The 115,343-nt window shown below is 55.6% G+C and carries 106 protein-coding genes and 3 tRNA genes (2 of these 109 cut by a window edge); 49 read left to right on the forward strand and 60 right to left on the reverse strand.

What is annotated here, in order from left to right:
- On the reverse strand, nt 1-163 hold the 5' end (the start) of the coding sequence (locus tag B150_RS0117005) for an acyl-CoA dehydrogenase family protein (RefSeq protein WP_020401151.1). The gene continues 989 nt to the left of window position 1, outside the view; the window shows 163 of its 1,152 coding nt (coding positions 1-163); it begins with the start codon at nt 161-163; its stop codon lies off the left edge, out of view.
- A 16-nt stretch (nt 164-179) separates the two neighbouring features.
- A complete protein-coding gene (locus B150_RS0117010; RefSeq protein WP_020401152.1) occupies nt 180-797 on the reverse strand; it encodes a TetR/AcrR family transcriptional regulator in 618 nt (205 codons plus the stop codon).
- A gap of 227 nt (nt 798-1,024) precedes the next feature.
- On the opposite strand from B150_RS0117010, the gene B150_RS0117015 reads away from it, so the two are divergent.
- The gene (locus B150_RS0117015; RefSeq protein ID WP_025896011.1) at nt 1,025-2,374 is read left to right on the forward strand and encodes an aminotransferase class III-fold pyridoxal phosphate-dependent enzyme; all 1,350 of its coding nucleotides are present in this window, start codon (nt 1,025-1,027) and stop codon (nt 2,372-2,374) included.
- Between the two features lie 58 nt (nt 2,375-2,432).
- Here B150_RS0117015 and B150_RS0117020 read toward each other — a convergent pair whose 3' ends face one another.
- The 7 genes from B150_RS0117020 to B150_RS21680 form a co-directional block, all read right to left on the reverse strand.
- Nucleotides 2,433-3,323, reverse strand: coding sequence for an NAD-dependent epimerase/dehydratase family protein (locus tag B150_RS0117020; protein WP_020401154.1), 891 nt, complete (start codon nt 3,321-3,323; stop codon nt 2,433-2,435).
- Entirely contained in the window at nt 3,324-4,526 is a 1,203-nt protein-coding gene (pcaF, locus tag B150_RS0117025) for a 3-oxoadipyl-CoA thiolase (RefSeq protein WP_020401155.1), read from the reverse strand.
- Between the two features lie 14 nt (nt 4,527-4,540).
- The gene (locus tag B150_RS0117030; RefSeq protein ID WP_020401156.1) at nt 4,541-6,052 is read right to left on the reverse strand and encodes a 3-hydroxyacyl-CoA dehydrogenase; all 1,512 of its coding nucleotides are present in this window, start codon (nt 6,050-6,052) and stop codon (nt 4,541-4,543) included.
- Nucleotide 6,053: 1 nt separating this feature from the next.
- Nucleotides 6,054-6,836 (reverse strand): enoyl-CoA hydratase-related protein, encoded by a 783-nt coding sequence (locus B150_RS0117035; RefSeq protein WP_020401157.1) that lies wholly within the window; start codon nt 6,834-6,836, stop codon nt 6,054-6,056.
- On the reverse strand, nt 6,836-8,797 hold the full coding sequence (locus B150_RS0117040) for an AMP-binding protein (protein ID WP_026168461.1): 1,962 nt from the start codon (nt 8,795-8,797) through the stop codon (nt 6,836-6,838). The genes B150_RS0117035 and B150_RS0117040 overlap by 1 nt, the downstream gene beginning before the upstream one ends.
- Before the next feature lie 9 nt (nt 8,798-8,806).
- Nucleotides 8,807-9,604: an enoyl-CoA hydratase-related protein gene (locus B150_RS0117045; protein ID WP_202899301.1), complete on the reverse strand. Its 798-nt coding sequence runs from the start codon at nt 9,602-9,604 to the stop codon at nt 8,807-8,809.
- 113 nt (nt 9,605-9,717) lie between these two features.
- On the reverse strand, nt 9,718-10,692 hold the full coding sequence (locus tag B150_RS21680; protein ID WP_020401160.1) for a LysR substrate-binding domain-containing protein: 975 nt from the start codon (nt 10,690-10,692) through the stop codon (nt 9,718-9,720).
- Between the two features lie 217 nt (nt 10,693-10,909).
- Between B150_RS21680 and B150_RS0117055 the strand changes: the two genes are divergently transcribed.
- Nucleotides 10,910-13,480: a TonB-dependent receptor plug domain-containing protein gene (locus tag B150_RS0117055; protein WP_020401161.1), complete on the forward strand. Its 2,571-nt coding sequence runs from the start codon at nt 10,910-10,912 to the stop codon at nt 13,478-13,480.
- Between the two features lie 96 nt (nt 13,481-13,576).
- Here the strand turns inward: B150_RS0117055 and B150_RS0117060 are convergent, their stop codons facing one another.
- From B150_RS0117060 to B150_RS0117075, 4 genes are all read right to left on the reverse strand, one after another.
- Complete coding sequence (locus B150_RS0117060; protein ID WP_020401162.1) at nt 13,577-15,040, reverse strand: sodium:solute symporter family protein; 1,464 nt, start codon at nt 15,038-15,040, stop codon at nt 13,577-13,579.
- Nucleotides 15,041-15,042: 2 nt separating this feature from the next.
- Complete coding sequence (locus B150_RS0117065; RefSeq protein ID WP_020401163.1) at nt 15,043-15,279, reverse strand: hypothetical protein; 237 nt, start codon at nt 15,277-15,279, stop codon at nt 15,043-15,045.
- 73 nt (nt 15,280-15,352) lie between these two features.
- A complete protein-coding gene (locus tag B150_RS0117070; RefSeq protein WP_020401164.1) occupies nt 15,353-16,666 on the reverse strand; it encodes a M20 family metallopeptidase in 1,314 nt (437 codons plus the stop codon).
- A 177-nt stretch (nt 16,667-16,843) separates the two neighbouring features.
- Nucleotides 16,844-19,138, reverse strand: coding sequence for a TonB-dependent receptor (locus B150_RS0117075; protein WP_020401165.1), 2,295 nt, complete (start codon nt 19,136-19,138; stop codon nt 16,844-16,846).
- A 2,251-nt stretch (nt 19,139-21,389) separates the two neighbouring features.
- On the opposite strand from B150_RS0117075, the gene B150_RS0117085 reads away from it, so the two are divergent.
- From B150_RS0117085 to B150_RS0117100, 4 genes are all read left to right on the forward strand, one after another.
- Entirely contained in the window at nt 21,390-21,569 is a 180-nt protein-coding gene (locus B150_RS0117085) for a hypothetical protein (RefSeq protein ID WP_020401167.1), read from the forward strand.
- 65 nt (nt 21,570-21,634) lie between these two features.
- Entirely contained in the window at nt 21,635-22,087 is a 453-nt protein-coding gene (locus B150_RS0117090; protein ID WP_155860120.1) for a hypothetical protein, read from the forward strand.
- Nucleotides 22,080-23,339, forward strand: a complete 1,260-nt coding sequence (locus B150_RS0117095) for a hypothetical protein (RefSeq protein ID WP_020401169.1) — start codon at nt 22,080-22,082, stop codon at nt 23,337-23,339. Before B150_RS0117090 ends, B150_RS0117095 begins: the two co-directional genes overlap by 8 nt.
- 9 nt (nt 23,340-23,348) lie before the next feature.
- Nucleotides 23,349-24,842, forward strand: a complete 1,494-nt coding sequence (locus tag B150_RS0117100) for a MobA/MobL family protein (RefSeq protein WP_020401170.1) — start codon at nt 23,349-23,351, stop codon at nt 24,840-24,842.
- A 140-nt stretch (nt 24,843-24,982) separates the two neighbouring features.
- Here the strand turns inward: B150_RS0117100 and B150_RS0117105 are convergent, their stop codons facing one another.
- From B150_RS0117105 to nhaB, 10 genes are all read right to left on the reverse strand, one after another.
- Nucleotides 24,983-28,105: an NACHT domain-containing protein gene (locus B150_RS0117105; RefSeq protein ID WP_020401171.1), complete on the reverse strand. Its 3,123-nt coding sequence runs from the start codon at nt 28,103-28,105 to the stop codon at nt 24,983-24,985.
- A 109-nt stretch (nt 28,106-28,214) separates the two neighbouring features.
- Nucleotides 28,215-29,237, reverse strand: a complete 1,023-nt coding sequence (locus B150_RS0117110) for a tyrosine-type recombinase/integrase (RefSeq protein ID WP_020401172.1) — start codon at nt 29,235-29,237, stop codon at nt 28,215-28,217.
- 78 nt (nt 29,238-29,315) lie between these two features.
- Nucleotides 29,316-29,392, reverse strand: a tRNA-Arg gene (locus B150_RS0117115).
- A 27-nt stretch (nt 29,393-29,419) separates the two neighbouring features.
- Nucleotides 29,420-29,698, reverse strand: a complete 279-nt coding sequence (locus tag B150_RS0117120) for an ETC complex I subunit (RefSeq protein WP_020401173.1) — start codon at nt 29,696-29,698, stop codon at nt 29,420-29,422.
- A gap of 226 nt (nt 29,699-29,924) precedes the next feature.
- Nucleotides 29,925-30,001, reverse strand: a tRNA-Pro gene (locus B150_RS0117125).
- Nucleotides 30,002-30,079: 78 nt separating this feature from the next.
- Entirely contained in the window at nt 30,080-30,508 is a 429-nt protein-coding gene (locus B150_RS0117130) for a hypothetical protein (protein ID WP_020401174.1), read from the reverse strand.
- A gap of 23 nt (nt 30,509-30,531) precedes the next feature.
- Entirely contained in the window at nt 30,532-30,984 is a 453-nt protein-coding gene (locus B150_RS22710; protein ID WP_020401175.1) for a PaaI family thioesterase, read from the reverse strand.
- A gap of 1 nt (nt 30,985) precedes the next feature.
- On the reverse strand, nt 30,986-31,456 hold the full coding sequence (locus tag B150_RS0117140; protein ID WP_020401176.1) for a DUF192 domain-containing protein: 471 nt from the start codon (nt 31,454-31,456) through the stop codon (nt 30,986-30,988).
- A gap of 54 nt (nt 31,457-31,510) precedes the next feature.
- Entirely contained in the window at nt 31,511-32,062 is a 552-nt protein-coding gene (locus B150_RS0117145) for a cold-shock protein (RefSeq protein ID WP_020401177.1), read from the reverse strand.
- A gap of 139 nt (nt 32,063-32,201) precedes the next feature.
- Nucleotides 32,202-33,791, reverse strand: a complete 1,590-nt coding sequence (gene nhaB, locus B150_RS0117150) for a sodium/proton antiporter NhaB (RefSeq protein WP_020401178.1) — start codon at nt 33,789-33,791, stop codon at nt 32,202-32,204.
- Nucleotides 33,792-33,981: 190 nt separating this feature from the next.
- Between nhaB and B150_RS0117155 the strand changes: the two genes are divergently transcribed.
- Nucleotides 33,982-34,923, forward strand: coding sequence for an XdhC family protein (locus B150_RS0117155; RefSeq protein WP_020401179.1), 942 nt, complete (start codon nt 33,982-33,984; stop codon nt 34,921-34,923).
- Nucleotides 34,920-36,506, forward strand: a complete 1,587-nt coding sequence (locus B150_RS0117160; protein WP_020401180.1) for an NTP transferase domain-containing protein — start codon at nt 34,920-34,922, stop codon at nt 36,504-36,506. The genes B150_RS0117155 and B150_RS0117160 overlap by 4 nt, the downstream gene beginning before the upstream one ends.
- Here the strand turns inward: B150_RS0117160 and B150_RS0117165 are convergent.
- Entirely contained in the window at nt 36,503-37,075 is a 573-nt protein-coding gene (locus B150_RS0117165; protein WP_020401181.1) for a regulatory protein RecX, read from the reverse strand. The two genes, B150_RS0117160 and B150_RS0117165, sit on opposite strands and share 4 nt — an antisense overlap.
- On the reverse strand, nt 37,072-38,331 hold the full coding sequence (locus tag B150_RS0117170; RefSeq protein WP_342333593.1) for an aminotransferase class V-fold PLP-dependent enzyme: 1,260 nt from the start codon (nt 38,329-38,331) through the stop codon (nt 37,072-37,074). Before B150_RS0117170 ends, B150_RS0117165 begins: the two co-directional genes overlap by 4 nt.
- A 231-nt stretch (nt 38,332-38,562) precedes the next feature.
- On the opposite strand from B150_RS0117170, the gene B150_RS0117175 reads away from it, so the two are divergent.
- The 4 genes from B150_RS0117175 to spt all read left to right on the forward strand — a co-directional run bounded on the left by B150_RS0117175 (nt 38,563) and on the right by spt (nt 42,809).
- Entirely contained in the window at nt 38,563-40,314 is a 1,752-nt protein-coding gene (locus tag B150_RS0117175) for a fatty acyl-AMP ligase (protein WP_020401183.1), read from the forward strand.
- Nucleotides 40,315-40,326: 12 nt separating this feature from the next.
- On the forward strand, nt 40,327-41,283 hold the full coding sequence (locus tag B150_RS0117180; protein WP_020401184.1) for an NAD-dependent epimerase/dehydratase family protein: 957 nt from the start codon (nt 40,327-40,329) through the stop codon (nt 41,281-41,283).
- A 71-nt stretch (nt 41,284-41,354) separates the two neighbouring features.
- Nucleotides 41,355-41,600 (forward strand): acyl carrier protein, encoded by a 246-nt coding sequence (locus tag B150_RS0117185; RefSeq protein ID WP_020401185.1) that lies wholly within the window; start codon nt 41,355-41,357, stop codon nt 41,598-41,600.
- Nucleotides 41,601-41,606: 6 nt separating this feature from the next.
- Nucleotides 41,607-42,809, forward strand: a complete 1,203-nt coding sequence (gene spt / locus B150_RS0117190; RefSeq protein WP_020401186.1) for a serine palmitoyltransferase — start codon at nt 41,607-41,609, stop codon at nt 42,807-42,809.
- Between the two features lie 74 nt (nt 42,810-42,883).
- On the opposite strand, the gene B150_RS21690 is transcribed toward spt, so the two are convergent.
- From B150_RS21690 to B150_RS21695, 3 genes are all read right to left on the reverse strand, one after another.
- Nucleotides 42,884-43,825 (reverse strand): hypothetical protein, encoded by a 942-nt coding sequence (locus B150_RS21690; protein WP_020401187.1) that lies wholly within the window; start codon nt 43,823-43,825, stop codon nt 42,884-42,886.
- A 7-nt stretch (nt 43,826-43,832) separates the two neighbouring features.
- Nucleotides 43,833-44,831 carry a diacylglycerol/lipid kinase family protein gene (locus tag B150_RS0117200; RefSeq protein ID WP_020401188.1) on the reverse strand — a complete coding sequence of 333 codons (999 nt, stop codon included), beginning with the start codon at nt 44,829-44,831 and terminating at the stop codon, nt 43,833-43,835.
- Nucleotides 44,832-44,970: 139 nt separating this feature from the next.
- On the reverse strand, nt 44,971-45,507 hold the full coding sequence (locus tag B150_RS21695) for a DUF2141 domain-containing protein (RefSeq protein WP_020401189.1): 537 nt from the start codon (nt 45,505-45,507) through the stop codon (nt 44,971-44,973).
- 187 nt (nt 45,508-45,694) lie between these two features.
- Between B150_RS21695 and lptF the strand changes: the two genes are divergently transcribed.
- The 7 genes from lptF (at nt 45,695) to B150_RS0117240 (ending at nt 52,423) form a co-directional block, all read left to right on the forward strand.
- Nucleotides 45,695-46,885: an LPS export ABC transporter permease LptF gene (gene lptF / locus B150_RS21700; RefSeq protein WP_020401190.1), complete on the forward strand. Its 1,191-nt coding sequence runs from the start codon at nt 45,695-45,697 to the stop codon at nt 46,883-46,885.
- Complete coding sequence (gene lptG / locus B150_RS21705; RefSeq protein ID WP_020401191.1) at nt 46,885-48,045, forward strand: LPS export ABC transporter permease LptG; 1,161 nt, start codon at nt 46,885-46,887, stop codon at nt 48,043-48,045. Before lptF ends, lptG begins: the two co-directional genes overlap by 1 nt.
- Nucleotides 48,042-49,574, forward strand: coding sequence for a lipopolysaccharide biosynthesis protein (locus B150_RS0117220; protein WP_020401192.1), 1,533 nt, complete (start codon nt 48,042-48,044; stop codon nt 49,572-49,574). The genes lptG and B150_RS0117220 overlap by 4 nt, the downstream gene beginning before the upstream one ends.
- Nucleotides 49,574-49,912 (forward strand): tRNA-binding protein, encoded by a 339-nt coding sequence (locus B150_RS0117225; RefSeq protein WP_020401193.1) that lies wholly within the window; start codon nt 49,574-49,576, stop codon nt 49,910-49,912. The genes B150_RS0117220 and B150_RS0117225 overlap by 1 nt, the downstream gene beginning before the upstream one ends.
- 64 nt (nt 49,913-49,976) lie before the next feature.
- On the forward strand, nt 49,977-51,113 hold the full coding sequence (locus B150_RS0117230; protein WP_020401194.1) for a hypothetical protein: 1,137 nt from the start codon (nt 49,977-49,979) through the stop codon (nt 51,111-51,113).
- Between the two features lie 12 nt (nt 51,114-51,125).
- Nucleotides 51,126-51,812, forward strand: a complete 687-nt coding sequence (locus B150_RS22715; RefSeq protein ID WP_020401195.1) for a calponin homology domain-containing protein — start codon at nt 51,126-51,128, stop codon at nt 51,810-51,812.
- A gap of 98 nt (nt 51,813-51,910) precedes the next feature.
- The gene (locus B150_RS0117240; RefSeq protein ID WP_020401196.1) at nt 51,911-52,423 is read left to right on the forward strand and encodes a hypothetical protein; all 513 of its coding nucleotides are present in this window, start codon (nt 51,911-51,913) and stop codon (nt 52,421-52,423) included.
- A 30-nt stretch (nt 52,424-52,453) separates the two neighbouring features.
- On the opposite strand, the gene B150_RS0117245 is transcribed toward B150_RS0117240, so the two are convergent.
- A complete protein-coding gene (locus B150_RS0117245; RefSeq protein ID WP_020401197.1) occupies nt 52,454-53,980 on the reverse strand; it encodes an acyl-CoA carboxylase subunit beta in 1,527 nt (508 codons plus the stop codon).
- A 74-nt stretch (nt 53,981-54,054) separates the two neighbouring features.
- Between B150_RS0117245 and B150_RS22720 the strand changes: the two genes are divergently transcribed.
- Nucleotides 54,055-54,732, forward strand: a complete 678-nt coding sequence (locus B150_RS22720) for a hypothetical protein (protein WP_162139719.1) — start codon at nt 54,055-54,057, stop codon at nt 54,730-54,732.
- Here B150_RS22720 and recG read toward each other — a convergent pair.
- A complete protein-coding gene (gene recG, locus B150_RS0117255) occupies nt 54,729-56,813 on the reverse strand; it encodes an ATP-dependent DNA helicase RecG (protein ID WP_020401199.1) in 2,085 nt (694 codons plus the stop codon). The two genes, B150_RS22720 and recG, sit on opposite strands and share 4 nt — an antisense overlap.
- 118 nt (nt 56,814-56,931) lie before the next feature.
- Between recG and B150_RS0117260 the strand changes: the two genes are divergently transcribed.
- From B150_RS0117260 to B150_RS0117275, 4 genes are all read left to right on the forward strand, one after another.
- The gene (locus tag B150_RS0117260; protein ID WP_020401200.1) at nt 56,932-57,234 is read left to right on the forward strand and encodes an FAD assembly factor SdhE; all 303 of its coding nucleotides are present in this window, start codon (nt 56,932-56,934) and stop codon (nt 57,232-57,234) included.
- Between the two features lie 15 nt (nt 57,235-57,249).
- Nucleotides 57,250-60,750 (forward strand): transcription-repair coupling factor, encoded by a 3,501-nt coding sequence (mfd, locus tag B150_RS0117265; protein ID WP_020401201.1) that lies wholly within the window; start codon nt 57,250-57,252, stop codon nt 60,748-60,750.
- Nucleotides 60,751-60,840: 90 nt separating this feature from the next.
- The gene (gene nhaA, locus B150_RS21720) at nt 60,841-61,992 is read left to right on the forward strand and encodes a Na+/H+ antiporter NhaA (protein WP_020401202.1); all 1,152 of its coding nucleotides are present in this window, start codon (nt 60,841-60,843) and stop codon (nt 61,990-61,992) included.
- A 200-nt stretch (nt 61,993-62,192) separates the two neighbouring features.
- The gene (locus tag B150_RS0117275; protein WP_020401203.1) at nt 62,193-62,744 is read left to right on the forward strand and encodes an outer membrane protein; all 552 of its coding nucleotides are present in this window, start codon (nt 62,193-62,195) and stop codon (nt 62,742-62,744) included.
- Between the two features lie 177 nt (nt 62,745-62,921).
- Here the strand turns inward: B150_RS0117275 and B150_RS0117280 are convergent, their stop codons facing one another.
- Nucleotides 62,922-63,551 (reverse strand): DsbA family oxidoreductase, encoded by a 630-nt coding sequence (locus tag B150_RS0117280; RefSeq protein WP_020401204.1) that lies wholly within the window; start codon nt 63,549-63,551, stop codon nt 62,922-62,924.
- A gap of 114 nt (nt 63,552-63,665) precedes the next feature.
- On the opposite strand from B150_RS0117280, the gene B150_RS21725 reads away from it, so the two are divergent.
- The 4 genes from B150_RS21725 (at nt 63,666) to B150_RS0117300 (ending at nt 67,520) form a co-directional block, all read left to right on the forward strand.
- Nucleotides 63,666-63,977 carry a hypothetical protein gene (locus tag B150_RS21725; protein WP_020401205.1) on the forward strand — a complete coding sequence of 104 codons (312 nt, stop codon included), beginning with the start codon at nt 63,666-63,668 and terminating at the stop codon, nt 63,975-63,977.
- Nucleotides 63,978-64,042: 65 nt separating this feature from the next.
- Entirely contained in the window at nt 64,043-65,071 is a 1,029-nt protein-coding gene (moaA, locus tag B150_RS0117290; RefSeq protein WP_020401206.1) for a GTP 3',8-cyclase MoaA, read from the forward strand.
- A 98-nt stretch (nt 65,072-65,169) separates the two neighbouring features.
- Nucleotides 65,170-65,928: an NAD kinase gene (locus tag B150_RS0117295; RefSeq protein ID WP_020401207.1), complete on the forward strand. Its 759-nt coding sequence runs from the start codon at nt 65,170-65,172 to the stop codon at nt 65,926-65,928.
- Between the two features lie 92 nt (nt 65,929-66,020).
- Nucleotides 66,021-67,520, forward strand: a complete 1,500-nt coding sequence (locus tag B150_RS0117300; protein ID WP_425311196.1) for a S10 family peptidase — start codon at nt 66,021-66,023, stop codon at nt 67,518-67,520.
- 73 nt (nt 67,521-67,593) lie between these two features.
- Here the strand turns inward: B150_RS0117300 and B150_RS22725 are convergent, their stop codons facing one another.
- From B150_RS22725 to flgK, 5 genes are all read right to left on the reverse strand, one after another.
- On the reverse strand, nt 67,594-69,303 hold the full coding sequence (locus tag B150_RS22725) for a sensor histidine kinase (protein WP_020401209.1): 1,710 nt from the start codon (nt 69,301-69,303) through the stop codon (nt 67,594-67,596).
- 45 nt (nt 69,304-69,348) lie between these two features.
- Nucleotides 69,349-70,467 carry a DUF2336 domain-containing protein gene (locus tag B150_RS0117310; RefSeq protein WP_020401210.1) on the reverse strand — a complete coding sequence of 373 codons (1,119 nt, stop codon included), beginning with the start codon at nt 70,465-70,467 and terminating at the stop codon, nt 69,349-69,351.
- 290 nt (nt 70,468-70,757) lie between these two features.
- The gene (locus B150_RS21735; protein ID WP_020401211.1) at nt 70,758-71,261 is read right to left on the reverse strand and encodes a flavin reductase family protein; all 504 of its coding nucleotides are present in this window, start codon (nt 71,259-71,261) and stop codon (nt 70,758-70,760) included.
- Between the two features lie 77 nt (nt 71,262-71,338).
- Nucleotides 71,339-72,268, reverse strand: a complete 930-nt coding sequence (locus B150_RS0117320) for a flagellin (RefSeq protein ID WP_020401212.1) — start codon at nt 72,266-72,268, stop codon at nt 71,339-71,341.
- An 11-nt stretch (nt 72,269-72,279) separates the two neighbouring features.
- Nucleotides 72,280-74,397, reverse strand: a complete 2,118-nt coding sequence (flgK, locus tag B150_RS0117325; RefSeq protein ID WP_020401213.1) for a flagellar hook-associated protein FlgK — start codon at nt 74,395-74,397, stop codon at nt 72,280-72,282.
- Between the two features lie 399 nt (nt 74,398-74,796).
- On the opposite strand from flgK, the gene B150_RS21740 reads away from it, so the two are divergent.
- Complete coding sequence (locus B150_RS21740) at nt 74,797-75,327, forward strand: S24 family peptidase (protein ID WP_025895974.1); 531 nt, start codon at nt 74,797-74,799, stop codon at nt 75,325-75,327.
- 77 nt (nt 75,328-75,404) lie between these two features.
- Entirely contained in the window at nt 75,405-76,637 is a 1,233-nt protein-coding gene (locus tag B150_RS0117335) for a folylpolyglutamate synthase/dihydrofolate synthase family protein (protein ID WP_020401214.1), read from the forward strand.
- Nucleotides 76,638-76,640: 3 nt separating this feature from the next.
- Here the strand turns inward: B150_RS0117335 and B150_RS0117340 are convergent.
- Together B150_RS0117340 and B150_RS0117345 are read right to left on the reverse strand one after the other, a co-directional pair.
- A tRNA-Leu gene (locus tag B150_RS0117340) sits at nt 76,641-76,726 on the reverse strand.
- A gap of 112 nt (nt 76,727-76,838) precedes the next feature.
- Nucleotides 76,839-77,591 carry a competence/damage-inducible protein A gene (locus tag B150_RS0117345; protein ID WP_020401215.1) on the reverse strand — a complete coding sequence of 251 codons (753 nt, stop codon included), beginning with the start codon at nt 77,589-77,591 and terminating at the stop codon, nt 76,839-76,841.
- Between the two features lie 158 nt (nt 77,592-77,749).
- On the opposite strand from B150_RS0117345, the gene B150_RS0117350 reads away from it, so the two are divergent.
- The 3 genes from B150_RS0117350 to B150_RS0117360 are packed head-to-tail and all read left to right on the forward strand — an operon-like array spanning nt 77,750 to nt 80,652.
- Nucleotides 77,750-78,853 (forward strand): S-(hydroxymethyl)glutathione dehydrogenase/class III alcohol dehydrogenase, encoded by a 1,104-nt coding sequence (locus B150_RS0117350; RefSeq protein ID WP_020401216.1) that lies wholly within the window; start codon nt 77,750-77,752, stop codon nt 78,851-78,853.
- Nucleotides 78,853-79,692 carry an S-formylglutathione hydrolase gene (gene fghA, locus B150_RS0117355; RefSeq protein WP_020401217.1) on the forward strand — a complete coding sequence of 280 codons (840 nt, stop codon included), beginning with the start codon at nt 78,853-78,855 and terminating at the stop codon, nt 79,690-79,692. The genes B150_RS0117350 and fghA overlap by 1 nt, the downstream gene beginning before the upstream one ends.
- A 9-nt stretch (nt 79,693-79,701) precedes the next feature.
- Complete coding sequence (locus tag B150_RS0117360) at nt 79,702-80,652, forward strand: proline iminopeptidase-family hydrolase (RefSeq protein ID WP_020401218.1); 951 nt, start codon at nt 79,702-79,704, stop codon at nt 80,650-80,652.
- A gap of 52 nt (nt 80,653-80,704) precedes the next feature.
- On the opposite strand, the gene purB is transcribed toward B150_RS0117360, so the two are convergent.
- Entirely contained in the window at nt 80,705-82,006 is a 1,302-nt protein-coding gene (purB, locus tag B150_RS0117365; protein ID WP_020401219.1) for an adenylosuccinate lyase, read from the reverse strand.
- A 140-nt stretch (nt 82,007-82,146) separates the two neighbouring features.
- Between purB and B150_RS0117370 the strand changes: the two genes are divergently transcribed.
- Nucleotides 82,147-83,457: an amidohydrolase family protein gene (locus B150_RS0117370; RefSeq protein WP_025897445.1), complete on the forward strand. Its 1,311-nt coding sequence runs from the start codon at nt 82,147-82,149 to the stop codon at nt 83,455-83,457.
- Here B150_RS0117370 and B150_RS21745 read toward each other — a convergent pair.
- From B150_RS21745 to sfsA, 5 genes are all read right to left on the reverse strand, one after another.
- The gene (locus B150_RS21745) at nt 83,454-83,966 is read right to left on the reverse strand and encodes a CYTH domain-containing protein (RefSeq protein WP_081611519.1); all 513 of its coding nucleotides are present in this window, start codon (nt 83,964-83,966) and stop codon (nt 83,454-83,456) included. The two genes, B150_RS0117370 and B150_RS21745, sit on opposite strands and share 4 nt — an antisense overlap.
- A gap of 7 nt (nt 83,967-83,973) precedes the next feature.
- Nucleotides 83,974-84,420 (reverse strand): NUDIX domain-containing protein, encoded by a 447-nt coding sequence (locus B150_RS0117380; RefSeq protein WP_020401222.1) that lies wholly within the window; start codon nt 84,418-84,420, stop codon nt 83,974-83,976.
- Nucleotides 84,421-84,507: 87 nt separating this feature from the next.
- Nucleotides 84,508-85,170 (reverse strand): RadC family protein, encoded by a 663-nt coding sequence (gene radC, locus B150_RS0117385; RefSeq protein ID WP_202899785.1) that lies wholly within the window; start codon nt 85,168-85,170, stop codon nt 84,508-84,510.
- 43 nt (nt 85,171-85,213) lie between these two features.
- Nucleotides 85,214-86,044 carry a type I methionyl aminopeptidase gene (map, locus tag B150_RS0117390; protein WP_020401224.1) on the reverse strand — a complete coding sequence of 277 codons (831 nt, stop codon included), beginning with the start codon at nt 86,042-86,044 and terminating at the stop codon, nt 85,214-85,216.
- Between the two features lie 38 nt (nt 86,045-86,082).
- Nucleotides 86,083-86,775 carry a DNA/RNA nuclease SfsA gene (sfsA, locus tag B150_RS0117395; RefSeq protein WP_020401225.1) on the reverse strand — a complete coding sequence of 231 codons (693 nt, stop codon included), beginning with the start codon at nt 86,773-86,775 and terminating at the stop codon, nt 86,083-86,085.
- 458 nt (nt 86,776-87,233) lie between these two features.
- Here sfsA and B150_RS0117400 point away from each other — a divergent pair, with 458 nt between their 5' ends.
- Complete coding sequence (locus B150_RS0117400) at nt 87,234-89,423, forward strand: TonB-dependent receptor (RefSeq protein WP_020401226.1); 2,190 nt, start codon at nt 87,234-87,236, stop codon at nt 89,421-89,423.
- 121 nt (nt 89,424-89,544) lie between these two features.
- Here B150_RS0117400 and B150_RS0117405 read toward each other — a convergent pair whose 3' ends face one another.
- The 3 genes from B150_RS0117405 to pcaF (B150_RS0117415) form a co-directional block, all read right to left on the reverse strand.
- Nucleotides 89,545-90,327: an SDR family NAD(P)-dependent oxidoreductase gene (locus B150_RS0117405; RefSeq protein ID WP_020401227.1), complete on the reverse strand. Its 783-nt coding sequence runs from the start codon at nt 90,325-90,327 to the stop codon at nt 89,545-89,547.
- A gap of 8 nt (nt 90,328-90,335) precedes the next feature.
- A complete protein-coding gene (locus B150_RS0117410) occupies nt 90,336-92,435 on the reverse strand; it encodes a 3-hydroxyacyl-CoA dehydrogenase NAD-binding domain-containing protein (protein WP_020401228.1) in 2,100 nt (699 codons plus the stop codon).
- A gap of 106 nt (nt 92,436-92,541) precedes the next feature.
- Nucleotides 92,542-93,747, reverse strand: a complete 1,206-nt coding sequence (gene pcaF, locus B150_RS0117415) for a 3-oxoadipyl-CoA thiolase (RefSeq protein ID WP_020401229.1) — start codon at nt 93,745-93,747, stop codon at nt 92,542-92,544.
- Nucleotides 93,748-93,905: 158 nt separating this feature from the next.
- Between pcaF (B150_RS0117415) and B150_RS0117420 the strand changes: the two genes are divergently transcribed.
- The 3 genes from B150_RS0117420 to B150_RS0117430 all read left to right on the forward strand — a co-directional run bounded on the left by B150_RS0117420 (nt 93,906) and on the right by B150_RS0117430 (nt 95,971).
- Nucleotides 93,906-95,057: an acyl-CoA dehydrogenase family protein gene (locus B150_RS0117420; RefSeq protein WP_020401230.1), complete on the forward strand. Its 1,152-nt coding sequence runs from the start codon at nt 93,906-93,908 to the stop codon at nt 95,055-95,057.
- Between the two features lie 82 nt (nt 95,058-95,139).
- Nucleotides 95,140-95,403 carry an usg protein gene (locus B150_RS0117425; RefSeq protein WP_020401231.1) on the forward strand — a complete coding sequence of 88 codons (264 nt, stop codon included), beginning with the start codon at nt 95,140-95,142 and terminating at the stop codon, nt 95,401-95,403.
- A 103-nt stretch (nt 95,404-95,506) separates the two neighbouring features.
- Nucleotides 95,507-95,971 carry a cupin domain-containing protein gene (locus tag B150_RS0117430; RefSeq protein ID WP_020401232.1) on the forward strand — a complete coding sequence of 155 codons (465 nt, stop codon included), beginning with the start codon at nt 95,507-95,509 and terminating at the stop codon, nt 95,969-95,971.
- 57 nt (nt 95,972-96,028) lie between these two features.
- Here B150_RS0117430 and B150_RS21750 read toward each other — a convergent pair whose 3' ends face one another.
- Nucleotides 96,029-96,463, reverse strand: a complete 435-nt coding sequence (locus B150_RS21750) for a TerB family tellurite resistance protein (RefSeq protein ID WP_020401233.1) — start codon at nt 96,461-96,463, stop codon at nt 96,029-96,031.
- A gap of 400 nt (nt 96,464-96,863) precedes the next feature.
- On the opposite strand from B150_RS21750, the gene B150_RS0117440 reads away from it, so the two are divergent.
- On the forward strand, nt 96,864-97,532 hold the full coding sequence (locus B150_RS0117440) for an NUDIX hydrolase (protein ID WP_020401234.1): 669 nt from the start codon (nt 96,864-96,866) through the stop codon (nt 97,530-97,532).
- Between the two features lie 73 nt (nt 97,533-97,605).
- The gene (locus B150_RS0117445; protein WP_020401235.1) at nt 97,606-98,148 is read left to right on the forward strand and encodes a hypothetical protein; all 543 of its coding nucleotides are present in this window, start codon (nt 97,606-97,608) and stop codon (nt 98,146-98,148) included.
- A gap of 53 nt (nt 98,149-98,201) precedes the next feature.
- Here B150_RS0117445 and B150_RS0117450 read toward each other — a convergent pair whose 3' ends face one another.
- Nucleotides 98,202-98,732, reverse strand: coding sequence for a hypothetical protein (locus B150_RS0117450; protein ID WP_020401236.1), 531 nt, complete (start codon nt 98,730-98,732; stop codon nt 98,202-98,204).
- Nucleotides 98,733-98,889: 157 nt separating this feature from the next.
- Nucleotides 98,890-99,654: an Hpt domain-containing protein gene (locus tag B150_RS21755; RefSeq protein WP_020401237.1), complete on the reverse strand. Its 765-nt coding sequence runs from the start codon at nt 99,652-99,654 to the stop codon at nt 98,890-98,892.
- A gap of 208 nt (nt 99,655-99,862) precedes the next feature.
- Between B150_RS21755 and rpmG the strand changes: the two genes are divergently transcribed.
- Nucleotides 99,863-100,030 (forward strand): 50S ribosomal protein L33, encoded by a 168-nt coding sequence (gene rpmG, locus B150_RS0117460; RefSeq protein WP_020401238.1) that lies wholly within the window; start codon nt 99,863-99,865, stop codon nt 100,028-100,030.
- Between the two features lie 79 nt (nt 100,031-100,109).
- On the opposite strand, the gene B150_RS0117465 is transcribed toward rpmG, so the two are convergent.
- The 3 genes from B150_RS0117465 to B150_RS0117475 all read right to left on the reverse strand — a co-directional run bounded on the left by B150_RS0117465 (nt 100,110) and on the right by B150_RS0117475 (nt 102,305).
- Nucleotides 100,110-100,466, reverse strand: coding sequence for a DUF4870 family protein (locus B150_RS0117465; protein WP_202899783.1), 357 nt, complete (start codon nt 100,464-100,466; stop codon nt 100,110-100,112).
- A gap of 86 nt (nt 100,467-100,552) precedes the next feature.
- Nucleotides 100,553-101,932: a PleD family two-component system response regulator gene (locus tag B150_RS0117470; RefSeq protein ID WP_020401240.1), complete on the reverse strand. Its 1,380-nt coding sequence runs from the start codon at nt 101,930-101,932 to the stop codon at nt 100,553-100,555.
- Between the two features lie 7 nt (nt 101,933-101,939).
- Nucleotides 101,940-102,305, reverse strand: coding sequence for a response regulator (locus tag B150_RS0117475; RefSeq protein ID WP_020401241.1), 366 nt, complete (start codon nt 102,303-102,305; stop codon nt 101,940-101,942).
- Nucleotides 102,306-102,526: 221 nt separating this feature from the next.
- Between B150_RS0117475 and B150_RS0117480 the strand changes: the two genes are divergently transcribed.
- The 8 genes from B150_RS0117480 to B150_RS0117515 all read left to right on the forward strand — a co-directional run bounded on the left by B150_RS0117480 (nt 102,527) and on the right by B150_RS0117515 (nt 108,685).
- The gene (locus B150_RS0117480; RefSeq protein ID WP_020401242.1) at nt 102,527-102,802 is read left to right on the forward strand and encodes a DUF3572 domain-containing protein; all 276 of its coding nucleotides are present in this window, start codon (nt 102,527-102,529) and stop codon (nt 102,800-102,802) included.
- Between the two features lie 130 nt (nt 102,803-102,932).
- Nucleotides 102,933-103,448, forward strand: coding sequence for an HAD family hydrolase (locus tag B150_RS21760; RefSeq protein WP_155860123.1), 516 nt, complete (start codon nt 102,933-102,935; stop codon nt 103,446-103,448).
- A complete protein-coding gene (locus tag B150_RS0117490; RefSeq protein ID WP_020401245.1) occupies nt 103,448-104,770 on the forward strand; it encodes a DNA polymerase IV in 1,323 nt (440 codons plus the stop codon). Before B150_RS21760 ends, B150_RS0117490 begins: the two co-directional genes overlap by 1 nt.
- Nucleotides 104,771-104,858: 88 nt before the next feature.
- Nucleotides 104,859-105,560: a GGDEF domain-containing protein gene (locus tag B150_RS21765; RefSeq protein WP_020401246.1), complete on the forward strand. Its 702-nt coding sequence runs from the start codon at nt 104,859-104,861 to the stop codon at nt 105,558-105,560.
- A gap of 109 nt (nt 105,561-105,669) precedes the next feature.
- Nucleotides 105,670-106,131 (forward strand): RidA family protein, encoded by a 462-nt coding sequence (locus tag B150_RS0117500; protein WP_020401247.1) that lies wholly within the window; start codon nt 105,670-105,672, stop codon nt 106,129-106,131.
- A gap of 4 nt (nt 106,132-106,135) precedes the next feature.
- Nucleotides 106,136-106,888: a glycerophosphodiester phosphodiesterase family protein gene (locus tag B150_RS0117505; RefSeq protein ID WP_020401248.1), complete on the forward strand. Its 753-nt coding sequence runs from the start codon at nt 106,136-106,138 to the stop codon at nt 106,886-106,888.
- Nucleotides 106,889-106,898: 10 nt separating this feature from the next.
- The gene (locus B150_RS0117510) at nt 106,899-108,053 is read left to right on the forward strand and encodes a GNAT family N-acetyltransferase (RefSeq protein WP_020401249.1); all 1,155 of its coding nucleotides are present in this window, start codon (nt 106,899-106,901) and stop codon (nt 108,051-108,053) included.
- Nucleotides 108,054-108,112: 59 nt separating this feature from the next.
- On the forward strand, nt 108,113-108,685 hold the full coding sequence (locus tag B150_RS0117515; RefSeq protein ID WP_155860124.1) for a GIY-YIG nuclease family protein: 573 nt from the start codon (nt 108,113-108,115) through the stop codon (nt 108,683-108,685).
- Nucleotides 108,686-108,690: 5 nt separating this feature from the next.
- Here B150_RS0117515 and B150_RS0117520 read toward each other — a convergent pair whose 3' ends face one another.
- The 7 genes from B150_RS0117520 to B150_RS0117550 form a co-directional block, all read right to left on the reverse strand.
- Nucleotides 108,691-109,230 (reverse strand): GNAT family N-acetyltransferase, encoded by a 540-nt coding sequence (locus B150_RS0117520; RefSeq protein ID WP_020401251.1) that lies wholly within the window; start codon nt 109,228-109,230, stop codon nt 108,691-108,693.
- A gap of 6 nt (nt 109,231-109,236) precedes the next feature.
- Nucleotides 109,237-111,615 (reverse strand): ATP-dependent Clp protease ATP-binding subunit ClpA, encoded by a 2,379-nt coding sequence (gene clpA / locus B150_RS0117525; protein WP_020401252.1) that lies wholly within the window; start codon nt 111,613-111,615, stop codon nt 109,237-109,239.
- A gap of 56 nt (nt 111,616-111,671) precedes the next feature.
- A complete protein-coding gene (clpS, locus tag B150_RS0117530) occupies nt 111,672-111,998 on the reverse strand; it encodes an ATP-dependent Clp protease adapter ClpS (protein WP_020401253.1) in 327 nt (108 codons plus the stop codon).
- Nucleotides 111,999-112,106: 108 nt separating this feature from the next.
- Entirely contained in the window at nt 112,107-113,486 is a 1,380-nt protein-coding gene (pgmG, locus tag B150_RS0117535) for a phosphoglucomutase/phosphomannomutase PgmG (protein ID WP_020401254.1), read from the reverse strand.
- A 102-nt stretch (nt 113,487-113,588) separates the two neighbouring features.
- Complete coding sequence (locus B150_RS0117540; RefSeq protein WP_020401255.1) at nt 113,589-114,365, reverse strand: substrate-binding periplasmic protein; 777 nt, start codon at nt 114,363-114,365, stop codon at nt 113,589-113,591.
- Nucleotides 114,366-114,461: 96 nt separating this feature from the next.
- On the reverse strand, nt 114,462-114,911 hold the full coding sequence (locus tag B150_RS22730; RefSeq protein ID WP_020401256.1) for a DnaJ domain-containing protein: 450 nt from the start codon (nt 114,909-114,911) through the stop codon (nt 114,462-114,464).
- A gap of 1 nt (nt 114,912) precedes the next feature.
- Nucleotides 114,913-115,343, reverse strand: the end of a protein-coding gene (locus B150_RS0117550) for a division plane positioning ATPase MipZ (protein ID WP_020401257.1). Its footprint extends 436 nt past the window's final position; 431 of the gene's 867 nt are visible here — the last part of the coding sequence; the start codon falls outside the window, past its right edge — the gene reads right to left on this strand; its stop codon occupies nt 114,913-114,915.

The raw sequence follows: 115,343 nt of genomic DNA on the forward strand, positions 1-115,343 counted from the left end.
GAATCGACAAGGAATAGAGACCGAGATCCCTCATCTCCTCCAAAATTTCCTTAGGGATACAATTGGTCTCTGCCAACTTCTCTTCGTTTGGAATCAAACGATCATCCACGAAGCGGCCAACGGTAGAAAGAAGTATATCGAGTGTTTCTGTATCAAGGGGCATGCTACCCAACCTTTCGTTATGAATTTTCGACCAGACCCAGAGCGATAAAATCAAAATACTCCGCAGCAAACGCCTCAGCCGATTTACTGCCGCCCGGTCTGAACCAACGCACCATCCAGTTCAGCATGGAAAGAATGGCGCGTGATGAAGTTGATATGTCCACATTCCGGAAACTGCCATTCCTGGCTCCTTCCACGAGAATGTTCCGCAGGATCGCCTCATAGCGATCCCGCAAAATGAGCGCTTCGTCTTTGTGAGCTGCATTCGACATTCCGCCGAAACCAATGAGCATCGTTACAAAGTCAGAATGGTTCTTCTCGAAGAAGCGCGCATGCGCCAACATGAAAGTGCGCAGCCGCTCTGCATCACCCTCTACATCTGAGAGAGCCTCTCTCACTGTAGATGTTAGCCCCATGAGTGCCCGAACGATGATCTCGTCGTAAATGTCCTGTTTGGACTTGAAATAATGATACACCCCAGCCTTAGACACGCCGATCGCTTCCGCAACCTCAGCTAACGTGCTAGTCTCAACCCCTCTCGACGCGAACAAAGCCGAAGCCTCATCAACAATTCGCGCCCTTGCATTTTCCACTGTGGGCGGCCTGCCCTGTCGCTTCTTCTTAATTTGAGCCATTTTCCACACCTTTCATAAATGACGACGCCAATATATACCGGCCAACCGGTAAGTAAATAGTTTTTTTCACCCGCCATAATCGGCTGACGAACAGGAAAGGCCCCAAATTATCGACCCTTAAGGCCCAAAAAATATGCTTGATGCAACGACAATCCCCCACATACCTTGAGCCTAATATGTCGAGAATTGTGCTCGACGAGTTAGATCCTCAAGATCTGGAGTATGAGATGGATTTACAAATAGATTCGGATGGCCAAACACCAAAACACCCCGGGCACAGGCATGTGCTCGTTCCTTGGTCTGTTCAGGGTAACCTGAACCCGCCAGAAATCGTCCGTGGCCAAGGGTCCTACTTCTTTGACTCATCCGGGAACAGATATCTGGATCTAACGAGTGGCTTTGTTGCTGTTTCGCTTGGCCATGGCCACCCTCACGTGATCAAGGCCATTCAGGAACAAGCCGAAAAACTATGTTGGGTCGCATCAAGCTACCATAATGACGTTAGGGCGAAATACGCCGAGAAAGTCTCCAAGATCTCGCCATGGAAAGAAGGTGCTCGTGTCCATTTTACAAGCGGCGGAGCGGAGGCAAATGATGACGCAATCAAGATTGCAAAACTCATCACGAAGCGGCCTAAAATTCTGTCAGCCTATCGTTCATACCACGGCAGTACGATTGGTGCGAGCGCCCTGACCGGAGTTGACCGCTGGCAGGATCCCTTCCCGGCAATGTCTGGCATTGTTCGATTTTTTGCCCCATATCCTTACCGCTCGCCGTTTGGCACAAATACGACGGAGATGGAAACGAAAGTCGCCCTGCAACATCTACGCACAGTCATATCTCATGAGGGCGCACAGAATATCGCAGCACTTATCCTCGAACCAATGACCGGGTCTAGTGGTGCTGTTATCTACCCCGACGGTTACCTGCAGGGACTAAGGGAAATTTGTGACCTTCACGGAATTCTCCTTATCTATGATGAGGTCATGACAGGCTTTGGCCGTGTCGGCAAAGCCTTCGCTGCCTCAAGGCTGGGAGTTGCGCCCGATATACTGACCTTTGCAAAAGGCGCCAGTTCCTCTTACACCCCCCTCGGGGGCGTTCTTGTGCGAGAAACTGTCGCGCAGCATTTCGATACAAACCTGTTCGATGTGGGACACACCCATGCAGGGCACGTTTTGGCAGTTGCCGGCGGCCTGGCTGCGCTTGAAGTTTACGAGGAAGAAAACCTCTTCGAGCGGGCCATCGAAATAGAAGGATGGCTCCGCTCCGGACTGGACCAACTAAAACAGAAACACGAAATTCTCGGCGATGTCCGTGGGCTCGGCGCCCTGTTTGGCATCGAACTGGTTAAGAACAAAGCATCTCGTGAACCGATCGTGGAATGGCACAGCGCCTCCAAATCACCCCTCATGCGCGCGTTCTTCGGTGAACTGATGAAACGTGGAGTTCATGCTTATGGACGCTACAATATGATGCTGATTGCGCCGCCCTTGACCATTTCGCCAGAAGAATTAGGCGAAGGGCTTGATGCGATTGATGCAGCATTAGCGGTAGTCACCGGCATGCTGGAATAACAGTGTGCCCATGAGACATTAGAGCAAAAAAGAGGTGGGAGATCCCACCTCTTTTTTGCTATAGCGACTGATATAATCTTAGTTGTTTTTCAAGGTCCGGACATCTAGGCTGCCACCCCAGTTTAGTACGGGCGTAGTTGCTCGAAATCACCTGATTGATGGTCAGCGCATCGGCAAAAAGACCAAGTCGATAGTAGCCGTCGCTCTTTTCAGTCTGCCTGATCGGCACATCCGCAATCGAGGCAATCAGGCTCATAATTTCTCCATATGAAACATTCTGCCCAGCAGATGCGTTCACAATACCTGCGCCACCTGATGTTTCAATGCACTTGAGGTATAGCTCAGCCAGATCTGCAACATGGACAAGACTCCACATGTTTTTGCCGTCGCCAAATATATCGACATAGCCTTTGCGGCGTGCGCTCCTCAAGAAGCCGAGCAGATATCCACCGTTTCCGTAAACCCAGGAAGGCCGGATAACAGAGACTTTGATACCGTGGCGCAGGCCAGCAAGGGCTTCACGCTCCAACACCTCCCGGCCTGCTACGAGAGAATGCACATTGTCTGTGCTGGCTGTTTCCGAAACCGGCTGTCGGCCCGTGTCACCATAAACAAGAGCGCCACTGGTATAAACCAATGCACCACGGCGCAACGCCAGTGCTTGCAAGATAACTTTTATAGCACGACATTCAGTCTCGAAAGCGCCTTCGCCGACCAGCGAGGCCGCATAGACAACAACATCGAACGTCGAAAGGCTTTTCGCTTGCACCGCCAGTTGCTCAACCTCACCTTCAAGTGACTGCAAGCCTCCCTGTTCCAGCTTTTCCAGCGCGGAGGCACTGCGACACAGGCCCCATACTTCGTACCCGGCCTGCTTAAGGCACTCCGCGACCGCCCCTCCGATAAAGCCGGTAGCACCGATTACAAGCGCTTTGCTTCCCGCATTCATCTAGGCGTTTTCCAGCAACATCGAAACACCTTGCCCGACCCCAACACACATTGAACATAGTGCTCTGCGTGCCTTGATGTTGCTCAGTTCGACCGCAGAAGTAAGCACCAGACGCGCGCCCGTCATACCAAGTGGGTGTCCAAGAGCGATGGCTCCGCCGTTTCGATTGACTCGTGGATCCTGGTCCGCCAATCCCCAAGCCCGGGTAATCGCGAGCGCCTGTGCAGCAAACGCCTCGTTCAGTTCAAATATATCGATCTGATCCATAGTAAGGCCTTGCCGCTTCATCAGTTTCTCTGTCGCCGGTATTGGACCAATACCCATGACCCTAGGAAGTACGCCTGCGCTGGCAAAGCCAGTTATACGGGCTATCGGTTCCAGGCCATATTTCTTAACAGCGGCCTCAGACGCCAAAAGCAACGCGCAAGCCCCGTCATTGACCCCCGACGAGTTTCCCGCGGTTACCGTACCGGCTTTTTTGAAAGCAGGCCGCAGCTTAGCAAGCGTATCGAGTGACGTATCAGGCCTTATGTGCTCGTCATCCTCGATGCAAGTTGTAGTTTTTCGTCCGGAAACTTCTACGGCAACAATCTCTTGCGCAAAGCGACCGCTCGCTCTTGCAGCCGCCGCCTTTTGCTGACTATGAGCGGCAAGGCGGTCCTGATCCTCACGCGAGATACCATATTCTTCGGCAACATTCTCCGCGGTGATACCCAAAGCATCGGTACCATACGCCTCGTCCATTCTGGGGTTTACGAACCGCCAGCCAATCGTGGTGTCTGCAATTTCGGCAGCTCTGGAGAATGCTGTCTCTGCTTTGGGTATTACAAGGGGCGCCCGCGACATGCTCTCGACGCCACCAGCTACCACTATATCTGCGTCACCACTCAAGACAATACGCGCAGCATACGCCACTGCATCAAGGCCGGACCCACATAGCCGATTAACGGTAACCGCGGGGACAGATGGTGAAAAACCGGCAAGAAGCGCAGCCATGCGAGCGACGTTTCTGTTGTCCTCACCGGCCTGGTTTGCGCAACCTAGCACAACCTCATCACAGTCGTCCCAGTTGACGGACTGGAATTTTTCCCGTAGTGCGCGCAACGGATACGCGGCGAGATCATCGGTCCGCAACGCGGACAGCGCACCCGCGTACCGACCAATCGGCGTTCTCACACCACCACAGATATAGACCCTTTGCATGACCTTGATTCCTTTCATGCCGCGTTCGACAAACTCATGCCCAGCTTCGCCCTTCGCTGCAGCCAAAGCACAGGACGGTATCTGGGATCCCCGGTGACGACTCTAAGCCCCTCCAGAGCCGCAACGATATGTTTCGGGCCCAGCATATCCCCCCACTTAAGGGGCCCCTGTGGATAGCCGAGCCCTAGCTCAACCGCCGTATCCAAATCCTGCGGACTGGCAATGCCGCGTTCGACAATACCAGCCGCAGTATTTACAATGGCGGAGAACATTCTTTGTGCGACATATGACGGACTGTCCTGAATACATACAACCTCGTCACCATTCGCTCTCAGGTGGGCTACGAGAACCTGTTGCAACGTGAGGTCGCTCGCTGGACTGGCCATCAAACAGATCAGTGAACGGTCGATCAAAGCCGGATCCATTGCGAATGTCTTATGCTTCGGCAGGCCCCGGTCGCATATTGTGTTGGTAAGATCTGAATGCCCGCTGTCTACCAGGATCATATCAGCGCTTGAAATGTCATCCGTAGTGGACAGACCTGCCTTCTCCGCTAGAAGGTCCAACGCTATAGTCCTTTTTGGAAACGCTAAATCGACATGAACGGTGATATCTGTGTCCAGGTGGTTTTGAGACACATTGTTGGGCGTGAGATCCTCCCGCTGGCCATCAAGGTACCGGTAGAAACCCTCTCCGGTTTTCCGGCCCAGCTTCCCTGCCAACTTTCGTTCAGTGGCGACGGCTGATGGTCGAAGCCGAGGCTCTTGATAAAACCCCTCATATATGGCCCGCATAGCGGGCTCCGAAACATCGAGCCCGGTCAAATCAAAAAGTTCAAACGGCCCCATTCGAAACCCGGCCGCTCGCATTATTCTGTCGATCGAAGCAGGGTCCGCCACCCCCTCCTCAAGAAGCCGAAGAGCCTCTGTTGAATATGCGCGACCAGCATGGTTGATAATAAACCCGGGGCTGTCCGCTGAGACCACCGGAGTATGCCCTATCGACCGCACAAAAGCGGTTAGGCGCTCGCCAGTTTTGTGGTCTCCCCCCAAAAGCGGAATGACCTCGGCAACTTTCATCAGCGGCACAGGGTTAAAGAAATGCAGCCCTGCGAAACGATTTTTTCGAGCCAATCGTTGCGCAATAGCACCAAGCGGCAAAGACGAAGTGTTGGACACGATAATCGCATCACTACCGACAACTGCCTCTACCGCGGCAAGAACTTGCTGTTTGACCTCAAGTATTTCCACGATGGCTTCGACCACGAGATCAACAGCCGAAAAGCTCTCCAGATTATCCGTCGGCTTGAGAAGGTCACACGCGCGCCCCCGGTCGTGATCCGACATTTTACCTTTTTCAACCAGTCGCTCAAATCGTGCAGCGATCCCGTCGCACGCCTCAAGGGCTTTGCCCGGCTGTGCGTCGAAAAGAAATGTTTCATAGCCAGCTGCCGCCACAACTTGGGCGATGCCCGCCCCCATGACGCCAGCGCCAATCACGCCTACGGTCCGGATAGTCTCAACCATGTCACTGTCCCTTGAATTCAGCAGTGCGTTTCTCGAAAAAGGCCGATATGCCCTCGACCTTGTCTTGGGTATCGAAGAGGAAAAACAGCTTTTCCCTTTCAATCTCCAGAGCCTCCTCAAGCGGAAGGTCTGCGGCGTTCAATACCACTTCCTTGATAGCGCATAGCGCCAGAGGGGGTCGTTTACATAGCTCGGCGGCAAGCTCCAAAGCTCGCATCAGTACCTGATTTGGAGGCACTGCTTCTGTCACTAGGCCGAGCTCCACTGCCTCATGACCGGTAATAAAATCGCCTGTCATGAGCAATTTGAGAGCCCTATATTTCCCAATAGCGCGAACAAGCCGTTGCGTGCCGCCAGCGCCTGGCAATATTCCCAGCTTCACTTCGGGGAATCCCAAGATCGCATTCTCCGCAGCAATGATAATATCGGCGTGTAGCGCCAGCTCACACCCACCACCGAGCGCGTAGCCCTCGACTGCCGCGATAAGCGGCTTCTGAAGAGCAGCCACGGGGCGCCAGAGAGCCGCAAAATCGAGAGCTCGCAAGCCCGCACCATCTGTATGAGCAAACTCAGCCAAATCAGCCCCGGCCGCAAAGGCTGCATGATCACCTGTAATGACCACAACCTTGCAGTTCCGGTCTGCATCGAGCACCTGACAATGCGCCGCCAACTCTCGTCGAAGGGCAAGCGACAACGCATTTCTTTGAGCTGGGCGATTGAGCTGGAGCACAACCGTTCCATCGCCAATGTCTTGGCGTAGAATTGAGGCGTTGATATCTGACATTAAACCAGCTTCCGCTCACGTAAGAACCGGGTATCTGCCTGTATGGCAAGAATGGATTCCGGATTCTCGAGGGAGGACAGGTCTCCAATCGGGTCACCGACGACACAATTCCGAACAAGTCGCCTCAGAATTTTACCATTTCGCGTTCTCGGAAGGTCTCTGGTAACCACGACAGCTTTTGGTCGAAGACCGGGCCCAAGTTTGGCCGCAACATACTCCTTGACGCGCTCCGCAAACACCTCGCCATCATCTGGCTGACATGTCGGAACCACAAGTAGCACCACCGCCTGTCCGGATTTTGGATCGGGCACGCCAATGGCAGCTGCCATTGAAACACCTCCACTGACGGCAGCCTCTTCAATTTCCGAAGGCCCGACGCGGCGGCCGGAAATTTTCAAGACATCATCTGCACGGCCGCACAAATCCCACCCAGTCTCATTCTGAATGGCCAAATCACCATGAAACCAGACGCCCTCAAATTGAGACCAGTAGGTATCAGTATATTTTTTATCGTCCTGCCATAACCCGCGTGTCATTCCCAACATCGGGCGCCGAATGACCAGCGCACCGACTTCATCTCGAACAGCCTCACCAGCATCATTGAAAACTGCAATATCAACATCAGTCATGACTGCATTGAAACCCTGAGGATATATCGGCCTATGCACCACGTTGGACAACAGGCCGCCCGATACTTCGGTTCCACCGGTATAGTTGATAACTGGTGTGTCCCCGTGGCCAAGCTCAGACGCATACCACTGAAAAGTGCTTGCATCGATGACTTCGCCTGCCGTCATCAAGGTGCGGAACCGCGGGCTTGCCCCCTTTGGGAGTTCTGGAAATTGCGAGGACATAAGCCTCAACATTGTAGGAGATGATCCGTAGTGGGTGACGCCTGCACGCTTCGCGATCTCAAGCAAAGCCAAGGCATCCGGGTTTGTGGGCCCACCATCATAAAGAACCAGAGTTCCACCTAACATAAGGGGGCCACAAATTCCCATCGGGCCGATCATCCAACCCATATCCGAGTACCAGAAAAAACGATCTCCCTCATGAAAATCAAACTGATAGGCGACATCATGGGCTATGCGGACAGGAAACCCGCCATGAGTATGAACTGTTCCTTTTGGTTTGCCAGAGGTGCCCGACGTGTAAATAATCATCCAGGGGTGTCCGGCTTCGAACGCGGGCGCAGGCGGCAATTCGTCGTTACCAGGAACATCTGCCCAATAACACCGACTGTCTGTTTCACACGCCCACCCTGAGGGACGAATATCTCCCAAGCGTTCGACAAGAACCAGCTTTTCGATTGAGGAGCATGCTGCGGCAGCCTGTTCGGCTATTGCCGTTACCCCAACCCGCTTACCATTCCGTATAAATCCATCGCAGCAGATCAGAAACCGTGCTCCACTCGCGGAAACTCGCGATGTTACAGGTTCCACACCAAAACCCGAATAGAGCGGAACGACAATCGCGCCCCAACGCGCGACCGCAAGCGTAATGAAAACAGCATCGGCACAATTGGGGAGCAAAACAGCTACCCGGTCTCCGGGCTTTACACCCAAGGCCTGCAACTTGGCCCCCGCCTTCTCGACCTCAGACCTGAGATCTGATCGGGAATACTCTGCAACGTCCCCATTCTCCGCGTAACAAAGAAGAGCCACAGCATCATCCGAAACAGCTGCTCTACCCCCAGAAAGTACCGTATCTGTATAATTCAGACGCCCGTCCGGAAACCACGAAGGCCAGGCCACACCATAGGAAGAATCTAGTACGGCGCTGAATGGATGGCGGAACTCGATTCCAAGATCAACGACAACGCTTCGCCAATATTCATCGTGACTTTGCAGAGCATATGTCCTCAATCCGTCATAAGAGGAAACACCAACGCTCTGCATAAGGCGGTATAGGCAACTCTCCTTGATACGAACATCTGTCGGATACCAAACAGGCTCTTGCACGTTGGCCTCCTACTTATCGTATTTTCGGAAACGGGAGTAGTCAGGCGCTCGCTTCTCACGGAACGCCGCGTGCCCCTCTTCGGCCTCGCCGCCTTGATAATACATTTTCAATCCGGCAAAGGAGAGTTGCGTGATGCCCGCGATATGCTCTGAATCTGCATTCAGCGAATATTTGATCATCTTGAGAGACGTCGGGCTGAGCGCGAGTACGTCATTCGCCCATTCCCTAGCCTCTTCCATCAACCGGTCGGCTGGCACCACCGCATTGATCAACCCCATATCAAGAGCTTCATGCGCCGAATAGGTTTTGCAGCGCATCCATATTTCACGCGCTTTCCGCTCCCCCACGAGCCGAGCTAGATATGCCGTACCGAAACCCGCATCAAAACTGCCATATTTAGGTCCCACCTGACCAAACTTGGCGGTATCAGACGCGATGGACATGTCACAGACCACCTGCAAAACATTGCCACCCCCGATTGCGTAACCGTTGACCGCTGCGATGACAGGTTGAGGCAGGGAGCGCATAAGACTGTGCAACCGCTCAACTTCAAGGCCGATACCTGTCCAGGATGCGCCCTCGTAGCCACTGCCTACTGTAAAGTCTTTTACATCACCACCTGTACAAAATGCGCGATCGCCAGCGCCGGTGAGGATGACCACACCAATATCCGCCCTACCCGACAAGGAAGCAAAGACTTCGTTCAGTTCCTGGATTGTCTTCTGCCGGAAAGCATTCATACGCTCAGGCCTGTTTAATGTAATTGTTACGAGCGCACCAACTTCTTCAACAAGAATATCTTCCATCACAGCCTCCATTTTTGCTGATCATTTTTTGCTTGCCGCATTTACTTACCGTCTGGCCGGTAAGTCAAGAGATTTTTAAAATCCCCATGGTCATCGCGACCGTTTAAGCCTCGCTACACCTTACTCCACACGTCTTTCCCCATCGCCTTCGCCATGGACAGACAGTGGTTTACCGAGCAATCCAACACCCAATCACGCACCGAAGACATGCCTTGCTTGGCCAACCCCGTCTCAGCGTAAACGAGATTGAAATCATATGGTCCTCGAATCCATTGCCCAAACGGCGCCACAAGTCGCCCATCAAGCAAATCGTCTGTAACCAAAGCCAGATTTCCAAGCGCGATACCTTGCCCCGCAATCGCAGCCTGAATACTCAGATAGGTGTGGGAGAACCACAGGTGCTCGGATCCTAGCTCAGCCGGCAGCGCGAGCCTCTCGCACCACCCCTCCCACAAAACCTGATCCGGCGTGCGATACCAAGGCTCATCATGCAAAAGGGTGCAGCTAGCGAGATCTTCGACGCTCGAAAGCCCCTTTTCGCTTACATAGCTCGCACTGCAAACAGGAGCCCACCATTCAGGCATGATAACGTCATGCGCAAGCCCCGCCCACGGACCTGCTCCCTCACGCACTTCAAGATCAATACTTTCCCGCTCAAAGTCGGCAAACTCCGGCGTTGCCTGAACTCGGAACTTTGTATCCGGCGCGGCCTTGTACAGGCTTCCCAATATTGGCAGCAACCATTTGGTCACCAGAGAAGGCATCGCAGAAATATTGACAACACTTGAGGTCATTTGCCGAGCCAACTCATCGCTCGCGACCGAGATCCCCCCCAACAACTGCCTTATGTTCTCAGCAAACTCTTCGGTTTCAGGTATCGCTGTAATACCACGCGCATGCCGACGAAAGAGTTCAAACCCGAACCACTCCTCAAGTTTCGTCACCTGATGGGCAACAGCGTTCGGCGTTAAATTCAATATCGATCCTGCACGAGCAAACCCTCCAGCACGGACCACAGCCTCCAGCACCCGCAACGCCTCAAGCGGAGGAAGCTTCTTGTTACCCTTGGGCCATTGGCTCAATTTCATTGACTCTTAGCCTCTAAAATTCGCGTTTGTGCAGCGTATTACCGCGATAATACCCTATTAAGGCTCAAAAAAAAATACCCTTATTAAAGAGCTATAGCACCTTTCGCCCTTAATTCCTTTCAGCTGTTCCGACAGGAATGAGCGGCAAGGTCGCTGCCAATAAAACATGCACCTGGGGACGGTGCGCACATGTCAACATTTACGGAGTTTATTTTATATGTACCCCACTATCAGAAGCACCTTGACCCTGTCGCTATCGGTCTCGGCGCTGCTCACGTGCCCCTCTGTTTACGCCGAAGATACAGATACCAAACCTTCAGATACCATTGCCTTCGAGGAAGTGGTTGTGACGGGGACTCGCGTTACAGGCCTGAAGCCGAGCGAGACTGTTTCGCCTGTCGATGTTTTCGGATCGGAACGACTTGGCAATCAAGCAGGCTTTGACCTGACGGACGGCCTGGCTACTCTGTCTCCCGCATTTAACACGCAACGCTTTCCAATCGCAGACGGCACAGCCTTCATACGTCCTGCCAATTTGCGCAACCTAGCACCGGATCAGACCCTTGTATTGGTCAATGGCAAGCGTCGTCATCGCTCGGCCCTCATCAACCTACAAGTTGAACCTTTTGGTACAATCAATCAGGGGTCGCAGGCCGTAGATTTTGGCTTGATACCTTCAAGCATCATTCAGCGCGTTGAAGTCCTGCGAGACGGCGCCTCTGCCCAATATGGCTCAGATGCGATCGCAGGTGTAATCAACATCATTCTGGACAAGAACTTCGAGGGCATCTCTCTGACAGGACAGTATGGTGAATATTACCGTGGTGACGGTGAGAACTTCAGGCTGGCTGGCAAATTTGGCACGTCTTTCGGCACCTCAACCTCACTAAACGTGGCCGCTGAATACATTAGCTCCAGCGTCAGCTCCAATGGTAGCGCGCGCCCCGATGCAGAAATCATTGCAGCTGCGATCGGTGCCGAAAATGTACCATTTAATGGACTTGGTCAGCGCTGGGGCGATCCGGACACTGAAGGCGTGCGCTTGTTTGCAAACGGGGAAACTGAGCTCACGGACGCCATAACAGCATATGCTTTTGGAAGCTACGCCAATCAGGACAACTACTCCGGCTTCTTTCTTCGCACGCCCTATGGCATCGACGGAGTAGCGCCCCGCACAACCCTATGTGATTGCGATGCCGGCGGAAATCCGCTCGATACCAGCCAAAACATCGTAGACGCAATTCTTGCTGACGGCCTAAACCCGGACGACTACCTCACGGCCGATCCAAACAGTTCTTCCGGCTACGTCTCACTCAACCCCATCCATGTACTCTTCCCTGGCGGGTATAATCCAACATTTGGTGCGAAAGTTAAGGACTTTGATACGTCCGTAGGTGTGCGCGGCGATGTGGGGGATGCGTTCAATTGGGACATCAGTGGCCGTATCGCAGAGAGCAGCGTGGACTACTTTATGGACAATACCATCAATCCAAGTCTAGGGCGTCTTTCCCCCACAAGCTTCAAACCCGGTAGCGTGGCCCAGAGAGAACTCGGCCTCAATGCAGATATGGTTTCCAGCGTTGATGTAGCTGCGCTTGCGAGCCCGTTGAATATAGCGTTTGGTGCAGAATATAGGCGCGAAACATATGAAATAACCGCTGGCGATAAAGCCTCTTACATCGCTGGCCCGACAGGTCAGATTTTCGGCGTGGGTAGCGACGGGTTCCAGGGCGACTCTCCGGATGCCGCCGGCGTTTTCAATAGCAGCAGCTATGCCTTCTACTTGGATCTGGAGACCGACCTCACATCCAACCTGACCGTGGCTGGTGCCTTGAGGTATGAGAATTTCGACAAGTTCGGTGATACCATTGACTGGAAAATATCGAGCCGGCTGCAGCTAAGCGAAAGTCTGGCACTCCGCGGAACGCTTAACACTGGCTTCCGTGCACCAACCCCAGGCCAGGCAAACACGCTCGACGTTACTACAAACACAGACAGCGACGGTAACCTTGTGCCACTCGGAACATTCCCGGTCGAACATCCGGCCGCAGTGGCCCTTGGCGCGCAACCACTCACCCCAGAGCAGTCATTCAACATCACGGCTGGCCTGGTTTTTACCGGCATCAAAAATACCACCATCACTGTCGATTACTATAATATCGACGTAAATGATCGGATTGCACTGCGTCCTATTACCATTGCCGACGGGTCATCGGAGCAACAGGCCCTGATAAATTCTGGCGTATTAAATGCCGAACAACTAGGGCTGGTAGCCTTCTTTTCGAATGCTTTTGATACCACCGCCCAAGGTATCGACGTTGCTGTAACCACCAATTTCACAGTCTCGGGTGATGACTATCTGGAACTGGATCTGCGGCACGCCTACAACAAGCAGTCCGTGGATGCAGTACAGCCAGGCACAATCGACGCTGAACGCGTCTTTGACCTAGAGAACCAGCTCCCCAATCATAGGACTGTCTTTACAGCGACCTATCGGCCCACAGCCAGCTTGTCCGGCCTGTTCCGTTTCAGTCGCTACAGTGGCTGGAAGGATTCGTCATTTGGTGAACAGGCCGAGTTCGGCTCAGAAGTCTTCCTGGATATCGAAATGACCTATGACGTATCTGAAACCCTTCAGCTGTCAGCTGGCGCACGCAACATCACCAACAACAAAGCTGACGAGGAAACCAATAGCGTTCTGCGCTTCCTCGGGGCAACGGCACCAATTTCAGCTCCATTCAATGTGAACGGAGGTTCCTGGTACCTGCGAGCCCAGTACACATTCTAAATCAAGGTCCCTACAGCAACTTAGAGCCAGCGAATTCTTGGAATTCACTGGCTCTCTTTTTTGCGCGTCCCCTCCGGGGGAGGGGACGATGAGAGACTATTTAGCGAAATACGGGTCGACTACCGCTTTAGAAGGAGCACGGGTTACCAAGCTCAAAAGAATGAGCACAGCGACATTTGCGAAAAGGCCAAACATCCCCTCATGCATCGGTACTGGCCGCATATCTGGCTGAGCCCAGAAAAAAACATTGACAGAAATACCGGCAATCAACCCTCCGATCACGCCAACACTCGTCGCACGGCGCCAGTAAAACGTGGCAAGCAGAACAGGCATTATCTGTGCCACCCCGCCAAAGGCTGCCCCAATAATCGCACCTAGCGATAACGTGGACACCGCCGCAAAGTAAAAGGAAATACCCGACACGACTATGATCGATGCGAGGATTGCCCTCCGCTCAACGGTGTCATTCATGGGTTTATTCCATGGCAGTTTCCGAACGCCGTCCCTGACAAAAATCGATGCGGTTGCATGCAGGATTGTATCGCCTGAGGACATAGAAGCCGCGAGCACCCCTGCGCTCAACAGCCCTACCACCAACGCTGGCAACCCGGCCTTGGTCAGCAAAAAAGGCACAATCGTATCTGGCTCAACCCCAGGAAATGCCAGAATAGCCGCAAATCCAATAAACATGATTGGGATCATAATGATCTGGAAGGTGGGATATAACACCAGAGTCTTTCTGAAGGAGCGATCGCTACCAGACGTGAATGCTTTCATAAAGATGTGCGGCCAGGAAGACATCCCCAAGCCTGATACGATGCACCAAGAACTGAAAGCCCACCAAGACCAGGGCTCCTGCCCACCTTTTTCCAGTCCCGGAGCTGTGAGCATATAACCTTTTCCACTCAGCACGAGGGCTTCAAACATTTCCGAAATCCCACCATAAAAATGGTGAGGGAAATACCAGCCAAGGAAAAGCGCGACAGCTATCATCAACCCCCCCTGCAAAGCATTGGTGAAGCCGACGCCGGACACGCCACTTACAAGAACATAGATCGTAACGATGCCGTAGCTAATGCCAGCTCCCACCCACTCAGGTATCTGGCCATTCGAGATGGTATTGAGAATGAAACCGGCACCCTTCATTTGGAGAACCATGTAAGGCACTAGAACGAGAACTGTCAGAGCAGCGAGAAGGACGGAAAGAGTCGTGCTGGAAAAACGATACCCGAGCATCTCTGCCTGTGTAATGAACCCCAGTCTGGCACCGACACGGCGCGCACGCGTCCCGAGAAAATAGAACGGAACGACCCCGATCATTGTCAGGATCACTATATAAAAGGATGCAGCGCCCCGCTCATATGCCCAGGACGGGGTGCCAAGAAAAGTGAACGAAGAAAAAATAGCCGCGCCAAGAATGAAATAAAGTAGCACGCTGTTTATACTATTGTCCGCCGCAACAAAGTTATTCACACTTTTCTTACTCGACAGCCCAGGAAGAACTCCGACAATCAGGCTCATCAGCAGGTAAGCGCCGCAAATGTATAAGGCCCAGTCCATCCTCAAGACCCCTCAAGCTCGGATGCTGCTTCCGCATCGTTTTCTTCGCGGCAGTCTCCGAAATAGAGAATGCATAAGCCAAGGAACAGCAAAGCGATCCACAAAACTACCCAGAAGATGGAAAATGGAAGCCCCAATACCCAAGGTTCAATCTTGCTAAAATATGCATGACCGGGCCAAATCATTGAAAACAGCATTGCTGTATACAGCAGACCAAAGATTATGCGGTGGAGTTTCACTAAATTCTCCTAAACTGGATACCTCATCAGGCTTTATTTCAAGGCCGTTTTGGTGCGCCTCGGCGACCACCGATCAATCCGATGTGTTTCCACACCAATCTACAACTGCAGCGGCGATAACCTTTGAGCATTCAATCATGGAAGCAATGTCGACATATTCGTCGTAGCCATGCATGCCGTCTCCAGATGGGCCATATACAACCGCCGACATACCTTGCGCGGCGTAGTTCGCACCGTCACTGCATGCCGTAAAACCCTTGACTTCCGGCATGCGTCCCAGACGCTCGGTGCTCCGGACCAATGAACGAACTAGCCCATGATGCGGATCTGTATCAAAAGGCGGAAAATAAACACCTCCCAGCTCCCATTGCACCAGCGGAGGATTTTCTCTGAGAAAATCTATAGTTTGGGCCCAATGGTGAACAAAGTCTTCAAATTCCTTTTTGACCTCTGAATAGTCCTCGTTCGGAAGAAACTTGAAGTGAAAATCCACAATAAAATTATCTGGTATCATTGCGGGGTTTGTCAGGATTGCCGGCCGGCCGGTGGCATCGACCCCTGTCCCTCCGATAGCAACACCTGGGTTCATGGTCGTAATCCCCAGAGGCATCAGGGGATGATACTTACGCATTGCCCATTCCCGCTCCAGCTCTCGCAGTGCAGCAAGGAAACGGGTGCCTAGCTCAATCGCATTCACCCCGGGCTCAGGCCTATCTGGCACATGGTGTTGCGGGTAAATCGAGTTATACCGCCAAGCTGCATGGCTGTTTTTACCGGGAATTGTGACACGCATAAACACTAGGCCACCCTCCGCCGGGTTGATGCTGTGCCAGGTCGGTTCCGTTATGATGCCCGCAGCAGGTACTTTCCGAGTATTTGCCAATGCCCTCGAACCAAATCCACCAGCCTCTTCGTCCACAACAGCATGAATCTCGACTTGCCCGGCAAGCTCAAAACCGCATTCCTTGACCGCCTTGACCGCCATGACGCAGGCAGCCAATCCGCCTTTCATATCAAGTGCGCCTCGACCAAATAGCCTGCCATCGCGAATTTCGCCGCCATAAGGGTCCACAGTCCATTTGTTTATATTACCTTCCGGGACGACATCCACATGCCCACCAAGCAGAAGGCTCCGCTCTTCATTTCCAGACCACACGCCCACGAGGTTCGGCCGGTTCTCAAAGGGCTCAGACTGCTCCGTCAGGAAACCCAATGATTTCAACTCCCCTTCCAGAAAGTCTTGATGCTCTGCTTCTTTGTTGCGCTCAGGTGCAACTTCAAACTTAGGATTTACCGTGGGAATGCGGATCATGTCCTGAAGTAACCCAGTCACATAATCGCTGTTTCGGTCAATGTAGTTATTGAGTTTGGCGTAGTGATCGACCATACCATCCACTTCCTTGTAAACTTCCTCGCACCCCGCACTGCTTCAGTATATTACGGTTGGCGCAACAAACAATTAAGCAGACACAGGGCGCCAACCGCCGCCACGGCAATAAAATGACGCCCTGTGCCCGCACTCACGTTACCAAGGGTCAGGTAACGCTTGCCTCAGTATTCACGACTAGAATGTCTTACTCAGAACAATACCAATCTGCCGTGGCTCCAGCGGGTGAACATATTTGTCGTAAGCTACGGAGGTGGGATCAAAGGAAACGTATGACACGTCATAGGAATCCAGCAGGTTGTCGACGAATAGTGTCGCGCGCCACCCATCGTCATCGAAAACACTGATCTTTGCATCCAGGCGATCATAGCTTTCAACAGGGATTTGCTCACCGAGCCGACCGTTGAAACTATTATTGGTCCCGTTAAAGCCATCTACATATCTGTAGTTCACGAAAAACTCGATAGACCAGTCATCGCCCCCCAAAGGCATCGTGTAGGTCAGGCTGGAATTCATGACCAACTCGGGCGTGTTTTCGAAGTCCGAACCTGCAAAATCAAAACAGACGTCATCATTGGGGTCGTTGATATCCCCGAGGCTGTTACACTGCAGGAACTCTAGCATTTCCGTATCTGCGTAGGTTCCATTGAAATCAAGCGTCAGACCATCCAAGGGCCTCGCAGTGAGTTCCCACTCGAAGCCACGCGACCGGCTGCTGCCCGCGTTCTCGATAATCGTGATTGGGGTCAGACCCGCAGGATCCGGAACGATATTGAGCAACTGTTGTCCGTCGATTGAAATCCAGAAAGCGGCAAGGTTGAATGTCAGGGCACCATCAAATGCTTGGCCCTTAATACCGAGTTCCCAGTTCTCGGAAAGCTCGTCGTCGTAGCTCGCGACAGCATTCTGGCGCGACGGGAAGCGGTTGAAGCCACCAGCCTTCCAGCCTTCAGCATAAGTAAAGTAGGTCTGAAGGTCATCGGACCAGTCGTAGGAAATTGACGCCATGATAGAAACGTTATCGAAGCTATCAGAGTCATCCGGTTGATATGTTGGGATGAGAACAGTGTTTCCGCCTGAGAGGACAGCGAGAATGCGCTCCTTGACGACGTCAATGTTCTCTTTGGAATATCGAGCACCAAAGGTCAGCTCAAGATCAGTTGCAACCATGTAACTTGCCTGCCCAAACGCAGCCCAGCCATCACGAGCATCGACAAAATTCTCCCTAACATAAAGTGGAGGTACGTTATTGGTGCCAGCAGGGGCCAGGCCAATATCAAGCGCGCGTTCCTGGTCTTGCGTCTGGTCGAAATAATAAAGCCCCACTAACCAATCCAAGGAGTCGTGCTCGCCAGACAGGCGAACTTCTTCACTGAAGAATGTTTGGTTCAGCAGTAGAGATTGTGAGGTACCTGCAACCGAAACAGGACCGTTGGTCAGGAAATCGACAGGCGCTTGGGCCGGATCCAAAACTACCGGTGTCTGATCATCCAACCGACCGTTAAGGTCTACCGTTGTATCTGCATCAGTAACCCGATAACCGGTAATTGAGGTAAGATTAAGCGTATCATTCAAGCTCCAATCGATGGTAGCCTGAATGCCGGAATTCGTTTTATGGTCAAGATCGTCGTTGTCAGCGATGACTGTATAGTCCCCGCTACCAAAAGGCACACCACGACCGATCTCATTGTAGTCCTTTTTCGACACATCTCCGACAATAGTTACCTCGAAATCCGACGACGGCACATACCGTAGTACACCGCGGCCAGCAATTTGCTCGGTCGTATTGTAGTCTGCACCGGTGACGCCATTATCGAGGTAGCCATCGGTCTGGTAGTACTCGACACTCAGGCCCGCAAACAATGTTTCTGCCAACGGACCTCGAATGGCGCCACGAGCGCGCAACTCGTTGAAACCACCGTATTGCAAAAGGAGCTTACCGGCAAATTCTTCGTCGGGCTTTTTGGTCACAATATTGATAGCACCAGCCTGTGTGTTGCGTCCAAAAAGGGTACCCTGCGGGCCCCGAAGTACCTCGATCTGCGCGATATCCAGAAACGCCAGATCAAAGCCGATCTGTGGCTGATACATGCCATCGATGAAAACGCCTGTCGATGGCTCCAAACCACCGTTAAAGCCAACACCGCGTAGCGAGATATATTGAAATCCGCTGGTCGGCGAGACGCCGCCACCGAAGTTGAAGTACAGGCCCGGCACCCGGCCCGCAAGGCCAGTGACGTCTGTCACACCAACACGATCAATTTGATCGGCGCCCAATGCGGATATCGACAGAGGCACGTCCTGGATACTTTCCGCACGCTTCCGCGCGGAGACAATAATTTCCTCAAGAACAAAGCTCTCTGTGGTTTCCGCTGCATTTTCCTCCGCCTGCGCATACCCGATGGGCGTAGCGAGAAGGGCGCATAGCGAGGCTGTTGTGACAGGTATTCTATATTTCTTTGCAGATGCCATTGGTATTCCCCTTTGGTGTTTCACTAGAAACGGCAACCGAGGCGCAACTCAGAACCAGACATGCCCTCGGCACCCCCGTGGACTTACTTCACGAAACTGAAATAATTATATACCGGCCAGATGGTAAGTAAATCGAAGGAAGCGCTGAAAGAACTGCTATAAGCACAGATTCTTTGTGGCCTAAGGCTAAATATTTTCTCTTTTTGGATTATAATTTTTATTATAATATCTTTATTAGATAATTTTACTAACATAAACCAAGAATGAATCAGGCGATTGAACTCTTGCTACCCTAGATTTTCTGGGTAGGCGTCTGCGTCTATGAAGGAAAAATTTCAAGAGCTGCAGTCCGCAAAAGCGACTTGCGCTTTGCGAGGACTTCAAGGCAGGCACAACATAACATCAAGCTGACATTATAATGAGAAAACAGGAAAGTGCACCCTATCACCCTGAAGAACAAGAACCTCGACACCATGTTGCGGCCCTAGCTAAGTTTGTTGCGGTCCACCCTTGCATGATTCAGCTGCTACATCCTCCGTGACGGCGGCACTAAATACAGTAGAGCCCTGCTTCAAAGGAACCCATCTCGAGGTCGCCCTCGCAGCCGCTGTGCGGGCACGACATCGCACCTCCGGCGCCCGGCACAGATATCCAGCAGCCAGCCCCAACTCATACCTACAGCATGGCAAGGGGTACTACACTGACCATCAGCGATAGTTCGAACTGTGGGGGAATGTGGCGGATTTATTCGCCTGCGGAATTCAGATCTTTGATGCAGGCACGAAGGAACTCGTATAACCGTGGTGTCGGTTCGGAAAACTCAGCGAGATCTACACAAAGGCCCGCACGTGGAAAATGGCGATCCCGCGAGGACTCGAACCTCGAACCGGCTGATTAGAAGTTTCATGGACCGCATGAGGCAGTCTGGCAGTTTTCTCTATAATATAAATATAAATCAACGTTTTAAATGCAATCATTTGGTAAACTAAGCAGCCATTTGTGACTGCTTTCAGCCACTAACTGTGACACAGCAGTGACACGAGCCTCATACCTTGTGCCTTGTAGCCGCAGTGGGGCCTTGTCGCGACTTCGAGCGCCCCATTATTAATACAGCCCACCGTTTATCAGCGATAACTAAATATCTCTAAATATAAAACTCACCAAAACCGATGATACTAAATGTATCATCAATATAAATAGAAAATTTCATACCGATGATACCAAATAGACCACCTATCTATTTGAAGTATTTAGATATTTTTATCATTTTTTATTTCATTTGCCGAAGTTTATCGATATTTATTCTTTATCGACAGAAAAGTATCCGAGAAATTATTTGGAGGAAAAAATGTCATCACAAAATGAATGGTTGAGAATCGATGAGGTCGCAACGGTCCCGCGCTTCAAAATGTTACCCGCCAGCACCTTGAGGTACCTTCTCCAAAAAGGTGACGCGCCACCGGGCGTAAAGATCGGCGGAAAGTGGTTTTGGAGGCCCGGCGATATTGACACTTGGCTTGAGGGGAGGATGGCAACTTCTGTACAGGACCGGCACCATCAAAGACCGGCAGCTAAAACACCCATGCATCGCGTTGGATGCCCGAGAAAAAAAGAGGTTCGGTAGTGTGCAATTCGAGGATATTCTCATGTGCTTTCAAATTCAGCTGCCATCGGTCAGCAAATCGATCTGGAATGTTCTAGTCGTTCGGGCACATCCACAAACACACATAGCCCGAATATCGTTCGCCACTTTGATGGCTGACACTTCCTCAAGCCTTTCGTCAGTGCAGCGTGGCGTAAAAGAGTTAGAACACAGAGGTCTCTTGACGTGCGAAAGAGCTGCAGGGCGTGCACATCGCTCGTTGTTTGCGATCAATCTTGATGAGGCCAAAAAGGGTATCACACAGACCCAAAAGGAAGTCACTCTGACGCGAAAGGGTATCACACAGACCCAAAAGGGTGTCTCTCACATCCAAAAGGGCGTCTCTCAGACCCGCCACGGCGGAAGAGAGAATATAAATAATAATATAAAAATAAAAAATCGCGCGCGAGCACCCGTCTCCCTCTCCGACTGGCGCACAATGCTTGGCCCGGTTGAATGGAAATCCGCTAGAGACAGGCTGCAAAATTTTTGGAATGAGCACGATCACGGTCCATCGCCATGGCGCAGGATTAATAGCCTAATCCCTCCAGAAATCTACACCGAATACGCCGCCCTTTGGGGGTGGATATTGCCAAAGGAGGACGAAAAATGTCGATCCGATCTGCACTAATTGCGCTCACCCTTGCAGCCTCAGGCGCCCTGTTCGGCCATCTCTTTATCGAGAAGGAGGGAGCGCCTTGGTTTTTCTGGAGCATGGGCGGCCTTCTCGGCGTAGTCGCGACCGACGCAATAGCCGCAATCAAGGGAGGGCAGAAAAAAAGTAATTAAAGATGGCAGATCGAGGTTGCAGCCCCGATCCGCCAGACCAACACAAGCCCCTACCACGGAGATTTATGATGGCCATAGCCACCTTACAGGCGCATGAGCATGCGCCCAAGACTGAAATATCAAACCCTCAAATTTGGACTCCAATTTGGCATCGACGCCCTCTTTACGCTTTCTCTTTTTGCCTGCCCTCGCAGCATTTCAAGCTGAATTCGTTCAATTTTCCTTACGTCCTTGCCTCAAAGTTGGCAGGATATGGAACTGAATATGAGATCGAGCAGGAATTAAGCCGCACAGGTCTTCTCTCTTCGCCCAGCACCCTTCCCGCCTCATTTGTCGCCGGACCGGACCGGTTTCTGGTGGCGAACCCAATTTTTGTCTCTGCCGGACACATCGTCCCTAACCTGCCCGCATCAGAGAGTACCTACACCAAAAAAGAATACGACCTGCAGGGTTTAGTTGCCGACCTTCGCAAATCACTGGTTGCGCTGAACTGCATTAATGGGGGTCGTGATGTTTGAATGCCTGTCTTGCGAACTGTTGAATGAGCTCTACTTAACCAGCACCACTCTAACCGCCAAAATTTTTATGAAGATTGCTCCCGTTGCGGCGCTGATTTTCGGGACATTTTTGACCATTTATTTTCTAGCTCAGCTTTCGCTAGGAATGATGGAAAACACGCTGATGGACCGGCTCAAAAAATTGCCGATTGTCCTATTTTGGTCAGCGGTCGTGATTGTACTCTTCACCGTTCAGCCAAACGCTAAACCGATTATTTTCAGTTGGCTGATTGAACCGGTTGAACAGGGTGCTCTGGCCGTCGGATTGGAACTGCTAGATATTGCAGAAATTCCCGTCAACGCACCCGCAAAGCTCACGACTGTCGAAATTCTTGGTCAAGAGATCGTGAACAGATATGCCCAGCTCGGATACGCTGTCGAAAAGTCCGTCTATTACGTGATGGGGCTAGCTTGGAACCTGATTTCAAACAGTCCGGTAGGGGCGATCTCAGGAGTGCTCTTGCTAATCCCGTTCGGCCTACTATTGATCTACTTTTCCTTTTTGCTCGTGACCGCCTCCTTTTCATTTCTTGCCGCTGGAGCCGCACTCCCCCTCGCCTTGATTGGCATTCCATTCCCCAAGTTTCGCGGGATATGGATGGGGTGTTGGTCACTATTCAGGTTGGGCTTCTTCACGACATTTTTTATATGCCTCGCCATGTCATTTAGCATCACCGCAATCGACGGCCTCTCCCGGAAAATCTCCACGATCCAAGCTTTGACTGAGTATTTTCAGCCTCGGATAAATGAACAAAATGCGCTGATGTTAAAGCACTGCCCAGCGGTGCTTCTAGAGGGCAGTAACCACGCCATAAGGCGCACTGAGAACCCCGATTATGACCCCTCGAAGTGCTCACAAGCGCAAAAGACCTATGCCGACTTGACGGTTGAGTTCGACCAAGCAAGCCCCCTTGCGCCCGGCAACAGCGCATATTTCATCCTACTGATTATGGGCGGGGTCGCGCTCCTCCTCCATTATCAGGCATCGAAATTCGCAGCGAACTTTTCCGGCGCACAAGATGCCGGCGGCGCTGCACTCGCTTTCGCTGCCGGCACAAAGGCGCTCGCAATTGGTGCTATCGCCGCTGCCAACCCCAAAGGACTTGCATCACTTGTCAACCAACCAGCATCGAGCCTGAAAGACGCCTTCCGAGGCAGCGGAGGCGGTGAGACCTTCGGCAGGAAGTCCCCTCTCGATCTCTCAAAAGAATGAGGGTGACAGATGCACAGCGACGAAGAACCAAAACGCCGGGGATATGTTCAGGAACCTGAGAGGAAGATGCGGCTGGTCTCCGGCCGCATTGGCCCGAAAGGCCGCACCTTCCACCTTAAAATAGCTTCCGCAACCAAAGCGGCCCCCACGGGTAAAGGCGCATCTGTCGACTACATTGCACGGATCGGCGACTATTCTCACAAAGACACAGATTTTGAATCCGCAGCCGGGCGCGATCCGGAAGAAATGCGAGAGATATTGGACGCAGTCCACAACACGACAAAGCGAAAGAATGGGCGCATCGCCATCCCCATAACGATGGAGCTACCCAACGATTTGAGCGCTACAGCCCGTCAGCAGATCGCGGCACGGCTTTGCGCATATTTTGAAGGCGAAGGCTACCCAGCAATGGCTGTCGTGCACGGAAATGGCAAAGTGCAGCCACACCTTCACCTCCTTACCACAGGTAGGCCCGTGAGCGCCGTAGCGGCCTCCTCTCCCAATCATGCATGCACACAGCATGGAGATTGGTTGATCGCTAACGAAGGAACGCGTGGAAACGCTCAGCGCAAACGCCTCTTCGCAGACCGCACCCAGGTCAAATTATTCCGTCGCCACGTAGCAGCACGAATTATCAATGAAGTGCTGGAAGAAAACGGCCTCGAAGGAAACTGGCACGGCGGTACTCTCAAGGAAACGGGACTGGACCGCGAGCCCAAGAAGCGAATACGGGAGCGGGACTGGGCAGACGGACGCCGGACCCGAAATGAAGTTGCCGCAAGCCTATATCACGCGAAGCAAGAATGTCGCCGGGAAGCAGCCAAACGAGACCAGGAAGCTCGCGCTCAGGCTAAAAGCGAGAAACTATCTTACCTTCGCATCGCTGCAGCTAACGCGTCCCAATACCGCGTCGAAATGGCCAAAGCCCGAGGTAAAGCGCGAAAACACCTCAAAACTGTAAACGAACTCGCTGAGGCGCTCCAGTCCACTCAAGACAAGCTCTCGGCTGCAACGCAAGCCCTAGATGCAGCAAAGCGCCTTGAGCAGCCCTCCTCGCGCCCTGAGATGACAAGAGAGGCGAGAGAGATGGTGCAAGACCTTTTAATTGCCTCGGGGCGTGATCCTGCTCACTTCGCCGGAGATTTTATGAACGGAGGCAGTCCCGAACTCTGGTCATTTGTACGAGCTTCCCTCAAACTTAAAAAGGCGGAAAAGGATGCAGGCCAGAGTGCGCACTCTCCCGATCGGTCTGCGCAGCCAACAAGCGTTTCTCCACTCAAGGCCCGCGACCTAGCTCAAGCATATGAGGCAATAAACGGAATGGACGCCGATGAGGTAAGGCGCTGCCATCACGCGACCAAAGCCAAGCTGGACATGCTAGGAAATTCTGTCTCTGATCAACTCGAACGGCAGGGACTAAAAATCGGCCTCCAAGCCCTACATTCAAAGCTGCCCGGGCAGGCCAACAAGGCCCCTACAAAAGACCGCAGTGCCGAGCGTTAACTGTGGTCTCAGCTTTGATGATCATGCGGACCTGCAAGCAGGTTTTTTCGCCTATCAAGAAGATCAAGGTAAGGGAGGGGGAGCCCAAATAGTAATATAAATATTGCTAATTGGGCTCCCCCTCAACAAGCCAGTGCTTCTCAATCCATATACGCCCACTGTGGGATCATGCCCTCTAGCCATGCGTAAATATGAGTAGATTCAGCCTCCCCTATTTTCAGTAGTTGAAGCTTATAAATGAACTCTGAAAAAAGCTGCCTACAACGCTCACTACCAAATGAAAACATATTCTTAACCTTATTTGGTTCGAAGTCTCCGTCAGACATCGCTAGATCCAAAAGGCCGAAAAGTGTGAGCAGTATCTGCGCTGTATTTTCTAGCCCACTATGTGCGGCGGTAACTCTCTGTTTTTTGGGAATCAAATACACCAAAAATGGCATCCCATCCGCGTTTAAATATGTAGCCAAAACCTCCGGCACAAAGACACTTTGACAAAGGAACGATTGAGAAAGATTTATCGAGAACTTCGCAGTATCGGAGTGCACTCCTTTAAATGAAACCCCAGCTAAGTTACAGCAAACCATTTCCACATGTTTGAGCTTGCAATACTCAAATTTTGCATACGACAGATTGCAATCCATAAAATGCAATCCCGTGAATTCTGAATATGAAAAGTCCACATCGCCAAATTCCAAGCCTCGAAAGATTGACTCTGCAGACCCCCAAACTTTTCGGTGGATACTTAGCCCTCTGAAAAGGCTCCTACCCCAGTACGGGGCAATCTCATCATTGCCTTCATGCCAAGTCCTTGCTAACCTAAAGACAGCAAAGCCATCTTCAAGTCGCCGATTGAAAAACCGATTTTCTTTCGTATTGTTGTATAGATTGTTGCCAACTAAGAGTGCGAGCCACTTGTCAATATTCCTGGGAGCACGACTAAGGTCAGTCTTCTGGAACACAAGCAAATCGTTTGAAAACAGGCTGGCGGCAATTTGAGCCTCACCAGATAGGACTACAGCCTTCGATTCAACTATGTTGGCGGCTAGGTTGATGATCTTTTCGAGTTCAACTTCACCAATACACCAACGCACAAGAGAATCATCTGGGATCTGAGTTGAGTTTGCAGAGAGAGTAATACCCTTAAACCAACGATAATAAATGTCGTAACAAAATAGCGGGTTATTTTGCCGAGACGCCAAAGAGCACATTAAAGGCAACAATAGCTTCCGCTTTTGCAGAACCTCTGGTGTCGGATTTTCACACACAGTCTCCCTGAGTAGAGCCAAAAGTTCTTTGAGAAACTCTATAGTTTGTGCTGTCGGTACCCCCAAAGACAAACGAGTTTGTACATCAGTAATAGTGCACTTATCATCAAGAGCGTATTTTACAAAGATTTTGAGGTAGTATTCTGCCAATAACATTTCAGCAAACGACTGATGTTGGAAATGTAAATGGCTGTTATTTTCGCCAAAGTACGAATGAGATAGAAATTCTACTTGCACAACACCTTGAGCCTTGTACCGCTCCAAAATCTCAGAGTCAGACTGCCCCTTGTCTTCACCGTCCAATACTCGACATATGTCCGCTTTATTTAGAATGCCTTGCTTGCCTTGCTGACGTTCACGCATCCAAAGCGCAGCAACAACATGAAGTAGATTTCTGAATTCAAATTCCTGTGTTAGATCAATGATGTATTCTTTGTCATCAATGTGCTTGGCTTCCTTCGTGAGCAAATTCAAGAAAGATAGATAAACTCCAATTTTACCAAGTGCAGAAAGATCCACTCCATTAAGTAGCAACTGATAGATCATGTACGCGAAGATCGGCCTTCGCAGCTCTCCAACTGAAAGCCCGTTTTTCTGGTGAAAATGATCATACAGATCGACTGGCGGCTGTATCAGCTGTTCTACTTGCTCTCGCCCGTGATCTGGGAGTTGGCGAAATGCTTCCATTAAGCTTTCTCTCAACCAACTATTAAATTGTGCTTTCGTAAAACCGTGTACAGAAAGAAAGCACTGAATGGAACGCCCCTCATCATTCTTGAATTGATAAGGCTTGTGAGCCCTTAAGAGCTCGTCCAATCCTTCATCAATTGGCCTAGTAGAAACAATCAATCTGTTGGAGCGGCATTTGGATTTATCGAGCGACTGAATGCGACGCACTGAATTCACTACCGCTGAAATATGTTTACTCGTTAGCTCGCCGCTTTCGTCAAGTGAATCTAATAAAAATACAAACCTCTTATTTCTAAAGTAGTCATCCTGAATACATATTCCAAAGTCCGTTTCCAAATAGTCAGCAACTACCCCCAAGGGCGTGTCACTAGAGTAGCTAGAATAATTTCTTAGGTTAAAGTAGATAGGAAAATAGCCGGACCTTTTATCTAAATAGTTATGTGCCAGTTGAGAAGCATACCTTCTGAGGAAAACAGACTTACCTTTTCCGAAGTCAGCCACCAAGAACAGCACTTTATCTAACGTGGTCGCGGTTATGTCTCCAAAGTATTCCTCAATAAGATCAGTCACAAGAACTACATTCTTGTCTTCTTCGATCTGCTCCTCTCGAACTTGCCCGAAGCTAGAAATAGGACGCCAGCTGCCATAAGTATCTTCGTACTTCAAATTCTCATTTTCTTGCAGCCCTATTCTGCCCTCAGACACCGTTCTCGCGAGAAGCTTAATTTCACTTTCTTCAAGTTGGTACCTCTCCACGTCTTGGAGGTGCGAGCCATAACTCCCACCAAAAGTGTTGGCCACTGCAACCTCAATATGACTATTGAAATCCCTTTCAAAGGTATTTGCTAAATCCTGCGAAACTCCAACATCTCGGAGGAGCTTGCGATAAAAATTTAGTACAAAGGTAACAGCTGGATGATACTTTGGAGAAAAAACTAGGATTAGATCGGTAGACTCAAAATTTCCCAAATCATTGAAGAATTTGTTGGTAAGGAAGCGCAGTTTCACCTTTTCGGTGGGGAGCTCTAGCTCTCCCAAGACAGACTGCAACGACAACTCGGCTTGATCTGCTGCTGCTCGCAGATAGGTTTCAAACCCGAAGTTTGCTTTCTTCTTCTTTGCAATCCTCTGGAAATATCTATCTAAACTCGGCCCCAATACCAGTTTAGCAGCCAATGCGACGCCGCCGGTGCTTTGTTCAAGTATCGCCTGCCCGTTCTCGTTAAAATATGTCTTCACCACCGAAACTACGTCGGCCAGAATTTCAGGTAATTCTTTTACACTTTTCTGGTACTTCGTGAGGCCCATTCCCATACTCCTTTAGCGAACCCAATCCGCAACACATGTCACCTCAATAGGTTTATTAAATGCACCCATTGAGATTGCCTCTCAATTCGGAGAAATTCTAGGTAGAATTTTAGCCAATTTTGTCTAGCAGGCTCTGAGGCCGGATATGTGTATACCGTTTAAGCATCTGAAGATCTCTATGACCTGTCACGTGCGCTGCCTCCATCAACCCAAATCCTTTCTCAAATAGGCGACTTGTTGCCTCGTGCCGCAGGTCGTGAAAACGCAGATTTTTTACCCCTTTTTTTGCCAATTGCTTTTGCAGACGCTGCCAGCATTTAATGAAGGCATCTTCTGTGCATTCAATCACCTGGCCTTTCTTAATTTCTGCAGTCGGCAAACCTTGGAGCTGTGACACAGCCTTTGTTGACAAAGGTATGGTGCGATCATCGCCATTTTTCGTGGATCTGAACGTCATCTCACGCTTTTCAAGCTCAACATCTTCCCAAACAACAGACAGCAGCTCACCGCGCCGCGCAGCAGTTTCCAGAGCCAAAACGATCATTGGCTTGATCCAGATATTCTCAACCGTCGCATCGCATTGCTCGAGGATGGTTTTTTCCTCACCTACTTCGAGGCGCCGGTCCCGCGCGTTTCCCATAGAGGAGGGCCAGTTCACATCCTCAACTGGGTTATTAATCCTGCCAATTGACCATTCTCTACGTGCCAGATTGAACACATTAGAAATGTGGCTGATTTCGTTCCGAATTGTACTGGCAGAGCGCCCTTCAGCTAGCCTCTCGTCGCGCCACTGCGCCAGATCGGCTGCAGTCAGGTGTGCCAGCGATACAGACGCAAGGCGGTGCCTCTTCCATTTGGACACCATACGCATGGATTGCGCACTTAGCGGCTTGCCACTGCGCTCACGAGTTTCAACGTATCGATCAAGTGCATCGGCAAGGCTTAAGCCTTGCGCAACCTTCAGGTCTTTATATTCCCCAAGGTCCATGCTACGTTCCTGACCACGAGACCACTGCTCGGCGTCACGCTTACTGTCAAAAGTTCTGGAGATTGGTGCATGGCCCTTGCGCCTGATTTGCACCTGCCACGACTTTGAGCCGTCCCGATTTTTCCGCTGTCGAATAGTCGCCATGCATTTCACTCCCGCCACTTCTCTGTGACGTCAGTGTGACAAACTACGAATGTAACAGCAAGGAAATGCTTGAAAAAGTGGCGATCCCGCGAGGACTCGAACCCCGAACCTGCTGATTAGAAGTCAGCTGCTCTATCCAGTTGAGCTACGGGACCGCATTTTTCAAACCCGGGAGAACCGGATTATTTGAAATTGTCAGAATAGGCCTGCAGGTGGCGCTTCTTCTTCTGGGCAGGCAGAACCTCGAACGGCAGGCTGTTGCGCTGCGCGTAGGCTTCTGCCTCCTCACGCGTGGCAAACTTCATGCGAATTTGACCGCGCATGTCGTGCGAGCCCGTCCAGCCCATCAGCGGGTCAATGACCTTCGCTGTTTCAGGTTCGAACTCAAGCACCCACTGGTGCGTATTTGCCGTACCCGACTGCATGGCGTTTTTTGCGGGTTGATAAATGCGCGCTTTCACGGGCTTCTATCCTTCCAAGCGGGGCCATGCGGGAATAGGTTCCGGATGGCCAGTTAAATTGCTGCATTTCCTGCGGGACAGGCCCGCTGATTGGGAAGCGCACCCTATCTCAAACAGCCCTGAAAATAAACAGGGAAAACACACTACAGACCGTCAAAACGGCACAAACAAAAGCGGCCCGACCATATTGGCCGGGCCGTCTTCGATACCGCCTAAGCGGTAAAAGTGGTCGGGGAGACTAGATTCGAACTAGCGACCCCCTGTACCCAAAACAGGTGCGCTACCAGACTGCGCCACTCCCCGACGCCCGCGCTTTCTAATGTCCGGCTTTTACGAATGCAAGCAGAAAATTCACCTGTTCGCAAGAGAGCCGACAGCGCCTCAACTTTGCAGGCGCCTGCGGTACCGCCCGACATTGGTGGGGGTGGAGCCATCAGGCAGGTAAACCACCTGAATTAACTCCATAAATTGCCCGTCGGCATGCAGCAAGTATTTGGCAGTCATCAATTCCCGCCCCTTGAGAGAGGCAGAAACTTTCAGCTCAGAATCGGATGGCAGCGAAATTGTGATGGCGTCGGCTAGCGGCCCACCAGCAAAAGGCCGCGCCTTGCCATCGGGAATTCCCGCGAAGCTATAGGTGTGGGTATTGCCTTCCCGATCAGCCCACGACATCTGGAGTGTAAGACCACCCGGCCCATCCGAGATTATCTGGTGCCCCGACACCGGTGGTTCGCTCTGCTGATAGGCGCAACTGTCGGCTTCAAGTTCCCATATGCCGAGGAAATCGGCATAAATTTTTGTGTGATCCATGACAGCTACCGGCTTGAGGAGTTTCAGGGACGCAGGCGAATGACCTTGAAAAGCCCGCTTGCGCTTGCAATCGTTCTGCCCTCTACCATCATCATACCCTTGACCGCAACCATCCCCTCGCCCGCATCCTCCGCTGTTGCTGTGCCCGAGAGCCACTCCCCTTCGTAGGCGGGGCCGATAAAATCGGTTGTCATGCGGACCGTCACGAAAGGGGGGTCGGCGATATCAAATACCGCCGTTGCCAAGAGGATGTCCGCGAAGGTCATGATCATGCCGCCGTGGCACGCGCCGCCAGCGTTGATATGCCGTTCCGCGATACGGAAACCGCGTTCCTTGCCCCCGTCTGTAACACGTTCGAAGATCGGACCGTTTTCCCAGCCGAAGGGACTGTTGGACAGAATAGGGAGGTATCCCGCTGGCGGGTTTGCCTTCGCAATCATTTCCGGCGTGGCAGTGCGTGGTTCGCGGCGCGGCAAACTAATTAGCCTTCCAGGCGTCAATTAGTGGATGCTGGACGCTGTCCCCTGCCTTGATACCAAGTTCGGCAGCGCGGCCGCCTGCGATCTCAAGAACGGCAATGGCGCTGCCAATACTTTGGCGCGGCGTATCGGTACGCGGCCGTGCTTCACGCACGATATTGAGGATCTTGCCGTCGGAGCGGATGAAAATAATATCGAGCGGGATATAGGTATTCCGCATCCAGAACGAGCGCGGCGCACTGTCCTCAAACATGAACAGCATGCCGTGATCGGGGGCCAGTTCCCGCCGATACATAAGGCCCATCGCACGCTCTTCATCGGTGAGAGCAAGCTCTACCTTGAAGGCATGCTCACCTTCGCTGCTGGTCACGATAACAGGATTGGCATCAAACGCTTTTTCTTCGGCACACGCAGGTGCCGCAAAAAGAAAAAGCACGGCCATGAAAATCATCCGTGCTTTAACCATCATTTCAATTCTCCGCATTCAGGCAGGAGGAAGCCGTAAGGCTCGGCAACAAGAGAGTTAGGCGTCGCCGGGCAGCGCGATCTGGGCCACAAGCGGACCACGCTCACCAGTACCGATACGCACGCGCACTTCCTGTGCCGGCTCAAGGTCTGTAAGGCCAGCGCGGCGGAGGGTTTCAATATGAACGAAGATATCCTGTGTGCCTTCTCCCCGCGAGACAAAGCCGTAGCCTTTGGTACGGTTGAACCACTTGACGATCACATCCTCAAATTCAGGCGATACGTCGATTTCCATACCAGGATGAGAGAAGGAAGAACGACCGATATCCTCAGGCGCTACAGCAGTTGATAGATCAAGCGACTGCACGCTGATGGCCTGACGGCCCTTGTCCCGGATTACAGCTTCACAGATTACGGTTGTGCCTTCAGGAACAGACCGTCGTCCAACATTCCTAAGCACGGAGAAGTGCAAAAGCACATCGCCATCGTCGTCTTCAGGAACGATAAAGCCATATCCTTTGACTGCATCAAACCATTTGACCCGGCCCGTTACCTGCTGGCCAATTTCATCGGGCCGTTCCTCAGAACAGATCGTACTACGGCCGTCCATACTATTCCCCCCTATAGGAATTGCGCGTACAAGCACCAACTCAAAAGTAAATTTTTGGTTATGCTAGTCATAAAAAGAAGCGCCCGCAACTGTTTTGTCGCGGGCGCCCCGGGTCAACCTATTGTTTGGTTAACGATTTTCAGTGCTCGCCAGCGTCGCGCGCTTGGCCAACTTTCTCGTGGTGATGCTCGATAAGGTGCATTTCGTACAACTTATCCGTCATCGGCTCGAGCAGGTAAGCCACACCGAGATAGCCAACAATCGACATAACAATGGTATATGGCAGCGCCATTTTCACCATGGTCATGTAGGAAAGCCGGATCAGGGGTGCGAGTGCACTTGTCAGCAGGAACAGGAATGCAGCTTGGCCGTTAGGTGTTGCCACACTCGGGATATTCGTACCCGTGTTAATCGCAACAGCCATCAGGTCAAACGCGTCACGGCTGATGACATCGTTCTGCAATGCATTGGCGGTTTCGGTCACATAGACGGTTGCCACAAACACGTTGTCCGAGATCGCGGACAGTACACCGTTCGCGATATACAGCGCCGTGATCTGACCATGGCCATCAAGGCCAAGAACAAAGTCGGTAACCGGCTTGAAGAGGTTATTGTCGCTGATCACGCCCACGATGGCGAAGAAGACCACGAGGAGCGAAGTGAACGGCAGCGCTTCTTCAAACGCGTGGCCGATCTGGTGCTCTTCCGTCACGCCCGTGAAAGCGGTTGCGATCACGATAACCGACAGACCGATGAGACCAACTTCTGCAAGGTGGAACAGCAGGCCAATGATCAGCCATACTGCAACGATACCCTGCACAACGAGCGCAGCTTTGTCACGCGAGGTGCGGCGTTCGCCTTGGTAGGCGTCATAGTCCTGCAGGATAGTCAGCACCTTCGGCGGGATCTTGGTGCCGTAGCCCATAATGCCCGTGATCTCAAGCAGCGCACAAGTCGCAAGACCTGCGAAGAAGACCGGCATGGTAACTGGCAGCATGCGGAAGAAGAATTCTACGAATTCCCAGTTTGCACGCGCGCCGATCATGAGGTTCTGAGGCTCCCCAACGAGCGTCATCACACCACCCAGTGCCGTACCAACAGCAGCGTGCATCATCAGGCTACGCAGGAATGCACGGAAACCTTCGAGGTCCTGCTCATTCAGCTTGTCGAGTTCACCATCGTGCATGTGGTCATGCTCATGGTGGAAATCCTTGCCCGAAGCCACTTTGTGGTAAATCGAGTAGAAGCCGACAGAGATCGCGATCACTACCGCTGTTACCGTCAGTGCATCAAGGAATGCCGACAGGAATGCCGCCATAAAGCAAAACAGCATCGAAAGCAGGACTTTGTTACGTACTTTCACAAGGATTTTCGTGAAAACGAACAGCAGCATGCTCTTCATGAAGTAGATGCCTGCTACCATGAAGACCAGCAGCATGATGACCGGCAGGCCCATCTGGATTTCGTGCCAAACCATTTCAGGTGAGGTCATGCCGATCGCGACAGCCTCAAGCGCCAGAAGGCCACCCGGCTGCAGCGGGTAACATTTCAGCGCCATAGCAAGCGTGAAGATGAACTCAAGCACCAGCGCCCATCCTGCAACGTAGGTATCTACGGCAAAAAACAGGATCGGGTTGATGATCAGAAATGCAAGAATGGTAAGCTTGTACCACTCTGCGGAATTACCCAGGAAATTCCTCCCGGCCGGATTCGCAAAAAGCGACGCCATAATATATCCCTCTTGACTGTTGCGCCCCATTGTCAGGCAGTACTGTGGGAAGCTTTTAAAGACCGCACGATGGCAAATCAAGCCAAACCGGGGGAATTCTGGCTCCGCCTTATCTGCACATCTTGAAACAATCGGCCTCTCACACTACCGTTTCGTGAAACACTCAGGCAGCGAACCAAAGTAAAATCAAATGATTAATATCTTCCCCTCACTTTTGACAGAACTGGCCGCAGGCCGAGCCACGGCGCTCGCAGTTGTCACATCCACATGGGGCTCCGCCCCGCGCCGCGAAGGCAGCCTGATGCTGGTGCGAGAGGACGGAAGTTTTGAGGGGTCGGTATCGGGCGGCTGTGTCGAAGGCACGGTGATTGCGGAAGCGCAAGCTCTGATTGCCGCAGGAGATAGCTCAAAAAAGCTCGAGTTTGCTGTTTCCAATGGCGACGCCTTCGCCGTTGGCCTTGCCTGTGGCGGTACTATTCGCATTTCCGTCTTTTCGCTCAATAGTGGCGCAGTACCCGCGGTCGCCTCAGCCCTTGAAGCAATCAAGCGCCGCGAGTCCGGCGTTCTCGCCTTTAGCTACCACGATATCCCCCCGTCATTCGGCCCTACCCCGTCACCCAAATTGGAACAGTTAGACGACACATTGTCACTGCCTGTTGTGCCGCGCCCCCGACTGGATATCATCGGCGCTGTGCACATTGCCCAAGCGCTGGCTCCCATGGCCACACGCTGCGGATTTGAGGTCACCGTCATTGATCCACGCGCAAGTTTCATAGAAGCCCGCGAATTTGAGGGCGCAGCGATCATAAGCGACTGGCCCGACGAATATCTGGCAAAACACCCACTGGACGGGGCCTCCGCGCTTGTCACCCTGACCCACGACCCCAAACTTGATGACGCCGCGTTGCACCCTGCCCTCAACAGCCCTGCGTTCTACATTGGCAGCCTCGGCAGCCGGAAAACCAATGCTGCGCGCCTTGAGCGGCTTGAGGCTGCTGGCATTCGCGAAGAAGACCTCGCACGCATCCACGGGCCTGTTGGTCTGAACATCGGCTCCAGCACACCAGAAGAGATAGCCGTTTCTATCTTGGCTGAAATCATCCAATGCCTCCGCGTAGGGGGTAAAGCATGAAATTCGAAGATGTACCGGTGAGCGACGCAGAAGGCTGGGCGCTAGCGCATAGCGTTTCTACTTCCAGCCGAAGGTTGGCAAAAGGAACTGTGCTCAATAAAAGCCATATTGAAGAACTCGCCGCTACTGGCGTTGCTGTGATCCACGGCTTTCGTCTCGAGGAGGATGATATTGATGAGGACGAAGCTGCACTCAGGGCTGCCAATCACCTCGCTGGTTCAGGGCTACGCACTGGAAAACCTACGCGCGGCCGCTGCAACCTTTATGCGGAAGTGGATGGGCTCGTTCTCGCAAGTGACGGTGTTGATGCCTTCAACGCCGTAGATGAAGCGTTGACAGTTGCAACGCTTGGCAACCTCGCGCATGTGCGCGCAGGGCAACTTGTCGCTACCATCAAGGTCATCCCCTACGCTCTCAACGCTGGCCGCCTGCAAGCAGCCCTTGTATCACCCAAGGCAATCTCGCTGGCGCCATTCAGGTCTTTCACAGCAAGCTTCATTGTGAGCGGTATTGAACTCTCTGCCAAAACTCGGGAATTGACGGAGCACCGGATTGAGATGGTCGGCGGGCGCATCACCGACTATGCACAATGCCCGCACACCATTTGCGCAGTCACCGAAGCACTTGAAACACTGAAAGCCTCAGAAAACGATCTCATCCTTATGCTTGGTGTCTCCGCCATCAGTGATCGGCGCGACGTGTTGCCAGCCGCGCTTGTCGCCGCAGGCGGCGAGGTCACACAGCTTGGCATGCCCGTTGACCCAGGCAACCTGTTGATGCTCGGCAAGCTGGGCGGAAAGACGGTGCTAGGGCTGCCTGGTTGTGCTCGCTCCCCTGCGCTAAATGGTCTTGATTGGGTACTGGAGCGCTACGCAGCCAACCTACCCCTCACCGCCGCGCACATTCGCGCCATGGGCAACGGTGGCCTCCTGAAGGAAACATCGCTAAGGCCGGAACCTCGTGCACCACGGCGCGAAACTGGCCTGAATGTGCAAGCTCTTATTCTCGCTGCCGGTAAATCAAGCAGGGCTGGCGATCACAACAAACTGCTGCGCACTCTGAACGGCAAAACCGTCGTCGCAGGAACGGTGGCAACCGCCTCCCGCGCGACCGACTTGCGTGCGCTTGTCATAACGGGCCATGAAAGCGAAAACGTTGAAAAGGCGCTGTCTGGCTACAGCTGTGAGGTGTTGTGGAACGAAGACTATGCAAACGGCATGGGCAGTAGCCTCTCACGTGGCATCCAAAGCCTTTCCGATGACGCTGACTTTGCCCTCATTTGCCTCGGCGACATGCCGTTCGTGCGTGAAGAAACCATCACAAGCCTGATGCAGACCTCGAAAAAAATCAGCGAGGCACGCATCTTTATCCCGACATTCAACGGGAAACGTGGGCACCCGGTGCTTTGGCACAAAAGCCTGTTTGGCGAGTTAAAGTCGATTACTGGCGACAAAGGCGGGCGTGATATTATCAGGCGATATGAGGCGCTGGTGTGTGAGGTCCCGGTCGCCGACCCTGGCATTCTTATCGACCTCGACACCCCAGAGCTGTTGGCGCAATTTGGCCTCGACCGGGACCGCTAGGGCAAAATATCTTCGATATCCTCGAGGGTGGCATCCAGCGTTTGAACGCTCAGACCGTAGGAGAAGCCAGCGCGCATCATCGACGCGATCTCTTTTTCGCGTTTACCGTCCGTGTCTCTGACCTCCCTCCGATACGGGCCAAAACGGCGGCGCCGGACATAAGCTGCTGCCGCTTGGCGGTCAGCGCTGATATCAGCCTCATCGTCACCGAGCCCGTCAACCGTTTCAGTCGCCACATCGGCTGAGACGCCCTTGAAGCGCAGATCCTGAACAATCTGGCGGGTCGGCTTGCCTTTGCGCAGCAGGCTCTCTGCGCGGGCCGAAGCATAAGTCTCGTCGTTCACGTAACCATAACGCACGCATTTCGCCACAACGTCAGCTATCCAACCCACTTGTTCCTCGGTTGGGGCAGCACCGTCCTCGTTCCTCCTGCGCACTTTGCGCTCAAGCACTTTCCGCAGATTTTCCTGCGTCGAGGCAAAACGCCCCAGATAGTGCAGCGCCGCCCGCTCCAGATAACCAGCGGTCACCTTGCCTGCGCGTTTCTTCTTGGGGTGCTTCTCGCTCATGCCTTCAGCGCGTCGACCGCCTCAACAAAACGGTCAATTTCCTCTGACGTATTATAATAGTGGGGCGAAACACGCACCGTCGTCTCAATCCCACGGCGCTCAAGGTCCAGCCGCGTGTGCAGCACGTTTGCGACCTGCACACCAATATTCTGTTCCGCGAGGTGTGCCTTCACCTCCGCCGCCGCCATACCCGTTTTATTGAATGTAATGATAGCTGCCGATGCATCCTTTGGGCAGGTCCCGGTCACTGTTTTAAGCGCATAAAGTTTTTCGCGCAGCTCCGCCGCGCGCATCTGTGTGGTCGCAAAAGCGCGTTCAGAGCCGAGCGTGCGCAGATAGTCAATGGCGGCACCGAAACCAAGCTGGTTGCCAACACTGCGCTCCCAGTCCTCATAACGCCGCGCATCAGCCCGCAAATCATATTGTTCGGGGCCCACCCACACAGCCGCTTGGTTGCTCATCATTGCGGGCTCAAACGCATCAAGCGCACGGTCGCTAATATAAAGGAACCCCGTCCCGCGCGGACCGCGAAGGAACTTGCGCGACGTACCGGTCATCATATCGCAGCCGAGTTCCTCCACATTGACTGGAAGTTGCCCAACAGCTTGGCACGCATCCAGCAGATAGAGCACATCGTGTGCACGCGCTATTCTGCCAACCTCAGCCACAGGGTTCACCTGACCGCTCGAAGATGGAACGGTCGCAATTGCCACGAGCTTGGTGCGCTTGTCGATCAGGCTTTCCAGATGCTCAAGGTCGAGCTTGCCCTCAGTGTCGGGCCGCGCCACACGCACCTCCACCCCATGTCGCTTTGACTGGGCAAGAAAACCAACATAGTTGCTGCAGTATTCGTTGTAGGCCGTGACAATATTGTCGCCTTTGCTAAGAGGCACGCTATAGAACGCCTTATTCCAGGCATCAACAGCACTACTGGTGAGCGCGAAGTTGCGCAGGTTGCCGCCCAGCAAGCTCGCAAGAGACGCGTAAACCTGCTCATGCGCCTGAGACTGTTGCTCCTGCGCCACATAGCCGCCTACTTTTTCCTCAAGCGCCAGATGCGCACGCACTGTATCAAGAACAGGTTTAGGCATGAGGGCCGCGCCACAGTTGTCCAGGTGCAGACGGTTGAAAACCGCAGGAGTATCCGCTCTCGCCCTTTCAATTTCATCGTCCGAAAATGGCAAAACGGTCACAACTGCCTCCCTTTTGTCCCTGTCATTTTTTAGCCGCAATCCGACCCTATCCAGCGCTGTCACGCGCAATTTGGGCCAGAATTAACTTGCGCCGCATGGATACAGCCTGTAATTCAGCCCTAATATCCGTGCACGCGACCGTTCGTGAATGAACAGGGTAAAGCTGGTCGAAAGCAAGTGTTTTTTGGCCCGCACAAGAGTGTGCCAGTTTTAAGTTTTAGCCACGGCCTCGGGCTTCCCAAGGCTTGCTATTGTTGTTTTTGTAGGGTCCGGCTAAAGTAAGCCGGGACAATTATGGTTGAAGCCAACGGTATGAAGGTAGAGACGCCTACACAAGATCCCACGCTCAAGCGGCGGTATGCGGATTTTGATACGCTCGTAGAAGCGATTGAGTACGCGGCAAAAGGTCAGCGTGGTGCAAATTTCTATAATGCCCGCGGTGACTTGACCGATTCTGTTACCTGGGCAGAGGTGCGTGACCGCGCTGAGCTTATTGGTCGCAAACTCGTGGCTATGGGCTTCGAGGCCGGTGACCGCATCGCCCTGATCGCTGAAACCAGTGCCAATTTCGTCGCCTTCTTTGTGGGCTGCCAGTACGCTAGTGTACTGCCTGTACCCCTGCCCTTGCCGACAAGCTTCGGTGGTAAAGACGGCTACGTTTCCCAACTCCAGATGCAGATGAAAAGCTGTGATGCCAATGGTCTTATGGCGCCTGCCTTCATGTCAGAAATTGTTGAGGAAGCTACCGCGGACATCACGCTGCGCTTCAAGGGTTCCTACGAAGACTACATGGCTGCCAAAGGCAAAGGTGAACTTCGCCTCCCAAAGACCGACGATCTGGCTTACCTTCAGTACAGCTCGGGCAGCACACGTTTCCCACACGGCGTTTCCGTGACACACCGTTCCCTTCTCTCCAATACCCACGGCATGGCGTATCATGGCGTAGGCATCGGCGAGAACGATCGCTGCGTGTCCTGGCTGCCGTTCTATCATGACATGGGCCTTGTTGGCACGCTCCTGACGACCATGACATGCCAGGTGTCGGTTGACTTTATCCCGACTGAAGAATTTGCCCGCCGCCCACTGAGCTGGCTGCGTGTTATCAGCCGCAATAAGGGCACTATCACTTATAGCCCGACCTTCGGCTTTGATATCTGCGCGCGCCGTGCTGCGCTGCGCTCCAGTGCGCTTGAAGATCTCGATCTGTCGACGGTTCGCGTTGCAGGGTGTGGTGCGGAGATGATCCGCCCTGACGTGCTGCGTCACTTCTATGAAACCTTTGAACCCATTGGTTTCAAATGGGAAGCTTTCCTGCCGAGCTATGGCCTTGCTGAGTGTACACTCGGCGTGAGTTTTGGCCGTGTTGGTGTCGGCATCGAGGTTGACCTTGTTGAAGAAGCTGCCCTCACCGGCGACAAGCATGTGCTTGTGAATGGCAAGGGCGAGGATGCCCGCGTTCGTGAAGTTGTGAACTGCGGTGTGCCACTGCCGGAATACGACATCGAAATCCGCAGCGATGACGACAAGGCCCTGCCTGAGCGGCAAGTTGGCCGTGTATTCCTGCGCGGTACCTCAGTCATGAAAGAGTATTTCAATGACCCTGAGACGACCCGCGCAGTGCTAAGCCCTGAAGGCTGGCTCGACACAGGCGACATGGGCTACATGAAAGACGGTTGCATCTATATCGTTGGCCGCGCAAAGGATATGATTATCGTGAACGGCCGCAACCATTGGCCACAGGATATCGAGTGGGCTGCGGAGCAGCTTCCTGGCGTAAAAACTGGTGATGTGGCTGCCATCTCGGTACCCGGCGAAAACGCTGAAGAGGTTCCGATGATCCTCGCCCAGTGCCGTTTCTCGGAGCCTGCTGACCGCCTCAAATTTGTGGAAGACCTCAAGCGTCATATCCAAAAAGCGACCGGTATCAACTGCATGATCGAGCTTGTACCACCACGCTCCCTGCCCCGCACATCGAGTGGCAAACTGAGCCGGGTAAAGGCCCGCAACCAGTATCTGTCCGGTCACCTGCAGGCACTGGCTAGCTAGGGCTATTCAAGCATGAACGAAACCGCAGCGGTGCGTGAAGTTCAGCCTACCGTTGCCCTCACGGGTGCGACCGGCTTCCTTGGGCAGCACGCCATCAGCTGTTTCCTGAACGCAGGCTTTCGTGTGCGTGCACTCACGCGCCGCGCTCAGGACGAGCGCGAAGGCGTGTCATGGGTCCAAGGTGACCTCGACGACACCGTTGCTCTCATGGAGCTCGCCGCAGGTGCCGATACGATTGTTCATATCGCAGCGCTCACCAAAGCCCTGTCACGGGATATTTTCTTTGATGTGAACGTAGGCGGAACAAAAAACGTGCTGCGAGCTGCAGCTGACGCTGGTGTATCCCGGTTCATCCACGTTTCGTCCCTCTCCGCGCGTGAACCACAACTTAGTGATTATGGCGCATCCAAAGCCGCCTCTGAATTACTGCTCACTGCACGTGATTGGCCCTTCAGTTGGACCATTGTTCGCCCACCGGCCATCTATGGCCCAGGCGACAAGGAGATCCTCAAACTTTTGAAGGCAACCCGCATTGGTCTTCTGCCAGCGCCCGGTAGCAGTACGAACCGTTTTTCCATGATCCATGCCTTTGACATGGCTGAGGCGCTCGTGGCACTCGCAAAACCCGGCAATGAAAAGGCAATCATCGAAATCGATGACCGCAAGCCGTCAGGCTATACTTTGGGAGATGTCGCAAAAGCTTTGGCATCTGACGATGGCAAGACGCCAACAGTTATTCCCGTTCCCTTTGCTGCTTTGGGCTTCATAGGCTTTATCAATGGCCTTTTTGCCAAGCTCATTCGACGACCTGCAATGCTAACGCTGTCAACCGCGCGATATCTTTGTCATAATGACTGGACAGTCCGCGCTTCACGTCGGCCACAGCTCCCGGATTGGTCGCCTCAATTTGACCTTAAAGCGGGCCTAGAGGACACCATCGACTGGTATCGAAAAAACGGGCTTTTATGATTGCGTTCACCCCGATATAAGACGGGATTGAACTTTTGGTCCCAAAAACATATCGCAGGTAGGCAAACAGAATGGCTAACGAGCAAATCATTGAAAAGATTTATGAATTGATTGCCCCACTTAACAAGAAAGGCATCGAGCTCGCACCACATGTTACTTTTGCCTCCGACCTCGAACTCGATTCTCTCACGGTGATGGACCTTGTGGCTGACATTGAGGACGAGTTTGATATCGTACTTCCGCTCAATCTCCTGCCCGAACTCGAAACCATTGAGCATGTTGCCAATGCTGTAGAGAAAATTTCTAACGAGGGCTGATAAACCGTGGATCTTCTGGATAAATTTGACGCGACCGTAGCGCTGCGTGAATCACTGCCTTTTGAAAAGGCTGACCCGTTCAAAGTGGTGATGGAAGAAATCATCTCCGAGACCGAGGCCGTTATCGACGGACGCCGCACCATTCTTGCGGGCACCAACAACTATATGGGCATGACCTTCAACGAGGAAGCCGTTGAAGCAGCCAAGGATGCCATTGACCGTTTCGGTACCGGCACGACTGGCTCCCGCGTCCTGAACGGTACCTACGGCGGCCACAAAGCCCTTGAGGCAACCATCGCTGATTTTTACGGCATGGAACACTGCATGGTATTCTCCACAGGCTATCAGGCGAACCTTGGGATGATCTCGGCTCTGGGTGGCAAGGATGACTTTGTGATCATCGATGCCGACAGCCATGCCTCAATTTATGATGGCTGTTCCATGGGCAATGCCACCATCGTTCGTTTCAAGCACAATGATCCTGACAATCTTGAGCGCCGCCTGAAGCGGCTGCCTGCCGATAAAGGCAAGCTTGTTGTAGTTGAAGGCATCTATTCAATGCTTGGCGATTCCGCGCCGCTTAAGGAGCTCTTGGAAGTATCCAAGAAGTACGGCTGCATGACCCTCGTAGATGAAGCACATTCCATGGGCTTCTGTGGCGAGAACGGCCGCGGCGTTGCAGAACAGCTTGGCGTCGAACACCTTGTCGACTTCTATGTTGGTACGTTCTCCAAATCCGTTGGAACAGTCGGTGGCTTCGCCGTATCAAACCACCCGAAGTTTGACGTACTGCGTTTTGTCAGCCGCCCTTACATCTTCACAGCCAGCCTGCCGCCAAGTGTTGTTGCGGGCGCGACCAAAGCAATTGAGGCCATCAAGCGCAGCAGCAACCGCCGGGCTCACCTTTGGGAAAACGCGCGCCGTCTGCACACAGGTCTCAAGAAGGCCGGCTTCCACTTGGCAACGCCTGAAGCGCAAAGCCCGATTATCGCCGTGCATCTGCCTGACCCAATGGTCGGCACCCGTTTCTGGGAAAATCTGCTTCTTGAAGGTGTTTACGCCAACATGGCAGCGCCGCCAGCCACGCCTTCAGGCGTATTCCTGATGCGGGTCAGCGTGTGTGCGCAGCACACCACCGAGCAAATTGACGAAATCATCGCCCGCTTCATCCGCACCGCGAACAAGATTGGCCTTGAACTCAAACCGTAATGAACGGTCGGTTGAAGGAAAAAGAAAAGGCGCCCATTTTGGCGCCTTTTTTGTTCAGACTCTTGCTATTCCGCTTATTTGAACGCGCCCTTGCGCTTCAAGCCCCAGAACAAGCGAATGCCAGACAGGACGGGGCGGCGGCGCATACGGTCAGTCACGTTAATTTCCACACCTGAATGGCGTTTGATTTTCCATGCCAGGTAATCAATACCACCATCGAACGTCATCGACGCTTTCACGAGCCGCAGGAAGCTGACAGCTTTACCGTTCCAACGGCGCAGCATCCAGCGAAGGCGGGGAGCAAGGCGCTCGGTCCGCGAGGGTTGCTTGAGCGGCGGGAACGGGTCTGGTGTCACGTTCAGGACTTCCTCGACAAGCGCGGTGAGCGCATCGTAGCGGTCCTGATCCAGAAGATAAATCTCAAGGCCTTTACCGGACCGTTCCGAGCGCAACTCGGCAGAATAGGTCTGCTCAAACGCACCAACCCACAGGTCACGCGATTCTTTGGCTTGCGGCACAAGGTCCAGATAGTTGCCCAGCATGGTTTTCACGGCTTGGCTTATATCGGTGGCGATCTCTTTTTTCGTTTCTTCATCGCGCGCCAGCATCAGCAAGCACGGCTGGCAGAAACGCGCCCACACAGACACGTTCAGGCATTCCGGCTTCACCCGGAACGACAGGTCAGCGCGCGACAGTACGGCGTACTTGGAACGCACAGTTACGCCACCCACCTCGGTCTCGTGATAGAACACGTTTGGCGGCAAAATCTGGTTGGCGATCGCCAGCCAGCGCTTGTCATATGCTTTGCTGTAACTATCGACGATCACGTAGAAATCGAGGATCTTGTCCTCAATCTCACCGGTTCGCAGGCAAGAGCCATAAAAAAGGATACCCGCTACTGCGCCGTTATATTTCGCTGCAATTTCCTCAGCAGCGACAACAACTTCTTGCGGGGTTTTACGGCGCCATTCCTGAAGGATGAAGTCCTGAATTTCTTTGTTTGGATCAGCAGCCATTGTTTTCTTACCTTAGGGACACAAAAGTCAGCGTCCGGTCGCCTCTCAGAGTAATCGGTTTTCCCGGAACAGGGTAATATATTTCCCCATCAAGTGTTACCGGATCACTACCTTCGATGCGAATTTCATTTGAACGGCGCGTATGCACACCGTCTATGGTCATTTTACCATAGTTTCCGGTTACCAATCCCTTAAAGGCACGGAAAACTTTACTGCTCCCTGCCTCGACCGCCGAAAAGCGCAGCCCGCCCTTGCCCTCATCGCCGTATGGCTTGAGGCGCAGAAGCAAACGGTCAAGCGTGGTGACAGTAACAACGGCGAACTGACCACCAAGGCGGCCACTACCCGGCACCGTGATTTGCATCGGATCGGAGACCATCAGGGTCTTGTCGCGACCGAAGCCAAACGCCGACAGGATCAACTTACTGATCGCTATGAAATGCGCGAGGCCGTTTGGCAGCCCCATATTGTAAGCATGAGCGCGGCACCATTCGATGCCCTTTACGATACCCGCCGTACCAAAGAAGGTACCAACCTTCAGCGGCTCGCCATCACCCATATCAAGTTCAATAAGATGCTTGCGTGTAAGGCGCTCAGGCAACTTGCCAGCGTTGGTGAGTGCGATCAGCTTCTTGAGTACACGCTCAGGGCGACCTTTGAAGCCAAGGTCAGCGGCAGTCATGTTGGTCTTACCGCCAGGCAGATAAGCTATTGGTGGCGTTACCGTGAACGGATTGCGATGAAGGAGCGAGGCAAGCACTGCACCGATGGTGCCGTCACCACCGTTTACGATCAAAACGGCCGGATTGGCGCGGGCGAACAGCTCAAGTGCAGCAGGAATGGAGTCAATGCCATCAAGTTCATAGTGAACCACATTCGGGCTCTCATCCACAACCTTGCGTACCGCGTCGATACGTGCGGCATTTGTTGTACTTTTCGGATTTGAGATAATCGCTACCAGCGGCACCACTGTGCCGGAAATGATATTTTCACGATCCACATTCACGAGACGTGGTGCTCCATACAAAAACAGCCGAGGCCCGCGTCACTGCCTCGGCGGTCGAATTTCAAAATGCCGCAGATTGCGCCTGTTGCGCCGCCTTATAAACCCAAATGCGGATTTTAGCAAATCTGTAACACAAGGCCTATCGGCGCCGAAGCTGCCTGCGCTTGTCCTTATTCTCCTCGTCACCTCCAAATATATAGGAAAGAGTGACGGTCATTCTAGTGGTGCCCGCCGCAGCATCGAACATAACGTCCTTCGCGTCTGGCGGTCCAAGCGACAGTTTCGGGTTATTGGAGAAGCCGAAACCTTCGCTAAAGAAGTCCGCTTTTCCATTGGAGTTACGGTCATGCAGGATGACAAGCGCGTAGGTGCCCGGCTCGGGAAGTGGTACACACACTTCCTGTCCGTCGCCTACTGTTGGCACATCGACACGGACCAGCTTTTTGCCTTTTTCAAGGAAATCATCCGGGTCGGAGCCGTAGATCTGCGCCCTCACGTTACCTTCGGTATCCTTGAAGTCCTCGATGCGAACCAAAACAGCGGCGCCCGTCTGCCCATCGGCACACCTCGCCATGTCATGCTCAAGCGCGACAGGATCTTCAATAAAACTCAGTGCTGGCGTCGCTGCTGCTGCAATAATCGCCAAACTCAGAACCGTACGTATTTTACCCAACATATATTTCTCCAGGCTTTTAGCCCCGAAGCCCAGTTGCTTATGATCGAAATGGGCTTCGATGGTGGCGAAAATATGTCCCCTCCCGAGTAAATTCGGTATAAGACCAACATGGTTTTGCCACGTTAGGCGATTGAATGATATGCAAAAGTCACTTGCAACAGCCCTTCAACAGGTGTAGCGCCAAAGCATGTTCACACGCATCGACCGATATGTAATCCGCCAGATATTGGGGCCCCTTTTCACGACCCTTGGGATAGCAGCACTTTTGCTCATTCTTGAGCGCATGCTGAAGCTGTTCGACTTTGTCGTAAATCAGGGCGGCCCGGTTGAAGTGGTATTCCGCATGCTTGCGAACCAGATACCGCATTATCTTGGTCTTGCTCTGCCAGTAGGCCTGCTGCTGGGCACACTCCTCGCCTTCCGTAAGATTTCGCTTTCAAGTGAGTATGACGCGATCGTCTCTTCAGGCGTAGGTCTACCGCGCCTTGTCCGACCAGTGCTGTTCCTCGCGCTTGTGATGATGATCGTCAACACAGTCCTCGTCGGCTGGATTCAGCCTTATGGTCGCTATGCCTACCGCAACCTTGTGTTCGATCTCAGAAGCGGCGCACTAGGCGCCAGCATCCGTGTGGGTGAATTTGTTGACCTAGGCGACAACATCACTCTCATGATCGAGGAATCCCGCAAGCAAGGTGCCGAGCTCATCGGCATATTCCTTGAGCGCCGCGACAAGGACAACACCATCTCCGTCACCGCTGAACGTGGTGGTTTCTACGCGACAGAGGATGACCAGACCATCTTGCTCCGGCTCTATAACGGCGTGCTGGTGGACCTCAACGAAGGCCCGAATAAGCCGCGCGTCTTGAGCTTTGATCAGCAGGACCTGACCGTCACCCTGCCCGCCAAGGAAACCTTCCGCGACCGTGGTGGTGAGCAATTGGAACTGACTTTGCCGGAATTGAACCGTGAACGATATAACCCGGAACTCACGGTACAGCAGCTCAATGCCATGAACGCCAACTTCCATTGGCGTGTGATGCACAGCCTGACTTTCCTTGTGCTGCCGTTCCTCGCTATCCCGATGGGGCTGACCAACAAACGTACAGGGCGAGGCACAGGTATTGTGATCGGCTTGTCGCTCCTCATTCTCTATAACGAATTCATGGAAGCGATGGAAACTGCTGTCTCCAACGGTGCATCGCCTTACGCCAGCACATGGCTGCTGTTCTCCATCTTTACTGCTCTCAGTTTCTTTTTCTTCCGCATCGCCGCGTTCAAGGTTGGCGGTGAGCCTCTGGCGTGGATTGACAAAGCTTGGGGCTTCATCAGCGGGCCCATCAAGCGCCTGTCCAAGAAAGTCATGGGGGTTAGCGAATAATGGAAATATTCCGCAACCTACGCCGGATGATTGTGCCGTCACGTACCCTTGCACGCTACATGGTGCGCATGCAGCTTGGCCGGTTCTTCGGTATCCTTATCGGCCTGACCGCTATCCTTCAACTTCTTGTGCTCATGGCCGTCTCTGACGAGATCATGGCCGCGGAAGGCGCGAGCTGGGTTTCGCTTGTGTCTTTCGTCAGCATGCGTGCGCCACAGCTCATCAGCCAGTTCACGCCCTTTGCGGCCCTTCTGGCCTCACTGCTCACGCTTGCAACGCTGAACCAACACAGCGAAGTCGTGATCATGAAGGCGAGCGGCCTGTCCGCTCACCGCATATTGCTGCCGCTTGGCATCGCAAGCGGGATCATCGGTGCCGCGCACTTCCTTTTCAACGAAACAGTTGTCGTGAAAGCCAACGCCGAACTCGAATACTGGGAAGCGCACGACTATGCCGTGGACCTGCCACCCAACGAGGGCCTCGCCGGTCGCGTTTGGCTCAAGGAAGGTAACACCATTGTCCTTGTGGAAGCGGTTAGCCGCATTCGCAACCGCGTCGTGCTGGATAAAGTTTCCCTATTCGAGCGCGATAATGTTGGCCGACTGACCGGCATGGTGCGCGCTGACTTCGGCTGGTATCAGGACGGTGAATGGACACTGCACGAGGTGCGCCGCTTCGACACCAAAACCCACGCGCTGACCATCCACCCCACGCAAATTTGGGAAATGCCGACGCGGCCGGAACGCTTCCTTGCGCTCACGGTCAAGCCTGACCATGTGCCGTTCACAAGCCTTTGGTTTTCCATGCAGGAGCTTGAAAAAGACGGCTTGCCAACGGATCGCTTGATGGCCTCTTTCCTTCACAAGATTGCCGGACCCGCGTCAACGTTCCTGATGCCGCTTCTGGCAGCTGTGGCCGCCTTTGGTGTGACACGCGCAGGCAACCTTGCCATCCGCGTGGTCTTCGGCATGGCGCTTGGCTTCAGTTTCTTTGTTGCGGACAACTTCATGCGCGCCATGGGTGAATTCGGCGTGGCACCACCATTCCTTGCCGCCTGGGCACCGTTCCTTCTATTCCTGCTGCTTGGATACAGCGTTATTTTCTACACGGAAGAAGGTCGCCCGCAGTTCCGGTCACGCCGAAAAGGTCAAGCTGAGTGAGCACTGAGCCCGAGCATGACAACAGCCACCGTGCGCGTGTCGCGGGCGGTGCAGGTTTTGCATTCCTTGGCCGCTTGGGCGCACTGGTTGAAGCTGTATCGGTCATCGTGTTCACATGGGTATACGGGGCCAGCACTTTCGGCCTTTTTGCCGTGCTCTGGAGCTATATCAAGGTCTCGACCGCGTTTTCAGACCTTGCGATGACAACGGCGCTACAACGCTTTGTACCAAAAGCCGATGACCATGAGGCAAACCTCGTTGCAGGCCACGCCATCAAGCTTAGTTTCCTCGTCTCTACGTTCCTTGCTATCGCGGGCTTTCTTGCGGCCCCAGCGTTCGCAGGCTTCATCAGCGCGGCAGACGCCGACGCCGAAAAACTTGTCACCGTCATCCGCATTTATGTCTGGGTTCTGCCGTTCTGGACCATGGTTGAGGTCGCCACCGCCGCCATCCGCGCACGCCGTACCTTTGGGCCTGAAATCCGCGTGCGTATCTTCTACGAACAGGGCCTCAGGCTGATCGCTGCCGTCGCCTTTGGCATGCTCGGCTATATGACCTATGGCCTTTTCCTCGCGCACCTCGTCAGCGTCGTGCTTGCGGCCGGTCTCGCGCTCCGCCTCGTGGCCAAACATTATAATCTGAAAGCTGTGCTCAGCGCGCCGCTTACCGGCCCCCTGGCCAAGGAGATGCGCAGCTACGGCACCTCTGTCATGCCCGCGAATACGATCAAGAAGCTTTTCAGCGAGTTTCCGGTCATGTTCCTCAACTTCCTGCTGCCGGGTGCAGCAGGTGCCGCGGCGGGTGGCTATTACGCGGTTGCCCGCAAGATCGCGAGCGCACTGCAGGCTGTGCGCATGACATTCGAATACGTGATGGCCCCCTTGGCCGCGGAGAAAGACGGCCACGGTGACCGCGCCGCGCTTCATGACATGTACGCCTATGCGACCCGACTTTCCATTTGCCTCGCCCTGCCCTTTGGCGGTGCGCTCGTGCTGGCACGGCATGACATTCTCGCAACAATGGACCCTGAGTTTCAGGCCGCCGCCGCTGCCATCGCCATCCTGTGCCTTGGCCGCGTAATTGAAGCCGCCACAGGCCCTTCGTCCGCGATTGTGGAGATGCTGGGCCACCGGTTGTTACCGGCAATCAACGGCCTCGCGGGCCTTGCCGCACTCCTTGGCCTTGGTGTTTGGCTTATTCCTCAATACGGCGTCACAGGCGCGGCTATTGCTGCGGCCACCGGCCTCAATGTCACGGCGCTGCTGGGGTTACTTGAGGGGCATTTCCTTTTCAAGCTATGGCCTTACGACAGGCAAATCGCCCGACCACTTTTTGTTGCCATGCTCACCACTGGCGCGTTGATGGCCCTTGTGCCTGTCAGCGCCAAATGGCCTGCCCCCGTTGGTATAATAGCTGCCATCGCTGGTTTCGCGTTCGCTTTCCTTATCATCGTGCGGCTTGGCCTCAGCCATGATGACGCAGAAGCCCTTGGCAAACTTGGCACGGTCAAAAAACGAAAGGCTGCGTGATGGACGAGATCAGCTTTGACGACTTCCTCAGGGTCAATATGCGTGTCGGCACAATCATCAGCGCCAAGCCCAATGAGAAGGCGCGCAAGCCCGCCTATGTGCTGACCATAGACTTTGGGCCCGAGTATGGCATCCGCACCACGTCTGCCCAGATCACTGAAGCGCATGTCCTTGAAGACCTGCCCGGTTGCCAAGTCCTGGCCGTGATGAATTTTCCGCCCAAGCGGGTAGCTGGTGTAAAGTCTGAGGTGCTGACCCTCGCCACACTTGAGGAGAATGGCCGCGCGGTGCTCATCACCCCGTCGCAAGCCGTGCCAAACGGCACGCGCCTGCTTTAGGCTTGCATTTTCTCCCCCCTACTTTATGCAAAGTTCAAACCCCATTCAGCCCAAGGGACATACCGTGAGCAGCATTTCCATCCGCCAAATCACCGACAATGCCGGCATCAAGGATTTCATCAATGTCACCCGCGAGGTGTACAAGGATGACCCGAACTGGATCCAGCCGCTGACGATGGAGCGTATGGATGCGCTGAGGCCCGACAAAAACCCTTATTATGAACATGCCGAGGTCGCGCTCTGGGTGGCAGAACAGGGCGGCAAGCTTGTCGGCCGTGTCTCGACGCAGATCGACAGCCTCGCGCAGGAAAAATGGGGCCCGAACCTCGGCCACTTCGGTTTTTTTGAAGCCACCACGAAAGAAGTCGCGGACGCGCTGCTCACGAACGCGCAGGCGTGGCTCACCGAACGCGGCATGAAACGCATGCAAGGCCCTTGGTCCTTCTCCACCGCGGAGGAAGTCGGCACCTTGATTGACGGTTTCGACACCCCGCCCTGTGTGATGATGCCCCATGGCAGGCCCGAGTATGATGCCTGGATCAAGGCACACGGCCTTGACAAAGCCAAGGACATGCACGCCTTCCGGCTTGACCTCACCATGCCGCCGCCCGAGCGCGCGGTGCGCATCGTGAAAATGGCCGAGAAGAACAAACGCGTCACCATGCGCCCGATCGACATGAAAAACTTCAACGCCGAGGTCGCCACCATCCTCGATATCTATAACGAGGCATGGTCGGAAAACTGGGGCTATGTGCCCTTCACGGAACATGAGGTGGAGCACGGCGCCAAGGGCCTGAAGCCGGTGGTGAAACCCTACCGCACCTATATCTGCGAATATGACGGCGAACCGGTGGCCTTTATGCTCACCATCCCGGACGTGAACCACAAAATCCGCGATCTTGACGGCAAGCTCTTCCCCTTCGGCATTTTCAAGCTGATGTACCGCATGATGAACGGGCGTGAAGACCGCTGCCGCGTGCCGCTGATGGGCGTGCGCAAGAAGTTCCAGAAAGGCCCGCTCGGTGCCGCCATGGCCATGTGGATGATCAGGGTCAGCCAGCAGAATGTGGTCGACCGCGGCGCCACCTTCGGCGAACTCGGCTGGATTCTGGAGGACAACGACGGCATGATCTCGATCTTAGAGGAAATCGGCTGCGAGATTTACAAAACCTACCGGGTTTACGAGAAAGCCATCGGCTGATCAGGGGCATAAATGACCGGAAACGCCACACGCTTTGAAGACAGCGGGAAAGCCTGGGCGCTTTCAAGCTTCACGGCTGAATTTCTGGTCCGCTGCCCCAAATGTGGTGCCGCCGCCCTTATCCGCGGCACGCGCCTCACCTGCACCGGCTGCCACACGAGTATCGAGGCGAAAGACGCACCCCAGCGTGCCACCGCCCTGCTAGGGAACTTCCAGACCGGGGCCGGCGTCAAAAACTGGTTCGGCAAAGTGAAACCGGTGCTGGAACTCAAGGACGGCACACCGCTCCGCTACACCTGCAAAAGCTGCGGTAAGGACTTAGCAGCCCCTTCTACCCGGCCAAACGCCGCCAACCTGCCGCGTGACATCACCCTCACCTGCGAAGGCTGCGGGCATGGCAGCGGCTTCGCAGCCGTATGGCGCCCCGCCTATTGCAGCCATGACGCCCGCGACCCCGCCTTCGGCTGCGAGCTATACCTGCAGAAAACCCTGCGCGACGGCACCCTCTTTGTGTTCAACACCGCCCACGCCGAAGCGCTGCTGCAGTTCGTCAGCGCAGACTTGCGTGAATTCAAGGCCGAGCACGGCTGGCACAGCTACTTCACCAACCTGCCCGCATGGATCAAAGCCGCCAAAAACCGCGACACCATTGTGAAGGCGCTGGAAGGCTTCAAACAGGGAGCGAAAGCATATGGGTAGCCCGCACTCGGCAAATCGAATATTTTCCTGCGTAAGCTTTGGCACTCAGAAATGTGTACTTTATCTAACAGGCCCAAATCAGCATCATCGGAACTGAAATGTTAGAGACCTTTTTTAAGCATCCTTTGGACCTGAAAGACGCATATGCACTGCACATTGTTGGTCGTCTCGACCGGGGATATCTGATGGAAACAGTGAACTTTGTGCTGAATAATGGGACATTCACCGAGTCATTGAACGCGTTATTTTTCGGCGAAGACCTTCCATACGAGGAACTCACGCCACTTTTTGAAAAAGTATGCCGAGAGTTTGATGTCACGCCATTCAGCCAAAAAGATGCTGCGTTTCATATTGCTCGTATATTGTTCGCGAGAGGTATTGCCGGTGAAGTCCGATTAGAAAAAGTCGTTAAATATTTATACAATATAAGCTTTCAGCTATCCCCTTCTCCGGAAGAAGACATGGGCAAGTATCTAGATATCGAAAGGATATATGGAGCACATGTCCTTCTGGACGACACCATTGGGAACCGCTTCCTGAACGAAGCTGCAGCCTACGCACAGCTCCGCAAGACCGTGGTCGCTTGGTTAGAAAAACATACCGCCAAATAAACGTGTATAGTGATTACTCATGGGCCGCGGTTATTGACCGACCGCCATCTTCCCCTGCGCGAGGTCTGCGAATTCACATAACAGCGGGCGGGTGTCGCGGGGGTCTATGACATCTTCGACCATGAAGGCTTCGGCGGTACGGAAGGGGCTGCGGACTTTATCGAGCCGCGCTTTGATCTCCGCCAGCGCCGCTGCCGGGTCTTCGGCTTTCTCGAGCTCCGCCTTGTAGGCAACCTCGATGCCGCCTTCAAGCGGCAGGCTGCCCCAGTCGCCTGACGGCCAGGCAAAACGGTACTGGAAGCGGCTGTGGTCGCTCATGGCGGCGCCCCCCACACCGTAGGCCTTGCGGATGATCACACTGGCCCACGGCACGGTGGATTTATAGATGCCGTTCAGCGCCTCAACACCAAATCGGATGGTGGCAGCTTTCTCGGCCTCCAGCCCGATCATGAAACCGGGGTTGTCAACAAAATGCACCACGGGCAGCGAGAAGGTGTTGGCGAGCTTCACAAAACGTTCCACCTTGCGCGCACCATCCGCCGACCATGAGCCGCCCATGAAAGACGGGTCCGAGGCGATCACCGCCACCGGCCAACCATTCAGCCGCGCAAGTGCGGTGATCGAACTGCGGCCCCACATGCGGCCAATTTCCATCAAGCTGCCGCGGTCCATCACCGTGTTCAAAATCTTGCGCATCGAGTAGGCCGCGCGCCGATCTTCCGGCACAGCGTCAAGCAAGCTCTCATCCCGGCGTTCAACACCGTCCGTCGTCTCACCGCGCGGCGGCAGGCTGCCCGCGCACGACGGCAGGTAGGAAAGGAAACGTTTTGCAGCCTCAAACGCTTCTTCTTCCGTGTTCACCACATCATCCACGGTGCCGTTACGGCCGTGAATGTCCGCGCCGCCAAGGGCTTCCTTATCCAAGTTTTCGCCAATCGCCGCCACCACGGCAGGCCCGGCGGTAAAGATGTGCGACATGCCCCGCACCATCACGCTATAGTGGCTCGCCGCCACCCGCGCGGCACCAAGCCCGGCAACGGAACCGAGCGCAAGCGCCACCACCGGCACACTGTCGAGGTTCTTAACCACATGTTCCCAGCCCGGCAGGTACGGCACGTAGGTGAGGCCCATGTCCTCCAGCATTTTCACGCTGCCGCCACCGCCGGTGCCGTCAATCAGCCGGATGAGCGGCAGCTTGTATTCATGCGCCATCTGCTCCGCCAGCACGGCCTTGCGCCAGATGGCGGCGTCCGCCGCGCCGCCACGCACGGTGAAGTCATCGCCCGTCAGCACCACGGGGCGGCGGTTAATATCCGCCCGGCCAAAGAGGAAGTTGGCGGGTTTGAAGTCTTCAAGCTCCCCGTCCGGGCCATAAAAAACCTTGCCGGCAAGCTTGCCAATTTCACGGAAAGAACCGGGGTCGGCCATCTTGTGGATACGCTGGCGCACATCCATCTTGCCGCGGCCATGCTGGCGCGCAACCTTCTCGTCACCGCCCATCTGCTCGGCCAGGGATTCGCGCTTTTTCTTCTCTTCCAGTTCTTTTTCCCAAGCCATCGATCACTTCCCGTTTGAATTTGTCACACCAAGTGAAATAGGCTCATGCCAAATTAGTCAATCGGGTCATGATGATGACGGAAAAAATTCGGCACAGGGAAAGCGGGCGCGACAAGGGCGCTTACGGCACCGACTATCTGGTGAAATGCCCCAAATGTGGCGGCGGCGCGCAGGTGCGCAGCGGTCGCCTCACCTGCCCCGCATGCGCGCATACGGCTTATAACCCATGGGCGGACCCGAACTCCGAGCATTATGGTGATGCGGCCTACCGGCCCGGGCAAGGCGGGCCATGGTACGGCATGTTTGTGCCAAGCCTTGAAGGCGGCTGGACCCCCAAATGCCCGAGCTGCGCCGCCCCGGTGGACCATGATTTCAGCCGCCGTGGCTATGACGCCGTGCGCCCCACCAAAACCCGCATCACATGCCAGAAATGTGGTGAGGTGCACGTACACGCCCTCAGCTGGGAGGCCATTGCGGCAACAGCGTCGCCAAGTGACCCGATTTTCGGCTGCACCTATTTCCTCATTCAGGAAACGCGCTACGGTGAAATCTTTGCCCAGAATGTCGAGCAACTGGCGGACCTTCGTGCCTTTGTGGCTGCGGGCCTCAGGGAACGGCGCGAGGGGGAAAACGGCTGGATGAACGCCTCCTATGTGTCGCGCCTGCCGCGCTGGATCAAATCTGCCAAGAACCGCGCTGCGGTGCTCAAGGCCTGTGACCAGCTACTCGCGCAGGCGGCCCACCTGCGTTAGCCCGACTGCATCAGGCGCACCCCTTCGTCGCGCTCAAAAAGGTACAGCAGGTGGCGAAGCGCCTGCCCGCGTTCTGACTTCAACTCCGGGTCCCGGTTGATGATCAGCCGGGCGTCGTCACGGGCGAGTTCAATGAGGTCCGCATGTTCGGCAAAGTCCACCAGCCTGAATTCCGGCAGGCCAGACTGTTTGGTGCCCAGAATCTCGCCGCCGCCTCTCAGCCGCAAGTCTTCTTCCGCAATCAAGAAACCGTCCTCGCTCTCGCGCATGATCTTGAGGCGCGCGCGGGCAACCTCGCCGATCTCGTTGGCGCGCAACAGGATACAACTTGATTTGCCGCTGCCGCGCCCGACCCTGCCCCGAAGCTGGTGAAGCTGCGCAAGGCCAAAACGCTCGGCCTGCTCGATCACCATGATGGTGGCTTCGGGCACATTCACGCCGACCTCGATGACGGTGGTAGACACCAGCACGCTGATCTCACCGCGCTGGAAGCGGGCCATGACCTCGTCTTTCTCCGCGCCCTTCATCTTGCCGTGCACCAAGCCAACACGCGGCCCGAACATGCCCTTGAGACTGGCGTATCGTTCCTCCGCCGCAGCGATATCAAGCTTCTCGCTTTCTTCCACCAAGGGGCACACCCAGTAGGCACGCGCGCCGGATGCCACCGCGCGCTGGATACCGGCAGCCACATCGGCGATACGGTCCAGCGCCACCACACGCGTATCGACCGGCAAGCGCCCCGGTGGCTTTTCCATAATGCGGGAAACATCGAGGTCACCGTAAACCGTGAGCGTGAGTGTGCGCGGGATCGGGGTCGCGGTCATACCCAGCACGTCAATGCCCGCCGACGCCTTGCCCGCGAGCGCGAGGCGCTGCTGCACGCCAAAACGGTGCTGTTCGTCAATGATCGCAAATCCGAGGTCCTTGAACGCAACATCACCCTGAATAAGCGCATGGGTACCGACGAGGATGTCAATCTCGCCCGCCGCCAAAGGCTCCAGCACCGCCTGCCGGGGCTTGCCCTTCGAGCGCCCGGTCAGGAGCGCGATCCTTAGCCCTGCCTTCTCCGCGAGCGGCTGCAGGGTCTCCAGGTGCTGGTTCGCGAGGATTTCGGTGGGGGCCAGAAGCGCGCACTGCACACCTGCCTCCACCGCTGCGGCCATGGCCAGAAGCGCCACCACAGTCTTGCCGCTGCCCACATCACCCTGCAGCAGGCGCAGCATGGCGCGGTCGCTCTCCAGATCACCCACAATCTCATCCAGCGCGGTTTTCTGGTCGCCTGTCAGCTTATAAGGCAATGCAGCGAGGATACGGTCGCGGATATGGCGGCTGCCCTGAAGGCGGCGACCACGCTTCTTGCGCGTTCGTTCGCGCACAATGGCGAGGGCGAGCTGGCTCGCCAGCAGTTCATCTGCCGCCAGCCGCCGCCGCGCTTTGCTGCGGGGTGCGAGGTCTTCGGGCCCATCAGGCTCATGGATGGCATGGAGGGCATCCAAAATCGGCATCCAGCCTTCGCGCGCCACCACGCTTGGCTCCTGCCACTCGGGCAGGTCAGGCACACTCTCGAGCGCGGCGAGGATGGCCTTGCGGAGGATTTTGCCAGACAGCCCGGCGGTGAGCGGGTAGATGGTCTCGACCGCAGGCAGCTCAGCCGCATTCTCGGGCGCGACGATATAATCCGGGTGGGTCATCTGCACCTGGCTCAGATAATGCTCCACCTTGCCGCTAATCAGCCGCACTTCGCCTTCAGGTAACTGTTTCCGGAGATAATCCCCACGTGCGTTGAAGAATACGAGCGTCAGTTCGCCCGAGGCATCCCGGCATATCACACGGTAAGGTGCGCGGCGGTTCTGGGAGGGGCGGTGCTCTTCAACGGTGACTTCGAGCGTTGCGATACTGCCCGGCGTGGCGGCGGCAACCGTGGGGCGATAGCGGCGGTCAATCAGCCCGGTGGGCAGATGGAAAAGCAGATCGCGCGTACGGGTGCCCGCAAGCTTTTCAATCGCCTGCCGGTTACGCTTGCCAATGCCCGGCAGGCGTTCAATATCGCTAAAATAATCAAACAGCGCCTCAGGCCGCATAAGGCCGCAGTCCCCCTTGAATTTATACGAAGTTTTGCTTTAACGAGCCCAGACCTTAGCTTATGGTGTGCCGCCCAGCAATCGGGCAATCATAATCATACCGACAGAGGCACGAGCGATGCAGAAATCCACCTATGATCCGCACGGCGACCTGGACCTTGAGAACCGCAGGCGGCGCCTGAAGTTCCGGGCATGGCACCGGGGCATCAAGGAACTGGACCTCATCTTCGGCAATTTTGTCGAGGCGTTTGGCGACAGTTTCTCGGAGGATGATTGCGCGTGGTTCGAGCGGCTTTTTGAAGAGCAGGACCATGAGATCCTCGGCTGGGTAACGAAGGGCGAAAATGTGCCGGAAGCCTTCCAGGGCGAGATGATGGACCGGCTGCAGAAGCTCGATTTCATGACCCTCAAGGCACGCTGAGGCAGGACACCCACCATGCAGCACCTCAAGGAGCTTGTCAGCGCTGAAATGCCGCTTACCCTCTCGGGCGTGCCGGGTGGCTATGATGCCATGCTGCTTGCGACCCTTGCGGAAAGCGCGTTTGCGGAGGCCAAGCAGGCCGTGCTGCATGTGGCGAGCGACGATGGCCGCATGATGGCGCTGAGGCACGCGGTGCGTTTCTTCGCGCCCCGGCTCGAGATTGTCGAGTTCCCGGCGTGGGACTGCCTGCCCTATGACCGGGTCAGCCCACAGGGCGACATTGTTGCCAAGCGCATGGCGGCGCTGTCGCGGCTGACGAACCGTAGGCTCAAGACCCCGCTTCTCGTGATCACCACCGTGAACGCCGTGTTGCAGCGTGTACCGAGCCCCGATGCGGTCGCCGGTGCCACCTTCCACGCCGAACCGGGCGACACGGTGGATATGGTCAACCTGACCGAGTTTCTCGCCTCCAACGGCTATACCCGTTCGGGCCAGGTGATGGAGCCGGGCGAATTTGCCGTGCGTGGCGGCCTGCTGGATATTTTCCCGCCCGGTGAGGAAAGCCCGCTCAGGCTCGACTTCTTCGGCGATGAGCTGGATACCATCCGGCGTTTTGACCCCTTGGACCAGCGCACGATCGGCAAGGCACCACGCCTTCATCTGAAGCCCGCCAGCGAATTTTCGTTGAGCGCGAAGGGTATCGAGCGTTTCCGCCGCAATTATGTGAACACCTTCGGCCCAGCCAAGGGTGATGACCTGCTTTACGAGGCGATCAGCGAAGGCCGCAAATACCAGGGTGCCGAACACTGGCTGCCTTTCTTCCATGAAGAAATGGCAACGCTGTTCGATTATCTTGATGCACCGGTCTTCACACTCGACCATCAGGTGGAGGATGCCGCAGCTGAGCGTTTCAAGGCGGTTGACGATTATTATGCCGCGCGCAAGGAAGCGTGGGACATTGCGCGCACGAACAAATCCATCACCACACCACCCTACAAGCCGATCCCGAGCGGGCTTCTCTATCTGGGTGCGGACGAATGGGAGAATGAACAGGACGAGCGCAACGCCCGCCGCCTGACCCCGTTCGAGGAACCGCCCGCGATCAATGTGCTAAGCTTTGGTGCGCGGCAGGGCCGCGACTTTGGCCCTGAGCGCAACAACCGCGAGGTGAATGTTTATGACGCGGTGCGCGACCATGTGAAATCGCTGCGTGCGGCGGGCAAGCGTGTGGTGTTCGCGAGCTATTCGGCGGGGGCGGCCGATCGCCTCAAGGGTGTGCTTGAAGACCACGGCCTGATGCCCGTGGGGCTGGCCGAGACCTGGGAAGACATCCGGCGCGAGAACAAGACCAGCATCGCCGTGACCGTGCTGCCGCTCGAACGTGGCTTCGAGACCAGCGACCTTGCCGTTATCTCAGAGCAGGATGTGCTCGGCGACCGGCTGGTGCGCAAGGCGCGACGCAGCAAACGCGCGGATAATTTCCTCAAGGAAGCCAGCGCGCTTGCGCCCGGCGACATGGTGGTACACGCGAGCCACGGCATCGGCCGCTTCGAAGGGCTGGAAACAGTCACTGTCTCAGGCGCGGCGCATGACTGCCTGCTCGTCATCTACCATGGCGGCGACAAGCTTTTTGTACCCGTTGAGAATATCGAGGTGCTCTCCCGCTTTGGCGGCGAGGATGCCGGTGCCCAGCTCGACAAGCTCGGTGGTGTGGCGTGGCAGGCGCGCAAGGCCAAGGCCAAGGAACGCATCCGCGAGATGGCGGGCCAGCTCATCAAGCTTGCCGCTGCCCGCGCGCTAAGGGAAGGCCAGCGCATTGCGCCGCCCGAGGGCATTTACGACGAATTCGCCGCCCGCTTCCCCTATCAGGAGACAGACGACCAGCTCCGCGCCATTGGTGAAGTGGCGGCTGACCTCTCCTCCGGTCGTCCGATGGATCGGCTGGTGTGTGGTGACGTGGGCTTCGGCAAGACCGAGGTGGCGCTGAGGGCCGCTTTCCTGGCCGTGATGGCCGGGCATCAGGTTGTTGTGGTCGCGCCCACCACTCTGCTCGCGCGCCAGCATTTCCTCAATTTCACTGAACGCTTCAAAGGCCTGCCAGTGCGCGTGGCACAGCTTTCCCGCCTCGTGAGCGCGAAGGAAGCCAAGGCCACCAAGGAAGAGATGCGCAAGGGTACGGTGGATATCGTCATCGGCACGCACGCGCTTCTGGCCAAGGGCATCGAGTTCAAGGAACTCGGCCTCCTGATCGTGGATGAGGAACAGCATTTCGGTGTCGCGCACAAGGAAAAGCTGAAGGAGTTGAAGGCCAACGTGCATGTGCTGACTTTGACGGCAACACCCATCCCGCGCACGCTGCAAATGGCCATGTCCGGCATTCGTGACCTCAGTATCATCGCCACACCACCGGTGGACCGCCTGGCGGTGCGCACCTTCGTGCTGCCCTTCGACCCCGTTGTGGTGCGCGAAGCGCTCTTGCGGGAACATTACCGCGGCGGACAGAGCTTCTATGTGGTGCCGCGCATCGCAGACCTCGAAGAAGCCGCCACTTTCCTCAAGGAGCATGTGCCGGAGGTCAAATTTGTCATCGGCCACGGGCAAATGGCACCGTCCGCGATTGAGGACGTGATGACCGCCTTCTATGAAGGGCGGTATGATGTGCTCTTATCCACCACCATCATCGAAAGCGGGATCGACATCCCCACCGCCAATACCATGGTCGTGCACCGGGCGGATATGTTCGGCCTCGCGCAGCTTTACCAGCTTCGTGGCCGCGTGGGCCGGTCGAAGACCCGCGCTTACGCCTATCTCACCACCCCAGCCAACCGGCTGGTGACCGAGAATGCCGACAAACGCCTGCAGGTATTGCAGGCGCTTGATACCCTTGGCGCTGGCTTCACCATCGCGAGCCACGATATGGACATTCGCGGCGCGGGTAACCTCTTGGGTGACGAGCAATCGGGCCACATCAAGGAAGTGGGGGTCGAGCTTTACCAGAAAATGCTTGAAGAAGCGGTTGCCGAGGCGCGGGCGGGCGGCGCTGGCGACGATGACTATGAAGACACCCAGTGGTCGCCGACCATCAACCTTGGCGCCACTGTCATGATCCCCGAGCGTTACGTGCCCGACCTCACGCAGCGTATGGCGCTCTATCGCCGCCTTGCCGACCTTGACACCCGCGAGGATGTGGACGGTTTCTGCGCTGAATTGATCGACCGTTTCGGCCCGCTGCCGAACGAGGTGAAGCAGCTTGCCGCCATCATGATCATCAAGGGCCATGCCAAACGCGCGGGCATCGACAAGCTGGAGGCAGGTGCGAAGGGCATGACCATCTCCTTCCGCGGTGACAAATTCTCGAACCCGGCGGGCCTTGTGGAGTTCATTTCCTCGACCGGTGCCACCGCCAAGCTCCGGCCCGACCATAAGCTTGTTTACTTCGCCCGCATGGACAAGATCGGCGCCCGCCTCAAAGCCGTGGCCGCTGTCGCGCGCAAGCTGGCATCGCTCGTCGACTAGACCGGGTCGATTATCCGGACGATTTTGGTCGGATTAATCTTGTAAAGCACTGCACTGTCTCCATATGCTGACGAAACGTGGGAGACTTGCATGAAACTCAGACTTTCGCCTGACGCTATTGGTGGCCTGCTGCTTATTGCAGCAGCTTTGTTCGCGATTATTCTCAACAACTCAGCACTCGGGCCCGCCTATGAACGGCTGCTTCTTGCGGAGGGCACCATCTCGGTTGGCGATTATGGCCTCTCGAAACCTCTGCTTCTCTGGATCAATGAAGGCCTGATGGCGATCTTCTTCATGCTGGTGGGGCTTGAGATCAAACGTGAAGTCACGTCTGGCGAGCTGTCCGACATGAAATCTGTCGCCCTGCCCGGCCTCGCAGCCGTGGGCGGCATGGCGGTGCCTGCCCTTGCCTTCTGGCTGGTGAACGGCGGCAATATGGAAGCCATGGCCGGTTGGGCTATTCCCACCGCAACCGACATCGCCTTTGCGGTTGGTGTGCTCGCGCTTCTCGGCTCACGCGTGCCGCCCGAGTTGAAGCTGTTCCTGCTCACGCTCGCCATCCTTGATGACCTTGGTGCAGTGATCATTATCGCCGCCTTTTATACCGCCGACCTGTCAACGCTTTCGCTTTCGCTCGCGCTGGCGGGCTGTGTGGGCCTCTTTGTGCTCAACCGGTTTGGGGTGCGCAACACGTCCGCCTATCTGTTCCTTGGCGCACTGATCTGGCTCTTTGTCCTGAAGTCCGGTGTGCACGCTACGCTGGCTGGTGTGGCCGTTGGCCTCGCAATCCCGGCGACAAAAGACCACGAGGGTCATTCCCCGCTTGAGGATCTGGAGCATAACCTCCAGAACCCGGTAACCTTGATGATCCTGCCGCTGTTTGCTTTTGCTAACGCCGGTGTGTCGCTCGCAGGCCTGACATTCGCGAGCGTGCTTGAGCCAGTCAGCTTTGGTGTGCTGGCAGGTCTCGCTATTGGCAAACCTATCGGTGTGATCGCTGGCGCGCTGGCCGCCGTCTATCTGTTCAAGACCAAGCTGCCGGGCAGCCTGACCATGCGCCACATCTGGGGGGCGGGCCACCTTGCCGGTATCGGCTTCACCATGAGCCTTTTTATCGGCAGCCTTGCCTACAGTTCCCCTGAGATGAACGCAGATGTGCGTCTCGGCGTGCTGGCAGCCAGTGTGTTGTCGGCCCTTCTCGCAACCATCGTCCTGCTGCGCCCCGCCACGCGCAGCAATTGACCCGAGCATGGGTAGCTGTCCGGGACAGCTACCCATCCCGCCTGAACAAGCGTTCATCTGGCCGCCACAAAAAGACATAATTTTTCTTATTTCCGCCGTTTCCCATCCATTTCGCGGCCCCAGTCGGGCGCGAAAGTCCAATCATCCAAGCCACAACAAAAACCTTGGCTAGCAGCAATGGATAGATTTGGAGACGACCTATGAAAGTATTGAAAACGCTTATCGCAACCACCGCCGCAACCGCACTTCTTGCAGGTGCAGCAGCCGCGCAGGATGCAAAACCATTTGAGGGTATGTATGCAGGCGCCGAAGCTGGCGTTGACTGGACCCGCATGTCATCTGCTGAGAAGCGTGATCGCAGCATCTATTACGGTGGTGTGCTCGGCTACCGCATCCAGTCTGAAAGCAACATGGTTCTCGGTGTTGAAGGTACCTTCGGTGACACCGGCTATAACCAACAGAATTCCCGCAACACCGATTATGAATACAGCGGCTCGCTGATCCTTGGTCAAGCCTTTGGCGCCGACGGCAACAACCTTGTCTACGGTAAAGCGGGTTACGCCCGTACACGCTTCGACGTAACGGAAGCAGGCATCGAAGACAGCTTCACAGAAGGTGGGTGGCGCTTTGGTGCGGGCTATGAGCGCGCAATCGCAAACGGCCTGAGCCTTCGTACCGGTGTGGATTACACCACCTACGGTGACGGCATCAAACAATGGACCGGTAAAGCAGGCCTTCTGGCACGCTTCTAACGGACCACGAGATCGGGTATCCGCACTCCCAAAACGGGTACCCGTATAACGGGGAGGCCCCCATCCTCTCCGGTTCCTGTCCGACCTCCACCCTAGGTCGGGGTTTTGAGTACCCCCATTGTACCGAGCGGAGCATCCCTTTTTCCCTAAGGGATGCTCCTTTCGTTTCGGGCAGGCCTACTCGCCAGCGCTGACACGGTCAATGGCGTCGGCAATGGTGGCTTCTCCCTGCGCACCAGAAAGCCCCACGCGTTGGTCGAGGATGTAAAGCGGCACGCCACTTACGCCCATGCGCTGCACCTGCATGATATCATTCTGTGTCTCAGCCTTGTCACGGTCGGTTGCGAGAAGTTCGCGTACCAGATTTTCGTCCATGCCAACGCGCCCTGCAATGGAAGCAAGCAATTCCCGGTCGCCCAGAAACTCACAGTCCTCGAAGTAAGCCTTCATCAGGGCGTCAGCCAATTGTGGCTGTACGCCAGCACCGTAGCCCCAGCGAAGAAGACGATGCGCATCAAGCGTATTGGCAATGCGGCATTCACTCTCGAAATCGAACTGTATGCCAAGCGCCTCACCTAGCGTCCGCAGATGCTGGCGTGCTGCCTGAAACTGTGGGCTGTTGCCAAACTTCTTCTCGTAGTATTCGTTGCGGTCTACGCCTTCTGCTGGCGTCTCCGCCGAGAGCTGGTAGGGCAGATAGCGCACTGAAGTGACAACGCCCGGGCGCATCTCAAGGGCACGATCGAGCTGTCTCTTGCCAACAAAACACCATGGGCACACTACATCAATCACTACGTCTATCTGCATAAAAAATCCCTTTCGCCGCTGGCGCTCCAACAATGGCTAAAATTGTACACAATTCTTAAAGCGCATTTCAGAAAATCTGTATATGATGGCCCGGAAACCAAGGGATCACAGAATATGATCGACGCACTCAAAATTGCCGCGGGCGGCATGCTGAAAGCAGAACGCCGCGCTACTGACATAGCCCAGGAGATCCTGAAGGCAACCGGTGAAGCTGCGTCGTTCACCCTGGAAGACAGTCCGGAACAAGGTACGCAAAAGCCCGCAAGCGGCGCGCCTGTGGCTGCGCCAGGTGGCGGCGTCGGTTACTCAGACCTTCTGCAGCAGATGGTTGACCTCAAGGCCGAAGAGCACGCCTTCAAAGCCAACGCCAGGGTTTTCCAGCGCGTGGACGAAACTCTCGGCTCCCTTTTGGACGACAAGGGCTAACCCGCCCTCTCCTCATCACATTCTAATGACTTGACGGCGACCGCGCGAATGCCAACATTGCGCTTATGCCCGACACTTATTCGCATACCCCGGCCGCGACGCCGCTCAAGGACCCGTTTGGGCGCAGCATTACCTATTTGCGCCTGTCTGTAACAGACCGGTGTGACCTTCGCTGCCGCTACTGTATGGCGGAACATATGACGTTCCTGCCAAAGCCCGAGGTACTGACACTTGAGGAAATGCTGACACTTTCGCGCGCGTTTATGGAGCGTGGTGTGCGGCGCATCAGGCTGACAGGCGGTGAACCGCTCGTGCGCAAAAATATCCTGTGGCTTGTTGATGCGCTCGGGCAAGAAGTTGGCCGTGGCAATCTTGACGAAATCACCCTCACCACCAACGGCACCCAACTTGTGCCGATGGCGCGCGACCTCGCAAACGCAGGTGTAAAGCGTATCAATGTGTCGCTCGACACCCTGAACGCAGAGAAATTTGCCGAAATCACCCGCCGTGACCGCATTGAGGACGTGCTGGCCGGTATTGCCGCCGCACGCGACGCTGGCATTGCTGTCAAAATCAATACCGTCGCGCTCAAAGGCGGGAATGATGGCGAACTGGCTGACCTGCTTGCCTGGTGCGTGAGCGAGGGGCTGGACCTTACGCTTATTGAGACCATGCCGCTCGGTGACGTGGCTGACGCACGGGAAGATAATTACCTGCCGCTAACCGCCGTGATGGCGGACTTGAAGACGCGTTGGCAATTCACACCGTCCGGCCACCGCACAGGAGGCCCTGCGCGGTACTTCAATATTGGTGACACAGGCCGACGGCTCGGCCTTATCACGCCGCTGACCGGCAATTTCTGTGACGGCTGCAACCGTGTGCGCGTGACCTGTACGGGCCGCATATACATGTGCCTCGGGCAAGACGATCACGTTGACCTCAGAGCAGCGCTCCGCTCCGACAACCCACAAGGCGACCTTCATTCAGCGCTTGACCGCGCGATTGGTGCAAAACCAAAGGGCCATGACTTCGCCATGCAGGGTGGGCAGATGGTTGGTAAGGTCGGGCGACACATGAGCCAGACCGGCGGATAAGCTGTACAGCCTAAGCGCCTGAATTATCAGGCAATAAATTCTCCCTCGCCCTCGCGCAAAATTGCCTTATACTCCCTCTCAGTTAAGGGACACACCATATGAAAATCGCGATCATTGCGAGCGAGTTCGGCGAGGCCGGGCAAGCAGCACAATTGTTACGGAACCGTTTTAAAGCGGTCAGCACCAAGGAAGCCGACGTGATCGTCGCCCTCGGCGGTGACGGCTTTATGCTGCAGACGCTGCATGCCTATATGGGCCGCAACATCCCGATTTTCGGCATGAACAAGGGTACTGTCGGCTTCCTCATGAACGAATTTGGGGATGAGGACCTGATGGACCGCCTGGCGCAGGCCGAGAGCTACACCATGCATCCTTTGCGCATGCGCGCCACGCGCTGCGACGGCGAAGTGGTGGAATATCTGGCGGTCAACGAAGTCTCGCTGCTGCGGGAAACGCGGCAGGCGGCCAAACTGCGCATCTCGATCGACGGCAAGGTCCGTATGCCTGAAATGGTCGGCGACGGCGTGCTTGTGGCAACACCTGCCGGTAGCACCGCCTATAACCTTTCGGCGCATGGCCCGATCATTCCACTAGGCTCTGACCTTCTTGCGCTCACACCGCTTTCCGCCTTCCGGCCACGGCGTTGGCGTGGTGCCCTGCTGCCGCGCCATGTATGCGTGGAATTTTCGATCAACCAGCCGCAAAAGCGACCGGTTTCCGCCGTTGCGGACATGCACGAAGTGCGGGACGTGCGCCATGTGGTGGTCGAGGAAGCACCCGACGTTTCCTTCACCCTCATGTTCGACAAGGACTATACGCTCGCAGAGCGGATTTTCACGGAACAGTTCGCCTACTGAAGCGCACCTTTGATCGCTTTTGGGCGGACAGGATTGCCCCGGCGCGCTAGCGAGGGAGCATCCAAATATCAGGGGGACTGACATTGAAAACCATATCAAAGATTATCGCTGGCCTTACCTTGGCTGGCCTTGTCGTGGCGCCCAGTATCGCTGACGACAAAAAAGACAAAAAGGCAGCGCCAGTTGAGGCTGCCAAAGTCTATGAATCCGAGAAATCCGGAAGCTTTAATGGCGTAAAGCTGCGCTACAAGACGATCGCTGGTGAAACATACCTCAAGAACGATGACGGTGACGAAACCGCCGCCATCTTCTCCGTCAGCTATCTGCGGACGGACGTGAAGCCGAGCGACGACCGCCCGGTTTTCTTCATCTTCAATGGTGGCCCGGGTTCTGCCAGCCTTTGGCTGCACCTCGGCGTATACGGTCCAAAACGGGTTGTGGTGCCAAGCGACGCGGAAGATGACGGCGCAGCACCCTTCCGCCTTGAAGACAACCCACTTTCCATTCTTGATGTGGCTGACATGGTCTTTATCGACCCTGTGGGCACCGGCTATAGCCGCGCCATCGGCAAAGGCGAAGGCAAGGATTTCTGGGGCATCAAGAATGACGCCCAGTCCATCGCTGAGTTCATCCGCCTGTGGCTGGTGAAAAACAAGCGCTGGAACAGCCCGAAATACCTCTCCGGCGAAAGCTATGGCACCACACGCGCGGCCGCGCTGATGGAAGAACTGCAGGGCGGTTGGTCCGATATCGCGATGAACGGTATCGTGTTCATTTCTTCGATCCTCGATTTCCAGACCGCACGCTATCAGCCCGGTAACGACACTCCGTATATCTCCTACCTGCCGACGATGGCTGCCACCGCATGGTATCACGGCAAAGTGGACAAGGCAGGACGCACGCTTGACGGCTTCATTGAAGAAGTGCGCGGCTTCACCCTTGGTGAATACGCAAGTGCACTTCTGCAAGGCAACCGCCTGACGGACGCTGAGTTCAACGCAGTTGCTGAAAAAGTGGCAGGCTACACCGGCCTCAGCCTTCAGTATGTGAAGAACGCGAACCTTCGCGTCAATAACATGCGCTTCATGAAAGAACTGCTGCGCGACGAAGGGTTTGTCACCGGCCGCCTCGACAGTCGCTACAAAGGCCGCGACTATGAAGGCACTGGCGACACCTTTGATGGCGACCCGTCCGGCTACGGCATTGATGCGGCCTATACGGCAGGCATTTACCAGTATCTTCACAACGACCTAGGTGTTGATATCGAACGCCGCTATGAGGTGCTTTCCGGCACACCTGGCCGCCACTGGGCCGAGCCGCGCAAGCGTGGCTACAGCGAAGGCTACCCGAATGTGGCGCCGCATGTGGGCGAAGCCATGCGCCAGAACAAGGATTTCCGTGTGCTGGTGGCCAACGGCTACTATGACCTCGCGACACCGTTCTTCGCGACCGAAAACACTTTCAACGCCAATGGCATCGACACAAACCGCGTGACCTTCACCTACTATGAAAGCGGCCACATGATGTATGTGCATGAGCCATCGCTTGAAAAGCTCGTGAAAGACATTCGCGACTTCCTGAGCGCCAAATAATAAAATTGGGGCGCCGCAGGTCTTCCCGCGTGCGCCCCAACTCCCGTCCCGAATTTTTCCGGGTTATTTATTCTCAGATAAAATTATCGTCGTCCGACACGGTGCCCGTGGCCAGCGGCAGGGTTACCGTAAAGCGGCTGCCCTCACCTTCCACACTGACAAGCGTAATATCGCCACCCATCTTGCGCGCCAGCTCGCGGCTGATATGAAGCCCGAGGCCCGTGCCTTCCTGCTTGCGCGAATAGATGTGCTCCGTCACCTGATGGAACTTCTCGAACACATGTTCGATGTGCTCTTCAGAGATACCAATGCCGGTATCCCAAACGGCGATGGCAACATTGTTGGCGGACGTATTCACCGCGATATCAGCGCCGATCTTGCCGCCTTCAGGCGTAAACTTGATCGCGTTCGACAGCAGGTTCACAAAAATCTGTGTCGTGCGGCGGTCGTCAGCCTTGATGAAAGCATCGCTTTCCACCGCAAGCGCTACAATATCAAGCGACTTCTTGATCGCAGCATCCTTGTTCATTTGCACGGCCTTGAGGAAAACCTGCTCGAGCGAAAGTTCGTCGATTGAAAGCGACAGACCTCCACTCTCAATGACAGCAACGTCCAGAATATCGTTGATCAGCCCCAGAAGGTGCTGGCCGGACTTACGGATATCGGTCGCATAGTTGAGGTAGGCTTTTTCAAGTTCGCCAAAGGTCTCCTGCTCGAACGCTTCGGCAAAGCCGATGATGGCGTTGAGCGGGGTGCGCAGCTCGTGGCTCATGGCCGCCAGGAACTCGTTCTTGGCGCGAAGAGCGCTTGTCGCCTGCACTGTAGCTTCATCAAGTGCCAAATTCTTGCGGGTGAGTTCACGCAGCAAGGTCTCGAGATTCTTGCGGATCTGGTCCGCCTCTGACGCCTGTTTGTAGCGCCCGCTCACGTCCATGCCTACACCGCGGTAGCCGCGGAAATCGCCGGTCTGGCGGTCGAACACAGGCACAGCAGACAGGTGGAACTTCAATTCCTCGCCGCTTGGGTCGGAGACCACAAAAAGCTGCTCACGGAACGGCTTGCGCATCTTGATGCCCTGAATGCCGTCCATGCGACCATCAAGGTTTTCTTCAAAACGGCCAAACTGTTCGAACTTTGAACCAATGAAAAGCGAGGCAGGCTGGCCAACAATGGCCGTAAAACGGTCAGACAGCGAACGAATACGCATGTCCGCGTCACATTCGAAGAACCAGTCAGAGCTTGCGCGGGCGAAGTCCTGGAACCGGCTTTGCGTGCGGTTCGCTTCTTCAATGCCACGCACCTGCGCGGTTACATCTTCATAGGTACCTGCAACCGCAACAACATCGCCGCGCTCGTTGCGCACCGGGGTGTGGCGGCCAAGGAAAATACGCTCATGCCCACCAATGCGCACAATCTCTTCCGCGCGCACAGTGGTGTCGCTTGCGAGCACATCATCAATCACCGGCTTCAGCGAAGGCACAGCGAAGCGGCCAGCAAGCTGGGCTTCGCCGGGCGCGAGCGTCATTTCGCCCAGCGCCTTGTCTATCGATTTATAATGATCGTTGACATGAATAACCGTGCCATCGAGCGAACACACATAAAACGGCAGGCTTTCATCCATGATGATGCGAGCGACAAGCCCTAGTGCCTGCTCATTCGCGGCAACCTGGCGAGATTGTGTGCGCTGGATGCTTGCCCCAAAGGCCCCGTCTGCAGCTTCGCCACTACGGCGGCCCGCGAGATCGACGATCTTTTCGTCATCCAACTGGTTATCGAGCTTCATTCAGGTATCCTCCCGAGCATGCCCCTGTGCCCCCTACAGGCTGGGCTACCCTACCCTTTCCAGTTCTTCGATTGCTTCCTGATACGCACTGTCACGTTGCCAAACCTGCAATGCTCCCTTTGCATTGGCTTCGCTGGTACTGTCAAAAAGCGCCAATATATCTTTCAAAACCCCAGGCGATTTCGCCGCGCCGCCCTCGCGCGCCTGCACAACAAGCAGGTAAATGCTGGTAAACTGATTGCGGTCCACGCCCACCGCCTTGGCAAGAATGGCAAAGCTCTCCCCGCCCTTGTCGGAGAAGATGCGCCAAGCCGTCCGGAAATTGATGCCGCCAAGCTCAGCAAGACCCGCCACAAACACGGCCACACGCTGCTGCCGTAGCGCATTCACGAGAAACTGGATCGTGAGTTCGCCGTTTTCAGCCATACGGCGCACAAGCTTTTGCGCGCGCACATAGGCGCTCTGCTCATCACCCTGATCCACCAGAACGGTATTGGCTGCTCGGCGGACCGCCTGTTCAAACACAAGCGGGTCAACCTCATAATCTGAAAGGATGCGCTTCCTCAGCGCGGCCGAAACCCACCAATACATGCGGTAGGCAAGGTCCCCCGGCAGATCGGAGCGCTGCAAAAGCGGCTCCTGGAAACGGTCAACACGGCGCGATTCCGCGACCAGATATTCCATGGCACGCTTGGAGATCGTAGTGTCGTGATTATTCAGCAGCGTCTCGATCACATCCTCGCCGCCATATTCAACGAGCGCGTTGGATACCTGTTCGGAAACGTCATCCCGCATGGCAATCGCCATACGGTGTTCATCCGTACGCATGCGGATGATTTCGATAAGGTCCGGGTCCTTGAGCAAGGCACTTTTCTCCAGGAGCGGGCGGGCAATCTCGATTTCGTCGCTCGCGAGCATTTTCACAATGTCGGGCAACTCTGTACCAGTGATGGCGAGGGAGCTTGCAAGCTCCTTGCGAATATCCGCTTCCACCTGACCGACCAGCTTGCCAAGAATGTCGGACATCAACGCCCGTTCGTGTTCGCTCAAACGACCTTCGTTGGAAAGGAAGAGATCGGTGATATTTTCAACAAGGCGTGCGCGACCCTCCGAAGACTTATTCTTCGCGAGCAACAGCAGCTTCTCTAATTCCTTGCTGACCAACGGTCGTCTCCTGCCGCACTTGGTGGTCACCAAACGGCCCAACCCCCATGCGGAAACAACTCAAAAACATCCCTAGCGACCCAAAGGATATAGATTCCTAACCAAGAATCAACACTTTAGCGCCATTCCTTCATCCGATTCGCTCGAAAACGGCTCAAAATCACAAGATATCGAATCATAATGATTCGTAGAGTCAATATATTGCGATTCGGTTGCAAAGAAAATTTTAGCGCAAACAGGTAAAAATTCGATTGCGGTCAAAAATGGATGAACCGATGCGGCGCGGAGGCCTATTCGGGAAGGGCTGTGAGGGTTGCCCACTTGCCGTCGATATAGCAAAGCGGGTCATCCGTCATGCCGGGCGCGACGTGGATTGCTTCGATATTGCCAATCACGATGGCGTGGCTACCGGCATCGAGAATACTTTCCACCCGGCAATCAAAGCCCACCAGCGCGTCGGCAAGCAGCGGCGCACCCGTTACACCCGGTGCCCAGTCGCCGTCCTTGAAGCGCTCGGTCTCCGGCTCGCCACTCAGTCCTGCGAAACGCATTGCGAGGGCTTGATGTTTGCACCCCAGCACGTTGACGGCCAAGGTACGCCCGCGAGAGACGATGTCATAGGTCACACCTTGCCGGTTGATGCAGGCCAGCAGCTTTGGCGGTTCGGCAGACAGAGAGGTTACGGCAGTTGCGGTCAAGCCGGCCCAGACGGTCCCGTCTGACGCTGTGACGATATTCACTGCACCGCCCAAGCGGCGCATACCTTGCCGGAATTCTTCAGCCGTTACTGCCACAATACATCCCTCTGCCATAGATCAAGCGTGCCCAATCTATCCGCACGGCAGTGAAATGCAATGCCTTTACGCCTGTCCTAGAGGAAGTTCAGGAGCGAAAGCTGCGACAGTGAACCAATGGCGCGGTAGGAAGCCTCAAGCGCGACCTGATCGTTGTTGAGGCGTGTGATTGCCTCAGCAATATCAACATCCTCAAGGTCCGAGATGAAGGTTTCAAGGAACACGGATGTGTCCGCGTGTTGCTCGTCCACCACCTCAAGGCGCTCATAGGCAAGGCCGTTCGACACATGTACCTGACGCAGGTTGTTGATGGCGGTATCGATACTGGCGATCTGGCCTTGCAGGAAATCAAACTGCGTTTGCGAGAGCTCGCCCTGCAATTCATCAGTCTGATCATATCTGTAAAGGTCGAGCATTTCCTGGAAAATACCGCCCGCAACATTATCCGCGAGCAGGCCGAACTCGAGGTCCACCCCGTCAGCAATGCGCGCCTCAAAGGCCACGTTGCCGTTATCGAACGCGTCATCAACTGTACCCGGTGTTGTTGCCACCGTATCGAGCTCCGTAAGGTTTTTGACGTTCACCGGGGCAGAGCCGGTTTTAGCCCCCGAGAACAGATAGGTGCCATCAAAGTTGGTATTGAGCGAGTTCACCACGAACTTGAATGTCTGGTCCAGAAGCTCGGAAAAGCCTTCAGCCTGACCGTTGGCAAGCGTCGTCTGGATCGATTCTTTCATCTTCTCCATCGCGCCGATCATGCCCTCGAGTTGCACGTCGTTCGCATCCAGCTTGCCGCGGATCGTATCGATGGTTTGCTGGTACGTTTCAACGCGCGACTTGAACGAACGCGCGCCCAGCACGGTACCGGTTTCGCCTGCAAGGCCACGGTATTCGTCGGTTTTCTTGCCGGTTGCGATCTGACGCTGGGCATCGAACACCTTGCTCTGGTTGTTCATGATGCCCCTGATCAGGAGCTGCTGTTGGCCGAATGATGAAACCCTTACCATCTATTCTCTCCTTACACCGCAGCCAGCAGGGCATCGTATAGCTCCTGCACGCTGCTGAGCACCCGTGCGGCGGCACCATAGGCGTTCTGGTAAACCACGAGGTTCGCGAGTTCCTCGTCCATATTCACGCCGGATACGTCGGCGTTGCGCTGCGCAATTTCCTGCTGCAGCGCCAGGTTATCTTCTTCCAAATTCTGGGCCCGCTGGGCCTGTAGGCCTGCGTTGCCAAGGAACCGCGCAACATATTGGCTGAGCGTGACCGAGTTTGCCTTCAGTTCACCTGCTGCATCGAAGTGCACGAGCGCGGTTTCAAGTTGCTGGAACGCAAGCGCGCCGCGCTGGTCGCCGTCCGTAAGCGCAACCTCGCCGGCAGCGGCCGTCAGGTCAAACTGCGCCAGCGCAAGGCGGTTCGGATCTTCCTTGATGGCCGGGTTCAGTTCAATGTTCCGCGCCGCGTTGGCGTGATGCATATCGCCGATACCAAAAGCTTCGGTGAACGCAAGGCCCGTGCTACCGATGCTGGTGGTGTCATTCACCACCTCAAGTTTCGCGCCGGCATAATTGGCGGTGTTGGCATAGTTGAGCTGGCCATCGGCATCGAACGAGAAGTTGAAATAGTTGCCAACGCCGGTCGCGCCGCTATTGATCGCTGTGACCATATCCTGGAACGATGTGGTCGAGCCCACAGGCACACTGACAGTGGCAAGCTCGGCACCGTTTGCACCCACGACACGGAAGGTGATGGCTTCTGTCGCGCCCATGCCGTGTGCTTCAGTGCCGGTGACACCGGTCTCGTAAACACCGCTTGAACTCGCCGTCAGCAGGTCATTCATACCAAAGAAATGGCTGAAACCACGCCCTGCCCGGTCACTCGGGTTCGTCGTGTCGTCGGCAATCACCACACCATGGGTCGCGTCGTCCGCGGTGAAGCTCATCACACCGTTTGTGAGGCTAAGCGTACCGTCAAGCGCGCCGTTCACCGCGGTGATCACACTTTGCATATCCGGGTAGGTTGCCGTGTCGTCAAAATCGATGGTGATTTTATTCACCACGCGGTTCGAGCTATCGAGCACTGCGAATGTGGTTTGGCCGGTAAAACCAGTGGGATGCGCCGCATCCACAATGGTCTGCTTGCCGGTCATGCTGTTTGGCGGTGGCACGGAAGCAAACTGGTTTTGCACCGCGTTAAATTCATCCATCACCCGCGCGGACATTTCACCGAGCGAGAGCGACAGGTCAACAAGCTGCTCGTCCCGCATGGCAAGAAGGCCCGCGAGCTTGCCGGAGCGCACATGCTGCGTGAAATCCTTCGCGGTCGATGTTTGCGCAAGTGTGTCGCTATTGACACGGTAGATATTGATGTTCGGGAACTGCGTGCCCGAATCCACAACACCCGGCGCGTCATATTCAAGCTGCGAGAGCGCGCCATCATAAAGCGGATAGCCGGACTGAGTGGTCACAACCACACCGCCTTCAGGGTTACGCTCCACCTTGATGTCGACAAGCGCTGAAAGTTTGTTGAGCGACAGCGCGAGCTGGCCCTCAAGCCCCCCGGTCTCACCGCCCGTTGCTTTCTGGCGTTTCAAGAGCGGATCAAGCTCTGCAATACGTTGCAGTTCCTCGTTGATCTGCTCCACCGTCTCGGACATCTGCTGGCTGGCGTCTGCCCTAAGGTTCTGGATTTGCTCATGAAACAGGTTGATCTGGTCGGTAAAGCTGCTGATCTCGGAGAGCGTCTGCTGGCGGCGCAGTACATCCGCCGGATTAAGCGCCAAGTCAGAGATCGCCTTGAAAATATCGTCAATACGGGCAGAGAGCGAACTGTTGGACGACGGGTCGCCAAGCACACCCTGCAGGCGGTCATGAAACTCGCGCTGTACCGAGAATTCCGAGGTGTTCGAGCCAGCCGTCCGCAGCGCGCCTTCAAGGAAACGGTCAACCACACGTTCGATCTCGGAGATGTTCACACCCGCCGAAGAGCCTTGCAGAACGTTGGTTTCCGTGTTCACCCGCAAGCGGGCATAGCCTTCGGTGTTCACGTTCGCGATGTTGTTCGAGGTAACACGAATGGCCGACTGGTTGGTGAACAGGCCGCTCAGGGACGTTGTCAGAATACTGTTAAGCGACATCGAAGCCTCCCCTCACAGAGACACAGACTGCAAAGGCAAAAAATACCGAAAGCACGCTCTGCCACCCGGCAAAACATGCGGAACCGGCACTACCCACTTGAGCAGTCCGCGTATCCCATTCCTGTATTTTTTCCTTTAAAGTCATAGCCTTATTTCTTCTTCCTGGTCACCGGTCACGGGCTATTTCACCCCCTCACGACAGTACCGCACCCCCATATAAGCAAGACCCGTGCCAGAAGTGTGCAACATGTGTGCGGGATATGTGCGGGCCCGCACACGCACGTCAAACACCCCTCTGCCCAGCGTTTCTGCGGCACAGCGATAAAATGCACCCTATGCAACTTTTGCGCTTCCCTCTGTGCGCGTTTCAGGCATAATAGAACAAAAGGAGAACATACGATGTCAGCACAGCAGCGTCCCGCATTCAGCCACCGCCTTCACCGCACCACAAACCAGCCCCTTGGCCTGAGATGGCCGGGCGGAAATTCCGGCAGCCTCGGCAGCTCCCCCTCCGCCCCCAGCGCGTCGGGCCGCTGGTCCGCCCGCTACATGCGGGACCTGCCGGTCCTTGGCCGTGCCCAGGGCGGCGATGAAGGCAACCTGGTGATGGAGGAAAGCGCCATTGACTGGACCTTCCGGCCTGCCTCGCTTGAAGGGGTGAATGACGCCTTTGCCGTGGTGGTCACCGGCGACAGCATGGCGCCCAAATACGCACCGGGGGACCTTGTGTATGTGAACCCTGCCAAACAGCTGAGGAAAGGCTGTTTTGTGCTGGTGGAGCTTGCGGGCCACCGTGGCCTCGTGAAGCAGTTTGACCGCTGGGACGGCGACATGCTGTTCCTGCAGCAGTATAACCCTTTCACTGAGCTGACGTTCGAGCGCGCAGAGGTGCTGCGTGTGCTGCCCATCATCGGCAGCATGGACGCTTGAGCACGCGGCGGGCCTTGCCAACAGGCGGCGGGGCGCATAAAGCTTGGGCGCATTTGCCGCCCGAGGAGACAGCCTTTATGCCCCCGTCCATGAACTATCAGGAAGCGCTGGACCATATCTTCGCCTCCTACATGAAGGCCAAGGCGGGCCACGCGGGCAAGTTCGACCGTGAGATCAGACAGCCGGAGGCGATCATATCCCTCGCGCGTGAGCTTGGCGTGCTGCCCCCGCCTGAACGCACCATCCGCATCACCGGCAGCAAGGGCAAAGGCACCACCAGCCGCCTTGTGGCGCGCTACCTGAAGGCGGAACTGCCGGAGGCGACTGTGGGCCTTCTGGTCTCGCCCGAAGAACTTGAACATACGGACCGCATGCAGGTGAACGGCACGCAGGTCAGCAAGGCCGACTTTGCCCGCATCTACAGCGGCCTCACGCCCCGGCTCGAGGCGCTGCTGGCCGCCATGCCTGCGGGCGGTTACCTCTCGCCTTCCGGCCTGTTCATGCTCATCGCGCTGGTGTGGTTTGCGGAACAGGGGGTGAGCCACTTTGTACTGGAGACCGGCCGCGGCGCGCGCCATGACGAGGTGGGGCAGATCGCGAGCCACGTGAGCATTGTCACGAGCATCATGCTCGAACATGCCTTGAGCCTCGGCCCCACGCTCAAGGATATAGCGGCAGACAAACTTTCGGTCGCGGGGAACAGCGAGTATCTCATATGCCTGCCCGCGGTCTATGAAACTTACAAAACGCTGATCCCCACGCCACCGGCCCCGCTCGCGCCCGCGCGCAGCCTGCCCGCCTACCCGGCGTGGTTTGAGGTCAACGACCGCCTCGCCCGCAGCGCGGTTGCCGCGCATCTGGGCCATGAGGTGACAAGCGAGGTAGAACTCGCCTCCCCCTCCTTCGGCTGGGTGGAATATAACGGCACCCACATTGCCTATGACGCCATCATCAACGCCGCCTCCGCGGACCGCGAGCTTTACAGAGAAGCCTTCACCGGCCCCCGCACCCTCATCCTTGCCTCCCTGCCCGATGACAAGGACCGTGACGGCCTGTTCAAGCAGTTCGAGGAAACCGGCGCCACAGTCCGCGAGATCGCCCTGAGCGGCACCCGCGGCTACCTGCACTACGAAAAAGCAAAGCTGGAAGGGAGGTTGTTGGCCGAGGTTGCGTTCAACGACGCGTGGGCGTTCAGGAAAGTGCTGAAAGACGCAATCACAGAGTTCAAGCCCGATGTAATCCACATCGCTGGCACGCAAACCTACATCCGCCTGTTCAAGCTGGCGTTCTCTGATATTTATCGGAGATAAGAGTGGTACCCGCAGCCGGACTCGAACCGGCACGACCATACGGTCTCAAGATTTTAAGTCTTGTGTGTCTACCATTCCACCATGCGGGCACATGGGGCGTGAAGCTGCCACGGGTTATAGACCAAAGCTTCGGCCCATCACAATAAACAACTGGTAGCGCTGTTCATTTTCTTGGGCGAGCGCGCGGCCGGATACGCTCGATCAGTCGATCTCGCTCGGGCCATCGCTTGAGAAGGCGTTTTCGCGGCAGAAGGCCTGCAGGTCGGCCATGGCATCTGCCACCGCGCCCTCATCCGGGCTTCTGATCACCACCTGCGCGCCAACGCCTGCGTGATAGAAGGGATAGCTGCCAATGCTGACACCAGCGTGCTTGCGCTGCAGCTCGCCAAGACCGTCCGCCAATTTACTTTCGGGCGCGTGGATGGTGAGTGACTGGGTCCAGACCTTACGGCCTGAGCGCAGGAGCGGGCGCAGATCCTCAAGCATCGCCTGCATGATTTTGGGCACACCGGCGAGGATGAAGACGTTATCAATATTGATGCCGGGTGCGATGGAAACCGGGTTGTCCACCAGTTGCCCACCCTTTGGCACGCGAGCCATGCGCTGGCGGGCCGGGGTGAAATTCTCCGCCCCATAATAAGCTTCGAGCCGCGCGAAGGCTTCCTCATGCATAACCGCAGGCACACCGAAGGCGGCAGCGATGCTGTCCACTGTGATATCATCATGCGTGGGGCCGATGCCACCGGTGGTGAACAAATAGTCGTACCGCGTGCGCAGCGCATTGACGGCGGCGACAATCTCACCCTCCACGTCCGGCACCACGCGCACTTCCTTCAGCTGGATACCCGCTTCATTGAGCCATGTGGCAAGGTAGGAAATGTTTTTGTCCTGCGTGCGGCCGGAAAGGATTTCATCCCCAATCACCACAAGCCCTGCGCTTACATCCACAGCCATTTATTCCCCTCGCCACTTTCGGTTTTCTTGAAGGCCAAAGAGATATTGGGTACACCTTTGACCAAGACGGGTTGCACTCTAATTCGTCATTCTGATTTAGTACATATAGTTCTGTCGGTCGGATCACCTAGCCGTACCAGATAATCAAGGGGATAATCATGAAAACACGTGCAGCTGTTGCATGGGGCGCCGGGAAGCCGCTTTCGGTTGAGGAAGTTGACCTTGAAGGCCCGAAGGCCGGTGAAGTGCTGGTTGAGGTAAAAGCCACGGGTGTGTGCCACACCGACGCTTTCACCCTGTCGGGCGATGACCCTGAGGGCGCGTTCCCGGCCATTCTGGGCCACGAAGGTGCTGGTGTGGTGCTCGAGGTTGGTGAAGGCGTGAAAAGCCTGAAGCCGGGCGACCATGTTATCCCGCTTTACACGCCCGAGTGCCGGGAGTGTGATTATTGCCTGCACCCGAAAACGAACCTGTGCCAAAGCATCCGCTCAACCCAGGGCCAGGGCCTGATGCCGGACGGCACCAGCCGTTTCTCGATCGACGGCAAGCCGATCCTCCATTACATGGGCTGCTCCACCTTCTCGAACTACACTGTGCTGCCTGAAATCGCGCTTGCGAAAGTGCGGCAGGACGCCCCGTTTGACAAAATCTGCTACATCGGCTGCGGCGTGACGACAGGCGTGGGCGCCGTGGTGTTTGATGCGAAGGTTGAGCCCGGTTCCAACGTTGTGGTGTTCGGCCTTGGCGGCATTGGCCTTAACGTCATTCAAGGCGCGCGCATGGTTGGCGCGAACAAGATTGTCGGCGTTGATATCAACCCGGCGCGCGAAGCCATGGGCCGCCAGTTCGGCATGACCGACTTTATCAACCCCAAGGAATGCGACGTGATGGAAGCCATCATGGACCTCACGAACGGCGGCGCGGACTATTCGTTTGAATGCATCGGCAATGTGAACACCATGCGCCAGGCGCTGGAGTGCTGCCACAAGGGCTGGGGCGAAAGCATCATCATTGGCGTGGCGGGCGCAGGGCAGGAAATTTCCACCCGTCCGTTCCAACTGGTGACGGGCCGTGTGTGGCGCGGTTCCGCCTTCGGTGGCGCGCGCGGCCGCACCGACGTACCCAAGATCGTGGACTGGTACATGGACGGCAAGATCAACATCGACGACCTCATCACCCACACCATGCCGCTCGATGACATCAACAAGGCGTTCGACCTGATGCACCACGGCGAGAGCATCCGCTCGGTGGTGGTATACTGATGTCGTTCGAGGTTATCTCCGAGACCGCCTGTTTTGGTGGCACGCAGGGCTATTACAAACACACCTCGGCTGAGCTTGGCTGCGAGATGCGGTTTTCCGTTTTCTCGCCGCCACAGGCCAGGCATGGCAAGGTACCAGTGCTCTGGTACCTCTCCGGCCTCACCTGTACCGAAGATAATGCAACTGTGAAAGCAGGTTTCCAGCGTGTGGCCGCGGAACTGGGCCTCATGATCATCTGCCCGGACACCAGCCCGCGCGGCGACGAAGTGCCGGACGATGAAGGCTATGACTTCGGCAAGGGCGCAGGCTTTTATGTAGACGCGACGGAGGCCCCATGGGCCAAAAACTTCCGCATGTATAGCTATGTGACGAAAGAACTGCCGGGCGTGGTGGCGAACAGCTTCCCCGCTGATATGGACAGGCAGGGCATTACCGGCCACTCCATGGGCGGGCATGGGGCGCTCACCATCTGGCTCAAGAACCGCGCGGCTTATAAAAGCGTTTCCGCCTTCGCGCCCATCGTCTCGCCGCTGAATTGCCCATGGGGAGAAAAGGCGCTGACCGGCTATCTGGGTGCTGACCGCGCCACGTGGGCGGATTATGACGCCTGCGCGCTGATGGCGAAACATGGTGCGGATGATGCGGAAGTCCTGATCGATCAGGGCTTGGCCGACAATTTCCTTGAAGGCCAGTTGAAGCCGGAGCTCTTTGAGGCTGCATGCGAAAAAGCGGGCCAGAAGCTCGTGCTACGTCGTCACCCCGGTTACGACCACAGCTATTTCTTCATCTCCACCTTCATCGAAGACCACCTGCGCCACCATGCGGCGGCGCTTGCCTAAGGACAGTCTATGATACGCCTGCTTGTTGCCGCTGCGCTCTCACTCGCGCTCCTCACCCCTACCGCCACGGCGCATCAGGACCCTGAGGTTGCGGGTTATGTGGAAGTAGACGGCGGGCGTATCTGGTACCGCATGAACGGTGCCGAGCACCTGCACAAGAAACCCGCCATCATCATGATGCATGGCGGGCCGGGTGGTACCCACCGCGGCAACATGCCCTATGTGGCGCTGTCGGACGAATATCCCGTCATCCTTTATGACCAGCTTGGCACCGGCAATTCGGACCGCCCGGGCAACAAGGATAACTGGACCGTCGAACGTTTCGTGGCCGAGATTGACCATATCCGTGAGGCGCTTGGCCTTGAGGAAGTGATCATTGCGGGCCATAGCTGGGGCGGGACACTCGCGGCTGAATATGCCGTGCGTCGCCCTGAAGGGCTCAAAGCCGCTATTCTTTCAAGCCCGCTTATCAACACCGAGGCATGGATCGCCGACAACCAGCTATGGATTGACCAGTTGCCGAGCGAGGTAGCTGAGACCATCCGCAAGCATGAGGCCGCAGGCACCACCGATACGGCGGAGTACCGCCGCGCGGAGGCTGAGTTCTACAAGCGCCACATGTGCCGCAAGTCGCCCTGCCCCGGCGGCCATTACCGCGAAGGTGGCCCGAAGCGGAACTCCGCCATGTATGAATATATGTGGGGCCCGTCCGAGTTTTTTGCCCCCGGCACGCTCCATGACTATGACGTCAGCGCGCGGCTACACAACATCACCGTGCCCAGCCTGATGATCTGTGGTGAGTTTGATGAAGCTGCGCCCAAAAGCTGCAAGAAGTTCGCGGGCATGATCGAAGGTTCCCGCACCGTGATTGTGCCCGATGCCGGCCACGCCACCATGGCGGAGGATGAGGCCTTCTATATGCAAACGGTCAGGGATTTCCTGAATGGTGCACTGAAATAAAAAAAGGGCGGCACATTGGCCGCCCTTCTCATATCCGCATCAAGCGCCCGGCTTATTCGCCGAACACACGCTTGAAAATCGTGTCCACATGTTTGGTGTGGTAATCCATATTGAAAAGCTCATCGAGCTGCGCGGGCGATACTTTCGCCGTCACGGTCTCGTCTGCCTTCAGCAGATCGAGGAGCTGCAGCGCGCCGCGGCTGTCCCACACCTTCATGGCGTTTTCCTGCACGAGGCGATAAGCGTCCTCGCGGCTTACACCAGCCTGCGTCAGCTCAAGCAGCACGCGCTGGCTGTTCGGCAGGCCGCCCATCTTGTTCATGTTGTCGAGCATGTTTTCTGGATAGACCAGAAGCTGGTCCATCACGTTCGTCAGCCGCGCGAGGGAGAAATCAAGCGCCACAGTCGCGTCCGGGCCGATGTAACGCTCAACGGACGAGTGGGAGATATCGCGCTCGTGCCAGAGCGCCACGTTTTCCATCGCCGGGATCGCCATGGCGCGGATGTAACGCGCCTGCCCCGTGAGGTTCTCGGTCAGGATCGGGTTTTTCTTGTGTGGCATGGCCGAAGAGCCCTTCTGGCCCTTGGAGAAATACTCCTGGGCTTCAAGAACTTCGGTACGCTGCAGGTGGCGGATTTCAACCGCCAGGCGCTCGATACAGCTTGCGACAACACCGAGCACGGCGAAATACATGGCGTGACGGTCACGCGGGATCACCTGCGTCGACACAGGCTCGACTTCGAGGCCCATCTTCTCAGCCACATATTCTTCCACGAACGGGTCAATGTTGGCGAAGGTGCCAACCGCGCCGGAGATCGCACAGGTCGCCACTTCCTTGCGCGCCATTTTCATGCGCTCAAGGCAGCGATCGAACTCTGCATAGGCTTGCGCCATCTTGAGACCGAAGGTCACCGGCTCAGCATGGATGCCGTGGCTACGACCGATGCAGACGGTGTATTTATGCTCTTCCGCGCGGCGCTTGAGCACCACGAGGAGCTTCTCAAGATCGTCGATGATAATGTCGGCGGCTTGCACCAGCTGCACGCTAAGGCAGGTGTCAAGAACGTCGGAAGACGTCATGCCCTGGTGCACAAAACGCGCTTCGTCACCCACATGTTCTGCGAGGTTGGTGAGGAAAGCGATCACGTCGTGTTTCACTTCGCGCTCAATCTCGTCGATACGCGCAACCTCGAACTTGCCGCGCTCCCACACCGCTTTGGCCGCGGCTTCCGGGATACGGCCCAGCTTTGCGTTGGCGTCACAGGCGTGGGCTTCAATTTCGAACCAGATGCGGAAGCGGTTTTCCGCTTCCCAAATGTCGGTCATTTGCTTGCGGGAATAACGAGGGATCATGGGCGCGCTCCTCATAGCGGAAAATACAGGAATAAAAATCTGCCGACCTGCTAGCAGAAACAGCCGCTCACCGCAAGTTTCCTTGACAGCCAATGCTCCGCGCCTGAGCATACCCGCAACATCGGGCGAGGAGGAACATTATGCGCATGATAGCCAGCTTACTCATAAGCATGTTTGTGACACTTGAATGCAACAGTGACATTCTCATCAAAAATGTGACTGTGCTGAGCATGGGGGAAGGCGGTGCGACTGAAAACGCCGCGGTGCATATTTCAGGCGACCGCATTGTCGCCGTCAGGAGCGACGCGGCACCTCTGCCCGCCACCAGCGATCTGACCGTTATTGACGGCACCGGCAAGTTCCTCATCCCCGGCATGACGGAGATGCATGGCCACCTACCCCCTGCAAGCTGGAGCACGGAACGCGCCGAGGATACCCTGTTCCTCTATGTTGCTGGCGGTGTCACCACGGTGCGCGGCATGCTGGGTGATGCGGCGCAATTTGCCATGCGGGACAGCATCAACGCAGGTGACATCGTGGGCCCAATGCTCTACCTCGCCGCCCCAAGCCTGAACGGGAATTCCGTCAGCTCGGTCGAAGAAGCACGAGCCAAAACCACGCGCTACGCCAGCGAAGGTTGGGACCTGCAGAAAATTCACCCGGGCCTGAGCCGCGACGAATACGATGCGATGGCAGAGACCGCCAACGCGCTGAATTACCCGTTTGGCGGCCATGTGCCCGCAGATGTGGGCATTGAGCATGCGCTTGAGGCAGGGCAAATCTCCATCGATCATATGGACGGCTATATCGAGTGGCTGGATGGTGAAAGCCACGAGCTGAGCGCAGACGCGCTTGCCCGCGCGGTTGCGATCACCCGGCCCAGCGGCACTTGGATCGTGCCGACACAGGCGCTTTTCAACACATTTTATAGTGGCTACGGCGCTGGCGACGCGCTGAGCGACGCGGAAATTGATGCCCTGCTATCACGCGAAGAGAACGCCTATGTGCCCGCCGAGACGCGCGCACAGTGGGCGAAAACGGCGCAGAATGCGCGCCCGAATGCACTGGTGATCAAAAACCGTCAGATGCTCTTGAAAGCTTTTGCTGACGCCGGGCTTAACCTCGCCATGGGTAGCGATGCGCCGCAAACCTTCTCCGTGCCGGGTTTCTCGATCTGGCGCGAAATTGAGGTGATGGTGGATGCGGGCCTGACGCCAGAGCAAATTCTTGAAATCGGCACAGCAGCCCCCGGCCGTTATTTTGCCGACAAGGACCGTTTTGGCGTGATCGAGACGGGCGCGCGCGCAGACCTGATCCTGCTGGACGCCGACCCCCGCCTTGATGCTTTGAACCTCACCAAGCAGGCTGGCGTTATGGCGGCCGGGCGCTGGTATAGCCACGCAGACATCGACAAGCGCTTGGTTGAGATTGCCGAACGGAACAAGGATTAGTCCGCCATCGCCTCTTGCGGCTGGCAAAATTCGTCAAACGCTTCCCGCCACATGGAGATGGGGTGGGTCGCGAGTGTCGAGTTCTGGAAAAGCTGGTCACCTGTGACCTCACGGGTGACCCAGTCCGGTCGGTCGAATTTTTCGTCCTCGTCGTCAAGCTCGACCTCCGCCAGCACAAGGCCTTTGTTCTCACCCTTGAACACGTCCACGTCCCAAACGTGGCCCTTGTGTTTGACGGCATAGCGTTTCTTGACAATCACAGGATCGAGGGTGCGTAGCATCAGCGCAGCACCTTCGGCTTTATCAAGCGGGCGTTCGATCTCAACACGGCGGGCGCCTTTGCCGATCTTGAGCGTGAGGATATAGCCGCCATCCACCTTGCGCACACGCAAGGACCGGCCTTCCGCGCGCATGATGTAACCCTGTTCAATGGATTTGAATTTTTTGGGAAGCTTCAGGCGCGATTTGTCGACCAGAAATTTACGCTCGATCTCGTACAAGCTCGACACTCATCCGTTAGGGCTTGCCATATCTCGCAAAACAGATGTGCAGAGCATTGGCATAGCCAGGTGGTATATCCTTGATCTTGAAGGTGCCTTTCGGTCCCTTGAACTCCCCCCAGTTATGTTCGGAAGAGAGTTGCAGAATTATGTCATCGGAATGCTTTTTGAGCTGGCCATGGAAAACAAGCACCAGCCGGTCACCCAGAGTTGGGTGATGTTTGACCCAAGACGAGATAAATTCGACCTTCTTGACCTTGAGGCCGGTTTCTTCCTTCACCTCGCGCTTGAGTGCGCCAAACAGGTCTTCGCCACTTTCCACCTTGCCGCCCGGCAGGTCGAAGATGCCGCTGTCCTTGCGCATCAGAAGTGCCTTGCCGTTTGCGGACATCAGCACAACCTTGGCTGAGATTGGCAGGTCCTCAAGGGCCTGACGAGTAGATTCTACTTGTTCCCAAAACATCGGTCTCTCAATCTCGCGGCGCGTGTGGCAGCGCCGTGCCTGTAAATTTCATATACTGCGCGCGACCATAACCGCCCGCTATTAAAACTACATTAAACCAAGGTCCTTCAGGCTCGCCTGCCCGGTCCGCCCGACAATAATATGATCGTGCACCCGGATGCCGATACGGTCGCATGTCTCAACAATATTTTTGGTCATAGCGATGTCTGCCCGGCTCGGCGTTGGGTCTCCCGAAGGATGGTTATGAACCAGTATAAGCGCCGATGCGTCAAGTTCAAGCGCGCGGCGCACGACTTCGCGGGGGTAAACCGCCGCTTCATCGATGGTGCCGTCGCTCATGACAACATCGGCAAGCAGCGTATTTTTGCGGTCAAGGAACAGGATTCGGAACTGTTCGCGCGGGATATGGGCCATGGCACCCTGCAGATATTCCTGCACGCGGGACCAGTTTGACATGACCGGTTTTTCGCTCGCCCCTGCTTTCACGAGCCGGAGGGCAGACGCCTGCACGGTCTTGATCGCCGCGACCGCCGTGTCACCAAGCCCCGGTGCCGCGCGCAAACTGTCTACGTCTGCGCTCAGCACACCAGCGTAACTGCCGTAGCGGGTGATTAATTCTTTTGCGAGGGGTTTTACATCGCGCCGGGGAATGGCTAGGCAAAGAAGAAGCTCAAGGAGCTCATAGTCGGGCAACCCATCCGGGCCGCCGCTCAGAAAACGCTCCCTCAACCGGGCACGATGCCCGGTCATATGACTTTGCGCTTTGGCCCCCTCCCCCATCAGGCCGCGTGCCTTATCCGTTCACGTCGTAGGGTGGGCATTCCCAGCCCTTGGGCGATTTGGTGAAGACCTCATAGCCGTCTTCGGTGACCGCCAAGGTATGCTCGAACTGCATGGAAAGCGATTTATCGCGCGTGACCGCGGTCCAGCCGTCCGCGAGGATCTTGGAACCGGGCTTGCCGGCATTCACCATCGGCTCAATGGTGAAGAACATGCCAGGCTTCAACTCGGGCCCCGTGCCCGGGCGGCCAAAGTGCATCACACTTGGCTCATCATGGAAAACGCGGCCAATGCCATGACCGCAAAAGTCCCGCACGACGGAATAGCGGTGGGCTTCCACATGGGTCTGGATGGCGTGGCCAATATCGCCAAGACGTGCGCCGGGCTTTACGGCCTCAATGCCTTTCCACATGGCTTCAAACGTCACCATGCACAAGCGCTCGGACAGCAGCTTCTGTTTGCCAACAAAGAACATGCGACTGGTGTCGCCGTACCAACCGTCAAGAATGACCGTCACGTCGATATTGAGCGCATCGCCCTCACGCAGTTTTTTCGGCCCCGGAATGCCGTGGCAGATCACATGGTTGATGGAGGTACATATCGACTTCGGGAAACCACGATAGTTGAGCGGCGCGGGCACGGCACCATGGTCAGTGATAAAATCATGACACAAGCGGTCCAGCTCTTCCGTGGTGATGCCTGCCTGTACATGCGGCGTGATATAATCCAACACTTCAGCGGCAAGGCGGCCCGCTGCGCGCATACCGTCAAGCGCTTCAGGGCCATGAATTTTGATCGCTCCGGTGCGGGCTTCCGGCACGCTGAGCGCGTCTACATAATTCATCTCTCTATCCTTCTTCAGACCGCCGTATTCTAGTGCGCTCACAACTTAATGGGAAGCGTTCCGGCAATCTCAATCTTTTCAGGCGTGAGGTCGCATGTATAACACAGGAGTTCAACGCCTTTTTCTGCGGCTTCCCTGAGGCCTGCCGCGTAGGTGGGGTCGATATGGGCGGCGGGCGTGAAGCTCTCACAGTCGCTGCGCTGCACCAGATAGAACATGACAGCGCGGTGTCCTTCGGCAACCATGTCTATGAGCTCGCGCAGGTGCTTGGCGCCGCGTGTGGTCACCGCGTCAGGAAACTGCGCCTGCGCGCCCACCTTCAACGTCACGTTCTTGACCTCGACATAACAAAGCCCGGGGTCCGCGAGCAGGATGTCGATACGGCTGTTCACACCGTATTTGACCTCACGCCGGAGCGAATTGAATCCAGTCAACTCGGGGATGGCACCGTTCTCAATTGCATCTGCGACCACGGCATTCGGGTGGCTGGTGTTGATTCCCACAAGCGAACCGTCCACCTCGATCATTTCCCAGCGCCAGTCCAGCTTGGCCTTGGGGTTCCGGTTCGGGGACAAAAGCACGCGACTGCCCGGGTCCTTGCAGCCTAGCATGGAGCCAGAGTTCGCACAGTGTGCGACAACCACCTCGCCGGACGGCAATTCCACGTCGGCCAGAAAGCGTTTGTACCGCTTGATGAGCCGCCCTTCGGTCAATGTCTCTTCAAATTTCATGGCCGCACCCTAGCGCCCCTTTGTTGTTACAATCAAGCAACAGTTGAGATGATATAATTTCAAGTCCCGGTGAAAATCTTGACTGAATAGTCCACTATTGTACTTTTCGGTCCAGCCCTGCGTTTTACTGGGTCAGGTTTCAGCGCGTAATCCGGCCATAAGAGCCTACTGCTGAAGCCCGCTAAACAAAAATTGTGAGAGGAAACGCAGCATTTCAAGTCGGGGGTGGTTCGCATCTACCTTGCCAGCGGTTGCCAAAGTGCAACACCTATGTGTCACACTATCCTATATACTTCATAATATTACGGATTTGCGTCGCAATATAGTGGCAAGTATGCAAACTAAAGTTCCGGGCACCTTCCCAACTGGTTCGTCATCTAGGCATGACTGATCCCCGGGTAACCCACCGTACAATTTCAGACTACCGAAGCTGCGAACTTCGTATGAGGAAAGACACCATGAAAAAAACTTGGTTTACGAATAGCGCGCGCCTTGTTGCCGGCTGTTCCATGATCGCACTGACTGCAGGCGCTCACGCGCAAAGCAGCGACAACGATTTTGTTCTCGAAGAAATCGTTGTAACCGCACAAAAGCGTGAACAATCCCTGCAGGATGTTCCAATTTCCGTTTCCGCACTCGGTGGTGAGAAGCTCAAGGACTTTGCAGCTGGCGGTGAAGACATTCGCCTGCTCTCCAGCCGCATCCCGGGCCTGAACGCAGAATCCTCGAACGGTCGTGTGGCGCCGCGCTTCTATATCCGCGGCCTCGGCAACACCGACTTCGACCTTGCTGCATCCCAGCCGGTTTCCATCGTTGTTGACGATGTTGTGCTTGAGAACGTGATTCTCAAAAGCTTCCCGCTTTTCGATATCGACCGCGTAGAAGTGCTGCGTGGCCCACAAGGTACGCTCTTCGGTCGCAATACACCTGCCGGTATCGTGAAGTTCGACACCCGCAAGCCGACGCAAGAAGCTGAAGGCTATGTGAACGCAAGCTATGGCACCTACGGCACGGCTTCCCTCGAAGCGGCTTACGGCGCTGGCATCAGCGACAAAGTTGCCGTTCGTGTATCCGGCCTTCTCTCCCGTCGTAACGACTGGATCGACAACGGCTTCTCCGGCAAAGAAGATGAAATGGGTGGCTACGTCGAAGCTGCGATGCGCGCTCAAGTGCTCATCGAGCCGACTGACACGTTCAGCGCGCTCCTCAACTACCACTACCGTTCGCTTGACGGTACGTCGGAAATCTTCCGTGCGAACATCTTCGATGCCGGCTCGAACGAGCTGAACGGCAACTTCGACCGCGACACGGTTTACCACGACGACACGCACCGCAACGAGCAGAGCTACAACAGCTGGGGCACGTCCGCGAAGCTCGAGTGGGACGTAAGCGAATCCATGACCCTGACGTCCGTGAGCGCTTATGAAACCACGTCTGGCTGTGGTATCGGCGACATCGACGGCGGCAACACGGGCGGTCCGGGTGTTGTCCCGTTCCCGAGCACGACAGAAGACTGCATCGACAACCTTGACCAGTTCACGCAGGAACTGCGCGTCTCCGGTCAAGGCACCGACAAACTCTTCTACCAGTTCGGTTTCTTCTACTTCGACAGCGACTTCACCATCCGTACGCGCCCGTTCTTCGTGCCGGACTCTACCGTTCGCCACCAGAACCAGACCTGGGCACTCTTCGGCCAGCTCAGCTATGACCTGACCGAAAACACCACGCTGACGGTTGGCGGTCGTTACACGGACGACGAAAAAACGGCTGATGCCTACTCTGGCGCATTCGGTTCGGCACTGCCGACCGTTGAGCTCAACGGCGACAACTTCAGCTGGGACGTTGCACTGAACCACATCATCAACGACGACCTGTCTGTATATGCACGCGTTGCCACCGGCTTCCGCGCTCCAACCATTCAGGGCCGTGATGTTGCCTTCTTCGGCGTTCCGACGACCGCCAAGGAAGAAACCATCACCTCCTACGAAGCTGGCTTCAAGTCTGACCTCGTAGACGGCCGCATGCGCTGGAACGGCGCCATCTTCTACTATGAGATGGACGACCTTCAGGTAACCGCAGTTGGTGGCGGCACGAACAACGTTCGCCTCCTAAACCTGAACGAAGTTAAAGGCTACGGCTTCGAGACCGACCTCGAGTTCCTCGTGACCGAGAACCTCTCGCTGACCGCTGGCGCGTCTTATGCCCACACCAAGATCTATGACGGCTCCGTCCGCGTTCCGATCTGTGGTACCGGCATGTGTACACCAACCGACCGCCTCGACAACCAGGGCCGCGCCATCATCAATGGCAACCCGCTGCCGCAGGCTCCGGACTGGACCTTCAACCTCGTGGCTGACTACGTACGTCCTACCGGCGACGGTGAAGAGTTCTTCATGAGCGCTGACTGGGCTTACCAAGGCGACACCAACCTTCTTCTCTACACAACCGAAGAGTTCTACACGGACGGCACCTTTGAACTGGGCCTCCGCGTGGGTTACCGCTGGGCAGACAACCAGTATGAACTCGCATTCTTCGGCCGTAACATCACGGACGAGAAGAACGTTAAAGGCGTGATCGACTTCAACAACCTCACCGGTTTCGTAAACGAACCGCGTGTGTTTGGTTTGGCCTTCCGCGCAGACTTCTAAGTCGCGCGACCATAGAGTTACGAGACGGGGGCCTTCTGGCCCCCGTTTTTTTATGGCTCGCACTAAAAACAAAAAAAGGCGACGGAAGCACCGTCGCCTTTCTCTTGGATTTTATGGCTGCTTATGCGAGGCGCACGGAATGCGCACCATCAACCGGCAGTGCCACCCCTGTGGTGAAGCTTGAGGCCGGGCTCGCAAGCATCAGCATGGCAGGCACCAGCTCCTGAAGCTGCCCAGCCCGCTTGGCCGGGCTTTGCGCCAGCATGCGTTGGCCCAGTTCGCTATCAAGGAAGGTGTCGTTGATTTCGGTTTTGAAGTAGCCGGGGCAAATGGCGTTCACACGGATACCCCAACGTTGCCACTCAATGGCCATGGCGCGCGTCATTTGCACAACAGCCGCCTTGCTCGTGGCATAAGTGAGCTGCTGCGGGCCGACACCAAGACCAAGGATGGACGCCGTGTTGATAATGGAACCGCCCTTGCCGTTCTCCAGCATCAACTTCGCGGCCACCTGCCCCACACGCCACATACCCTTGAGGTTTGTGTTCATGGTGGCATCCCAGTCTTCTTCGGTATCTTCAAGCGCCCAGTTTGGCTTTGCTATGCCTGCGTTATTGCACACGATCGTGGGCACACCCAGCATCTCCTTGGCCTTTTCAAAAGCCTTCTCGACACTCTCGCGGCTCGTCACGTCAAGCTCGACCGCGAGCGTGCGGCCACCGGTTTCGTTCGCGATCTCGACCGAAAGCGCTTCAATACGATCTTTGCGGCGGGCCCCCAGAACCACGTCGGCACCCGCCTTCGAGAGCGCACGAGCAAACTCGGCACCGATACCGGAAGACGCGCCTGCCACCAGGGCAACCTGCCCCTTGAGGCTGAAAAGTCCGTTCAGATAATCACTCATGTTAAATCCTATCCTGCGTTTTCACGGTCATAATCGGCGAAGCTTTTGCCTGCTTCCGCCAGTTCTTTAAGAAGCGGTGCAGGCTTCCACCAGCGATCGCCGACGGTATCGGCATATTCGCAAATCTTCGCATATACAGTCTTGAGGCCAAGGTGGTCGGCATAGTGCATCGGTCCACCGCGGTACGGCGGGTAGCCATAGCCGTTCACATAAACCACATCGATGTCGCTGGCGCGGTAGGCGATGCCTTCACCGAGGATTTTGGCGCCTTCGTTGATGAGCGCCATCATGCAGCGCTCAACAATGGCATCAGCCGAAATCGGCTTGCGCTCAATGCCCGCCTTCGCACTTTCTTCCTCGATGATTTTCATCACCTCGGGGTCCGGCTTCGGTGTGCGGCTGCCTTCATCATAGGCATAGACACCGGCGCCCACCTTCAGGCCCTTACGGCCGGCTTCCACGAGACGGTCCATCCAGTCATAGGCTTTGGTCTCATAGTTCTCACGTCCAATGCCCTGACGGTTCAGGTAGCCAATATCAAGGCCTGCCATGTCAGACATGGTCATCGGCCCCATCGGCATACCGAAGTTAAAGAGTGCGGCGTCCACTTCCTCAGGCTTCGCGCCTTCGATTACGGAAAGCGCAGCTTCGCGGCCATAAGGCGACAGCATACGGTTACCGATAAAGCCGTGGCATACACCGGCAACCACACCCACCTTGCGGATAGTTTTTGCAAGATCAACACAGGTGGCCAGCACCTCCGGGGAGGTTTTTTCAGCACGCACAATCTCCAGAAGCCGCATCACATTGGCAGGGGAGAAGAAGTGCAGGCCCAGTACATCCTCAGGGCGTTTGGTGCAGGCGGCAATGGCATCCACATCAAGGTATGACGTGTTGCTGGCGAGGATCGCACCCGGCTTCGCAACGCGGTCAAGCTCGGTGAACACCTTTTTCTTGATGTCCATAGTCTCGAACACGGCCTCGATAATAAGGTCACAGTCGCTGAGGTCATCATAGGACAGCGTGCCTGTGAACTGGCTCATCAGGCCTTCCACCTGCTCAGCCGTCAGTTTGCCTTTGGCGGCGGAGCGTTCATAGTTCTTGCGCACCACACCAAGGCCGCGGTCGAGCGCCGCCTGTTCAACTTCAAGGATGGTCACCGGAATACCAACATTTGCGAAGTTCATGGCAATGCCGCCACCCATGGTGCCGGCACCAATGATGCCCACACGCTTGATCTCGCGACGCGGGGTATCCTTGTCGATGCCAGGAATGCGGCTGACCTGACGCTCGGCAAAGAACATGTGCTGCAGCGCCTTGGCCTGCGGATTGGTGAAACACTCCTGGAACAGCTCGCGTTCGCGCTTCATGCCCTCGTCAAACGGCAGGTTCACAGCAGCTTCCACACACTGGATGCAGCGCTCCGGCGCGAAATAGCCACGCGTTTGCTTGGCAACGGATTTGCGGAAACCGTCAAAAAACTCCGGCCCGAACTTTGCGCTGTCAATTGTCATCTCGCCGGTGCGACGCGGGCCCATGTCAACCGCAGCCTTGGCGAAGGCGATGGCAGCGTCCAGCAGGTTATCTTCTACCAGCTCATCAAGTACGCCCCAGCCCTTGGCTTCCTTGGCGCTGATGTGCCGCCCGCTCACAATCGCATCAAGCGCGTTGGCAGGCCCTGCGATACGCGGCAGGCGCTGCGTGCCGCCCGCGCCGGGCAGAATGCCAAGTTTCACTTCCGGCAAGCCGATCTTGGCGGATGACAGCGCGACGCGGTAATGGCAGGACAGCGCCACTTCAAGCCCGCCGCCAAGTGCGGTGCCGTGGATGGCGGCCACAACCGGCTTTTCCATCGCTTCGATCTCAAGCACCACTTCGGTCAGATGCGGTGGTTGCGGTGGACGACCAAATTCGCGAATGTCTGCGCCCGCAATGAACGTGCGGCCCGCACAGGCAATCACAATCGCACTGACGTCCGCATTGGATGACAGTTCTTTCATCTGGTTCGACAGGCCTTCGCGCACACTGTGCGACAGCGCGTTGACCGGTGGGTTATCAACCGTGATGATCGCGATCCCGTCGCGAATTTCCGTGGATACTGTGCTCATGACTTCCCCTCATGAAGTTCGGCGCGGCCACGCGCGCCAGACATATGTATTGATTGAGAGACTAGAGCGCGGGCAGCCTTTGACCACCCCGCATAGTCCAAAAAGCTCAGACGCGTTCGATCACCATGGCGATACCCTGCCCCACGCCAATACACATGGTAGCAAGGCCATACCGCCCACCGCGCGCCTTAAGCTCATGCGCGAGCGTCAGCGCAAGCCGCGCGCCGGACATGCCGAGCGGGTGACCAAGCGCAATGGCACCGCCATTCGGGTTCAGGTGTTCTGCGTCATCCGCGATACCAAGACCACGGGTGCATGCCAGCGCTTGTGCTGCGAACGCTTCATTCAGTTCAATCACGTCCATGTCGTCAATCGTGAGACCAAGGCGGCTCAGCAGCTTCTGTGTCGCAGGCACAGGGCCAAAGCCCATGGTGCGCGGCGGCACACCGGCGCAAACGGCGCCTACAATGCGAGCCATCGGCGTCAGGCCATGTTTCGCTATCCCCGCTTCACTGGCCACAAGAAGCGCCGCTGCGCCGTCATTGGTGCCGGAGGCATTCCCTGCCGTCACGGTGCCGCTTGCACGGAAGGGCGCCTTCAGTGCGGCCAGCCCTTCCATGGTGGTGCCGTGGCGTGGGTGTTCGTCCGTGGCGACCACCAGCGGTTCGCCCTTACGCTGCGGGATGCTGACGGGTGCGATCTCACGCTCAAACCGGCCAGCCTTCTGTGCGGCTTCTGCGCGGGCTTGAGAACGGAAAGCAAAAGCGTCCTGATCTTCACGGCTGATTTTCAGGTCCTCGACCAGATTCTCCGCAGTTTCCGGCATGCTGTCTGTGCCGTATGCGGCATTGAGGGCTTTGTTCACAAAACGCCAGCCGATGGTGGTGTCGTAAACCTCCGCCTGCCGGGAGAAGGCGCTGGTGGCCTTCGGCATTACAAACGGCGCGCGGGACATGCTTTCCACACCGCCCGCAATCACAAAGTCCGCCTCACCAGCCTTGATGGCGCGGGCGCCTTGCGCAAGAGCCTCAAGCCCTGAGCCACACAGGCGATTGACAGTCACCGCGGGCACATCAACCGGCAGTCCCGCCAGCAGCGCGGCCATACGGCCCACATTGCGGTTATCTTCGCCCGCCTGATTGGCGCAGCCGTAAAACAGATCATCCACCGCAGCCCAGTCAACGCCGGCGTGACGCTCCATCAATGCCTTGATCGGATGCGCGGCCAGATCATCGGTGCGCACGCCAGAGAGGCCACCGCCATAGCGCCCGACCGGGGTCCGGAGACCATCACAAATGAATGCCTGCTGCATATCTTCCTCCCTGAAAGCCGCGTTATAAACCCTTGCGCCTTAAGCTAAATCATCACAGAGCAAAGGCCAGTCCTATCCCTCATTTTTCTCTATCGCTTCTGCCTTGCCTCCCTAATCGTTTGCATTAATTATACCTCCGAACCGGGAAGGAAAAGATCATGGCGCTAGAAAAAGACGTATTGGACCAGCTTTGCGGCACACTGGAGAGATTCGTTCACGAACGCCTGATCCCCAACGAGCGCGTTGTCGCAGAAAATGACCGCATCCCCGATGATATCCTTGCCGAGATTCGCGAGCTTGGGCTTTTTGCCCTTTCGATTCCCGAAGATTATGACGGTCTTGGCCTGAATATGCAGGAAGAGATTGAGGTCGCCTTTATCATCGGTGAAGCCGCACCTGCCTTCCGTTCCATCTTCGGCACCAATGTGGGCATCGGTTCACAGGCCATTGTGCTGGACGGCACGGCGGAGCAGAAAAAGAAGTACCTGCCCAAACTTGCGAGCGGTGAATTGATCGGCTCCTTCTGCCTGACTGAGCCCGAAGCCGGGTCAGACGCCGGCTCCTTGCGCACCAGCGCGCGGCGGGATGGGGACCATTTTATCCTCAACGGCACCAAACGTTTCATCACCAACGCGCCCTATGCTGGGCTTTTCACCGTCATGGCCCGCACGGACGCAGAGAGTAAAGACGCCCGCGGTGTCTCCGCCTTCCTCGTAGAAGCCGGCACTCCCGGCCTGCGTGTCGGCAAGCCAGAGAAAAAGATGGGCCAACAAGGCGCGCCCGTGGCGGACGTGATTTTTGAGGACTGCCGCGTGCCAGCTACGAACATCATTGGTGGGCGGGAGAACATGGGCTTCAAAACCGCCATGAAGGTGCTCGACAAGGGCCGCCTCCATATCTCCGCCGTATGCACTGGTCTCGCCAAACGCATTCTGCGCGACACTGTGCGTTACGCCAAGGAGCGTAACCAGTTCGGCGGTGCTATCGCCGACTTTCAGCTCATCCAGGCCATGATAGCAGACAGCCAGACCGAAATTTATGCCGCTGAATGCATGATCCGGGATGCTGCGAAAGCCCGCGATGCAGGCGAGGACACCAAACGCAAGGCATCGTGCGCCAAACTGTTCGCGTCCGAGATGGTAGGCCGGGTAGCCGACCGCGCAGTGCAAATATATGGCGGTGCGGGCTATATCGCGGACTATGGCATCGAACAGCTTTACCGCGACGCGCGTCTGTTCCGCATTTATGAGGGCACTAGCCAGATCCAGCAGCTCATTATCGCGAAGGACGTGATTGCCAACACGGCTTGATGACTGCTGACATCGTTAAGCCTGCGTCAACCTTTTTGCCCTCATACTTCTATATCCGAGGCAATTGTAAGGGAGACGTGACGTGGACGACTTCGAAAAGCAAATGCGGGACTATCGGCTGACGACCGCACACATCTATTATTATCGGCCGGACTTCAAAACCTTGCTGCAGGAATATATCTGGCAGGAACTGGACCTTGCGCCCAAGTATCCTATCCTCCGGAAGTTTCTCGACTTCTGGGAAGCGAACCTCGATGGCAAGCTACACAGCGTTCGGGTGGCATCCGTAGAGCTGATCAAGCCGAGCGACTACAGGCAGGTGGACGCCTTATTGACCCTGAATTAGGGCCATGTGAATGCACCACATAAATGTGATCACATTCATAACGTGGTTGTGATAGGCTGGCTTCCTATTCGATGCCGCCAAGGCATATTATGGGGAGCCAGATATGAAATTCATCAGCGTTGCATTTGTTGCTGCAGCTCTGTTCACCCTGCCCGCAAGCGCGGATATGGCGGGCAAGACAGACCACAGCCACCCGAAAAAAATCTCGAAAGAACAGATCGCGGGCAAGTTTTTCGCCGACCACAAGGCGCTAGTGCAAAAGCACGAGAGCGAACGCGGTGAATATACGACGGAAGACCTCGAGAACTTCCTGTCGGTGGACAAGAAGTTCGACACCGGCATGTATAAGTCAGGCCCATCGCGCTTCACTATCGACCGCTACGGCGTGGACGAATTCATGTATTTTGTCGAGGGCGGCGTGACGCTCACATCTGCCGACGGCACTGTAACAGAAATCAAGGCAGGCGACGCAGTCACCATTGGCCGGGACTGGAGCGGTGTTTGGGATTCGGATGGTTACATGAAGATCTATGTTATCTATTCACCGGACGAACCATTGGCTGACTAGCGCAACAAAAAAGGCGGGGAATACCCCGCCTTTTCAGTATTCGGTAATCCGCAAGGATTATTCGATCAGGCCTGCGCAATCAGCGTGAGACATGCCGAGCGCGCCAGCAACGCTATTGAAGAATTCAACTTCAAATGGGCTGACTTTCTCGTCGATCTTGATCACTTCAGCGAGCGCACCAACAATCATCTTGCAATCTTCGGTGCCAATCTTGCTGCGAACTTTGGCAAGATACTTCTCAAGCGTCGCTTCCTTATAGAGGTCGGAGAGAGCTGCGACACGGATGTCCTTCTCACTCACTTCCTCACCGGTGCGTTCCTTGATGATACGCTGAACGGTTTTCACCTCAATATGTGCAATATTGGTGTCCGCGATGGTCGCGCGCGACAGTGCCATTACAAGCGCTTCACGAACAAGCTCCTTGCGACCAGCTTCATCGAGCTCGGAGCCGCGAAACAGGCGCATAATATTCTCAAGCTGTGCGAGCGGCATAATACCCTTTCCCCTCATAAAATGCTGAATAAAAGTTCCCGCCGATACCAACCCAAAATCGGGCCGGGGTCAAGGCCGGAAACACCTAATCACTGAACCAACGCCATAAAATATCACGGCGCAATAAACGTTAGTTTATGCTATTGTTTAGCGGTAGAATGATACTCACATCATAGCGCAGCTGCATTTCCGCACAACTTTAAATAATTTCCACAATTTAGTGTAAGCGCGACAACACAAGCAAAAATTGATATGGCACGGGGGAGTAAACAGCAAACAAAGTTGGACATTCTTTTAAAAAGTCTGCTAGTAATTTCGAACTTGAGACTTGGTACAGCAGCAAACTTCGTTGCGTGTATCATGAGCCTTCTAATAAACGTAAGAAAAACACGATATAGATATGAATTACACATATCAGTACCCGCACCCTGCCGTAACGACGGATATTGTTATTTTCTCCGTCCGTGACAACGCGCTTCAAGTGCTGCTCATCAAGCGTGGCGGCGAACCCTTCAAGGGCTCGTGGGCCTTGCCTGGCGGATTTGTTCGCATCGACGAGAGCCTTGATGAATGCGCCAAGCGTGAGCTTCATGAAGAAGCTGGCCTTGAAGATGTATATCTTGAACAGCTCTACAGCTTTGGCAAGATCGGTCGTGACCCGCGGGAACGTGTTATCAGCGTTGCGTACTTCACACTCACCCCGTCCGAGCACCTGAAGCCTTCGGCAGGCACAGACGCGTCGGATGTTAAATGGTTCGCGATCTCGGAACTGCCGGAACTGGCATTTGACCACGCGGAGATCATCCGTGTTGCCCGTGAGCGTCTTGCGGCCAAGATGGAATATTCTACCATCGGCCTTCAGTTCATGAATGAAGAGTTCACCCTTTCGCAGCTTCAGATCGTGTACGAGCAAGCAACCGGCAAGACACTCGACAAGCGCAACTTCCGCAAGTGGATCCTCTCGCTCGACCTGATTGCAGAAACGGGCAAGAAGTTCGCGGCCGGCGCTCACCGCCCAGCGATGCTTTACCGCATCAAAGACCCGGACCGGGTTGATATCATCCGCTAATAAGTGCCTGCTTGCATGTCACCTGAACGTCCATATGTTATAAAGACATAATGAAAAGACGCGAGGGTCCACCATGAAGAAACGGCTACCTGAAGTTCTCGAAGATATGCGTCAGGCAATGCTTGGCCGGAAGAAAGACCACCGCTGGGGCGAAAGCGCCTCAGAGGCCTATTCTGCCGCCGTCGGTGGCATCAAGGATTTCAGCGGCGACACGCTCACAAAAACTGCGCAGCGCTTCAATGAGGCCATGCCTTATATTGAACGCGCAGGCTATGACGTGACCGAAATTGAAGTGGGCTTGGGGCTGTCACCCAAAATCGTACCGCACCTTCGCCTGCGGGAACTCATCGACGATGAGGAGCAACTCGCGCTCCTGGAAGAGACACGAGACAAAAAGCTGATCAACACAATCCTTAGCTCCCTGTTCCGTGCCGCCAGCACGCGCAAGAAACTGAAGTTCAACCGCTTTCACTTCACGGATCTTGAGTTAGAGCTCAGCATCCTGCCGACTGTCATTCTCAAGTTCAAACCAAATGAGAATCATCAGGGCGACCCGGCGCTGGAGGACAGCAGCAACCTGCCCGACACCGTCCAATCTTCTCACGCCCAAAAATAAATCGGCCCGGCACGCTTGAGCGGACCGGGCCAATGAAATTCTGATTGCTTGCTTTATTCAGGCTTGCGCGCAGCCTGTGCAAAACGCTTGTTCACTTCCTGCGAACGCTCAAGCGCCATGTAGCTATCGAACAGCAGTTCCATGCCAGCTACCGACTGCTCTTCAGCAGCGGCTTGCGTTTCCGGACCAGCGGCAGGCGCCATGTCGGTCAGCACGTCACCAGACATTTCGTCAAGCTTGGCGCCGAAGTCGCTTTGAACTTGTGCGAAAATGCGGCTGCTTTCTTCTGCACCGGCTTGAAGGGCAGCAAGCTCTTCTTCACCGTCAGCGAGGGCGATAGCGTCCTCGAAGCATGCTTGTGATTCTTCTGCAGCAGAGAGCGCCTTGCGAAAAACCATGGTGGTTTCAACAATACGCTTCTCAGCCGTCAGGCTTTCAAAGCCGTCAACGGCTGGCATGCCTTGGCTATAGGCAGACATCGGCGCATAACATTCAGCGCCAGCTTTGGTTTCACCAGCAAACACAGAACCGCTCAAGGCAGTTGCAGCAGCAAGGCCGGCAATCATGATTACTTTCGATTTCATTACACTTCCCTCGTTGGCTTAAAGCCCCACATCCGGCGCGAAGTGTGGCGCATTTTTCACGCAAATGCAATTTTACTTTAATTTTATGATAATTCTCGCAATGCAGGCGGACAGATCGTTTCTTTGACGTCACGACAGGTGTTGTGCGTGGTGAAACCTAGAGGATGCCGAGTTTTACAAAGACTTCCGCCACGTCGTCGGCAAAGTTCGCGCCTTTCCGCAGCACGGGGACACTCTCCGGCAGGTCTTTGAACTTCTCTTTTTGATCGGTCGCGATCAGCGCCACAGGGATGTGTTTCGTTGTCGGCATCGCCTTGAGGGCGCACGCCAAGTCGATTCCCGACAGCTCTGGCATAACGCGGGACACGATAACCGCGTCAGGCTTCATGGACGGAATCAGCTGGATGGCGTCCATGGTAGACGCCACATTGATCATGCGGTAGCCGCACTCCAGAAGCTCGCGGGTAACGATCTTGGTGGCAATCCCCGGCTCCATCACCAGCATCACCTCGATATCGGTGACGGTAATATCGCCCACGTTGAAACCGCCCTTGTTCGGCAGCTTCCGCATGATGACCGAAACATCGAATTCGCGACCACTGACAAAAGCCTCCAGACATTCCGACATGCGGTCCACAAACACCTGAATATCCCGGCATGATTCGGGCGTCAGCGCCGTCATATTGAAGAAGTAATCTTCAAAACGGTGGCACATTACCTTGAGGGCCTTCATCTCGAAGCTCGCAGCAACGGTCTTGAGCGAGTGCGCTTCAAGCCGAATAGTCGCGAGCGCATGTTCACTTTTTACGCGGCCGTCAAGAAAATCCGTCACCGCTTCGTTGAGGCTTTGCAGCCGGTCTTCAACGGTATCAATGGCTTCGGTGCGCAGCTCTTCCACAAGCTCGTTATCGAGTGTCGACATGGTATGCCTCTTTGTCTTCGGGATTATTGTTTTTGCACATAAATGGTTACCTGAGCGTTATCATTCTCATACAGTTTTTCATACTGTTGTAAAAATATTCCGGCATTTGCCAATGAGCGCTTGACTTATGGGGGGCGATCAGTATTTTGCGCCCACTGACCCGGTCGCATGAGGTGACCGGCAACACTGTTTTCTTGGAGTTGATAAGATGGCAAAGCCGTCCAGCATTAAGATCAAGCTGGTTAGCACCGCGGATACCGGCTACTTCTACGTGACCAAGAAGAATCCGCGCACGATGACCGAGAAAATGGTCCTGCGCAAATACGACCCGGTTGTTCGCAAGCACGTAGAATTCAAGGAAGCTAAGATCAAGTAATCTTGGTTTTCAGAACTGATTAAAAACGCCGCGCCCTACCAGGCTGCGGCGTTTTTTATTGCCGCAAGGCATCGCGCACTCACCAGCTATTAGTTTCCGGATTATCAATCCCCTTGCCGTCCATCGCGAGCAGCAGGCCCTTCACGACGCGCACGAGCGTCCATAGCGCCCAGAAGGCCGCCACCAACCAGCCAATCAGAATGATATAGAGAATAGCACTCACAATCAGCATAACGAGGCCGAGCCAGAAGGTACGAATCTGATAGGTGAAATGGGATTGCCAGACCGGGCTGTCCGTCTCTTTGGCATGTGCCAGGATGACACCAGCCAAGGCACTTACGCCGGTCGCGAACCCGATAAGGTATAGGATATAGATGATGATCGCACTTTGGCGGTCCTTGTCGCCCGAACCATGAGTTGCTGCTGGCTGCTCCACCACAGATCTCCCTGTTTGAGTTCAAATAAAATTTCACTCGGAACATGGAAATTCAGGCAGCACCTCAGGGCAGCCATTAATCGTAGCTACTCTTCTTTGCCAGAGATGATCACCCGGTTCCGCCCAGCCGACTTTGCGCTATAGAGAGCTTTGTCGGCTGCATCCAGAAGCTGGGCAGGCGACATATTCGGCTGGCTGGTAGCAACACCAATAGATACGGTCACGTTGATCGGACCATCCGGTGCACCAACCTCAAATGGGTTTTCACTAACTTCCTGACGCAAGCGATCCCCGATCATGAACGCCCAGTCTGTTGGGGTCTCAGGCATCATGACGACAAATTCTTCACCGCCATAACGGGCTGCCAGGTCAACACCACGGATATTTTTGGCGATACGGTTCGCGAATTCCTTGAGCACAAGGTCACCGACTGCGTGGCCGTAGGTATCATTGACCTTCTTGAAGTGGTCAATATCCATCATCAGGACCGAGAGCGGCTTGCCGGAGCTTTGCGCCGCCTGCATGCGTGTCTCAAGGTGGCTCGTGAGATAGTGACGGTTATAAAGGCCAGTCACCGCGTCTGTTGTCGCAAGCTGCATGGAAAGATGGAAGTTCTCCCACAGCTTGTCCGCATAGCGCTTGCGTTTGAGCTGGGTTTTCACCCGGGCCAGAAACTCCATCCGGTCCACAGGGCGCACCACGTAGTCGTTCACGCCCATTTCGAGCGCACGGACAAGAAGCTTGGTGTTGCCGTCATCAACCATCACAAGGATGGGTACATGGCGCGTCTCCTCAAATGAACGCAGCTTTGAACAAACCCTGAGGCCATCCGTATTGCGCATCGTAAGCGAGACGATAATAAGGTCAAAATTCTTTTCGCGTGCACGGTCTGCAGCGTCTTCGCCGCCATTGAGGAACGTCAGCTCACCAACCCCCTCAAGGGCGCGGGCAATACGCTCCATCACCCGCTCTTGCTCGTCAACAATCAGGATTGAGCCATCCGTCGGAACGTCCAGCTCATAGGCGACATCCTCGTCTGCCTCCCAGCCGAGACTCGCACCGGTCGCTTCGCGGTTCCGAAGCTCGTCCATCATGACCTTCAGGCGCACAAGGGAGCGCACACGCGCAAATAGCGCTAGGTCCTGAACGGGCTTGGTCAAAAAGTCGTCTGCTCCGGCCTCAAGGCCAGCCACACGATCCGACGGCTGGTCAAGCGCCGTGACCATCACAACGGGAATATGGGCGGTGACAGGGTCGCCTTTGATACGGCGACAAACCTCGAAACCGTCCATGCCGGGCATCATCACGTCAAGGAGGATAATGTCCGGGTGTTCGCGGCTGATGACGTCCAAGGCTTCAGGCCCGCTGAACGCGGTGAGCACATCGAAGTACTCGCTTGTGAGCTTTGCTTCAAGCAGCTTGACGTTCGGTGGAACGTCGTCAACTACCAGCACCCGCGCTGTCATTGAACCTCTAACCTACGAACTGTTTTACCGTTTCAAGGAAATGGCCTACGGAAATAGGCTTGGCAATATAGGCTTCGCAGCCACCTTCCCTGATCTTTTCCTCGTCGCCCTTCATCGCGAAGGCAGTTACGGCCACAACAGGAATCTTGCGGAGATCTTCGTCTTCCTTCAGCCATTTGGTGACTTCAAGCCCGGACACTTCCGGCAGTTGAATATCCATCAAAATGAGATCCGGATTATGTTCACGTGCGAGATCAAGCGCAGCCATACCGTCACGTGTCTGGATAGTCTCATAATCATGAGCTTCCAAAAGGTCGCAAAACAACTTCATGTTGAGTTCGTTGTCTTCGACGATCAGGATCTTCTTACCCATACGGTTCCCCTAGCCCGTTATTCGGGCGCCTGTTGTAATTTCAACGCCAAATAATAGGCGTGAATTTGACAAAAAAACAAGACCGTCGAGGTATTTAAATGGAAATATCGAACAAGCGCTCAAGTTTGTGACAAAAAAACCCGTTTTCCTCATCCCCTCATCATGGGAAAACAGGTACCTTGATTCTGCCTACCGATTTTCAGAACTGGAAGCCCGCGTTCATGACCTCCGATTTTGCCCAAGCCCTCGCCCTGCGCGCTGCTGCCTTTATCTTCTCCGAAGATGCACTCAGGGACCGCTACATCGCGCTGTCGGGCACCGGCGTGGATGATATCCGCGCGCGCATTGAGGATAGCGAGTTTCTGGCGTCGCTCCTTGAGTTTCTCATGGCGCACGAACCGGACCTGTTGGCGTTCGCGGCATACGCCGATGAGAAACCTGAGACTATCGCAAAAGCATGGCGCACGCTTGGTGGCGGTGCCGGGCAGGAATGGTAAGGTCATGGAACTAAAAGAGTTTACATCTAGCCTCCCAAAAGGGCGCCCTCTCCTTCTGCTCGACGCCGATGAGGTCCTGCTTCGTTTTGTTGAGCACCTCGAGGGCCATCTTCCTACTGTGGGATATGAGTTGCGGCTCACGAGCTTCCAGCTCGGGGGAAATATCTTCTCAACTAGGGACGCAGTGGCCGCGAAGCCGGAAGACGTGAAAGCCCTGATCGCAGGCTTCTTTGAGAGCTGCGCGCATGATGTACCGCTTGTGCCAGGAGCCAGTGAAGCGCTCGCAACCCTCTCGGCAGACTATGAAATTGCGGTTCTCAGCAATATTCCTGATCACTGCCGCGAAGCCCGTGTGCAAAACCTGCGCGACCACGGCATCGACTTTCCGGTACTTGCCAATAGGGGTGAAAAAGGCCCTGCTGCTGCATATATTGCCGAACACCACAACGCGCAGATCGTGTTTGTTGATGACCTGCCGCCACAGCATAAATCTGTCGCCCAGCATGCACCAGACATCCACCGCATTCATTTTGTGGCAGACCCTCGCCTTGCGGCCATGATTGACAAGACGGAACATGCACATACGCGCATCGACGATTGGTCGACTTTGACCACATATCTGCAACAGCGCCTGCTGGAGGCATGATGGCTGACGCACGCGAGCAAGAGGAAGCCCCAACCCGACTGTGCCGCACCTGCTTTCACGTGCACAGGGAAGTCGGCCCCTGCCCAGCGTGTGGACGACCACGCCAGATCAGCCACCCTGAACTGCTGAGCCTTTCGATTGCGCACATCGACTGCGATGCCTTTTATGCCTCCATCGAGAAACGCGACAATCCGGAGCTTGCCTCAAAGCCACTCATTATTGGTGGGGAAAGTAATCGCAGTGTCGTCTCCACCTGCTGTTATATCGCCCGCATGAGCGGTGTGCGCTCCGCGATGCCTATGTATAAGGCGAAGCAGCTTTGTCCTGATGCCGTTATCATTCCACCGCGCATGAGCCTGTACCGGGAAATCGGTCATCAGATGCGTGCGATGATGCGCGACCTGACCCCACTTGTTGAGCCGCTTTCCATTGACGAGGCATTTCTTGACCTCGCTGGCACTGACCGGCTGCACAAAGCGGCACCCGCAATTCAGCTGGCGCGCTTCGCCGCGCGTGTCGAACAGGAAGTCGGCATCACCATTTCTATCGGCCTCGCCCCCAATAAATTCCTCGCCAAGCTGGCGTCAGACATGAACAAACCGCGCGGCTTCACGGTAATTGGCGAAAGCGACAAGCTTGCCATCCTCGCGCCCCTTCCCATCAGCCGCATTTACGGCGTAGGTGCCAAATCAGCGCAAACCCTTGCGCGCGACGGGCTCTCGGAAATCCGGCAGCTTCAGGCCATGGACGAAGGCACACTGGTGCGCCGCTACGGCGAAACCGGCCTTCGCCTTTACCGCCTCGCCCGCGGGATCGACAGCCGCAAGGTAAGCCCCGAGCAGACCGTCAAAAGTGTCTCAAGCGAACGCACGCTCGACCGCGACCTAGTGACCTACGATGAACTCGAGGCAAAGCTATGGCGTCTGTCCGAGAATGTCTCCACGGACCTCAAAGGCAAATCACTGGCGGGTCTTACGGTAACCCTCAAGCTCAAGACCAGCATGCACCGCACGATTACACGGTCGCGCACCCTGGATGCACCAACGCAGTTGGCCGGCCCTATTTTTGAGGTTGGTCAGCAGCTTCTGCGCCCGCTCGCGGACGGCACACCCTACCGCCTGATTGGTATTGGCATGAGCCATTTCCGCCCACTCACCGAAGCGGACCAGCCAGACCTTATTGAGCCGACAAGGACCAAACGTAATAAAGCGGAACAGGCAATGGATAGCCTCAAAGGGCGCTTCGGTAACTCGGCAATTATGAAGGGGCGATCGATCGATGGGGCAAAATCTGCCTCGACGAGCCACGACAAAAAACGCTGAACCCAAACAATTTCAATCACTTAATATTCCCTCTTAGTGGCACATGTCTTGCATTTTCAAAAGTGTACTGCGTGGACCGGAGGCGTTTATGATTGAGCAAAAAGACAAGTTGAAAGACAAAACTGCGATCAACCCCTATGTGAGCAAGCTTGCGAGCAAGCTGATGCGAACAGCAGCGAACGCGGAAATGAAATTCGACAGCACAGGCTGGCAACTCATTACCGAGGTACTTAGCTTCGCTGCCGCTGCTGAGCAGCGCATGTCCGAACAGCAAGAGCGTATCGCCTACCTTGAGCAGCTTTCGGTTACCGACGAGCTGACCGGCATCCCGAACCGCCGCGGTCTGCGCCTGGCGCTCGGGCAAGCACTCGCGACCGCCGCGCGCCACTGCGACGCTGGCGTACTGGGCTTTGTCGACCTCGACGGCTTCAAGGACATCAACGACGTACATGGCCATATGGCCGGTGACGCAGTGCTTCGCTATGTTGCCAAAACACTGAAGCAGCATATTCGTCCAAGCGATGTGGTTGCCCGCATTGCCGGCGACGAGTTTGCCATCATTCTTAATCGCTGTGACCCGGAACAGGGCATGGAACGCCTGCGCACTCTGCAGGAACGCATCAACCGCGGTCATGTGCACTATGCCGGCACCCGCATTTCAGTGAAATGTTCGGTTGGCGTGCATGCGTTCGACGGCGCGACCGACCCAGGCGATCTGATCGAGGCTGCAGACCAAGCCATGTACAAAGACAAGGAACGCCGTTCCGGCAAACACCTGCGCTCCGCATAACCGCCGGACACACAAAGAACGAAGGGCCTTTCCAAGGCCCTTTTTTTATAGCTTACCCTTTGCTATAAGGGCTTAACTTACCTGTATTTTTTCTTTTTGGAGCAATAACATGAGCGTAGACAAGCGCCTCGCCGAACTTGGCATCGAGGTTCCAACCCCCGTGGCACCGGTTGCCAACTATGTCCCCTTTGTCATCTCGGGCAATCTTGTCAGCATCTCCGGCCAGATTCCGATGAAAGACGGCAAGCTCGCGTTTGAAGGCAAGGTTGGCGCGGAAGTCAGCCCCGAGGAAGCGCGTGAGGCAGCACGTATTTGTGCCCTCAACCTCATCTCCCAGATGAAAGCGGCGTGCGGTGGTGACCTTGACCGTGTTGTTCGTGTTGTAAAGCTCGGCGGCTTTGTGAACTGTGTGGACGGCTTTGGCGGCCAGCCGCAGGTCATCAACGCCGCAAGCGACCTGATGGTCGATGTATTCGGCGACAAAGGCAAACACAGCCGCTCGGCGGTTGGTACAAACGCGCTTCCGCTCAATGTTCCAGTTGAAATCGACGCACTCGTGGAAATAGGCTAACCGCATGGCAATCAATCAACGGCATTTTCCTTGGCTAACAGAGTATGACATCGCGCACCGCGGCCTTTTTGAGGCCGGCACCGAGCGCGAGGAAAACACACTGGCGGCTGTACGTGCAGCCATAGACGCGGGATATGCCGTTGAGATTGACGTTCGTCCCACCGTCGACGACATCATCGTTGTCTTTCATGACGAGCTTCTGGAGCGCATGACCAACGGTGTTGGCGCTGTCTCGACATGGGGCTACCGCCAGCTGCGTGATGAATTCAAGGTTGGCAACAGCGGGAAACCGATCCCGAGCCTCCCGGATGTGCTTGATGAAGTTGACCGCAAACTTCCCCTGTTCGTGGAAATCAAATCTTCCCGTCGCCGCATGCCACAAAAAGTGTGCGCCGGAGTACGGCACGCTTTTGAAGGTTACGGCGGGCACGTGGCGGTCATGTCGTTTGATCCGCGGGTCGTGACGTGGTTCAAGGACTATATGCCCAAATACGCGCGTGGCCTTGTGATCGGACGTGAATTTCTTCTCAGCATGAAAGCCCGCATCGCGCTCATGTACTGGGTGCAGAAATGCAAACCCGACTTCATCGCCTGCGACGTGAATTTGCTGCCCAACAGCTTCTGCACACGTTGGCGCAGCAAGGGAAAACCGCTCCTCACATGGACGGTGCGCGACCAAAAGATGGAAGCCATTGCGCGTGAGCATGCGGACGCCATCATCTTTGAAAAGCCCGCTGTCGTCGGGTCTGAGGACTGAGGTATAGCCGGTGCCTGAAGCAACCCCGCTAAAGGCTGACATTGCCCACAGCATCACGCTGATTGACGAGAAAGATTGGTCTGCCTGCGCAGGCCCCAACAATCCGTTTCTCGGCTACAGGTTCTTTGAAGCGCTGGAAACTTCAGGCTGTACCGCGGCGGATACCGGCTGGCAGCCCTACCATATAGCACTGAGGGGCGAAGACGGCTGCACCAAGGCCATCATGCCGCTGTTCCTCAAAGGTCATTCCTACGGCGAATATGTGTTCGATCATTCATGGGCCAACGCCTATGAGCGTGCCGGTGGCCGCTATTACCCGAAGCTGCAGTCTGCCGTACCCTTCACTCCGGTGACTGGTTCACGGCTTTTGGCTGCGCACGCCAGCGACGAAGAAAAACGCCTGTTACTGCGCACCGCAAAACATGTGTGCGGTGAGCTGGGGGTCTCGTCCCTGCACCTGACGTTCCTGACAGGTGAGGAAGCGGCACTCGCCGAAGCGGAAGGCTATCTGGTTCGTACCGACCAGCAGTTCCATTGGCATAATGACGGCTACAGCAGCTTTGATGATTTCCTTGCGGCTCTCTCTTCACGCAAGCGCAAGCAAATCAGGAAAGAACGCAGCCGTGTGCAGGCACAGGGCGTAACATTCCGGCATCTGATCGGTCATGAGATCACAGACCGAGACTGGGATCATTTCTTCACCTTTTATGTCGACACAGGCAGCCGGAAGTGGGGAACGCCCTACCTGAACCGGGATTTCTTCGCACGTATCGGCTCAAGCATCCCGGAACGGATCACGCTCATCCTGTGTGACCATGAGGGCGACACAATAGCAGGCGCGCTCAACTTCCTTGGTAGCGACACGCTCTACGGTCGCTATTGGGGCTGCACAGAAATGTTCGATAACCTGCATTTTGAAGCCTGCTACTACCAGGCAATGGACTATGCCATCGCGCACGGCCTCAAACACGTGGAAGCTGGTGCACAAGGCCCGCACAAGCTCGCGCGCGGCTATACGCCGACCAAAACCTACAGCGCACACTGGATACCAAACAGAGGCTTCAGGGACGCTGTTGCACGTTTCCTTGAGGAAGAGAGGGAAGCCGTCGATAGCGAGATCGAATATCTCGACAGCCACAGCCCATTCCGGAGGGACGGCAGGTGAACCCCTCTGAGCCCATAAGAGTCACATGGCGAGGTCCGCTAAAAACCGGCACATACCCCGTGAATGACGAGAAAATGATGACTGAGGGGCTCGCAGGTCCAGGTGTGTACATACTGGTGCAGCGACACAGGCAGACAACGGTCATATACGTCGGCAAGGCCAACTACCTTGAACATCGCATACGAGAGCATCTAGCCAATTATATTGGGTTCAAATATGCGCTTCGTAAGGCGGACCCATCACCGGGCACAGCGTCTGAAGAGTATATTTTGACAAGCCCCTACAGAGAGGGATTCAACCAGTACAACAATTTGCGCCAGAGCCTTGAGAACGCGATTTGCGAGGTTGAAAAGATGGAGTTTTATTATTGCTGCTGCGATAATCGTCCCGGCGCGCTGCACTATGATTTGTCAGTGAAACTGGGGCATGAAGACTTTCCACCCGCTGCGATCATCAAGGAACTTGAGGCCGTGTTAATTCGCCACATCAAGAATATTGCGCACCCCCACCAGCATCCCGATGATATTTCATTGCCTATAAGCAGCGACAATTTCAGGCTAGAACGTCCGAAGGGTCTCTTTGATGTCGATCTTGAGCATTTTGGAAACTGGCTTAGCCGCACTCTTGGGTGAATTTATCAACGGCTAACGCGGTACAGTACGTGCGGGCGGATGGGGCTGCCTTCCGGCACCATGGGGTGGTCAAAGTCGCCCGCCATATCGCGAACCATCCCGATCTTTTCCATTACGCGCCGTGAGGGTGTATTGCCAGTAGTTGTGATGGCGATCACTTCCTTGGCGCCAAGCTGCCCGAATGCATAGTTGAGCGCGCCCTGGCCCCCTTCAGCCGCTAGCCCCCGACCCCAAACTGACGGCACCAGCCGCCAACCAATCTCGATTGCTGGCGCACAGAGCAGGTATTCAGGCGCTTTCTGGATACCGACGAAGCCGATAAAAGCGCCGGTGTCCTTGAGCTCCGCGGCCCAGAAGCCAAAACCGTCATCCTTGATGCGGGCGCGGCAGCGGTCCACTGATGCGTCACTTTCCTCGCGGCTTTGCGTCGCGGGGAAATAGCGCATCACCTCGGGGTCCGCGTTCATAGAGGCAAAAACCGCGCGGTCGGCATCACACCAATCGCGCAGTCTAAGTCGTTCAGTCTCAACAAATACCTTGCTCACAGAACCCTACTTCACAGGGACTGGTGGCTTGTTTTCCTTGCGGGTTGCCGGCACACCGGAAGCAGCTTTTTTCTTCGCCTTCTTCTCCGGCTTCTCACGCGGCGCATGCGGTGTGATCTCGAAGACCATTTTATTGTCCTTCAGCTTCACAACCACTTCACCGCCCTTGGTGAGCTTGCCAAACAGCAGTTCGTCAGCGAGCGGCGTTTTAATGCTCTCCTGAATAACGCGCGAAAGCGGCCGTGCGCCATAGTGGCGGTCATAGCCTTTTTCTGCGAGCCATGCCTTGGCGTCCTCTGTGAGCGATATTTCCACATTGCGCTCAGCCAGTTGCAGTTCAAGCTGCAGCACGAACTTCTCAACCACCTTCGAGACCACTTCAGGCGGCAGGAAGTCAAACGCCACCACCGCATCCAGGCGGTTGCGGAATTCAGGGCTGAACATCTGCTTGATCGCTTCCTCAGACGCACCGCCATTCGTTTCGCGACCGAAACCAATGGCAGTTTTACTAAGTTCAGAAGCGCCCGCATTCGTGGTCATGATCAGGATCACATTGCGGAAGTCGACCTTCTTGCCGTTATGGTCCGTGAGCGTGCCGTTATCCATAACCTGCAGGAGCACGTTAAAGAGGTCCGGGTGCGCTTTCTCAATCTCATCGAGGAGCAGTACACAGTGCGGATGCTGGTCCACAGCGTCCGTCAGCAAGCCGCCCTGGTCAAAGCCCACATAGCCCGGAGGGGCACCAATCAAGCGGGAGATGGAGTGACGCTCCATATATTCCGACATGTCGAACCGGTGCAACTCAACGCCCAAAAGGTGCGAAAGCTGGCGCGCGACTTCCGTTTTGCCCACGCCCGTCGGGCCGCTGAACAAATAGGAACCAATCGGCTTATTCGGCTCACGAAGGCCCGCGCGCGACAGTTTGATGGCAGCGGTCAGCGCCTCAATGGCATTATTCTGCCCGAACACCACCCGTTTCAGGTCGTCTTCAAGCGTGAACATCACGCGGCCTTCGTCGCGGGTCACGGTTTTCGGTGGGATGCGCGCGATCTTGGCAATGACGGCTTCCACATCCTTCACGCCAATCGTCTTCTTGCGCCTTGACGGCGGCAGCAACATCTGGGCGGCGCCCGTTTCGTCAATCACGTCAATCGCTTTATCCGGCAGCTTGCGGTCCGAGATATAGCGGTCCGAAAGTTCCACCGCCGTTTTGATCGCCTCCGCCGTGTAACGAACATTGTGGTGTTCCTCGAAGTACGGCTTGAGGCCACGCAAGATTTTGATCGCATCGTCGACAGATGGTTCGTTCACATCGATCTTCTGGAACCGGCGCAATAGCGCGCGGTCTTTCTCGAAGTGACTACGGAACTCTTTGTAAGTGGTTGAGCCCATGCAGCGGATGGCACCGCTCGCAAGCGCGGGCTTGAGAAGGTTGGACGCATCCATCGCCCCGCCCGATGTGGCACCGGCACCAATGACGGTGTGGATTTCGTCGATGAACAGGATGGCACCCTCGCGAGCCTCGAGTTCTTTCACCACAGCTTTGAGGCGTTCCTCAAAGTCGCCGCGATAGCGGGTTCCGGCGAGGAGCGAACCCATATCAAGCGCATAGATAACAGCGTTGTCAAGCACCGCCGGCACATCATGCTCAACGATACGGCGTGCGAGGCCTTCAGCAATAGCTGTCTTGCCAACGCCAGGGTCACCAACCAAAAGCGGGTTGTTCTTTGAACGACGGCACAGGATCTGCACCGCGCGCTCAAGCTCAGATGCGCGGCCAATGAGCGGGTCGATCTTGCCTTCCTTGGCTTTCTCGTTGAGGTCAACACAGTAAGCTGCAAGCGCGGTATCCGCCTTCTTGCTCTCGCCCGCTGCTGGTTGCTCGGGCTTTGCTTCCTGTTCCTCGTCCGCGCCGCGCACTGTGCGCTCTTCCTTGAAGTCCGGCACTTTGGCGATGCCGTGTGAGATATAGCTCACAGCATCCAGACGGGTCATATCCTGGCTCTGGAGGAAATAAACCGCGTGGCTCTCCCGCTCGGAGAACAGGGCAACCAGCAGGTTCGCGCCTGTCATTTCTTCACGCCCAGAAGACTGCACATGCAGAAGCGCACGCTGCACAACACGCTGGAACCCCGCGGTTGGCGTGGCTTCAAGGCCATCCGCATCAACCTTCAGGTTTTCCATATCGTCATCAAGATATTCCAGAAGCTGCGAGCGCAGGATGTCCACATCCACGTCGCACGCCTTCAGGACCGCAATCGCATCGGGGTCATCAAGGAGCGATAGCAACAGATGCTCGAGCGTCGCATATTCATGGCTACGCTCATTCGCTTCCTTCAGCGCACGATGCAGGGTCTCTTCAAGGTGGGGCGAAAATCTTGGCACTCGTTTCTATCCTTCTCGGGCGCAGGCGCGGCATTCAGCCACGCAGGCCCGTGTTATCACTCTTTTTCGAGTGTGCACTGAAGCGGGTGTTCATGCTGGCGCGCGAACGAAAGCACCTGATTGACCTTGGTTTCGGCCACTTCATAGGTAAACACGCCGCAAATGCCGACACCACGTTGGTGCACATGCAGCATGACTTCGGTCGCCTGCTCCACATTCATCCGGAAAAAGCGTTGCAAGATGTGCACCACGAATTCCATCGGCGTGTAATCGTCGTTGAGGAGCAAGACTTTATACATGGACGGCTTTTTGGTCTTGGTTTCAGACCGTGTCAGCAGGCCCGTACCAGACCCACCATTGCCGCCTTGATCCTTGTCAGGCATCGATCCTCCATGAAAAACCCATACCTCACTAATGTAATACAAACAGGCTCTTCTAAAAGAGTAAACATGCAGTGAAGGTGCGAGTTTTTCTTTTCTCTCACATCTATTTTACAAATCTGCAGGTGCTTCCACACCCGATTTAGCCAGCGCAGCAACAAGCGCTTGCTTGAGCCGCACAAGGCCCTCATCCGTTGATGCTTCGCACCGCGCCACAAGGACAGCTTGCGTATTCGACGCACGGAGAAGCCACCAACCATCTGCCGTTTGCACGCGCACACCGTCAACGGTGGACATATCCGCGCCCTCAGCTTCCAGCCGAGCTTTGACCTCTTTCACCACCTCGAACTTGCGATCTTCATCGCAGTCGAACCGCAGCTCCGGCGTATTGATTGCTGCCGGCAAGCCGTCTTTGAGCGCCGAGAGGTCGCCACCCTGTTTTGCGATTGCATTGAGGAACCGCAGCCCCGCGTAAATCGCATCATCATGACCATAGAATTTATGTTTGTAGAAAATATGGCCGGACATTTCGCCAGCGAGCGGCGCACCAAGTTCCACCATTTTGGACTTAATGAGCGAGTGGCCCGTTTTCCACATGATGGGCTCGCCACCCAGTTCCGCGATGCGGTCAAACAGCGCCTGACTGGCTTTCACATCTGCAATAATGGGGGCGCCAGGCAATTCTTTCAAGAGGTCACCAGCCATGATGGCAAGCATCTGGTCACCCCAGACAACCCTGCCCTGCCCGTCAATCGCGCCAATGCGGTCACCGTCACCATCGAACGACAGCCCGATGTCGCAGCCATGCTTCGCGACCACTTCTTTGAGCTGTTCGAGGTTTTCTTCCACCGTCGGGTCAGCATGATGGTTCGGGAACGTGCCGTCCACTTCCGCGTTGATCACAATATGCTCACCAGGCAAACGTTTCACCAGCGCTTCAATTGCCGGGCCCGCAGCGCCGTTCGCCGGGTCCCACGCCACTTTGAAGGATGCGCCTTCATAATCGCGTTCAAGCCGGTCAATGTAGCGGTCAAATACATCTTCCTGTGCAATGCTGCCTTCGCCCACCTCGAAGTCACCTTCGTTCGCGGTTTTGCCAAGCGCCTGGATCGCATCCCCAAAGCAGGGCTTTTTGCCCATCATCATCTTGAAACCATTGTAGTTCGGCGGGTTGTGCGAACCTGTAACCATCACACCGCCATCGGTATCAAGTTCAAAAACGCTATAGTAAAGCATTGGCGTTGCACCAAGCCCCACGTTCAAAACATGGATACCGGTACTGGCGATGCCTTCCATCAAACGTGTGGACAGTTCCGGTGATGAGACCCGCCCATCATATCCTACACAAACCTTTGTACCGCCTGCGCGGCGCACATGTGTGCCAAACGCGCGGCCGAGCACATAAGCGTCCTCCGCATGTAACGTTTCGCCAACAATGCCACGCACGTCATATTCGCGGAGAACGGTATGATGGAAGAAATGGCCGGTCATGAATCACCTCAAAAGACATAAATAATTGCAAAATTGTCAGCCCCTGCGGCGGGGGTCAACTGCCATCATGGCAAAAGACAAAAGAAAGCGATGATATTCACCTTAGTCAGGGATAAAAGCCCGGTATTGCGACAATATCCCCGACACGAGGCCCGCCGCCTTCGCTGCAGCAAACCCCTCATTGAACATGGCTAGATGCTCTTTATCGCGGATGCAGAGTGAACGGGGCGTGGGTGGAAACTTCACCGCAACATCAAACAGACGTGGCTGGTTTTTGAACTCAAGGTCATTTTTCTGCGCATATTCGATAGACCAATAGTCACCGATGTAAGCATCGATCCTGTTATACCGCAGCATCCGAAGCACAAGTGGTGCGCTGAAAATGGTCACTTTGCCACCAAAGGACGAGACATGAGGATCAAGCGTAGTGGCCAAAACCTGCTCAGCGCCCGGAAACAAACCAACTTTGAGCCCTGCGAGATCAGATGCAGACCGAATGGCCGCGTTACTATCCCGCGGCACAATGATGCCATCATGCCATTCGCTAAATACGTCGCTATTCTCACAGAGTCCGCCGACAGTCGAAAAAGTGGTGATTGCGTCCACGGACCCGTTTTCAAGCAATTTCTCCACCCGCGCAATTGGCGCATGAACAAACCGTACCTCAACACCGCTGCGGGCCATGGCCGCGCGGATGATATCGAGATCTATCCCAGATGACGGATGCTCGGTCACGTAAGGCGGGTTGTGCAAAATGGTGCCGACAACAAATGCTTTGGGTTTAGTGACAGGCTGGGGAAAGCTCTTGCTCTCCTGCGCAGACACAGAACCAAACCCCAGCAAGGTCAGAACCACCAACCATGGCAGCCAATTGCGCATCAGCCCTCCTCGCTTCGGCGCGAAACTCGGCCCCTCAACCATTTGTTCTACATATCATATATGCCGGTAAAGCGCAGTAGACAGGGCCGTTAAAATTTATTTGTCGCGCAGAAGTGTCTGGCGGGCTTCGTTAAGCTTGCTCGCCATCCAGTCATTCCCACCCTTGTCCGGATGATATTTTGCCATCAGTTGGCGGTAGGCGGCGTTGATCTCATCCTCGCCAGCGCCCTCATCAACGCCAAGCACTTCACGCGCCTCAGGGACGCTCATACGGCCAGATTGACGAGGAGCCGACCCACCGGATGCTCCTGCATTGCCGAGCTTGGCGTTTGCACCAAACAGTTTCCACACCGTGAAACCGATGGGCAGGATGGCGGCAAAACCACGCCCGCTCGCGAACAGCGCAACAGAAATCACAGCACATACAGCGATAATAGCCCAGAAAAGCGAGCTTTTGGCCGTCTTGACGTCAGACTTCGCCCACCAATTCAGGAGCATGAGCAACAGGAATGCGAGCGCGATGCCAACGATGAGCCAGACAATCATGCTAGGAAACCTTGGTGTTCTGTCGGAAGGGTAGATTGAGTGCATCCATGAGCGACCGCACTTCCTGCCGCGCTGCCACATGGCTCATGGACATGCCCTTGCCGTCGATGCCGCCCGCTTCCTTAAGGTCCATGAGCGTCAGACCGCGCAGAAACAGCTCACGGTAGATCACGCGTTCGCCAAGGCCTGAGACATGGCGGATGCCAATGCGTTTACTCAACTCATTGAGCACCCGCTCGACCCGTTCCTTGTTCTTGGCGTGCAGCATGCCAACGCGGTTCCGCAGCACGACCCAATCGATGGAACTGCCGTCAGCCATGGCCCGGCGCTGCCGTGCTTTCCACACCATCTCGGCATAAAGGCTGGGCCCTTCTACCTTGTAAGTATTGGGGTTCACACGCGCCAGCAGGTCAAGGTCGACAAAACTGTCAT

It is taken from the genome of Kordiimonas gwangyangensis DSM 19435 = JCM 12864 (assembly GCF_000375545.1).
GTDB lineage: Bacteria > Pseudomonadota > Alphaproteobacteria > Sphingomonadales > Kordiimonadaceae > Kordiimonas > Kordiimonas gwangyangensis.

What these genes read in the sequence shown, in the direction of transcription:
- B150_RS0117010 (WP_020401152.1), bottom strand. Translation starts at nt 797, where the DNA reads ATGGCTCAAATTAAGAAGAAGCGACAGGGCAGGCCGCCCACAGTGGAA.
- B150_RS0117015 (WP_025896011.1), top strand. Translation starts at nt 1,025, where the DNA reads ATGGATTTACAAATAGATTCGGATGGCCAAACACCAAAACACCCCGGG.
- B150_RS0117020 (WP_020401154.1), bottom strand. Translation starts at nt 3,323, where the DNA reads ATGAATGCGGGAAGCAAAGCGCTTGTAATCGGTGCTACCGGCTTTATC.
- pcaF (WP_020401155.1), bottom strand. Translation starts at nt 4,526, where the DNA reads ATGCAAAGGGTCTATATCTGTGGTGGTGTGAGAACGCCGATTGGTCGG.
- B150_RS0117030 (WP_020401156.1), bottom strand. Translation starts at nt 6,052, where the DNA reads ATGGTTGAGACTATCCGGACCGTAGGCGTGATTGGCGCTGGCGTCATG.
- B150_RS0117035 (WP_020401157.1), bottom strand. Translation starts at nt 6,836, where the DNA reads ATGTCAGATATCAACGCCTCAATTCTACGCCAAGACATTGGCGATGGA.
- B150_RS0117045 (WP_202899301.1), bottom strand. Translation starts at nt 9,604, where the DNA reads ATGGAAGATATTCTTGTTGAAGAAGTTGGTGCGCTCGTAACAATTACA.
- B150_RS21680 (WP_020401160.1), bottom strand. Translation starts at nt 10,692, where the DNA reads ATGAAATTGAGCCAATGGCCCAAGGGTAACAAGAAGCTTCCTCCGCTT.
- B150_RS0117055 (WP_020401161.1), top strand. Translation starts at nt 10,910, where the DNA reads ATGTACCCCACTATCAGAAGCACCTTGACCCTGTCGCTATCGGTCTCG.
- B150_RS0117060 (WP_020401162.1), bottom strand. Translation starts at nt 15,040, where the DNA reads ATGGACTGGGCCTTATACATTTGCGGCGCTTACCTGCTGATGAGCCTG.
- B150_RS0117070 (WP_020401164.1), bottom strand. Translation starts at nt 16,666, where the DNA reads ATGGTCGATCACTACGCCAAACTCAATAACTACATTGACCGAAACAGC.
- B150_RS0117075 (WP_020401165.1), bottom strand. Translation starts at nt 19,138, where the DNA reads ATGGCATCTGCAAAGAAATATAGAATACCTGTCACAACAGCCTCGCTA.
- B150_RS0117085 (WP_020401167.1), top strand. Translation starts at nt 21,390, where the DNA reads ATGTCGATCCGATCTGCACTAATTGCGCTCACCCTTGCAGCCTCAGGC.
- B150_RS0117090 (WP_155860120.1), top strand. Translation starts at nt 21,635, where the DNA reads ATGATGGCCATAGCCACCTTACAGGCGCATGAGCATGCGCCCAAGACT.
- B150_RS0117095 (WP_020401169.1), top strand. Translation starts at nt 22,080, where the DNA reads ATGTTTGAATGCCTGTCTTGCGAACTGTTGAATGAGCTCTACTTAACC.
- B150_RS0117100 (WP_020401170.1), top strand. Translation starts at nt 23,349, where the DNA reads ATGCACAGCGACGAAGAACCAAAACGCCGGGGATATGTTCAGGAACCT.
- B150_RS0117105 (WP_020401171.1), bottom strand. Translation starts at nt 28,105, where the DNA reads ATGGGCCTCACGAAGTACCAGAAAAGTGTAAAAGAATTACCTGAAATT.
- B150_RS0117110 (WP_020401172.1), bottom strand. Translation starts at nt 29,237, where the DNA reads ATGGCGACTATTCGACAGCGGAAAAATCGGGACGGCTCAAAGTCGTGG.
- B150_RS0117130 (WP_020401174.1), bottom strand. Translation starts at nt 30,508, where the DNA reads ATGGATCACACAAAAATTTATGCCGATTTCCTCGGCATATGGGAACTT.
- B150_RS0117140 (WP_020401176.1), bottom strand. Translation starts at nt 31,456, where the DNA reads ATGATGGTTAAAGCACGGATGATTTTCATGGCCGTGCTTTTTCTTTTT.
- B150_RS0117145 (WP_020401177.1), bottom strand. Translation starts at nt 32,062, where the DNA reads ATGGACGGCCGTAGTACGATCTGTTCTGAGGAACGGCCCGATGAAATT.
- nhaB (WP_020401178.1), bottom strand. Translation starts at nt 33,791, where the DNA reads ATGGCGTCGCTTTTTGCGAATCCGGCCGGGAGGAATTTCCTGGGTAAT.
- B150_RS0117155 (WP_020401179.1), top strand. Translation starts at nt 33,982, where the DNA reads ATGATTAATATCTTCCCCTCACTTTTGACAGAACTGGCCGCAGGCCGA.
- B150_RS0117160 (WP_020401180.1), top strand. Translation starts at nt 34,920, where the DNA reads ATGAAATTCGAAGATGTACCGGTGAGCGACGCAGAAGGCTGGGCGCTA.
- B150_RS0117165 (WP_020401181.1), bottom strand. Translation starts at nt 37,075, where the DNA reads ATGAGCGAGAAGCACCCCAAGAAGAAACGCGCAGGCAAGGTGACCGCT.
- B150_RS0117175 (WP_020401183.1), top strand. Translation starts at nt 38,563, where the DNA reads ATGGTTGAAGCCAACGGTATGAAGGTAGAGACGCCTACACAAGATCCC.
- B150_RS0117180 (WP_020401184.1), top strand. Translation starts at nt 40,327, where the DNA reads ATGAACGAAACCGCAGCGGTGCGTGAAGTTCAGCCTACCGTTGCCCTC.
- B150_RS0117185 (WP_020401185.1), top strand. Translation starts at nt 41,355, where the DNA reads ATGGCTAACGAGCAAATCATTGAAAAGATTTATGAATTGATTGCCCCA.
- B150_RS21690 (WP_020401187.1), bottom strand. Translation starts at nt 43,825, where the DNA reads ATGGCTGCTGATCCAAACAAAGAAATTCAGGACTTCATCCTTCAGGAA.
- B150_RS21695 (WP_020401189.1), bottom strand. Translation starts at nt 45,507, where the DNA reads ATGTTGGGTAAAATACGTACGGTTCTGAGTTTGGCGATTATTGCAGCA.
- lptF (WP_020401190.1), top strand. Translation starts at nt 45,695, where the DNA reads ATGTTCACACGCATCGACCGATATGTAATCCGCCAGATATTGGGGCCC.
- lptG (WP_020401191.1), top strand. Translation starts at nt 46,885, where the DNA reads ATGGAAATATTCCGCAACCTACGCCGGATGATTGTGCCGTCACGTACC.
- B150_RS0117225 (WP_020401193.1), top strand. Translation starts at nt 49,574, where the DNA reads ATGGACGAGATCAGCTTTGACGACTTCCTCAGGGTCAATATGCGTGTC.
- B150_RS22715 (WP_020401195.1), top strand. Translation starts at nt 51,126, where the DNA reads ATGACCGGAAACGCCACACGCTTTGAAGACAGCGGGAAAGCCTGGGCG.
- B150_RS0117240 (WP_020401196.1), top strand. Translation starts at nt 51,911, where the DNA reads ATGTTAGAGACCTTTTTTAAGCATCCTTTGGACCTGAAAGACGCATAT.
- B150_RS0117245 (WP_020401197.1), bottom strand. Translation starts at nt 53,980, where the DNA reads ATGGCTTGGGAAAAAGAACTGGAAGAGAAGAAAAAGCGCGAATCCCTG.
- B150_RS22720 (WP_162139719.1), top strand. Translation starts at nt 54,055, where the DNA reads ATGACGGAAAAAATTCGGCACAGGGAAAGCGGGCGCGACAAGGGCGCT.
- recG (WP_020401199.1), bottom strand. Translation starts at nt 56,813, where the DNA reads ATGCGGCCTGAGGCGCTGTTTGATTATTTTAGCGATATTGAACGCCTG.
- B150_RS0117260 (WP_020401200.1), top strand. Translation starts at nt 56,932, where the DNA reads ATGCAGAAATCCACCTATGATCCGCACGGCGACCTGGACCTTGAGAAC.
- mfd (WP_020401201.1), top strand. Translation starts at nt 57,250, where the DNA reads ATGCAGCACCTCAAGGAGCTTGTCAGCGCTGAAATGCCGCTTACCCTC.
- nhaA (WP_020401202.1), top strand. Translation starts at nt 60,841, where the DNA reads ATGAAACTCAGACTTTCGCCTGACGCTATTGGTGGCCTGCTGCTTATT.
- B150_RS0117275 (WP_020401203.1), top strand. Translation starts at nt 62,193, where the DNA reads ATGAAAGTATTGAAAACGCTTATCGCAACCACCGCCGCAACCGCACTT.
- B150_RS0117280 (WP_020401204.1), bottom strand. Translation starts at nt 63,551, where the DNA reads ATGCAGATAGACGTAGTGATTGATGTAGTGTGCCCATGGTGTTTTGTT.
- B150_RS21725 (WP_020401205.1), top strand. Translation starts at nt 63,666, where the DNA reads ATGATCGACGCACTCAAAATTGCCGCGGGCGGCATGCTGAAAGCAGAA.
- moaA (WP_020401206.1), top strand. Translation starts at nt 64,043, where the DNA reads ATGCCCGACACTTATTCGCATACCCCGGCCGCGACGCCGCTCAAGGAC.
- B150_RS0117295 (WP_020401207.1), top strand. Translation starts at nt 65,170, where the DNA reads ATGAAAATCGCGATCATTGCGAGCGAGTTCGGCGAGGCCGGGCAAGCA.
- B150_RS22725 (WP_020401209.1), bottom strand. Translation starts at nt 69,303, where the DNA reads ATGAAGCTCGATAACCAGTTGGATGACGAAAAGATCGTCGATCTCGCG.
- B150_RS0117320 (WP_020401212.1), bottom strand. Translation starts at nt 72,268, where the DNA reads ATGGTAAGGGTTTCATCATTCGGCCAACAGCAGCTCCTGATCAGGGGC.
- flgK (WP_020401213.1), bottom strand. Translation starts at nt 74,397, where the DNA reads ATGTCGCTTAACAGTATTCTGACAACGTCCCTGAGCGGCCTGTTCACC.
- B150_RS21740 (WP_025895974.1), top strand. Translation starts at nt 74,797, where the DNA reads ATGTCAGCACAGCAGCGTCCCGCATTCAGCCACCGCCTTCACCGCACC.
- B150_RS0117335 (WP_020401214.1), top strand. Translation starts at nt 75,405, where the DNA reads ATGCCCCCGTCCATGAACTATCAGGAAGCGCTGGACCATATCTTCGCC.
- B150_RS0117345 (WP_020401215.1), bottom strand. Translation starts at nt 77,591, where the DNA reads ATGGCTGTGGATGTAAGCGCAGGGCTTGTGGTGATTGGGGATGAAATC.
- B150_RS0117350 (WP_020401216.1), top strand. Translation starts at nt 77,750, where the DNA reads ATGAAAACACGTGCAGCTGTTGCATGGGGCGCCGGGAAGCCGCTTTCG.
- fghA (WP_020401217.1), top strand. Translation starts at nt 78,853, where the DNA reads ATGTCGTTCGAGGTTATCTCCGAGACCGCCTGTTTTGGTGGCACGCAG.
- B150_RS0117360 (WP_020401218.1), top strand. Translation starts at nt 79,702, where the DNA reads ATGATACGCCTGCTTGTTGCCGCTGCGCTCTCACTCGCGCTCCTCACC.
- purB (WP_020401219.1), bottom strand. Translation starts at nt 82,006, where the DNA reads ATGATCCCTCGTTATTCCCGCAAGCAAATGACCGACATTTGGGAAGCG.
- B150_RS0117370 (WP_025897445.1), top strand. Translation starts at nt 82,147, where the DNA reads ATGCGCATGATAGCCAGCTTACTCATAAGCATGTTTGTGACACTTGAA.
- B150_RS0117380 (WP_020401222.1), bottom strand. Translation starts at nt 84,420, where the DNA reads ATGTTTTGGGAACAAGTAGAATCTACTCGTCAGGCCCTTGAGGACCTG.
- radC (WP_202899785.1), bottom strand. Translation starts at nt 85,170, where the DNA reads ATGACCGGGCATCGTGCCCGGTTGAGGGAGCGTTTTCTGAGCGGCGGC.
- map (WP_020401224.1), bottom strand. Translation starts at nt 86,044, where the DNA reads ATGAATTATGTAGACGCGCTCAGCGTGCCGGAAGCCCGCACCGGAGCG.
- sfsA (WP_020401225.1), bottom strand. Translation starts at nt 86,775, where the DNA reads ATGAAATTTGAAGAGACATTGACCGAAGGGCGGCTCATCAAGCGGTAC.
- B150_RS0117400 (WP_020401226.1), top strand. Translation starts at nt 87,234, where the DNA reads ATGAAAAAAACTTGGTTTACGAATAGCGCGCGCCTTGTTGCCGGCTGT.
- B150_RS0117405 (WP_020401227.1), bottom strand. Translation starts at nt 90,327, where the DNA reads ATGAGTGATTATCTGAACGGACTTTTCAGCCTCAAGGGGCAGGTTGCC.
- B150_RS0117410 (WP_020401228.1), bottom strand. Translation starts at nt 92,435, where the DNA reads ATGAGCACAGTATCCACGGAAATTCGCGACGGGATCGCGATCATCACG.
- pcaF (WP_020401229.1), bottom strand. Translation starts at nt 93,747, where the DNA reads ATGCAGCAGGCATTCATTTGTGATGGTCTCCGGACCCCGGTCGGGCGC.
- B150_RS0117420 (WP_020401230.1), top strand. Translation starts at nt 93,906, where the DNA reads ATGGCGCTAGAAAAAGACGTATTGGACCAGCTTTGCGGCACACTGGAG.
- B150_RS0117430 (WP_020401232.1), top strand. Translation starts at nt 95,507, where the DNA reads ATGAAATTCATCAGCGTTGCATTTGTTGCTGCAGCTCTGTTCACCCTG.
- B150_RS21750 (WP_020401233.1), bottom strand. Translation starts at nt 96,463, where the DNA reads ATGCCGCTCGCACAGCTTGAGAATATTATGCGCCTGTTTCGCGGCTCC.
- B150_RS0117440 (WP_020401234.1), top strand. Translation starts at nt 96,864, where the DNA reads ATGAATTACACATATCAGTACCCGCACCCTGCCGTAACGACGGATATT.
- B150_RS0117445 (WP_020401235.1), top strand. Translation starts at nt 97,606, where the DNA reads ATGAAGAAACGGCTACCTGAAGTTCTCGAAGATATGCGTCAGGCAATG.
- B150_RS0117450 (WP_020401236.1), bottom strand. Translation starts at nt 98,732, where the DNA reads ATGAAATCGAAAGTAATCATGATTGCCGGCCTTGCTGCTGCAACTGCC.
- B150_RS21755 (WP_020401237.1), bottom strand. Translation starts at nt 99,654, where the DNA reads ATGTCGACACTCGATAACGAGCTTGTGGAAGAGCTGCGCACCGAAGCC.
- rpmG (WP_020401238.1), top strand. Translation starts at nt 99,863, where the DNA reads ATGGCAAAGCCGTCCAGCATTAAGATCAAGCTGGTTAGCACCGCGGAT.
- B150_RS0117470 (WP_020401240.1), bottom strand. Translation starts at nt 101,932, where the DNA reads ATGACAGCGCGGGTGCTGGTAGTTGACGACGTTCCACCGAACGTCAAG.
- B150_RS0117475 (WP_020401241.1), bottom strand. Translation starts at nt 102,305, where the DNA reads ATGGGTAAGAAGATCCTGATCGTCGAAGACAACGAACTCAACATGAAG.
- B150_RS0117480 (WP_020401242.1), top strand. Translation starts at nt 102,527, where the DNA reads ATGACCTCCGATTTTGCCCAAGCCCTCGCCCTGCGCGCTGCTGCCTTT.
- B150_RS0117490 (WP_020401245.1), top strand. Translation starts at nt 103,448, where the DNA reads ATGGCTGACGCACGCGAGCAAGAGGAAGCCCCAACCCGACTGTGCCGC.
- B150_RS21765 (WP_020401246.1), top strand. Translation starts at nt 104,859, where the DNA reads ATGATTGAGCAAAAAGACAAGTTGAAAGACAAAACTGCGATCAACCCC.
- B150_RS0117500 (WP_020401247.1), top strand. Translation starts at nt 105,670, where the DNA reads ATGAGCGTAGACAAGCGCCTCGCCGAACTTGGCATCGAGGTTCCAACC.
- B150_RS0117505 (WP_020401248.1), top strand. Translation starts at nt 106,136, where the DNA reads ATGGCAATCAATCAACGGCATTTTCCTTGGCTAACAGAGTATGACATC.
- clpS (WP_020401253.1), bottom strand. Translation starts at nt 111,998, where the DNA reads ATGCCTGACAAGGATCAAGGCGGCAATGGTGGGTCTGGTACGGGCCTG.
- pgmG (WP_020401254.1), bottom strand. Translation starts at nt 113,486, where the DNA reads ATGACCGGCCATTTCTTCCATCATACCGTTCTCCGCGAATATGACGTG.
- B150_RS0117540 (WP_020401255.1), bottom strand. Translation starts at nt 114,365, where the DNA reads ATGCGCAATTGGCTGCCATGGTTGGTGGTTCTGACCTTGCTGGGGTTT.
- B150_RS22730 (WP_020401256.1), bottom strand. Translation starts at nt 114,911, where the DNA reads ATGATTGTCTGGCTCATCGTTGGCATCGCGCTCGCATTCCTGTTGCTC.